The sequence below is a fragment of the Pseudomonas sp. BN515 genome (genome assembly GCF_029873155.1).
Taxonomy (GTDB): domain Bacteria; phylum Pseudomonadota; class Gammaproteobacteria; order Pseudomonadales; family Pseudomonadaceae; genus Metapseudomonas.
Window position 1 is genome coordinate 1 of the sequence record NZ_SSOH01000043.1, and the last position, 112217, is coordinate 112217.

General features: G+C 65.5%; 100 protein-coding genes and 1 other RNA gene (1 of these 101 running past the window's edge). 41 read left to right on the forward strand and 60 right to left on the reverse strand.

Translation table 11 applies throughout. The features are described 5' to 3' along the window. Window positions 1-274: 274 nt before the first annotated feature. The 5 genes from E8E91_RS11205 to E8E91_RS11225 form a co-directional block, all read right to left on the reverse strand. Window positions 275-877 (reverse strand): nitroreductase family protein, encoded by a 603-nt coding sequence (locus E8E91_RS11205; protein ID WP_280375821.1) that lies wholly within the window; start codon window positions 875-877, stop codon window positions 275-277. A gap of 136 nt (window positions 878-1013) precedes the next feature. Then, window positions 1014-2954 carry an ATP-dependent DNA helicase RecQ gene (locus E8E91_RS11210; RefSeq protein ID WP_280375822.1) on the reverse strand — a complete coding sequence of 647 codons (1941 nt, stop codon included), beginning with the start codon at window positions 2952-2954 and terminating at the stop codon, window positions 1014-1016. A 276-nt stretch (window positions 2955-3230) separates the two neighbouring features. After that, entirely contained in the window at window positions 3231-4775 is a 1545-nt protein-coding gene (locus E8E91_RS11215) for a phosphoenolpyruvate carboxykinase (RefSeq protein WP_280375823.1), read from the reverse strand. Window positions 4776-4969: 194 nt separating this feature from the next. Next, window positions 4970-5857, reverse strand: a complete 888-nt coding sequence (gene hslO, locus E8E91_RS11220) for an Hsp33 family molecular chaperone HslO (RefSeq protein WP_280370106.1) — start codon at window positions 5855-5857, stop codon at window positions 4970-4972. 153 nt (window positions 5858-6010) lie between these two features. Next, window positions 6011-6421 carry a S4 domain-containing protein gene (locus tag E8E91_RS11225; RefSeq protein ID WP_280375824.1) on the reverse strand — a complete coding sequence of 137 codons (411 nt, stop codon included), beginning with the start codon at window positions 6419-6421 and terminating at the stop codon, window positions 6011-6013. Window positions 6422-6568: 147 nt separating this feature from the next. On the opposite strand from E8E91_RS11225, the gene E8E91_RS11230 reads away from it, so the two are divergent. Both E8E91_RS11230 and rimK read left to right on the forward strand, forming a co-directional pair. Beyond that, window positions 6569-7006 (forward strand): ATP-dependent zinc protease, encoded by a 438-nt coding sequence (locus E8E91_RS11230; RefSeq protein ID WP_280375927.1) that lies wholly within the window; start codon window positions 6569-6571, stop codon window positions 7004-7006. Continuing rightward, window positions 7003-7908, forward strand: a complete 906-nt coding sequence (gene rimK, locus E8E91_RS11235; protein WP_151138159.1) for a 30S ribosomal protein S6--L-glutamate ligase — start codon at window positions 7003-7005, stop codon at window positions 7906-7908. The genes E8E91_RS11230 and rimK overlap by 4 nt, the downstream gene beginning before the upstream one ends. Window positions 7909-8035: 127 nt before the next feature. Here rimK and E8E91_RS11240 read toward each other — a convergent pair whose 3' ends face one another. The 3 genes from E8E91_RS11240 to ompR all read right to left on the reverse strand — a co-directional run bounded on the left by E8E91_RS11240 (window position 8036) and on the right by ompR (window position 14207). Continuing rightward, a complete protein-coding gene (locus E8E91_RS11240; RefSeq protein ID WP_280375825.1) occupies window positions 8036-11821 on the reverse strand; it encodes an EAL domain-containing protein in 3786 nt (1261 codons plus the stop codon). A 297-nt stretch (window positions 11822-12118) separates the two neighbouring features. Continuing rightward, window positions 12119-13432 carry an ATP-binding protein gene (locus tag E8E91_RS11245; RefSeq protein WP_280370630.1) on the reverse strand — a complete coding sequence of 438 codons (1314 nt, stop codon included), beginning with the start codon at window positions 13430-13432 and terminating at the stop codon, window positions 12119-12121. A gap of 43 nt (window positions 13433-13475) precedes the next feature. Next, window positions 13476-14207: a two-component system response regulator OmpR gene (ompR, locus tag E8E91_RS11250; RefSeq protein WP_120654036.1), complete on the reverse strand. Its 732-nt coding sequence runs from the start codon at window positions 14205-14207 to the stop codon at window positions 13476-13478. Window positions 14208-14427: 220 nt separating this feature from the next. Between ompR and E8E91_RS11255 the strand changes: the two genes are divergently transcribed. The 3 genes from E8E91_RS11255 (at window position 14428) to gshA (ending at window position 18863) form a co-directional block, all read left to right on the forward strand. Beyond that, window positions 14428-16740, forward strand: a complete 2313-nt coding sequence (locus tag E8E91_RS11255; RefSeq protein WP_280375826.1) for a Tex family protein — start codon at window positions 14428-14430, stop codon at window positions 16738-16740. A 2-nt stretch (window positions 16741-16742) separates the two neighbouring features. Continuing rightward, window positions 16743-17126, forward strand: a complete 384-nt coding sequence (locus E8E91_RS11260) for a PaaI family thioesterase (RefSeq protein WP_280370098.1) — start codon at window positions 16743-16745, stop codon at window positions 17124-17126. Window positions 17127-17276: 150 nt separating this feature from the next. Next, window positions 17277-18863 (forward strand): glutamate--cysteine ligase, encoded by a 1587-nt coding sequence (gene gshA / locus E8E91_RS11265; RefSeq protein ID WP_280375827.1) that lies wholly within the window; start codon window positions 17277-17279, stop codon window positions 18861-18863. Between the two features lie 167 nt (window positions 18864-19030). Here the strand turns inward: gshA and argA are convergent, their stop codons facing one another. Together argA and argE are read right to left on the reverse strand one after the other, a co-directional pair. Next, complete coding sequence (gene argA / locus E8E91_RS11270) at window positions 19031-20329, reverse strand: amino-acid N-acetyltransferase (RefSeq protein ID WP_280370094.1); 1299 nt, start codon at window positions 20327-20329, stop codon at window positions 19031-19033. 116 nt (window positions 20330-20445) lie between these two features. Beyond that, window positions 20446-21603 (reverse strand): acetylornithine deacetylase, encoded by a 1158-nt coding sequence (gene argE / locus E8E91_RS11275; RefSeq protein WP_280375828.1) that lies wholly within the window; start codon window positions 21601-21603, stop codon window positions 20446-20448. A gap of 138 nt (window positions 21604-21741) precedes the next feature. On the opposite strand from argE, the gene E8E91_RS11280 reads away from it, so the two are divergent. After that, the gene (locus tag E8E91_RS11280) at window positions 21742-23106 is read left to right on the forward strand and encodes an inorganic triphosphatase (protein ID WP_280375829.1); all 1365 of its coding nucleotides are present in this window, start codon (window positions 21742-21744) and stop codon (window positions 23104-23106) included. A gap of 22 nt (window positions 23107-23128) precedes the next feature. Next, the gene (locus E8E91_RS11285; RefSeq protein ID WP_280375830.1) at window positions 23129-23815 is read left to right on the forward strand and encodes a DUF502 domain-containing protein; all 687 of its coding nucleotides are present in this window, start codon (window positions 23129-23131) and stop codon (window positions 23813-23815) included. A 64-nt stretch (window positions 23816-23879) separates the two neighbouring features. Here E8E91_RS11285 and E8E91_RS11290 read toward each other — a convergent pair whose 3' ends face one another. Continuing rightward, on the reverse strand, window positions 23880-24353 hold the full coding sequence (locus E8E91_RS11290) for an Lrp/AsnC family transcriptional regulator (RefSeq protein ID WP_280375831.1): 474 nt from the start codon (window positions 24351-24353) through the stop codon (window positions 23880-23882). 126 nt (window positions 24354-24479) lie between these two features. Here E8E91_RS11290 and E8E91_RS11295 point away from each other — a divergent pair, with 126 nt between their 5' ends. The 8 genes from E8E91_RS11295 (at window position 24480) to E8E91_RS11330 (ending at window position 32092) form a co-directional block, all read left to right on the forward strand. Continuing rightward, window positions 24480-24794 (forward strand): hypothetical protein, encoded by a 315-nt coding sequence (locus E8E91_RS11295; RefSeq protein WP_280375832.1) that lies wholly within the window; start codon window positions 24480-24482, stop codon window positions 24792-24794. A gap of 103 nt (window positions 24795-24897) precedes the next feature. Then, the gene (locus tag E8E91_RS11300; RefSeq protein WP_190829403.1) at window positions 24898-26682 is read left to right on the forward strand and encodes a GspE/PulE family protein; all 1785 of its coding nucleotides are present in this window, start codon (window positions 24898-24900) and stop codon (window positions 26680-26682) included. Window positions 26683-26749: 67 nt separating this feature from the next. Further along, window positions 26750-27670: an SPFH domain-containing protein gene (locus tag E8E91_RS11305; protein ID WP_280355321.1), complete on the forward strand. Its 921-nt coding sequence runs from the start codon at window positions 26750-26752 to the stop codon at window positions 27668-27670. A 4-nt stretch (window positions 27671-27674) separates the two neighbouring features. Beyond that, on the forward strand, window positions 27675-28121 hold the full coding sequence (locus E8E91_RS11310; RefSeq protein ID WP_280375833.1) for an NfeD family protein: 447 nt from the start codon (window positions 27675-27677) through the stop codon (window positions 28119-28121). A gap of 70 nt (window positions 28122-28191) precedes the next feature. Continuing rightward, window positions 28192-28593, forward strand: coding sequence for a hypothetical protein (locus tag E8E91_RS11315; RefSeq protein ID WP_280375834.1), 402 nt, complete (start codon window positions 28192-28194; stop codon window positions 28591-28593). A 91-nt stretch (window positions 28594-28684) separates the two neighbouring features. Next, on the forward strand, window positions 28685-30991 hold the full coding sequence (locus tag E8E91_RS11320) for a tetratricopeptide repeat protein (protein WP_280375835.1): 2307 nt from the start codon (window positions 28685-28687) through the stop codon (window positions 30989-30991). Window positions 30992-31146: 155 nt separating this feature from the next. After that, a complete protein-coding gene (locus tag E8E91_RS11325) occupies window positions 31147-31455 on the forward strand; it encodes a DUF2388 domain-containing protein (RefSeq protein ID WP_280375836.1) in 309 nt (102 codons plus the stop codon). A 154-nt stretch (window positions 31456-31609) separates the two neighbouring features. Then, entirely contained in the window at window positions 31610-32092 is a 483-nt protein-coding gene (locus E8E91_RS11330; RefSeq protein ID WP_280375838.1) for a MarR family transcriptional regulator, read from the forward strand. 71 nt (window positions 32093-32163) lie between these two features. On the opposite strand, the gene E8E91_RS11335 is transcribed toward E8E91_RS11330, so the two are convergent. The 6 genes from E8E91_RS11335 to mhpT all read right to left on the reverse strand — a co-directional run bounded on the left by E8E91_RS11335 (window position 32164) and on the right by mhpT (window position 40838). Then, window positions 32164-33876, reverse strand: a complete 1713-nt coding sequence (locus E8E91_RS11335) for an acyl-CoA dehydrogenase (protein ID WP_280375839.1) — start codon at window positions 33874-33876, stop codon at window positions 32164-32166. A gap of 12 nt (window positions 33877-33888) precedes the next feature. Beyond that, entirely contained in the window at window positions 33889-35121 is a 1233-nt protein-coding gene (locus tag E8E91_RS11340) for a thiolase family protein (RefSeq protein WP_280375840.1), read from the reverse strand. Continuing rightward, window positions 35118-36929 carry a feruloyl-CoA synthase gene (locus E8E91_RS11345; protein WP_280375928.1) on the reverse strand — a complete coding sequence of 604 codons (1812 nt, stop codon included), beginning with the start codon at window positions 36927-36929 and terminating at the stop codon, window positions 35118-35120. Before E8E91_RS11345 ends, E8E91_RS11340 begins: the two co-directional genes overlap by 4 nt. Before the next feature lie 159 nt (window positions 36930-37088). After that, window positions 37089-38531, reverse strand: a complete 1443-nt coding sequence (locus tag E8E91_RS11350) for an aldehyde dehydrogenase (RefSeq protein WP_280375841.1) — start codon at window positions 38529-38531, stop codon at window positions 37089-37091. A gap of 72 nt (window positions 38532-38603) precedes the next feature. Continuing rightward, complete coding sequence (locus E8E91_RS11355) at window positions 38604-39434, reverse strand: p-hydroxycinnamoyl CoA hydratase/lyase (protein WP_280375842.1); 831 nt, start codon at window positions 39432-39434, stop codon at window positions 38604-38606. Window positions 39435-39635: 201 nt separating this feature from the next. After that, entirely contained in the window at window positions 39636-40838 is a 1203-nt protein-coding gene (gene mhpT, locus E8E91_RS11360) for a 3-(3-hydroxy-phenyl)propionate transporter MhpT (protein WP_280375843.1), read from the reverse strand. A gap of 377 nt (window positions 40839-41215) precedes the next feature. Here mhpT and E8E91_RS11365 point away from each other — a divergent pair, with 377 nt between their 5' ends. Further along, window positions 41216-42439, forward strand: coding sequence for an OprD family porin (locus tag E8E91_RS11365; RefSeq protein WP_280375929.1), 1224 nt, complete (start codon window positions 41216-41218; stop codon window positions 42437-42439). A gap of 69 nt (window positions 42440-42508) precedes the next feature. On the opposite strand, the gene gcvP is transcribed toward E8E91_RS11365, so the two are convergent. From gcvP to E8E91_RS11410, 9 genes are all read right to left on the reverse strand, one after another. Beyond that, window positions 42509-45385 carry an aminomethyl-transferring glycine dehydrogenase gene (gcvP, locus tag E8E91_RS11370; protein ID WP_280375844.1) on the reverse strand — a complete coding sequence of 959 codons (2877 nt, stop codon included), beginning with the start codon at window positions 45383-45385 and terminating at the stop codon, window positions 42509-42511. Between the two features lie 77 nt (window positions 45386-45462). Further along, entirely contained in the window at window positions 45463-45852 is a 390-nt protein-coding gene (gene gcvH / locus E8E91_RS11375; protein ID WP_280375845.1) for a glycine cleavage system protein GcvH, read from the reverse strand. Window positions 45853-45895: 43 nt separating this feature from the next. Continuing rightward, the gene (gene gcvT, locus E8E91_RS11380; RefSeq protein ID WP_280375846.1) at window positions 45896-46978 is read right to left on the reverse strand and encodes a glycine cleavage system aminomethyltransferase GcvT; all 1083 of its coding nucleotides are present in this window, start codon (window positions 46976-46978) and stop codon (window positions 45896-45898) included. 218 nt (window positions 46979-47196) lie between these two features. Further along, entirely contained in the window at window positions 47197-48816 is a 1620-nt protein-coding gene (locus E8E91_RS11385) for an iron ABC transporter permease (protein ID WP_280375847.1), read from the reverse strand. A gap of 73 nt (window positions 48817-48889) precedes the next feature. Continuing rightward, window positions 48890-49891 (reverse strand): extracellular solute-binding protein, encoded by a 1002-nt coding sequence (locus E8E91_RS11390; protein ID WP_280375848.1) that lies wholly within the window; start codon window positions 49889-49891, stop codon window positions 48890-48892. A 130-nt stretch (window positions 49892-50021) separates the two neighbouring features. Next, the gene (locus E8E91_RS11395; protein ID WP_280370626.1) at window positions 50022-51236 is read right to left on the reverse strand and encodes a 2-octaprenyl-3-methyl-6-methoxy-1,4-benzoquinol hydroxylase; all 1215 of its coding nucleotides are present in this window, start codon (window positions 51234-51236) and stop codon (window positions 50022-50024) included. A 51-nt stretch (window positions 51237-51287) separates the two neighbouring features. After that, window positions 51288-52472, reverse strand: a complete 1185-nt coding sequence (ubiH, locus tag E8E91_RS11400) for a 2-octaprenyl-6-methoxyphenyl hydroxylase (RefSeq protein ID WP_280375849.1) — start codon at window positions 52470-52472, stop codon at window positions 51288-51290. Between the two features lies 1 nt (window position 52473). Next, a complete protein-coding gene (gene pepP / locus E8E91_RS11405) occupies window positions 52474-53808 on the reverse strand; it encodes a Xaa-Pro aminopeptidase (RefSeq protein WP_280370065.1) in 1335 nt (444 codons plus the stop codon). 39 nt (window positions 53809-53847) lie between these two features. Further along, window positions 53848-54402, reverse strand: a complete 555-nt coding sequence (locus tag E8E91_RS11410) for a YecA family protein (protein WP_280375850.1) — start codon at window positions 54400-54402, stop codon at window positions 53848-53850. A gap of 205 nt (window positions 54403-54607) precedes the next feature. Between E8E91_RS11410 and E8E91_RS11415 the strand changes: the two genes are divergently transcribed. From E8E91_RS11415 to E8E91_RS11430, 4 genes are all read left to right on the forward strand, one after another. Next, window positions 54608-54817, forward strand: a complete 210-nt coding sequence (locus tag E8E91_RS11415) for a TIGR02449 family protein (RefSeq protein WP_028626819.1) — start codon at window positions 54608-54610, stop codon at window positions 54815-54817. Further along, window positions 54814-55128, forward strand: coding sequence for a cell division protein ZapA (locus tag E8E91_RS11420; protein WP_077525606.1), 315 nt, complete (start codon window positions 54814-54816; stop codon window positions 55126-55128). The genes E8E91_RS11415 and E8E91_RS11420 overlap by 4 nt, the downstream gene beginning before the upstream one ends. Window positions 55129-55231: 103 nt before the next feature. Continuing rightward, window positions 55232-55411: non-coding RNA, 6S RNA (gene ssrS / locus E8E91_RS11425), on the forward strand. 9 nt (window positions 55412-55420) lie between these two features. Beyond that, window positions 55421-56017 (forward strand): 5-formyltetrahydrofolate cyclo-ligase, encoded by a 597-nt coding sequence (locus E8E91_RS11430; RefSeq protein ID WP_280375851.1) that lies wholly within the window; start codon window positions 55421-55423, stop codon window positions 56015-56017. A 49-nt stretch (window positions 56018-56066) separates the two neighbouring features. On the opposite strand, the gene E8E91_RS11435 is transcribed toward E8E91_RS11430, so the two are convergent. Continuing rightward, window positions 56067-56201 (reverse strand): hypothetical protein, encoded by a 135-nt coding sequence (locus E8E91_RS11435; protein ID WP_280375852.1) that lies wholly within the window; start codon window positions 56199-56201, stop codon window positions 56067-56069. 205 nt (window positions 56202-56406) lie between these two features. Between E8E91_RS11435 and E8E91_RS11440 the strand changes: the two genes are divergently transcribed. Next, window positions 56407-56856: an EVE domain-containing protein gene (locus E8E91_RS11440; RefSeq protein WP_280370060.1), complete on the forward strand. Its 450-nt coding sequence runs from the start codon at window positions 56407-56409 to the stop codon at window positions 56854-56856. A gap of 51 nt (window positions 56857-56907) precedes the next feature. Then, window positions 56908-58752 (forward strand): diguanylate cyclase, encoded by a 1845-nt coding sequence (locus tag E8E91_RS11445; RefSeq protein WP_280375854.1) that lies wholly within the window; start codon window positions 56908-56910, stop codon window positions 58750-58752. Here the strand turns inward: E8E91_RS11445 and E8E91_RS11450 are convergent. Then, on the reverse strand, window positions 58743-59150 hold the full coding sequence (locus E8E91_RS11450; RefSeq protein WP_280375855.1) for a flagellar basal body-associated protein FliL: 408 nt from the start codon (window positions 59148-59150) through the stop codon (window positions 58743-58745). The two genes, E8E91_RS11445 and E8E91_RS11450, sit on opposite strands and share 10 nt — an antisense overlap. Before the next feature lie 175 nt (window positions 59151-59325). On the opposite strand from E8E91_RS11450, the gene E8E91_RS11455 reads away from it, so the two are divergent. Beyond that, window positions 59326-60303 carry an NADPH:quinone oxidoreductase family protein gene (locus tag E8E91_RS11455; protein ID WP_137821944.1) on the forward strand — a complete coding sequence of 326 codons (978 nt, stop codon included), beginning with the start codon at window positions 59326-59328 and terminating at the stop codon, window positions 60301-60303. A gap of 297 nt (window positions 60304-60600) precedes the next feature. Here E8E91_RS11455 and E8E91_RS11460 read toward each other — a convergent pair whose 3' ends face one another. The 7 genes from E8E91_RS11460 to E8E91_RS11490 form a co-directional block, all read right to left on the reverse strand. Continuing rightward, window positions 60601-62124 (reverse strand): malonyl-CoA synthase, encoded by a 1524-nt coding sequence (locus tag E8E91_RS11460; RefSeq protein WP_280375856.1) that lies wholly within the window; start codon window positions 62122-62124, stop codon window positions 60601-60603. Window positions 62125-62132: 8 nt separating this feature from the next. Beyond that, window positions 62133-63452, reverse strand: a complete 1320-nt coding sequence (locus E8E91_RS11465) for a malonyl-CoA decarboxylase (protein ID WP_280375857.1) — start codon at window positions 63450-63452, stop codon at window positions 62133-62135. Window positions 63453-63475: 23 nt separating this feature from the next. After that, window positions 63476-64936 carry an amidase gene (locus tag E8E91_RS11470; protein WP_280375858.1) on the reverse strand — a complete coding sequence of 487 codons (1461 nt, stop codon included), beginning with the start codon at window positions 64934-64936 and terminating at the stop codon, window positions 63476-63478. Between the two features lie 162 nt (window positions 64937-65098). After that, window positions 65099-66133 carry an extracellular solute-binding protein gene (locus tag E8E91_RS11475; RefSeq protein WP_280370048.1) on the reverse strand — a complete coding sequence of 345 codons (1035 nt, stop codon included), beginning with the start codon at window positions 66131-66133 and terminating at the stop codon, window positions 65099-65101. Between the two features lie 20 nt (window positions 66134-66153). Beyond that, window positions 66154-66960: an ABC transporter permease gene (locus E8E91_RS11480; RefSeq protein ID WP_190829730.1), complete on the reverse strand. Its 807-nt coding sequence runs from the start codon at window positions 66958-66960 to the stop codon at window positions 66154-66156. Further along, window positions 66960-67883 carry an ABC transporter permease gene (locus E8E91_RS11485; RefSeq protein ID WP_280375859.1) on the reverse strand — a complete coding sequence of 308 codons (924 nt, stop codon included), beginning with the start codon at window positions 67881-67883 and terminating at the stop codon, window positions 66960-66962. Before E8E91_RS11485 ends, E8E91_RS11480 begins: the two co-directional genes overlap by 1 nt. Window positions 67884-67895: 12 nt before the next feature. Next, the gene (locus E8E91_RS11490) at window positions 67896-69014 is read right to left on the reverse strand and encodes an ABC transporter ATP-binding protein (RefSeq protein ID WP_280375860.1); all 1119 of its coding nucleotides are present in this window, start codon (window positions 69012-69014) and stop codon (window positions 67896-67898) included. A gap of 218 nt (window positions 69015-69232) precedes the next feature. Between E8E91_RS11490 and E8E91_RS11495 the strand changes: the two genes are divergently transcribed. Then, a complete protein-coding gene (locus E8E91_RS11495) occupies window positions 69233-70138 on the forward strand; it encodes a LysR substrate-binding domain-containing protein (protein WP_280375861.1) in 906 nt (301 codons plus the stop codon). 1 nt (window position 70139) lies between these two features. Here the strand turns inward: E8E91_RS11495 and E8E91_RS11500 are convergent, their stop codons facing one another. From E8E91_RS11500 to trxA, 4 genes are all read right to left on the reverse strand, one after another. Beyond that, complete coding sequence (locus E8E91_RS11500; RefSeq protein WP_280375862.1) at window positions 70140-71108, reverse strand: CDP-6-deoxy-delta-3,4-glucoseen reductase; 969 nt, start codon at window positions 71106-71108, stop codon at window positions 70140-70142. Further along, a complete protein-coding gene (gene ubiD / locus E8E91_RS11505) occupies window positions 71108-72574 on the reverse strand; it encodes a 4-hydroxy-3-polyprenylbenzoate decarboxylase (RefSeq protein ID WP_151138251.1) in 1467 nt (488 codons plus the stop codon). Before ubiD ends, E8E91_RS11500 begins: the two co-directional genes overlap by 1 nt. A gap of 130 nt (window positions 72575-72704) precedes the next feature. Beyond that, window positions 72705-73964, reverse strand: coding sequence for a transcription termination factor Rho (rho, locus tag E8E91_RS11510; RefSeq protein WP_190829340.1), 1260 nt, complete (start codon window positions 73962-73964; stop codon window positions 72705-72707). A gap of 265 nt (window positions 73965-74229) precedes the next feature. Beyond that, window positions 74230-74556 (reverse strand): thioredoxin TrxA, encoded by a 327-nt coding sequence (gene trxA / locus E8E91_RS11515; protein ID WP_044873156.1) that lies wholly within the window; start codon window positions 74554-74556, stop codon window positions 74230-74232. A 362-nt stretch (window positions 74557-74918) separates the two neighbouring features. On the opposite strand from trxA, the gene ppx reads away from it, so the two are divergent. Then, window positions 74919-76421 carry an exopolyphosphatase gene (gene ppx, locus E8E91_RS11520; protein ID WP_280375863.1) on the forward strand — a complete coding sequence of 501 codons (1503 nt, stop codon included), beginning with the start codon at window positions 74919-74921 and terminating at the stop codon, window positions 76419-76421. A gap of 106 nt (window positions 76422-76527) precedes the next feature. Here the strand turns inward: ppx and ppk1 are convergent, their stop codons facing one another. Both ppk1 and hemB read right to left on the reverse strand, forming a co-directional pair. Continuing rightward, the gene (ppk1, locus tag E8E91_RS11525) at window positions 76528-78753 is read right to left on the reverse strand and encodes a polyphosphate kinase 1 (RefSeq protein WP_280375864.1); all 2226 of its coding nucleotides are present in this window, start codon (window positions 78751-78753) and stop codon (window positions 76528-76530) included. A 20-nt stretch (window positions 78754-78773) separates the two neighbouring features. Further along, the gene (gene hemB / locus E8E91_RS11530; RefSeq protein WP_179061286.1) at window positions 78774-79787 is read right to left on the reverse strand and encodes a porphobilinogen synthase; all 1014 of its coding nucleotides are present in this window, start codon (window positions 79785-79787) and stop codon (window positions 78774-78776) included. 222 nt (window positions 79788-80009) lie between these two features. On the opposite strand from hemB, the gene E8E91_RS11535 reads away from it, so the two are divergent. Further along, entirely contained in the window at window positions 80010-80570 is a 561-nt protein-coding gene (locus E8E91_RS11535) for a DedA family protein (protein ID WP_151138263.1), read from the forward strand. Here E8E91_RS11535 and E8E91_RS11540 read toward each other — a convergent pair whose 3' ends face one another. Then, on the reverse strand, window positions 80571-81806 hold the full coding sequence (locus E8E91_RS11540) for a sterol desaturase family protein (RefSeq protein WP_280375865.1): 1236 nt from the start codon (window positions 81804-81806) through the stop codon (window positions 80571-80573). Window positions 81807-82027: 221 nt separating this feature from the next. Here E8E91_RS11540 and E8E91_RS11545 point away from each other — a divergent pair, with 221 nt between their 5' ends. The 3 genes from E8E91_RS11545 (at window position 82028) to E8E91_RS11555 (ending at window position 84133) form a co-directional block, all read left to right on the forward strand. Next, window positions 82028-82858, forward strand: a complete 831-nt coding sequence (locus tag E8E91_RS11545; RefSeq protein WP_280375866.1) for a dienelactone hydrolase family protein — start codon at window positions 82028-82030, stop codon at window positions 82856-82858. Window positions 82859-82871: 13 nt separating this feature from the next. Beyond that, complete coding sequence (elbB, locus tag E8E91_RS11550) at window positions 82872-83528, forward strand: isoprenoid biosynthesis glyoxalase ElbB (RefSeq protein ID WP_280370026.1); 657 nt, start codon at window positions 82872-82874, stop codon at window positions 83526-83528. A gap of 134 nt (window positions 83529-83662) precedes the next feature. Then, complete coding sequence (locus tag E8E91_RS11555; RefSeq protein ID WP_280375867.1) at window positions 83663-84133, forward strand: thioesterase family protein; 471 nt, start codon at window positions 83663-83665, stop codon at window positions 84131-84133. Between the two features lie 141 nt (window positions 84134-84274). On the opposite strand, the gene E8E91_RS11560 is transcribed toward E8E91_RS11555, so the two are convergent. From E8E91_RS11560 to E8E91_RS11580, 5 genes are all read right to left on the reverse strand, one after another. Then, complete coding sequence (locus E8E91_RS11560) at window positions 84275-84727, reverse strand: YaiI/YqxD family protein (RefSeq protein WP_190829324.1); 453 nt, start codon at window positions 84725-84727, stop codon at window positions 84275-84277. A 56-nt stretch (window positions 84728-84783) separates the two neighbouring features. Next, a complete protein-coding gene (locus E8E91_RS11565) occupies window positions 84784-86673 on the reverse strand; it encodes an FTR1 family protein (RefSeq protein WP_280375868.1) in 1890 nt (629 codons plus the stop codon). A 212-nt stretch (window positions 86674-86885) separates the two neighbouring features. Continuing rightward, complete coding sequence (gene rhtB / locus E8E91_RS11570) at window positions 86886-87518, reverse strand: homoserine/homoserine lactone efflux protein (RefSeq protein ID WP_280370018.1); 633 nt, start codon at window positions 87516-87518, stop codon at window positions 86886-86888. 72 nt (window positions 87519-87590) lie between these two features. Beyond that, window positions 87591-88130, reverse strand: a complete 540-nt coding sequence (locus E8E91_RS11575) for a mechanosensitive ion channel family protein (RefSeq protein ID WP_280370016.1) — start codon at window positions 88128-88130, stop codon at window positions 87591-87593. Beyond that, window positions 88130-90040: an ATP-binding cassette domain-containing protein gene (locus E8E91_RS11580; RefSeq protein ID WP_280370014.1), complete on the reverse strand. Its 1911-nt coding sequence runs from the start codon at window positions 90038-90040 to the stop codon at window positions 88130-88132. Before E8E91_RS11580 ends, E8E91_RS11575 begins: the two co-directional genes overlap by 1 nt. A gap of 50 nt (window positions 90041-90090) precedes the next feature. Between E8E91_RS11580 and E8E91_RS11585 the strand changes: the two genes are divergently transcribed. Further along, a complete protein-coding gene (locus E8E91_RS11585) occupies window positions 90091-90555 on the forward strand; it encodes a TIGR02444 family protein (RefSeq protein ID WP_280375869.1) in 465 nt (154 codons plus the stop codon). On the opposite strand, the gene E8E91_RS11590 is transcribed toward E8E91_RS11585, so the two are convergent. From E8E91_RS11590 to E8E91_RS11600, 3 genes are all read right to left on the reverse strand, one after another. After that, the gene (locus tag E8E91_RS11590; protein ID WP_280375870.1) at window positions 90552-91736 is read right to left on the reverse strand and encodes an AlgP family protein; all 1185 of its coding nucleotides are present in this window, start codon (window positions 91734-91736) and stop codon (window positions 90552-90554) included. The genes E8E91_RS11585 and E8E91_RS11590 overlap by 4 nt on opposite strands. A 254-nt stretch (window positions 91737-91990) precedes the next feature. Beyond that, on the reverse strand, window positions 91991-92461 hold the full coding sequence (gene rsd / locus E8E91_RS11595; protein ID WP_190829311.1) for a sigma D regulator: 471 nt from the start codon (window positions 92459-92461) through the stop codon (window positions 91991-91993). Between the two features lie 324 nt (window positions 92462-92785). Continuing rightward, a complete protein-coding gene (locus E8E91_RS11600; protein WP_280370007.1) occupies window positions 92786-93277 on the reverse strand; it encodes a disulfide bond formation protein B in 492 nt (163 codons plus the stop codon). Window positions 93278-93386: 109 nt separating this feature from the next. On the opposite strand from E8E91_RS11600, the gene E8E91_RS11605 reads away from it, so the two are divergent. Continuing rightward, a complete protein-coding gene (locus E8E91_RS11605; RefSeq protein WP_280375871.1) occupies window positions 93387-94466 on the forward strand; it encodes a PQQ-dependent sugar dehydrogenase in 1080 nt (359 codons plus the stop codon). 48 nt (window positions 94467-94514) lie between these two features. Here E8E91_RS11605 and E8E91_RS11610 read toward each other — a convergent pair whose 3' ends face one another. From E8E91_RS11610 to E8E91_RS11635, 6 genes are all read right to left on the reverse strand, one after another. Next, window positions 94515-95765: a heme biosynthesis HemY N-terminal domain-containing protein gene (locus E8E91_RS11610; RefSeq protein WP_280375872.1), complete on the reverse strand. Its 1251-nt coding sequence runs from the start codon at window positions 95763-95765 to the stop codon at window positions 94515-94517. Next, the gene (locus tag E8E91_RS11615; RefSeq protein WP_280375873.1) at window positions 95762-96895 is read right to left on the reverse strand and encodes a uroporphyrinogen-III C-methyltransferase; all 1134 of its coding nucleotides are present in this window, start codon (window positions 96893-96895) and stop codon (window positions 95762-95764) included. Before E8E91_RS11615 ends, E8E91_RS11610 begins: the two co-directional genes overlap by 4 nt. A gap of 16 nt (window positions 96896-96911) precedes the next feature. Next, a complete protein-coding gene (locus tag E8E91_RS11620) occupies window positions 96912-97682 on the reverse strand; it encodes a uroporphyrinogen-III synthase (protein WP_280375874.1) in 771 nt (256 codons plus the stop codon). Beyond that, on the reverse strand, window positions 97679-98620 hold the full coding sequence (hemC, locus tag E8E91_RS11625) for a hydroxymethylbilane synthase (RefSeq protein ID WP_280375931.1): 942 nt from the start codon (window positions 98618-98620) through the stop codon (window positions 97679-97681). The genes E8E91_RS11620 and hemC overlap by 4 nt, the downstream gene beginning before the upstream one ends. 130 nt (window positions 98621-98750) lie before the next feature. Then, window positions 98751-99497: a LytTR family DNA-binding domain-containing protein gene (locus E8E91_RS11630; RefSeq protein ID WP_077525576.1), complete on the reverse strand. Its 747-nt coding sequence runs from the start codon at window positions 99495-99497 to the stop codon at window positions 98751-98753. After that, the gene (locus E8E91_RS11635; RefSeq protein WP_280369997.1) at window positions 99494-100576 is read right to left on the reverse strand and encodes a sensor histidine kinase; all 1083 of its coding nucleotides are present in this window, start codon (window positions 100574-100576) and stop codon (window positions 99494-99496) included. Before E8E91_RS11635 ends, E8E91_RS11630 begins: the two co-directional genes overlap by 4 nt. A 218-nt stretch (window positions 100577-100794) precedes the next feature. Here E8E91_RS11635 and argH point away from each other — a divergent pair, with 218 nt between their 5' ends. The 4 genes from argH (at window position 100795) to E8E91_RS11655 (ending at window position 105786) form a co-directional block, all read left to right on the forward strand. Continuing rightward, window positions 100795-102189, forward strand: a complete 1395-nt coding sequence (gene argH, locus E8E91_RS11640) for an argininosuccinate lyase (RefSeq protein ID WP_280375876.1) — start codon at window positions 100795-100797, stop codon at window positions 102187-102189. A gap of 57 nt (window positions 102190-102246) precedes the next feature. Then, window positions 102247-102525 carry a hypothetical protein gene (locus E8E91_RS11645; RefSeq protein WP_190829297.1) on the forward strand — a complete coding sequence of 93 codons (279 nt, stop codon included), beginning with the start codon at window positions 102247-102249 and terminating at the stop codon, window positions 102523-102525. 79 nt (window positions 102526-102604) lie between these two features. Continuing rightward, a complete protein-coding gene (locus E8E91_RS11650) occupies window positions 102605-102847 on the forward strand; it encodes a TIGR02647 family protein (RefSeq protein WP_280369992.1) in 243 nt (80 codons plus the stop codon). Between the two features lie 101 nt (window positions 102848-102948). Next, a complete protein-coding gene (locus tag E8E91_RS11655; protein WP_280375877.1) occupies window positions 102949-105786 on the forward strand; it encodes a class I adenylate cyclase in 2838 nt (945 codons plus the stop codon). A 229-nt stretch (window positions 105787-106015) separates the two neighbouring features. Here E8E91_RS11655 and rnk read toward each other — a convergent pair whose 3' ends face one another. The 4 genes from rnk to E8E91_RS11675 form a co-directional block, all read right to left on the reverse strand. Next, window positions 106016-106423 (reverse strand): nucleoside diphosphate kinase regulator, encoded by a 408-nt coding sequence (rnk, locus tag E8E91_RS11660; protein WP_280375878.1) that lies wholly within the window; start codon window positions 106421-106423, stop codon window positions 106016-106018. A gap of 141 nt (window positions 106424-106564) precedes the next feature. Beyond that, entirely contained in the window at window positions 106565-106768 is a 204-nt protein-coding gene (locus E8E91_RS11665) for a DUF1289 domain-containing protein (protein WP_280375880.1), read from the reverse strand. Then, entirely contained in the window at window positions 106749-107084 is a 336-nt protein-coding gene (gene cyaY / locus E8E91_RS11670; RefSeq protein ID WP_280370620.1) for an iron donor protein CyaY, read from the reverse strand. Before cyaY ends, E8E91_RS11665 begins: the two co-directional genes overlap by 20 nt. Window positions 107085-107092: 8 nt before the next feature. Next, entirely contained in the window at window positions 107093-108139 is a 1047-nt protein-coding gene (locus E8E91_RS11675; protein WP_280375881.1) for an AraC family transcriptional regulator, read from the reverse strand. 139 nt (window positions 108140-108278) lie between these two features. Between E8E91_RS11675 and E8E91_RS11680 the strand changes: the two genes are divergently transcribed. The 6 genes in view from E8E91_RS11680 to E8E91_RS11705 are tightly spaced (at most 26 nt apart) and all read left to right on the forward strand, a layout consistent with a single transcriptional unit that may run on beyond the window. Continuing rightward, the gene (locus E8E91_RS11680) at window positions 108279-108419 is read left to right on the forward strand and encodes a lipoprotein (RefSeq protein ID WP_003457568.1); all 141 of its coding nucleotides are present in this window, start codon (window positions 108279-108281) and stop codon (window positions 108417-108419) included. Window positions 108420-108433: 14 nt separating this feature from the next. Then, entirely contained in the window at window positions 108434-109681 is a 1248-nt protein-coding gene (gene lysA, locus E8E91_RS11685; RefSeq protein ID WP_280369983.1) for a diaminopimelate decarboxylase, read from the forward strand. Window positions 109682-109691: 10 nt separating this feature from the next. Then, window positions 109692-110522 (forward strand): diaminopimelate epimerase, encoded by an 831-nt coding sequence (dapF, locus tag E8E91_RS11690; protein ID WP_271469816.1) that lies wholly within the window; start codon window positions 109692-109694, stop codon window positions 110520-110522. Next, entirely contained in the window at window positions 110519-111220 is a 702-nt protein-coding gene (locus E8E91_RS11695; RefSeq protein ID WP_271469817.1) for a DUF484 family protein, read from the forward strand. The genes dapF and E8E91_RS11695 overlap by 4 nt, the downstream gene beginning before the upstream one ends. Window positions 111221-111246: 26 nt before the next feature. Then, on the forward strand, window positions 111247-112143 hold the full coding sequence (gene xerC / locus E8E91_RS11700; RefSeq protein WP_280369977.1) for a tyrosine recombinase XerC: 897 nt from the start codon (window positions 111247-111249) through the stop codon (window positions 112141-112143). Continuing rightward, on the forward strand, window positions 112140-112217 hold the 5' end (the start) of the coding sequence (locus E8E91_RS11705) for an HAD family hydrolase (RefSeq protein ID WP_280369975.1). Its footprint extends 627 nt past the window's final position; the window shows 78 of its 705 coding nt (coding positions 1-78); it begins with the start codon at window positions 112140-112142; the stop codon falls past the right edge of the window. The genes xerC and E8E91_RS11705 overlap by 4 nt, the downstream gene beginning before the upstream one ends.

The window sequence follows — 112217 nt, forward strand, 5'->3', positions numbered from 1 at the left end:
ATCGGCTCTGCCTGTGACGATTCGACTGCTTGGGCTAGCAGGATGAAGGCGATCGGGTAGGGTACACCGTGCGCACCGGCGGTTTGGCCTGGTGCCGAAGCGGGTCCTGAAGTCGGTGCGCACAGCGCACCCTACGGTCCAGACCGGGCGAAAGAGGTCGGCGTTGTGCTCGGTAGTGGATTCGCCCCCTTCCAGGGGGCTACCGCAAGTCCACGTTCTACGAACGTGGATGTTTACTCGCGATTGAAATCGCTCCCACACGCAACAGCGAACATCAGAACTGGTCGCGGATCACAGCCTCGTCGAAGGCCAGCTTGCCGATGCGCGGACGGGCCGGCGCGGTCTGCTTGCCCACGGCGACCATCAAGCCGATTGCATGATTCTCCGGCAGACGGATCACGTCGGCCACGGCGTCGAAATCGAAGCCGTCCATAGGGCAGCTGTCCAGGCCTTTGCCGCGCGCGGCGAGCATCAGGGTCTGGGCCACGAGGCCGCAGCTGCGCATCACTTCATCGCGCTGCACCTGCGGTTTGCCACGGTAGTAGGTGTCGATGGCGCCGGCCATGAACTCTTGCACCGGCTGCGGGGCCTCGGCCCAGACACGGGCGGAATCCCGCTCCCAGGCGTCGAGGCGGGCACACACGATCACCAGCATCGAGGCTTCAGTCACCTGCGCCTGGCCCCAGGCCACATCACGAATGCGTTGGCGCAGGGCCGGGTCGCTGACCTCCACCAGACGCACGTGCTGCAGGTTGAAGGCAGTGGGCGCGAGCAGGGCCAGCTCCAGCAGGGCGTCCTTGTCCTCGCGACTCATGCTGAAGCTGGTGTCGTAGTTCTTGATGGCCCGGCGGCTGCGGATGGCGTCGTCAATGTGCATGTAGGAATCCTTGGAAGAGGCGGGATTGAAAGTGGCGCCATCCTAAGCAGCCAGAGGCCTGCTTCCAACACTGATTAACGATGATATCGATCAAAAAATCCGTATGGCCCAATGTTCTGTTGGGAGCGGGCTTTTCCTACACGCCCAGCTGTTGGCTTACCCATTCACGCACTTCGGCGTAGGGATAGGCCTCCAGCGCGGCGAATCCCGGCAGGTTGCGCGCCTTGAGCCGGGTGAAGAGCGGCGCGGTGATGCCGCAGAGCATGCGCGTGAGGCATTCGACGCCAGGCCGCTCGCCCTTCAGTTCTTCGAAGCGCTGGATGAATCCGCCACACAGGGCGCTGAAGTTGCGCTCCGCCAATGGCGGCAGCGCAGCCGGCGCCGGCAGCTGCGCCACGCGTCCCCGGCAGACCGAACAATGGCCGCAACGCTGCGGGACGTCGTGATCACCGAAGTAATGGGCCAGCCGCGCGCTGAGGCAATTCTCGCTGGCGAACAGGGCCAGCATCGCCTGGATGCGGGCGATCTCGCTGCGCTCCTGCTGGCGGAAGTAGCCATGCAGCTCCGCAGCCAACGTCTCCGAATCGAAGTCGGGTTTCTGCAGGGCGTAGACCTCGGTCATCTGCTTGCTTTCCAGCTCGATCCAACCGCGCTCCTGGAAGTAGTCCAGGGCCTTCACCACGCGGCTGCGTTCAGCGCTGTATTCGCGGTACAGGCGGTCGAAATCCACGGTGCACCAGGTACGCGCGCGGATGGATGTGCGCAGCAAGGCATCGACGAATTGACGGCGCTCGCCTTCGAATTGCGCAGCCAGCGCTTCGGGCGCCAGCAGATGCTTGAAACGGTAGTCGGCGAAGTAGGCATAGAGCGGCGCGATGATGCCGCGCAGCTCCAGCTGGACCAGCAGAGTCTTGAGCGGCAGCTGGCGAATGTTGCTCTGGTCGGAAAGCGCGCCGAGCATCAGCTCCCAGCGGTCCCCACCCTGCCCCGCCGCCTTCAGCTCCGCCAGCACCAGGCGGATGCCGGACAGCTCCGGCGTATCGCCATAGACGAAGTTTTCCAGCACGTTGAGGCTGTCGCGATTGGCCAGCACCAGGCAATCCGAAGGCTGGCCGTCGCGCCCCGCCCGGCCGATTTCCTGGCTGTAGTTCTCCACCGACTTGGGCAGGTCGTAGTGCACCACCTGGCGGATGTCGCTCTTGTCGATGCCCATGCCGAAGGCGATGGTCGCGACCATCACATTCACTTCGCCGGCCATGAACCGGCGCTGCAACGCCTCACGCTCCTCGTGGGCCATGCCCGCGTGATAAGCGCTCGCGGCGACGCCGCGCTCGGTCAGCCACCCGGCCACGTCTTCAGCGGTCTTCTGCAGGGTGACGTAGACAATGGCCGGCTGCCCGGTGCGATCGCCCAGCCAGCTCGCCAGCCGGTCCAGCTTGCGCACACCGGCCACCGGTTCCACCAGCAGGTTGAGGTTGGGGCGGTAGAAGCCGGTGGTGATGACGTCGGTATCGGCGATGGCGAACTTGCGCTGCATGTCGGCGATCACGGTCGGCGTCGCCGTGGCGGTCAGCAGCAGCACCTGCGGAATGCCGAACTGGCGCTGGTACTCGGGCAGCTTGAGGTAGTCGGGCCGGAAGTTGTGGCCCCACTCGGAAATGCAGTGGGCCTCATCCACCACCAGCAGCGAGATCGGCACCTGCTGGATGAATCCGCGGAAGCGCTCGTTCTTCAGGCGCTCGACGGAAATCATCAGGATCTTCAGCTCACCGGAGCGGGCCCGCGCCATGACCTCGGCCGCCTCTTCACGACTCTGCGCCGAGTCGATGCTGGCGGCGGCGATGCCGTGACGGTGCAGGAAGGCCAGCTGGTCCTGCATCAGCGCCAACAGCGGCGACACCACCAGAGTCAGGTGCGGCAGGTGCAGGGCCGGCAATTGGTAGCACAGCGACTTGCCGGAACCGGTGGGAAAGATGGCGGCGGCCGAACGGCCGGCCAGCACGGCGGAGATGGCGGCTTCCTGGCCGGGGCGGAAATGGTCGTAACCGAAGGTGGCGGCGAGGGTGTTGAGGGGCATGGCTTCACTCCATCGAAGGGGCCATCGATCATGACCCCAAGCACACCGCCTCGGCGCGCCAAATGGGTAGGACGATTCCGGAACTCCGGGGCGAATGTTACGGCTCGGTGTAGACGTAGGGTGGGTCACGCTTCATCGACCCACCGTCGGAGGTTGGAAGGAGTACCAATGGCGCAGGCCCCTGATGGGTTTCGCTTCGCTCTACGCCATCCTACTCGACCGCCAACAATGAAAAAGCCGCCCGGAGGCGGCTTCTTCGCAAGGACGCGGTGCGGCTTAGAGCTGCGGGCCGGCGTTCTTGATGGCGTCGGAAACGTCGAACTTCTTGAAGTTCTCGACGAACTGCACGGCCAGGGCCTTGGCAGCTTCGTCGTAGGCAGCCTTGTCAGCCCAGGTGTTGCGCGGGTTGAGCAGGTTGGTGTCGACGCCCGGAACGGCCTTCGGCACGTCCAGGTTGATGGTGTCCAGGTGCTCGGTTTCGGCGCCGATCAGGGCACCGCTCTGGATGGCAGCGATCACACCGCGGGTAGTCGGGATGTTGAAGCGCTTGCCAACGCCGTAGCCACCGCCGGTCCAGCCGGTGTTGACCAGGTACACCTTGGAGCCGAAGCCCTGGATGCGCTTGATCAGCAGTTCAGCGTACTCGCCAGCCGGACGCGGGAAGAACGGCGCGCCGAAGCAGGTGGAGAAGGTGGACTTGATGCCGCCGCCGGAACCCATTTCGGTGGATCCGACCAGCGCGGTGTAGCCGGACAGGAAGTGGTAGGCAGCCTGCTCGTTGTTCAGGATGGAAACGGGCGGCAGCACGCCGGTCAGGTCGCAGGTCAGGAAGATCACTGCGTTCGGCTCGCCGGCACGGTTGGCCTCGACGCGCTTCTCCACCAGGTGCAGCGGGTAGGCGGCACGGGTGTTCTGGGTCAGGCTGTCGTCGCTGTAGTCGGGCAGGCGGGTTTCCGGGTTCAGCACCACGTTTTCCAGCACGGCGCCGAACTGGATGGCTTTCCAGATTACCGGCTCGTTCTTCTCGGACAGGTCGATGCACTTGGCGTAGCAACCGCCTTCGACGTTGAACACGGTGCCCACGCCCCAGCCGTGCTCGTCGTCACCGATCAGGTAACGGCTCGGGTCGGCGGACAGGGTGGTCTTGCCGGTGCCGGACAGGCCGAAGAACAGGGTGGTGTCGCCTTCTTCGCCAACGTTGGCGGCGCAGTGCATCGGCAGTACGTCTTTTTCCGGCAGCAGGAAGTTCTGCACGGAGAACATGGCCTTCTTCATTTCACCGGCGTAGCGCATGCCGGCGATCAGGACTTTCTTGGCGGCGAAGTTGAGGATCACGCAACCATCGGAGTTGGTGCCGTCACGCTCCGGTTCGCAGACGAAGTTCGGGGCGTTGAGGATCTGCCACTCCTGGCGGGACTGCGGGTTGTACTGTTCCGGATTGATGAACAGGCAACGGCCGAACAGGTTGTGCCAGGCGGTCTCGGTGGTCATCTTGACGGCCAGGTAGTGTTCAGGATCGGCGCCAACGTGCACATGGGAGACGAAACACTCACGTTCGGTCACATAAGCTTCAACGCGAGCCCACAGTGCATCGAATTTGTCCGCCGGGAAGGGACGGTTGATGTTGCCCCAGGCGATCTTGGCGTCGGTGCTCGGCTCTTGAACGATGAAACGATCTGCCGGAGAACGACCGGTGCGGTGGCCGGTTTTCACTACCAACGAACCGTTGGCGGCCAGTTCACCCTCACCACGGCGGATGGCCTCTTCGACCAGTTGCGCGGCGCTGATATCGGTGTACACGGCGTTATTGGCTTGCGTCATGTGGTTCCCCGTCGGCGAAAAGCCGAGTCCTCCAAGCGATTTGTAGTGGGTACTGCGACCCCCTACAGCGAAAAAAGTGCGCGCGATTATGCCAGAAAAGCCCGCTTTGGGTAGAAACCTCCTGTCAGCCGGGCATATTCCTGACCGATAATCGCACCCCGGTCACGCAGCGACCCGATGGGCACACTACATATTCAGTGGCGCGTTTCCGACGGTGCGGCGCTGCCGCCACCGGCGAACAACTGGGCGATGTCCGCCGCGTCGAACGAGTAGCGCTGATTGCAGAACTGGCAATCGATCACCACGGTGCCGCCGCTTTCCAGCAGCAGGGCTTCAGCATCGTCCTTGCCCAGGCTGACCAGCGCGTTGGCCGAACGCTGACGCGAGCAGCTGCAGCGGAAATGGATGACCTGCGGATCGAACAGGCGTACCGCTTCTTCATGATAGAGGCGGTGCAGCACGGTTTCGTTGTCCAGGCCGAGCAGCTCTTCAGCGGTCAGGGTGTCAGCCAGCGTGGTCAGGTGCTGCCAGTTGGCCTCGCGGGCCTCGGTATCCTTCAGGCGATCCGCCGGCAGGGCCTGAAGCAGCATGCCACGGGCATTGCGGCCATCGGCGTTGAGCCAGAAGCGGGTGGGCAACTGCTGGGAATTGTCGAAGTAGCTGGACAGGCACTCGGCCAGGGTGGCGCCTTCGAGGGCGACGATGCCCTGGTAGCGCTGGCCCTGCTTCGGGTCCACGGTCAGGGTCAGCGAACCTTCAGGCATCAGCTCGGCCAGGCCGGCGGACGGGCTGACCTGGCTCGCGTGATAACGGGCGATGCCGCGCACTTCGCGGTCGCTGGAGCATTCCACCATCAGCAGCGGAACCGCGCCGGAGGAACGCGCCTGCAACACCAGCATGCCATCGAACTTCAGGGTACCGACCAGCAGGGAAGCGGCGGCGAGCATCTCACCGAGCAGCTGGGCAACCGGTTCCGGGTAAGGATGCTTGGCCAGGACGTGGGCGTAGCTCTCGCCGAGGGAGACCAGTTCTCCGCGCACATCGGTGTCGTCGAACAGAAAACGTTGGGTGAAATCGGTCATGCCGGACTCGCTGCATTTGGGCCAATTTGGCCGAAAGGCTGGCGATTTTATGCGCAAATCCGCCGGCTGACCAAGGGCCGGTTGTCTATCACCGATGCGGGCGTTTTCTATCGATCGAAAACCCGGCGGCAGAGGCCGGTCTTCGCTGTGACTCTATTCGTGACCGCCGCGCAGGAAATGAATCTGCCGGCGCTGTTTCTTGGTCGGCCGGCCATCGGTCTGGATACCCAGGGCACCGGCCTTGCGCATGGCGGCGGCCTCTTCGCGCTTGGCCAGGCTCTCGGCAGTTTCCTCGTAGAGTGTCTGCGCCTCGGGGGCACCACGCCGGACCACCGACAGTGCGCGGACGACGACAGTGCGTTCATCGAAACCGGTGCGGATCACATATTCGTCCCCGACCCGGGGCTCCTTCGACGGCTTGCAGCGCTCGCCGTGATGGTGGACCTTGCCTCCCTCGATGGCTTCCTTGGCCAGGGCGCGGGTCTTGTAGAAGCGCGCGGCCCACAGCCACTTGTCGAGGCGAACCTTGTCGTCGTCTTTGTCGTCTTTCTCTTTCGCACGCATGACTCGTTTCCATCCTGCACGGGCTGCCCCATTCGCCAGCCCGGTCTAAGCTCAGCCAGGGCCAGATGCAGTTGTCACATCGGCCCACTAGAATGCGCCAACTTTACCGGAAAGCCTGCATTGAAGACTTTCGACCATCTCTCCGTGATCGGACTCCGCGAATGGATCGCCCTGCCAGAACTCGGCATGGTCGGCCTGCGCGCGAAGATCGATACCGGCGCCAGCACCTCCACCCTGCACGCCAGCGACATCGTCCCCTTTGAAAAGAAAGGCAAGCAGTGGGTCCGGTTCACCGCGCACCTCGGCACCCTGGTGCAGCGGCGACATCGTTGCGAAGCGCAAGTGGTTTCGGTGAAGACCATAAAAAGCTCCAACGGCCAGGCACAGACCCGTTATGTCATTCGCACCCTGCTCGCGCTGGGTGACCGGATCTGGCCTATCGAGTTCACCCTGGCCTGCCGCAAGACCATGCGTTACCGCGTTCTGCTGGGCTCCAAGGCCCTGGTCCAGGCGCAACTGGTGGTCAACCCGGCACTCACCTACGTTCAGGAAAAACCGACTCTTTCCCTTCCGGGTGCCCAATGAAAATCGCCGTGTTATCGCGCAATCCGCGCCTGTATTCGACTCGCCGCCTCGTCGAGGCCGGCCAGCAGCGCGGCCATGAGATGGTGGTCATCGACACCCTGCGCGCCTATATGAACATCGCCAGCCACAAGCCGCAGATCCACTACCGCGGCCAGCCGCTGGAGGGCTTCGACGCGGTGATCCCGCGGATCGGCGCCTCGGTCACCTTCTATGGCTGCGCCGTGCTGCGCCAGTTCGAGATGATGGGGGTATTCCCGCTCAACGAATCGGTGGCCATCACCCGCTCGCGGGACAAGCTGCGTTCGCTGCAGCTGCTTTCGCGCAAGGGCATCGGCCTGCCGGTGACCGGCTTCGCCCACTCCCCCGACGACATCCCCGACCTGATCCGCATGGTCAACGGCGCGCCGCTGGTGATCAAGGTGCTGGAAGGCACCCAGGGCATAGGCGTGGTGCTGTGCGAAACGGAGAAGGCCGCCGAATCGGTGATCGAGGCCTTCATGGGCCTGAAGCAGAACATCATGGTGCAGGAGTACATCCGCGAAGCCGGCGGCGCCGATATCCGCTGCTTCGTGGTGGGCGACAAGGTGATCGCAGCGATGAAGCGCCAGGCCAAGCCCGGCGAGTTCCGCTCCAACCTGCATCGCGGCGGCAGCGCCAGCCTGATCAAGATCACCCCGGAAGAGCGCATGACTGCGATCCGCGCCGCCAAGGTCATGGGCCTGTCGGTGGCGGGGGTGGATATCCTGCGCTCCAATCACGGCCCGCTGGTGATGGAGGTGAATTCCTCCCCCGGCCTGGAAGGCATCGAGACCACCACCGGGCACGATGTGGCTGGAATCATCATCCAGTACCTGGAGAAGAACGCCTGCCCCAATTCGACCAGGACCAAAGGCAAGGGGTAAGCGCCCCGCTCTGTGGGGCGATTTCAATCGCAATGGCCAGCGAAGCTGGCCCCATGCAAGTCAGCAGGCGGACCTGCGGTCCGCTTCGCGAATGAATTCACCCCCACATGGGGCAGATTCATGCGCCTTACAGGCTCTGCACCACCGCCTGCCGACCTTCCCGCTCGCGAATCCAGCTGCGGAAGTCTCCCTCGTCCAGCGGCCGGCTGAAGAAATAGCCCTGGCCCAGCTCGCAGCCACGCTGGCGCAGCATGGACAGTTGCTCTTCGCTCTCGATGCCTTCGGCAATGCACTCCAGGCCGAGATTGCGGCCGATGGCCAATATGGTTTCCACCAGGGCCAGGTCGCTAGCGTCGACGGCCAGGCCATCGACGAAGCTGCGGTCGATCTTCAGCCTGTCCAGCGGTAGGCGCTTGAGGTAGGCCAGGGATGAATAGCCCGTGCCGAAATCGTCGATGGCAAAACGCACGCCCAGCGACTTGAGCGCCTGCATGGCGGAAATGCACTGCTCCACCTCTTCCAGCAAGCTGCCTTCGGTGATTTCCAGCTCCAGTCGGCCGGGCGGAACGCCATGGCGCTTGAGGGCGCTTTCGATGCGCTCGAAGAAGCCGGGTTTGCGCAGCTCGCGGGGACTGACGTTGATGGCCAGCACCAGCCACGGCATGTCGGTCTGCCAGGTGGCGAGGCAGGTGCAGGCGCGTTCCAGCATCCAGTCCGAGAGTTCGAGGATCAGGCCGGTTTCTTCGGCCAACGGGATGAACTGCGCTGGCGGCACTTCGCCGCGTGTGGGGTGATGCCAGCGCATCAGCGCCTCGGCGCCCAGCACGCGGCCATCGGCCAGGGCCAGTTGCGGTTGGAACTCCAGGCTGAGCTGGCCGCGGTCGATGGCCTGGCGCAGCTCGCTTTGCAGTTGCAGTCGCTGGTCGATGGCCGCCTGCATTTCCGGTGCGAAGAAATGCAGGGCGTTGCGCCCGGACTGCTTGGCCCGGTACATGGCGGTGTCCGCCTGCTTGAGGACGTCGGCGGCGACCTGCTCGATGAAGGGATGCAGGGCGATGCCGATACTGGCGCTGACCACCAGTTCGTGTTCGCCGATGGTGTAACTCCCGTGCAGGCTCTGCAGCAGTTTGTCGCCCACCTCGGCGGCCAGCTTGCCGGCCTGTTCCGGGCTGTCAGCCAGGGCTTCCAACAGCACCACGAACTCGTCGCCGCCAAGTCGCGCCAAGGTGTCTTCGTTGCGCAGGCAACCGGCCAGACGTGCCGTGACCTCCCGCAGCAGGGCATCGCCCACCGGGTGGCCAAGGCTGTCGTTGACCGTCTTGAAGTGGTCCAGGTCGATGAACAGCAACGCCCCGTAACGGCCCTCGCGCTGCTCACGGGCCATGGCGTGCTGCAGGCGATCGAGCAGCAGGCGGCGATTGGGCAGGCCGGTGAGCTCGTCGCTGTAGGCCAGGCGCTCGATCTCGCGCTGGTAGCGCTGGCGCTCGGAAATGTCGGTGATGCTCAGGCGGATCAGCGGCCGGCCCTCGCCGGGCAGGCGCACCAGGCGCACCTCGCAGGGACGCACGCGGCCATTCACATCACGCATCAGCCAGTCGAAGGTGGGCGTGTCGCCCTTTAGCGCGGCGCGGGTATAGGCATTGCCAAGCTCCCGCGACGGACGGCCATCGGCCTGCAGTGGTGGGCTGAAGCTGGTGGGCATGTGGCCGTGCAGCAGCTCGCGGGACATGCCGAACAGGCGCGCGGCGTTCTCGTTGGCTTCGACGATGCCGTGCTGCGGATCGAACACCAGGATGGCTTCCGGCGCGTGCTCCACCAGGGTCCGGTAACGCGCCTCGGCCTCGTGCCGGGCGCTGATGTCTTCTACCAGCGCCAGCAGTGCGTAGAGCTGGCCGTCCAGGTCACGTACACCGCGCACGTTGACCCGCGCGTGCACCGTGCCACCGGAGCCTTTCATGAAGCGCTTGTCGAGCTCGTAGCCATCGCGCTCGCCCTTGCGCACCTCCTCCAGCAGGGCCTCTTCGGCGGCGCGGTCCTCGGCCACCGTCATGCTCATCCAGTCGACGCCGCGCAGCTGTTCGCGGGAGCGGCCGAGAATGCTGCAGAGCTTGTAGTTGACCTCTTCCCAGCGTTGGTCCGGTGTGCACAGGGCCATGCCGATCAACGGCGCCTCGAAGAACAGGTGCAGGTGCTTGTCACGCTCGTGCTGCAGGCGCTCGGCGCGCTTCTGGCTGGTCAGGTCGAGCATGGCGCCGTAGATGCGGATCACCTGGTCGCCATCGTGCTCGGCCAGCCCCTTGATCCGGAGCCAGCGCGGAGTACCGCGAGCGGCCTGGATGCGCAGCTCCACGTCGAAGGGCTCGGCGCTACGCAGGCACTGCTCCAGGGTGTCTTCCAGCAGCGAGCGGCTGGCCGGGTCGAAGTAGCTGAGCATCTGCCCGAGGCTGGGAGCGCCGGCGCCCGGGTCCAGTTCATAGATGCGGAAGCTGCCCTCGCTCCAGGCCATCTTCAGGGTGGCGATCTCCAGCACCCAGCTGCCGATGTCGGCGATGGCTTCGGTCTGGTTCAGCAGGTGCGTCTGGCGCAGCAACTCGTCGCGGCGGGTATCCAGTTCTTCGGAGATCATTTCGCGACCGCTGACGTCGTGCTGCAGCGCGACGAAATGGCTGATGCCCAAGGCGTCGCGCATGGGCGCCACGGTGATCTCGTTCCAGAACAGGCTGCCGTCCTTGCGATAGTTGCGTAGCACCAGCTGGCACTGTTCGCCGCGCTGCAACGCATCCTGCAGACGCGGCAGCTCGGACTGGTTGCGGTCGTGATGGAGCAGGAAGCGCCAGTGATTGCCCAGGGCCTCGTCTCGCGAATAGCCGCTCATCTGTTCGAAGGCCGGGTTGCAGTAGATCAGCGGCTGGTCGGCCTGGCGCGCGTCGACGATGGTCACCCCCAGGGGGCTGGCCTGCAGCGCCAGGTTGCTCATGGCCAGTTCCTTCTGCATCTCGTCGCGGCGAGCCAACGCCAGACGCAGGTCGCTCAGGCTGCGTCCGACCAGCAGGGCGGACATCATCAGCAGCAGCACACTGAAATAGAGTTCGACGCCCGACTGCGGCTCGGCCAGGCGCGCAGCACCATCGAACTGGCGCAGCGCCGGCAGGGCGAGCACGGTCAGGGCCGTGAGGCCGGCGCCGCAGAGGGCACCGGGAAAGCCCCAGACCAGCCCCAATCCAAGCATCATCAAGCCGATGGGCGGCAGGGTGAGGATCAGCGGCACGACGGTCAGCAGCCAGGGAATGAGCAGCGCCAGCACCAGCAGCAATGGCCAGGGCGGCAGGCGGTGCAGGGTCTCCGGCAAGGCCTCCACCGGCTCCGGCACCCAGCCACGGCGGCTGAACAGCGGCGTGAGATAGGTCAGCAGTGGCAGGCTGACTGCCAGGGTGGTCAGGCACGCTCCGGGCCAGACCAGCAGAGCGGAGTTGCCCCAGCTCTCGCGTGCCGTGCTATGGCTCAGCATCAGCGCCGCCTGCTCGCCGTAGACCAGCAGGCTCACCGGCAGCAGCACGCCATAGAGCATGAAACGCAGCAATTCGGGGAAGTCGCGCAGGTCAGCGTGGCAGCCGGCACGCTTGAGCGCCCACCAGCCCACGGCGACGCTGAGTGTTTCCGGCACGGCGTAGAGCGGCGCCCAGTACCAGCTGAGGTCCCACAGGGGCACGCTGAGCAGCGCGTTGAAATAGATGGCAGGCAGCACCCGCGCGCCCCACCACAGGCAGAACACCAGGCCGAGGGCAAAGGGCAGGTACCAGACGGCCAGTCCACTGGAAGCCTGGGTACCAAGGGAAACCCAAGTGGCCAGATGCAGCAGCGGCAGAGGCAACCACCAGGTCCATTGGGGTAGTCGGAAAGAAGCAGCTGGCATACTGACCTCATGTCGGTGCGCAAGCTGAGGATAGCCCAGCGCCGGGCTAGCGTACGCCGAACGACCGGCGTCGTAACAGCACTGCCGATGGCAGGTCCGAATCCGGGACCGAAGGTATTTCAGGAAACGAAGCGCCCAATAGGGCGCTCGCGGAATCCCGTTCCGCATGAAAACGCGCCGAGCGATGGTCAGGCTAGGCGGAAATCGGCGAGGCCGCGGAGTTGACGACTGTCAATGAGCAGGCCGAGCCGATTTCCAACGACGCATGGCCGAAGCGCAGGCCCTTTTCGTAGGAACTTACACAGCGTCGCGGGGGAGCATTAGTCCCAGGGGCAGGCAGACGCGTGCTTCCAGGCCGCCACCGGAGCGATTGCGCAACTCGACGCTGCCACCGTGCTGCGCGGCGATGCGTTTCACGATGGCCAGCCCCAGGCCGGTGCCCTTGCCGCCACGGGCGCGGTCACCACGGATGAAGGGGTTGAAGATGTCCTGCAGCTCCGACGGATCGATGCCCTGGCCGCGGTCGAGCACGCTCAGAACCACGTAGGGCGCGGCGTTGTCGCCCGCGAGGAAGGCCGCCACCTCGACACCGTTGCCGCCATATCGCAGCGCGTTCTCGATCAGGTTCACCAGCAGGCGCTTGATCGATACCCGCCGCAACGGGAACAGCGGTAACGGCTCCAGGCACAGGCGCACCTGTTCGTCCTGCTGGTTGTAGGGCGCGACCACTTCGCGCACCAGCTCGCCCAGGTCCAGCTCTTCCACCCGCTCGTCGCGGCCATCACGGATGAAGGCGAGGAACTGGTCGAGGATGGCGTCCATGTCCTCGATGTCGCGGACCATGTCTTCGGTCAGCTCGGAGTCATTGCACATCAGTTCCAGAGACAGGCGCAGGCGCGTCAGCGGCGTACGCAGGTCATGGGAAACGCCGGCCAGCATCAGCTCACGCTCGCGAGCGCCGCGTTCGACGTCCTCCGCCATCTGGTTGAAGGCGCGGTACACCTCGGCCATCTCGCTTGGCGTGTCGCTCACGGGCAGGCGCACGCTGCGGCCCTGGCCGACCTGGCGGGCGGCGAAGACCAGGCGCTTGAGCGGCGCGTTGAGCTGGCGCACGAAGATCCAGGCGGCGGCGGTGGAGAGCAGGCCGATGCCGAGGAACCAGCCGAGCACGCTCCAGATACGCTGGCCGCGCAGGGGGTGTGGATAAAGTGGGATACGTACCCAGTCCGGTCCCAGCTCCGGTGCGTGGACCCAGAGCGCCGGCGGGCTCTGCGCGCGCAGACGCACTTCGGTGCCGGGGCCGAGCTCGGCCTGCATCTGGCGCTGGAAGATTTCGCTGTAAGGCCAGTGCTGTTCACTGGCGGGCACGGCGTCGCGGGTGACGCGCTTGAGCCCGGCAGCCTTGGCCAGGTCGTGACGCTCTTCTTCACTCGCCGCCCAGTAGGCACGCAGGGTCAACGCGGCGCCGTGGCTGTACTGGCGGTCCACCAGCACGTCCTCGTTCATCATCAGGTAGACCAGGGTCAGCGCCTTGGAGAACAGGACGACGATGAGCACCAGCCACAGGGTGCGGGAGAAGAAGCTCTGCGGGAACCAGTAGGGGGTGCGCATCACCACCCTGGGTTGCCCGGCGGCGGGAACCCCCGCCGCGCGCTCACTTGTTGCCATCGGGCACGAACACGTAGCCGACACCCCAGACGGTCTGGATATAGCGCGGCTTGGAAGGGTCCGGTTCGATCAACCGGCGCAGACGGGAGATCTGCACGTCGATGGAGCGCTCCAGGGCGTCCCACTCGCGGCCACGGGCCAGGTTCATCAGTTTGTCGCGGGTCAGCGGCTCGCGGGCGTGCTGGACCAGCGCCTTGAGTACGGCGAACTCACCGGTGGTGAGCATCTGCACGTCGTCGCCTTTCTTCAGCTCGCGGGTGGCGAGCGACAGCTCGTACTCGCCGAAGCTGACACTCTCGTCCTCGCTGGCCGGGGCGCCCGGTACCTGCGGTGCCTGGCGGCGCAGCACGGCCTTGATCCGCGCCAGCAGCTCGCGGGGGTTGAAGGGCTTGGCCAGATAGTCATCGGCGCCCAGTTCCAGGCCCTGGATACGGCTGGTCTCGTCGCCCTTGGCGGTGAGCATGATGATCGGCACCTGGTTGTTGGACGCGCGCAGGCGGCGGCAGGCCGACAGGCCGTCCTCGCCGGGGAGCATCAGGTCCAGCACCACCAGGTTGAAGAGTTCGCGAGCCAGCAGGCGATCCATCTGCTCGACGTTCTCCACGGCGCGCACGCGAAAGCCCTGCTCGTCGAGGAAGCGCTCGAGAAGGCGCCGCAGACGGGCGTCGTCATCGACTATGAGGATCTTTTCGCCTTCAGCGGTCGGGTTGCTGCTCATGTTTTCTCCTGTTGTGCAAGCCGCGCATTATCGCCTGCCGGCAGCGCGCAGCGGCTTGCCCATTGTTAGCAGATTTTTCCCCGAACGGTTTCCTACCCTTCGAAACTCGGTGTTTATAATGCGGCGCCCTTCATCACCGGCGAGCCCTGGCTCGCCGGTCTGTTTTTCTGCGGTAGCCGCCGTGACCCGACCCGGGCTGCCGCCCATGCAGGTGTTTTCAATGGATATCAACAACCGCATCGCTGAAGAACTGGGCGTGCGCCCGCAACAGGTCGCCGCCGCCGTGGAACTGCTGGACGAGGGATCTACCGTCCCCTTCATCGCCCGTTACCGGAAAGAAGTCACCGGCAGCCTCGACGATACCCAGCTGCGTACCCTGGAAGAACGCCTGCGCTACCTGCGCGAAATGGAAGATCGCCGCGGCGCGATCCTTGCCAGCATCACCGAGCAGGGCAAACTGACGCCGGAACTGGAACGCGAGATCAAGCTCGCCGACACCAAGACCCGCCTCGAAGACCTCTACCTGCCCTATAAGCAGAAGCGCCGCACCAAGGGCCAGATCGCCCTGGAAGCCGGTCTCGGCGAACTGGCCGACGCGCTGTTCAACGATCCGTCCCTGGCTCCGGAAGCCGAAGCCGAGCGCTTCATCGACGCTGAAAAGGGCTTCGCCGACATCAAGGCCGTGCTCGAAGGCGCCAAGTACATCCTCATGGAGCGCTTCGCCGAGGACGCCACCCTGCTGGCCAGCCTGCGCGGCTTCCTCAAGGACAGCGCCACCCTCAGCGCCCGCCTGGTCGCCGGCAAGGAACAGGAAGGCGCCAAGTTCAGCGACTACTTCGAACACGACGAAAACCTCAAGGGCGTGCCCTCGCACCGTGCCCTGGCGATCTTCCGTGGTCGCAACGAAGGCGTGCTGAGCATCGCCCTGAAGGTCGGTGAAGAGCTGCCGGGCACCATGCACCCGTGCGAAGTGATGATCGGCGAGCGTTTCGGCATCGCCAACCAGGGCCGCGCCGCCGACAAGTGGCTGTCCGAAGTGGTGCGCTGGACCTGGAAGGTCAAGCTCTACACCCACCTGGAAACCGACCTGCTGGGCGAACTGCGTGAAGCCGCCGAAAGCGAAGCCATCAACGTCTTCGCCCGCAACCTGCATGACCTGCTGCTGGCCGCGCCGGCCGGCCCGCGCGCAACCCTGGGCCTGGACCCGGGCCTGCGCACCGGCTGCAAGGTGGCTGTGGTCGATGCCACCGGCAAACTGCTGGACACCGCCACCGTCTACCCCCACGTGCCGCACAACAAGTGGGACGAGACCCTGGCCATCCTCGGCAAGCTCTGCGCCAAGCACAGCGTCGACCTGATCGCCATCGGCAACGGCACCGCCAGCCGTGAGACTGACAAGCTGGCCATCGAGCTGATCAAGAAATACCCGGCCCTGAAGATGACCAAGATCATGGTCAGCGAGGCCGGCGCATCGGTGTACTCCGCCTCCGAGCTGGCGGCGAAGGAATTCCCGGACCTGGACGTCTCCCTGCGTGGCGCCGTGTCCATCGCCCGCCGCCTGCAGGACCCGCTGGCCGAGCTGGTGAAGATCGACCCGAAATCCATCGGCGTCGGCCAGTACCAGCACGACGTGTCCCAACTTCAGCTGGCGCGCAGCCTGGACGCCGTGGTCGAGGACTGCGTGAACGCCGTGGGCGTGGACGTGAACACCGCCTCCGCCGCCCTGCTGGCCCGCATCTCCGGCCTCAACGCCACCCTGGCGCAGAACATCGTCAGCTACCGTGATGCCAACGGCGCCTTCAAGACCCGCGACGAGCTGAAGAAAGTCAGCCGCCTGGGCGAAAAGACCTTCGAGCAGGCCGCCGGCTTCCTCCGCGTGATGAACGGCGACAACCCGCTGGACGCCTCCGCCGTGCACCCGGAAACCTATCCGCTGGTGCAGCGCATCGCCGCCGATACCGGTCGCGACATCCGCTCGCTGGTCGGCGACTCCGGCTTCCTCAAGCGCCTGGACCCGGCCAAGTTCACCGACGAGACCTTCGGCCTGCCCACCGTCACCGACATCCTCAAGGAACTGGACAAGCCCGGCCGCGACCCGCGTCCCGAGTTCAAGACCGCCGAGTTCCAGGAAGGCGTCGAAAGCCTCAAGGACCTGAAACCCGGCATGACGCTGGAAGGCGTGGTGACCAACGTCACCAACTTCGGCGCCTTCGTCGACATCGGCGTCCACCAGGACGGCCTGGTGCACATCTCCGCGCTGTCGGAGAAGTTCGTCAAGGACCCGTACGAAGTGGTCAAGGCCGGCGACATCGTCCGCGTGAAGGTCATGGAAGTGGACATCCCGCGTAACCGCGTCGGCCTGTCCATGCGCATGAGCGACACCCCCGGCGAGAAAGTCGAAGGCCCGCGCGGCGGCGGTCGTCAGGGCGGCCAGCCACGCCAGCAGCAGAGCGCCCCGCGCAACAGCGCTCCGCCGGCGACCGGCGCCATGGCCTCGCTGTTCGCCAACGCCAAGCAGATCAAGAAGAAGTGACGATGGACTTCACCGACCAGCAAACCACCAGCGCCTACAGCAAGCTGCTGGGTATCGAGCCGCTGAGCCTCGGCGATGGCATTGCCGAGGCGCGCCTGGTCATGGACGAGCACCTGCGCAACCGTGGCCAGGTCATGCATGGCGGGGCGATCTTCTCGCTGCTGGACATCACCATGGGGCTGGCCTGTACCAGCACCCACGGCTTCGACCGGCGCAGCGCCACGCTGGAATGCAAGATCAACTACATCCGCCCGGTGGCGGAGGGCGAGGTGATCTGCAAGGCGCGGGTGCTGCATGCCGGCAAACGCACGCTGGTGGTGGAGGCCGACGTGCTGCAGGGCGACAAGCTGGTCGCCAAGGGACAAGGCACCTTCGCTCAGCTGTAACCGCGGGGTGGTGGCAAGGCTCTATTCTGGACGAAGCGACAACGCGAACCGCCGGCTGGAAAAGTATTTCGGCCGGCGGCCAAGTCCGCCTCTTGTAGACAGCTAGGTCCACCCCCATATTGGGGCGACCGACGCGTGAAGGATTCCAAATTGAGCGATCTTCTTTCCCGCCGCCTGGCCTTGCTCGGCGAGCGCGCCAACCTGCCCCTGCTCACCCAGTGCCTGCACGGCATCGAGCGTGAATGCCTGCGGGTCGACGGCAATGGCCAACTGGCGCTGACGCCACACTCCCCTGCCCTGGGCTCGGCCCTGACCCATGCGCAGATCACCACGGACTATTCCGAATCGCTGCTGGAGTTCATCACTCCGGCCGAGGCCGATCCGGCGCAGACCCTGGCGGACCTGGAGAAGATCCATCGCTTCACCGTGGACAAGCTCGGCGACGAACTGCTCTGGAGCCCGTCCATGCCTTGCCGGCTGCCGTCGGAAGAAGACATCCCGATCGCCCGCTACGGCACCTCGCCCATCGGCCGCCTGAAGTACGTCTACCGCAAGGGCCTGGCCGTGCGTTACGGCAAGACCATGCAGTGCATTGCCGGCATCCACTACAACTATTCCCTGCCCGAGGCGCTCTGGCCGCTGCTCAAGCAGGCCGAAGGCGATCCGCAGAGCGACCGCGAGTACCAGTCCGCGCGCTACATCGCGATGATCCGCAACTTCCGCCGCTACAGCTGGCTGCTGATGTACCTGTTCGGTGCCGCCCCGGCGCTGGACAAGAGCTTCCTGCGCGGCCGTCCGCATGACCTCGACAGCCTGGACGCCGACACCCTGTACCTGCCCTACGCCACCAGCCTGCGGATGAGCGACCTGGGCTACCAGAACAACGCCCAGGCCGGCCTCACCCCCTGCTACAACAGCCTCGACAGCTACCTCGGGAGCCTGCGCCAGGCGGTCTCCACGCCCTACCCGCCCTATGCCGAGATCGGCACCAAGCAGGACGGCGAATGGGTGCAGTTGAACACCAACGTCATCCAGATCGAGAACGAGTACTACTCGTCGATCCGTCCCAAGCGCGTCACCTACACCGGCGAGCGCCCGATCCAGGCGCTGATGGCCCGTGGCGTGCAGTACGTGGAAGTGCGTTGCCTCGACATCAACCCCTTCCTGCCGCTGGGCATCGACCTCACCGAAGCGCGCTTCCTCGATGCCTTCCTGCTGTTCTGCGCCCTGCAGGACAGCCCGCCGATGGCCGGCGAGGAATGCCGCAGCGCCACCGATAACTTCCAGCGCGTGGTCAAGGAAGGACGCCGTCCCGGCCTGCAACTGCAGCGCCACGGCCATACCACCAGCCTGACCGAATGGGCCAATGAGCTGCTCGACCGCATCGCCCGCACCGCCGAGCTGCTGGACGCCGCCCAGGGTGGCCAGGAACACGCCGAGGCGCTGGCCGCCCAGCGTGCCAAGGTCGCCAACCCGGAGCTGACCCCGTCGGCGCGGGTGCTGGCCGAAATGCGCGAGCGCGGCGAAAGCTTCAGCCAGTTCTCCCTGCGCCAGAGCCGCCAGCATGCCGACTACTTCCGCAGCCAGCCGCTCGACGCCGAGGACCAGGACCGCTTCGAGAACATGGCCCGCCAGTCCCTGGACGAACAGGCGCGCCTGGAAGCCGAGCCGGAAGTGGATTTCGACACCTTCGTCGCCGCCTACCAGGCGAGCATCCTGGGCCTGATCAGCAACTGATCGGACCGGCTGCGACGGGGTGACCTTGTAGGAGCGAATTCATTCGCGAAGGGCCACAGCGCGGCCCCAATGTGCCAGTTGGCAGCCCTTCGGGCTGCTTCGCGAATGAATTCGCTCCCACAGAAAAGAAGTCCTTGCCCCGTGGGGGGCAAGGCGCTCGGGTGAAATCAGAGCGCCTTCTCGAAGACCTGCGAATTGCGCTGGAAGTTGTACAGCGACGCCCGCGCGACCGGCAGGCGCTCAACGCCGCTGGGCTGGAAGCCGCGCTCGCGGAACCAGTGGGCGGTGCGGGTGGTGAGGACGTAGAGGGTCTTCAGGCCCAGGGCGCGGGCGCGCTCCTCGATGCGCTCCAGCAGCTCATCGCCACGACCGCCGTGGCGGTATTCCGGATTCACCGCCAGGCAGGCCAGCTCGCCGGAGTCGGAGTCGGCGATGGGATAGAGCGCCGCGCAGGCGATGATCAGGCCATCGCGCTCGACGATGGTGAATTGCTCGATCTCCCGCTCCAGCACCTCCCGCGAACGGCGCACCAGGATGCCCTGGTCCTCCAGCGGGGTAATCAGGTCGATCAGGCCGCCGACATCGTCGATGGTGGCTTCGCGCAGGGATTCGAACTGTTCCTGGTCAACCAGGGTGCCGCCACCATCGCGGGTGAACAGCTCGGTGAGCAGCGAACCGTCCTCGGCATAGCTGACCATGTGGCTGCGCTTGACCCCGGCGCGGCAGGCCTGGGCAGCAGCGTCGAGCAGCTCGGCCTGGTAATTGTTGCCGAGGCGCGCCAGATGCGGCGGTACCTGCTGCGGACGCAGCTCGCGCACCAGCTTGCCGGATTCGTCGATCAGGCCGCGCTCGGCGCCGAACAGGATCAGCTTGTCTGCCCCCAGGTCGATGGCGACGCGGGTGGCCACGTCCTCGCAGGCAAGGTTGAAGATTTCCCCGGTGGGCGAGTAGCCGAGCGGCGACAACAGCACGATGGTGCGCTCGTCCAGCAGGCGGCCGATGCCCTTGCGGTCCACCCGGCGCACTTCGCCGGTGTGGTGGTAGTCGATGCCGTCAACGACGCCGATCGGGCGTGCGGTGACGAAATTGCCGGTGCTCACCCGCAGCCGCGAGCCCTGCATGGGCGAAGCGGCGATATCCATGGACAGGCGTGCCTCGATGGCAATGCGCAGCTGACCCACGGCATCGATCACGCATTCCAGCGTGGGGCCGTCGGTGATCCGCAGATCGCGGTGGAAGTGCGGGGTCAGGCCGCGCGCGGCCAGGCGCGCCTCGATCTGCGGGCGCGAGCCGTGCACCAGCACCAGGCGCACGCCCATGCTGTGCAGCAGCACCAGGTCGTGGACGATATTGCCGAAGTTCGGGTGAGCAACGCCCTCACCGGGCAGCATCACCACGAAGGTGCAGTCCCGGTGGGAGTTGATGTATGGGGTAGCGTGGCGCAGCCAGTTGACGTAGTCGGGCATGGTTCCGTGAGCCTGTCGTAGAGCGAATTGACGAGTGCGATCCCCGGCTTGTCCGGGAATGAAAGTAAGGCGGCGCGTTATCGTCGTCGCATGAGCATCAACGGATACCCTCCTGGTCAGGACTTGGTGGCGGATTGAAGGCAGTAATGCTGGATGAGCTGGCGCAATAGCGCAACGGTAGGCTCGATCCGTGACAGTTCGAGATGCTCGTCCGGCTGGTGGGCGCAGGCGATGTCGCCGGGGCCGAGCACCACGGTCTCGCAACCGAGCTGCTGAAGATACGGTGCTTCGGTGCCGAAGGCCACCGACTGCGCGGTATGGCCGGTAAGACGTTCGGCCAGGCGCACCAGATCACTTTCCGGCGACTGCTCGAAGGGCGGCACTGCCGGGAACAGCGGCTTGAAGTCGATCTTCACCTGGTAGTGCTCGGCCACCGGGCGCAGGCGCTGGCGGATCACCGCACGCAGGGTGTCCGGATTCATTCCCGGCAGCGGGCGCAGGTCGAATTCCAGGCTGCACTGGCCGCAGATGCGGTTGGGGTTGTCGCCACCGTGGATGCAGCCGAGGTTCAGCGTAGGCTGGGGCACCGTGAATTGCGGATTGCGGAATTCCTGCTGCCATTCGCCACGCAAGGCGATCAGGTCGCTCATCACCGCATGCATGGCTTCCAGGGCGCTGTGGCCCAGGCTGGGGTCCGAGGAGTGGCCGCTCTGCCCGAGGATGTCGATGCGCTCCATCATCACCCCCTTATGCAGGCGGATCGGCTTCAGCCCCGTTGGCTCGCCGATCACCGCCGCGCGGCCCAGGGGCCTGCCGGCCTCCGCCAGCGCGCGGGCACCGGCCATGGAGCTTTCCTCGTCACAGGTGGCGAGGATGATCAGCGGCTGCTGGAACCGCTGGTCCAGCAGGCCACGCACGGCCTCGATGGCCAGGGGGAAGAAGCCCTTCATGTCGCAGCTGCCCAGGCCGTACCAGCGGTTGCTGACTTCACTCAGCTTGAGCGGGTCGGTTTTCCACAGGGCGGCGTCGAAAGGTACCGTGTCGCTATGGCCGGCCAGCACCAGGCCGCCGGGGCCCGTGCCGTAAGTCGCCAGCAAGTTGGCCTTGCCCGGCGAGACCTGCTGGATCTCGCAGCGGAAACCGAGATCACCAAGCCAGGCGGCCAGCAATTCGATCACTGCCTGGTTCGACTGGTCCCAACTGGGCTGGGTACAGCTCACCGAGGGGATGGCAATCAGCGCGGCGAACTGGGATTTCAGGTCTGGAACGGACATCGGGGGGCCTCCACGGACGAGCGATCATCATAGGCCCAAGGTCGCGCAGGGTGAAACCGCTGCGGCACGGGGTCCGCCCGTCCTGTAAACTTCACCGCCTTGGCAGCCACCCCCTGGCTGCGTCCGAAGACCCCGGCGATGAACAAAGAGACCGAAATCAAGCTTCGCGCCAGCCGCGAGACCCTGGAAGCCCTGCGCGACCACCCGCTGCTGAAGAAGCGCAACAAGTCCGGCTGGGAACGCCGCGAACTCTTCAACCAGTACTTCGACACGCCCGACCGCGATCTGGCCCAGGCCCGCGTGGCCCTGCGCCTGCGCCGCGACGGCGAGCAGTTCATCCAGACCCTCAAGACCCGTGGCCAGAGCGTGGCCGGCCTGTCCGAGCGCAATGAGTGGGACTGGTACCTGGACAAGGCCAAGCTGGACCCGAAGAAACTCACCGACGACTGCTGGCCCGCCAGCCTCGCCGAACTGGACAAGAAGCAGCTCAAGCCCATCTTCACCACCGACTTCCACCGTGACCGCGCCGAGATCGCCTGGGGCCGCGGCAAGGCCAAGGTGGTAATCGAGGCCGCCCTGGACCAGGGCAAGGTAATCGCCGGCAAGCTGGAAGAAGACATCTGCGAACTGGAGCTGGAACTGCGCCAGGGCGAACCTGAAGCCCTGCTGGAACTGGCCGCCGAGCTCGCCGCCGATCTGCCGCTGATGCCCTGCGACATCAGCAAGGCCGAACGCGGCTATCGCCTCCATGACGCCAACAGCTACCACCTCAGCCTGCCGGCGCCGGTCCTGTCGGCCGACTTGCCGCTGGACGACGCCTTCGCCGCCCTCGCCTGGCACCTGCTGGGCAGCAGCCAGCGCCTGGCCGAGCAATACCGCTTCAACGGCCACTGGAAGCTGCTGGTGGACTGGCTGCAGCAACTCATCGACCTGCGCGCCCTGATCGGCAGCCTCGGCCAGGCCGCCCCGCGCGCCAGCAGCCACGACCTGCGCGAGGTCCTGGACGCCCTGCTGGGCGACTGGCGCCCCCGCGTGCAGGCCGGCGAGCTGGACGAAGCCGTGCGCCACGCCGCACCACAGCAGTTCGCCGACGAACTCGCCGGCACCCGCTGGGGCCTGTTCTCCCTCAATGCTTCCCGCTGGCTGCTGAGCCGCGCCTGGACCGTCGAACGCAATGAGCGTGGCAATCGCCAGGGCAAGGCCGTGCTGGGCAACTGGCTGCCGCGTCTGATCGCCGAGGAAGGCGAAGCCCTCAAGCTGGATCGCTACAAGCGCCAGCCCGAGGACCTGTCCGAGCAGCTTCCGCGCATCGAACGCCTGCTGGTCTGGCTGCGCCTGGCGCGCCAGGTGCTGGAAGTGCCGGAAGTCGACCGCGCCTACGGTGAGCTGTCCAAGTTCGCCGAACTGGCCGCCCAGCCGCTGGACGCGGAAGTGCTGGCAGCCCGCAGCGAGCAGGCCCAGGCCCTGATCAGCCTGCGCAGCTGGAAGGCACTGACCAGGTAAGGCACCGGCCCGGGAACCCGCCATGCTCAAGCAAAGCTTCCGCTCCGTGGTCACCACCTGGCTCACCGGCCTGCTGGCCCTGTTGCCACTGGTGCTGACTCTGGCCCTGCTGGCCTGGCTGGTGAGCCTGCTGAACCGGCTGGTGGGGCCGTCCACAGTGATCGGCCAGCTCCTCGGCGCCCTCGGCCAGCCCTTTGCGAGCAACCCGGTGCTGGCCTATCTGGTGGGCACCCTGGTGCTGCTGGGCAGCCTGTACCCCCTGGGCCTGGCCGTGCAGCTCGGCCTGCGCCGGCCGCTGGTCTGGCTGCTGGACATGACCCTGCGCCGCGCGCCGCTGATCGGCAGCCTTTACGGGCTGGCAGATCGCTTCGTCAGCCTGCTGGACCGCAGCCAGAACGCCGATATCGCCGCCATGAGTCCGGTGTGGTGCCTGTTCGGCGGCAACGGCGCTGCGGTGCTGGCCTTGCGCCCGAATCCGGAAACCTTCGAACTGGACGGCCGCCCCTACTGCGCCATCCTCGTCCCCACTGCGCCCATTCCAGTGGGCGGCGGCCTGATCTACGTGCCGGTGGAGTGGGTACGCCCGGCGGAGATGGGCGTGGACGGGCTGACCAGCATCTACCTGTCCATGGGCCTCACGCCGCCGCACCAGGCCGGGAAGCTGGCGAAGGAGCCAGCCGTCCTGGGCGACGACAGCAAGGCTTCCTGATGCTCTTCTTTGTGGGAGCGAATTCATTCGCGATTGAAATCGCTCCCACACATCGTTCTCCGCCTTACCCCTGCCCCACCGGCAAACTGGTCGTGGACTTGATCTCCGACAGCGCGACGATGGAGTTCACCTCCTGTATCCCCGGCACCAGCGACAGCTTTTCGAAGAAGAAGCGCTCGTAGGCCTCGATGTCGCGGGTGACGATGCGCAGCATGAAATCCACCGCCCCCATCAGCACATGGCACTCCAGCACCTCGGGAAACTGGCGCATGGCCTCGGCGAACTCGGTGAGGTTGGAGCGGCCGTGGGCGTTGAGTTTCACCTGGGCGAAGATCTGCGCATTGAGGCCCACCTTGCGCCGGTCCAGCAGGGTGACCTGGCGGCGGATCACGCCCTCGTCCTTCAGGCGCTGGATGCGCCGCCAGCAGGGCGATTGGGACAGCCCCACCCGTTCGGCGATTTCGGCGGTGGACAGGCTCGCGTCGTCCTGCAGCAGTTCGAGGATGCGCTTGTCGTAGCTATCCAGGGTGACGGACATAAAAATTCCCGACTCTGATCTATTTCAGGAAAGTCTATCCAAAGAATCTGCCCATCAGCGCAATTCAGGCAGAAAAATCCCGCTTCAGGCTGGAAAACTATCGGCGTCCAAACCGAGGAATCCCCCATGCTCAGCCTGAAGACCGCTCCCGCCACCCGCGAAGACCACTGGCACCCGCGCGCCACCCAGTTTCAGGCCCGCGAGATGCAGTTCGCCATCATTGCCGAGGCGGAAGCGGACATCCTCGGTCGGCTGCTCGCCTTCTTCTCCCAGCTGCAGCTGGTGCCGCACTGGCTGGAAGTGAACCGGCTCGGCGACAACCTGCTGGTGCAACTGCGCCAGCCGGGGCTGACCCCACACCGGGCCGAAGTCATCGCGCAGAAGATGCGCTCGCTGGTCAGCGTGTTCTCGGTGGAGCTGGAGCACGCTGCCGTTCCTTGATCCAGCACTTAGTCGAAAACCTGCGATTCGGGCATGCTTGCCGTCCCGCGAGAAGAGCGATTGACTACTCTTCCAGACTGAGCAGCGTGACCGAGGAGCATGCATGTCCGCTTTTGCCTCACCCGCCCAGGATCGTTGGCTGGACCTCAACGACCTGATGCGCGAACTGGTGGCCCAGGGCCGCCTGAGCCAGGACCAGGCCGAACACTGCCTGGCCATTCGCCGTAGCGCGGTGAACAACCAGCAGCATCCCCTGGAGTTTCTTGCCAGCCAGCAGGTGGACGACCTCAAGCGTCCCGGCAAGAAGCTGGACCTGGAAACCCTCAGCCACTGGCTGGCCGAACTTGCCGGCCAGCCCTACCTGCGCATCGACCCGCTGAAGATCGACGTTGCCGCCATCACCCCGTTGATGTCCTACGCCTTCGCCCAGCGCCACAAGATCCTCGCCGTGGCCGTCGATAGCGAGGCGGTGACCATCGCCAGCGCCCAGCCCTTCGTGCAGAGCTGGGAAAGCAACCTCACCCACGTGCTCAAGCGCCCGATCAAGCGTGTGGTGGCCAACCCGGGGGACATCCAGAAGTTCACCCTGGAGTTCTATCGCCTGGCCAAGTCCGTCAGCGGCGCCAGTGCGGTGGACCAGAAGATCAGCGGCGTCGGCAACTTCGAGCAGTTGCTCAAGCTCGGCTCCAATGAGCAGGAGCCGGACGCCAACGACGCCCACATCGTCAACATCGTCGACTGGCTGTTCCAGTACGCCTACCAGCAACGCGCCAGCGACATCCACATCGAGCCGCGTCGCGAGCAGGGCACCGTGCGTTTCCGCATCGACGGCGTGCTGCACACCGTCTACCAGTTCCCGCCGCAGGTGACGATGGCGGTGGTCAGCCGCCTGAAGAGCCTCGGGCGGATGAACGTGGCGGAAAAGCGCAAACCCCAGGACGGCCGGGTCAAGACCAAGACCCCGGACGGCGGCGAGGTGGAACTGCGCCTGTCGACGCTGCCCACCGCCTTTGGCGAGAAGATGGTGATGCGGATCTTCGACCCCGAAGTGCTGCTGAAGAGTTTCGACCAGCTCGGCTTCTCCCAGGACGACCTGCGCCGCTGGCAGAGCATGACCAACCAGCCCAACGGCATCATCCTGGTCACCGGCCCCACCGGCTCGGGCAAGACCACCACGCTCTACACCACGCTCAAGCAGCTGGCCACCAGCGAGGTGAACGTCTGCACCATCGAAGACCCCATCGAGATGATCGAGGGCGCCTTCAACCAGATGCAGGTGCAGCACAACATCGACCTGACCTTCGCCAGCGGCGTGCGCGCACTGATGCGCCAGGACCCGGACATCATCATGGTCGGCGAGATCCGCGACCTGGAAACCGCCGAAATGGCCATCCAGGCCGCGCTGACCGGCCACCTGGTGCTCTCCACCCTGCACACCAACGACGCCCCCAGCGCCATCACCCGCCTGCTGGAACTGGGCGTGCCCTATTACCTGCTGCGCGCCACCCTGCTCGGGGTCATGGCCCAGCGCCTGGTGCGCACCCTGTGCCCGCACTGCAAGGCGCCGATGGAGCTGCGCGAGGACGACTGGGCCGGCCTGACCAAACCCTGGAGCGCGCCGCTGCCCACTGGCGCCCATCGCGCCGTTGGCTGTCTGGAATGTCGTGATACCGGCTACCGGGGCCGCGCCGGGGTGTACGAGATCATGCTGCTGTCCGACGGCATCAAACCGCTGATCACCGCCGATACCGACCTCATCGCCCTGCGCCGCGCCGCTTTCAAGGAAGGTATGCGCAGCCTGCGCCTGTCCGGCGCGCAAAAGGTCGCCTCGGGCCTGACGACCATCGAAGAAGTGCTGCGGGTCACGCCACAAAGCGAGCAGAAATGAAATGCTTGGCGGCTGGGGCGGAGGGGCCCCAGTCACCGAGATACAGCCAGCAAAAGGAGCACATCCCATGGAAATCGGCAGTGTCGTCATCCTCTTCGTCGCCCTGGCGATCGCCATCGTCTTCATGGGCTTCAAGGTCGTGCCGCAAGGCTTCGAGTGGACGGTAGAGCGCTTCGGCCGCTACACCAATACGCTCAAGCCGGGCCTCAACATCATCGTGCCGGTGATGGACCGCATCGGCCGCAAGATCAACGTCATGGAAAGCGTGCTGGACATTCCCCCGCAGGAAGCCATCAGCGCCGACAATGCCATCGTCACCATCGACGCCGTGTGCTTCTTCCAGGTGATCAACACGGCCCAGGCGGCCTACGAGGTCAACGACCTGGAGCACGCCATCCGCAACCTGGTGATGACCAACATCCGCACCGTGCTCGGCTCCATGGAGCTGGACGCCATGCTCAGCCAGCGCGATGCGATCAACGAACGCCTGCTGCGCACCGTGGATGAAGCCACCGCGCCCTGGGGCATCAAGGTCACCCGTATCGAGATCAAGGACATCACGCCGCCGGCCGACCTGGTGGAAGCCATGGCGAGCCAGATGAAAGCCGAGCGCCTGAAGCGCGCCCAGGTCCTCGAAGCCGAAGGCCGGCGCCAGGCGGAAATCCTCACTGCCGAGGGCGAGAAGCAGGCGCAGATCCTCAAGGCCGAAGGTGAGCGTACGGCTGCCTTCCTCGAAGCCGAGGCCCGCGAGCGCGCCGCCCAGGCCGAAGCCGAGGCGACTCGCGTGGTATCCGAGGCCATCGCCAACGGCAACGTGCAGGCGGTGAACTACTTCGTCGCACAGAAATACGTGGAGGCACTGGGCAAGTTGGCCAGCGCCAACAACAGCAAGGTGGTGCTGATGCCGCTGGAAGCCAGCCAGGTGATCGGCGCCGTGGGCGGCATCGGCGAAATCGTCCGCGCCACCTTCGATGGCAAGAAGGGCTGAAACGATGTGGAACTACCTCCAGCACCTGACCTACTGGGACTGGTTGGCCCTCGGTACCCTGCTGCTGATCCTCGAAGTCTTCGGCGCCGGCGGCTACCTGCTGTGGATCGGCGTGGCTGCGGCCGGCGTCGGGGTGATCACCTTCATCGCCCCGGAGCTGCACTGGGCCATCCAGTTCCTGCTCTTCGGCGTCCTCTCCATCCTCACCGCCGTGCTCTGGTGGCGTCGCCAGCGCAGCGCCGCGAAAGTCTCCGACCAACCCGGCTTGAACCGGCGCGGCTATGAGTTCGTCGGCCGCGAATTCGCCTTGCATGAAGCCATCAGCGGCGGTCGCGGCAAGATCCGCGCGGGCGATTCCGTCTGGCTGGTGTCCGGTCCCGACCTGCCCGCCGGTAGCCAGGTGCGTGTCGTCGGCCAGGACGGCGTGCTACTCAAGGTCGAACCCGTCTGATCATCCCGCGCCACTGATCGCCAGCTAGGCTTGCAAGGCCGAACCTGGCGATTACGAAGGGAGTATCGAAATGTCAGCCACCCAGCACCTGCGTCCGCTGCTCGCGGCGGGCGTCCTGCTGTTGCTTGCCGCCTGCGCGAACATCGACGCGCAGACCACCGAATACGTCGGCGTGCCCCACGCGGCCCCCACCGACCCGGCCGGCGTCGAAGTGCTGCGCCGGGAGCCCCTGCGCCCCCATGACCGCCTCGGCGAAGTGGTGGTGGACGCCAGCACCGAGCCGCCTCCCCCGGTCACCGACATCGAGCAGAAGCTGCGCGAGGAAGCGGCGAAGATCGGCGGCAATGCCGTGGTGGTGGTCTACGACCGTATCCAGCCGGTTTCCGCCTACGTCAGCGGGCCACTCTGGGCGCGGGATGTGGAGACCATCGAAGGGCGCAAGTTGAAAGGCATCATCATCCGCTATCGCTGAGCGGGATCGACTTGCAGCCTTGACGGCCTGCGGGGCATTCATCGAACCTGCACGCCCGTGAAGCACGCTTGCCTGTACAGCGGATGTCTGCATGTCGAAGCACCACAAGATCGCCACGCCCAAGCCTGCCCGGCGCCCCGTCTATCCGGTCCTGGCAGCCCTGCTGCTGTTGATCGGACTGGGCACCTGGCTGTACCTCAAGGGCGGCAGCGGTGCCCTGCCGGGCAAGCTCCCATCCCAAGCCGGTATCCAGCCCGCGAGCATGGTGGACGAAGGCCAGTGCGCCGGTTGCCATGCCCAGCAGGCGAACGACTGGCGGGGCAGCCACCACCAGCTGGCGATGCAGGAAGCTAACGACGCCAGCGTGCTGGGCGACTTCAACGACGTCACCTTCCAGGGCGAAGGCGAGACCACCCGCTTCTTTCGCAAGGATGGCGGCTTCTGGGTCAACACCCCCGGCGCCGACGGCGCCCCGGCCGATTTCCGCGTTGCCTACGCCTTTGGCGTTGCGCCGCTGCAGCAGTACCTGATCGAGGTTCCGGGCGGACGCCTGCAGGCCCTGGGCGTGGCCTGGGACGTGGACAAGCGCGCCTGGTTCCACCTCTACCCCGGACAGGGCGTGGATTTCCGGAATCCCCTGCACTGGAGCCACCCACAGCAGAACGCCAACTTCATGTGCGTGGAATGCCACACCACGGGCTTCAAACGTAACTACGACCCGGTCGCTGATCGCTTCTCCAGCCAGTGGAACAGCCTGGGCGTCGGCTGCCAGGCCTGCCATGGCCCGGCCTCCCGCCATCTCGACTGGGCGGCGAAGAAGCTCGATGCAGCGAATGCCGGCTTCGCCATCGACCTTGGCCGCACCAACAAGATCAAGGCCGTGGAAACCTGCGCCCGCTGCCATTCCCGCCGCGCACCGCTGGACGACGGCTACCACCAGGAAAGCCGCCTGATGGACGACTACCTGCCCAGCGCGCTGACCCGTGAACTCTACGAACTGGACGGCAAGATCAAGGACGAGGTGTTCGAGTACGGATCCTTCGCCCAGAGCCGGATGTTCGCCAAGGGCCTGCGTTGCAGCACCTGCCACAACCCCCACAGCACGGCGCTCAAGGTGCCGGGCAACGGCCTCTGCCTGCAGTGCCACAACCCGTCGGGCAAGACCGGCATCGCGGGGATCGACGGCAAGGGGCTGAAGGCGAAGAACTACGACAGCCCCGAACATCACCATCACGCCCAGGGACAGGCCGGCTCGCAGTGCGTGGATTGCCACATGCCGGGCAAGCTGTTCATGGTCAACGACTATCGCCACGACCACGGCTTCACCCTGCCCAACCCAGGCCGCGCCCTGCGCCTGGGCACCTCGGATGCCTGCCTCGGCTGCCACCGCGACCAGCCGGGTGACACGGTCGCCGAGCAGTTCCGCCTCTGGTACGGCGAAGCCAAGGCCGACGGGCCCCGCTATGACGACAGCCTGTGGCTGATTCGCAATGGCCGTCCGGGCGCCTCTCGGGCGCTCTACCAGCAACTGGACGTCCGCGAGCTGCCGGCCATTCGCCGCGCCACCCTGCTGGCGGAGCTGCCGACCTATCCCAGCGAACGGGCGCTCAAGGCCGCCGCACGGGACCTGACCCATCCGGCACCGCAAGTGCGCCTGGCGGCGATCCGTGCGGTTGCGGCCCTGGTGCCGCCGGAGCAGCGCCGCAATCTGCTGGCACCGCTGCTCACCGACCCGGTGCGTGCCGTCCGCATCACCGCCGCCTATGAACTGCTGGGCCTGCGCGCCACGGGCCTGGGCAATTACGAGAAAGCCTGGGACAAGGCCATCGCCGAATACGAGGCCGTGCAACTCAACCTGCAGGAGCGCGCCGAGGCCAACCTCAACCTGTCAATGCTCTATCAAGCCAACGGACGCAGCGACGCCGTGGAGTCGCGCCTGCGCACGGCGCTGCAGCGTGATCCGGAATTCCTGCCGGCCCTGGTCGCCCTGGTGCAATGGCTGGATGGCAACTTCCGTTGGGAGGAAGGCCGAGCCCTGCTCGACCGGGGTCTCAAGGAACATCCCGAGTCCGCCCTGCTGCAGCACGCCAACGGACTGATGCTGGTGCGCAAGGGCGATCTGCCGGCGGCGCTCAAGGCCTTTGCCGAAGCCGTCCGCCTGGAGCCGCAGAACAGCCAGTACGACTACGTCTACGCCGTGGCCCTGCACGACAGCGGCCAGTTGGAGACAGCCTGCCATCGACTGGAAGAACTGCTGGAACGCGACGCCGCCAACCGCGAGGCGCGCCTGGCACTGATCAACTACTGGCGCGAAGCCGGGCAGATCCAGAAGGTCCAGGCGCTGCTGGCGGAACTGGAGCAGCAGAACCCGGACGACCCGGCGCTGAGGCGGGAGTAGTCGGCGCTCGTCCCTGGGAACGATCCTTGCGCCGCCCGACGCTGGTGCGCGGCGCACCCTACCCGTCCCCGTGACCGGTGGGCAGCGAGGTTGAACTACGGCATTGGCGGCTGAATCTGATGTATCAGGTCCATCCGAGAACGGAGTAACAGCCTATGCGTACCCGCCTCTATGCAGCCGCCCTTGCCCTGATCGCCGTGCCTTTCGGTTCGGCCATGGCAGACAGCGATTTCTGGCGAGACATCATTTCGTCCGGCGCCACGACCGCTTCCACCTACCTCACCTTCAAGGACGACAAGCTGATAGTCGCGGCACGCGACGACGCCAGCAGCTACGTCGCCAGCGGCGGGGAAATCCGCGGCCCTTACCTGGAGGCCGCACTGCAGCGCATTCGCAGCGAACACCCCGACCTCAAGGCCAGCGACGCCGAACTGGCCGGTGCGATCCTGGCGACCGACCAGTGACGCCCGTTGACGCCCCGCTCGGCTAAGAGTCGAGCGGGGCGTTTTCATTCGCGCCTTGCGACTGCGCCACCGTCCCGGGTTTGTGCTGGCACTCACCGCCTGATCTACGCAAAATACATAGCTCTGTTAACTAATTACCCCAGGCGCAGGTGCGATGGCCAAGCGTGAACAATCCCCGGCAGCAGAACTGACCGCCCTCCCCTCCGGAACGGTGCTGGACACTTCCCTCGATGAACTGATCGGCTATGCCCTGCGCCGTGCCCAGTTGAAGGTGTTCCAGCACTTGATCAACAGGCTGTCGGCCCATGACCTGCGACCGGCGCAGTTCTCCGCCATGGCGATCATCGACCAGAACCCCGGCCTGATGCAGGCAGACCTTGCCCGCGCCCTGGCCATCGAGCCGCCGCAGCTGGTGCCGCTGCTGAACAAGCTGGAAGCCCGCGCCCTGGCGGTGCGAGTGCGCTGCAAGCCGGACAAGCGTTCCTACGGCATCTTCCTCAGCAAGACCGGGGAACAACTGCTCAAGGAACTGAAGTCGGTGGCCGTTGAGAGTGACAACGAATCCACCGGCGCCCTCACTGATACCGAGCGCGGTGAACTGCTGCGATTGCTGCGCAAGGTCTACCGGGAAGGCTGACGCCCGCGGGGTGCGCAGCGCGCACCCCGCTTACCGAGACGTCTTTTCTACTGCGGGAACACGCCTGGCATCTAGCCGCCCATGGCCAACCGCATGCGATGCCCTGCTTCCGGGAAAAGGTAGCGGAAAAAGAACCGCGCAGAGTCTTCCCACTCATCCCCCAGCCCACGCTCGCGGCTGACCCGCGCCGCCCGCAGCCAGGCGTAGCCCAACAGCATCGATGCAGTGGCGTGCAGCAAGTCCACGGCCGCCTCATAGGGCCGCTGCGGCTGGTCGGTCTGCTCCTGGCGCAATTTCTGGAGTGCCTGCTCCCACTCTCCCAGCGACGCCGCCAGAGCCTCAGCCGGACCCTGCAGCGTCGTGCCTTCCCCCCGCTGGCATTCATTTCGTACCTGACTCGCCACCAAGGCTGCGCCCGGCGCCCCGGCCGGTAACAGCTTGCGCAGCAACAGGTCATTGGCCTGAATCTCGTTGGTGCCCTCGTAGATCATGGCGATGCGGCTGTCACGCAAGGTCTGCTCGATGGGGTACTCGCTGCAGTAGCCGTAGCCGCCGAACACTTGCAAGGCCTGACTGGCCAACTGGAAGCCCTGGTCGGTGAAGTAGGCCTTGATCAGCGGCGTCAGCACGGAGGCCAGGGCCAGCGCTTCCATTCGTTGCACAGGCTCCGCCCCCTGCTCGGCGACATCCAGCAGGTGCGCGGCCCAGAATCCGAGCATGCGCATGCCCTGGCTCTGCACCTTCAGCGTCGTCAGGATGCGTTGCATGGCCGGATGGGTGGCAATGGGATCCGCCGCACCGACCGCGTCCGCCGGGCGTGGCACCGCGCGCATCTGCCGGCGCTCCCCGGCATAGGCCACGGCCTGCTGCCTAGCGAACTCAGCGTGTCCCAACCCTTGCAGGCCGACGTGCAAGCGCGCGCCATTCATCATCACGAACATGGCGGCCAGCCCTTTGTGGGGCTCCCCCAGCAGCCAGCCCTTTGCGCGCTCGAAACGCAGGCTGCAAGTAGCGCTGCCCTTGATGCCCATCTTGTGCTCGATGCCATCGCACAAGACGCCGTTAGCCACGCCGCCGACCCGCTTCGGAACCAGGAACAGCGAGATGCCCGCCGTGCCCGCCGGGGCATTCGGCAAACGCGCCAACACCAAATGCAGGATGTCCTCGGTGAGGTCGTGCTCGCCGCCGGAAATGAACAGCTTGTTGCCATCAAGGCGGTAGCTGCTGTCCTCCGCCGGCTCCGCACGGCAACGCAGCAGTCCCACATCGCTTCCGGCCTGGGGCTCGGTCAGGCACATGGTGGGCAGGCATGTGCCGTCGACCAGACCGGGCAGGTACTTGGCCTTGAGCTCATCGTTGGCGAACTGCCTGAGGCACTCATAGGCTCCGTGAGCGATTCCGGGGTACATGGCCCAGGCGTGATTGGCGGCGTAGAGCATTTCCAGCAGGCTGACGTTGAGCAACTGCGGCAACCCCTGCCCTCCCGACTCCGCGGCACAGGCCAGGGACGGCCAGCCTGCCTCCACATAGGCCTGGTAGGCATCGGCGAATCCGTTCGGGGCAAACACCTGACCCGCTTCGTATCGACAGCCATGGCGATCGCCCGGCGCATTGAGGGGCGCCAGGCGTTCCTCAGCGAAGCGCGCGGCCTCCGCCAGCACCTGCGCAGTCAGCGGATAGTCGACTTCGGCGAAGGCCGGCATCCGCTCCCAGTCCTGACGGGCGTCGAGCCAGTGCTCGATGACGAAGCGCATTTCATCCAGCGGCGCTTGGTAGTTCTGCATTGACCAGGTCCTTCAGCGATAGGCGGGGTTTTCCAGCAGCAGGGCCATGCCCTGGCCACCGCCGATGCAGGCGGCAGCGATGCCGTAGCGGGTGTTTCTGACTTTCAGCTGACGCGCCACGCTGTGCACCAGGCGCAAGCCGGTTGCCGCGAGGGGATGGCCGAGGGCAATGGCGCCGCCATGGCGGTTCAGCCGCTGCGGGTCCAGGTCCAGTTCACGCTGCACCGCCAACACCTGGGCGCCCTGTGCCTCGTTGATTTCCAGACTGTCGATGTCCTCGAGCCGGAGGCCAGTACCCTCCAGCAGCAGACGGATCGCCGGGGCCGGGCCAATGCCCATGATCTCCGGCGGCACGCCGACCACGGCGCTGGCACGCAGCAGCGCCAGCGGTGCAATGTTTTCGCGGGCATCGCCCACCAGAGCGGCGGCGGCACCGTCCACCAAGGCGCAGCTGTTGCCGGCCGTCTGCACTGAATCCGGCGTCACCGGTGCCAACGCCGACAGCGCCTCGAAACTGGTTCCGCGCGGGTGACTGTCCCGGGTGATGGTGACCACCTTGCGCGGCAGGTCCAGGCGCCGGGGCTGGTAGCCGGGCAGTTCGAAACAGGCGCTTTCCACCGGCTGGATTTCGTCGTCGAACCAGCCTGCGTCCCGAGCGGCCAGCGCCTTCTGGAAGCTGGCCAGGGCGAAGCGGTCGACTTCCTCCCGACGGATGCCGTAGCGCTGGGCGAGGTTCTGCGCGGTGTCGATCATCGTCTGGCCGATGGCCGGATCCAGCAGCGCTTCCCAGAGGAAATCCTTGAACTGCACCGGCGCGCCGAGGCGGAAGCCGTTGCGGTGCTCGTAACTGGCGATGGGATTGCGCGACATGGACTCGGTCGCCACGCACAGGGCCAAGCGCGCGGTTCCGCGTTCCACCTGCTGCCCGCCCTGGCGCAGCAGTTCCAGGCCCGTACCGCAGATTCGCTGCACTGCCAGGGCGGGCACTTCCAGCGGTACGCCCGCATACAAGCCGATATGTCGCGGCAGCATGTACGCATCGAAGCTGGCCTGGGCCATGCTGCCGGCCAGCACGCTGTCCACTCGCGTCGGCTCGACCGCGGCACGCGCCAGCACGCCCCGGGCGACATGGATGCCCAGGTCGATGGGTGAGACCTGTGCCAGCGGACCGCAATAGTCCACCCAGGGCGTGCGCACAGCGGCGAGGATGGCGACCTGCTCGAAGACTTCGAGCTGCCCCTTCATGCCGCCACCTCGGCCTGCACGCAGAGGGGATGCGCCTGGTGGTACAGGGTGTCGATCAAGGTACTGCGCCGGGCCAGCACCGCGCGCTGGTTGAGCGAGCCCTTATCGGTGATCTCACCGGCATCCAGGCTCGGCGCTTCGGCCATCAGACAGGCCCAGGCGATGTGCGAGGCCAGGCCGGTGGCTTCACGATTGAGGTCATGCAGGAGTCCGCGCAGCCAGTCCTGCACCGCCGGGGCGGCCAGCACTTCTTCCGCCGTCGCGGACCCCGGCAGCCGCGCCAATTCACGGCAGGCGGCCAGGTTGGGAAATACCAGCAGGCCGATGCGCTGGCGGTCGGGCCCCGTGATCACCACGTCCTGCACATAGGGCGCGCCCTGCAGGATCACCCGCGTGCGCAGGGGTCCCACACTGACGAAGACACCGGAGCTGAGCTTGAAGTCCTCGGCAATGCGGCCGTCGAACATCAGCCCCCATTCGGGATGCTCCGGGTCGGCGAAGCGCAGGGCATCGCCGGAGCGATAGAAACCCTCATCGTCGAAGGCCTGTCCGTTGAGATCCGCCTGCTGCCAGTAGCCGGGCATCACATGCGGCCCACGGAAACGCGCTTCGAGCTTGCCATCCACGGGCGCCAGCTTGACCTCGCAGCCCGGCGCCGGCAGCCCGACATAGCCGGCCATCGACAAAGGCCCGGTGGTGAAGGTGCAGGACGGTGCAGTCTCGGTCATGCCCAAGCCCGCCATCATGCGGATGCGCTCGCCGCAATGCTGCTCGGCCACCCGGTCCAGACGGTCCCAGATCGCTTGCCCCAGGCCCGCGCCGGCGAAGAAGAACAATTTGATGCGGTCGAAGAAGACCTCGCGCAGCTCTGCGTCCTGCTCCAGGGCATCGACCAGTTCCTCCCAACCCTTGGGCACGGTGAGGTAGGCCGTGGGAGAGATTTCCTTCAGGTTGCGCAGGGTTTCGTGGAACAGCTGGGGTGTCGGTCGGCCGTCGTCCAGATACAGAGTGCCGCCGTTGTACAACACGATGCCGACGTTGTGACTGCCGCCGAAGGTGTGGTTCCACGGTAGCCAGTCCACCAGTACCGGCGCCTCACGGGCGAACTCGGGAAAGGTCTGCAGGAGCATCTGCTGGTTGGCGCAGAGCATGCGCTGGGTGGTGACCACCGCCTTGGGCAACCGGGTGGAGCCACTCGTGAAGAGGAACTTGGCGATGGTGTCCGGCCCGGTTCTACGGAACGCTGCATTGGCGGCGGCACTGTCCAAAGGCTCCAGCAAACGGGAGAAACGCTGGCTTTCGCGGCCTTCGACGTCACCCTGCACCAGCAGCAACGGCGTCCCGGTCGGCACCACGGCATGGATGGCGCGAGTGAAGGCGGTGCCGTCGGCGGCCATGACCAGTCCCGGTTGCAGCAGCTCAAAGATGTGCCGCAACTTGCCGTAGTCCTTCGCCACCAACGAATAGGCCGGAGAGACCGGGCAGTAGGGAACGCCGATGTACATGGCCGCCAAGGCCAGTTGCAGATGTTCCGTGTCGTTGCCGGAGAGGATCACCAGTGGCCGCTCCGGGCCCAGGTCGTAGCGCAGCAGGTGCGCCGCCAGCAGGCGAACGCGTTGCAGCATCTCGCAGTAGCTGATGCGCTGCCACTGGCCATCAGCGCCACGACGGGCAACAAAGGTCTGTTCACCGCGCACTTCGGCCCAATGCAGCAGGCGGTCCAGCAGCCTTTCCGGCGGCGGCTCCAGCGGTTCCCGTGCCTCCAGATAAAGGCTGCCACCGCGCTCGCTGATGCGCACATCCGGCATGCCCAGAGCCACTTCACGGAAAGCCGTGCCGGCAGGTCGAATGGAGGACTCGTTATTCACTGTTATCACCTCCGGCCGCACCACCGATCATGCCGGGCGCGGCGCATTGCCGGACCCAAGGCCCGGCCTCTCATTGTTGTGGATAACCGCTCAGGCGGTTCAGATCGGGTAGTGCCGGGGGCCGTTCTGCAGCGTGACCCAACGCAGCTGGGTGAAGTGGTCGATGCTGGCGCTGGAGCCGAAGCTGCCGTAGCCGCTGGACTTCACCCCGCCGAAGGGCATCGGCGCCTCGTCGTGCACGGTCGGGCCGTTGATGTGGCAGATGCCCGACTCCACGCGCTGGGCCAGGGCCAGGGCACGGGACACGTCGCGGCTGAAGATGGCCGCTGACAGACCGAACTCGGAGTCGTTGGCGAGGTTCAGCAGCGACTCGTCGCCATCCCCCCGCAGCAGCACCGCCACCGGGCCGAAGGACTCTTCGCGGTACAGGCGCATTTCCGGCGTCACCCGATCCAGCAGCACCGGCTGCATCACGCTGCCGTCGATCTCGCCGCCGGCCAGCAACACCGCCCCCTTGTCCAGAGCGTCCTGCACCAGGGCCATGATGCGTTCGCCGGCGCGAACATCGATCAGCGAACCCAGCGCTGCCTCGCCCGGTAGACCGGCACGCAGGGTGGACACCTTGCGCGCCAGGCGCGCGGCGAAGTCGTCGGCAATACGTTCGTCGACGATCAGCCGCTCGGTGGACATGCAGATCTGCCCCTGGTTGAAGTAGGCACCGAAGGCGGAAGCCGCCACGGCCTGATCCAGGTCGGCGTCATCCAGCACCAGCAGCGGAGCCTTGCCGCCCAGTTCGAGGATTGCCGGCTTCAGATGGCGCGCGGCGAGCTGGCCGATGATGCGCCCGACGTGGGTCGAGCCGGTGAAGTTGACGCGACGCACCGCCGGATTGGCGATCAGCCGTTCGACAATGACCGCCGCATCATCCGGTGCGTTACTGATCACGTTGATCACGCCGTCGCCCAAGCCTGACTCCTGCAACACTTCGCCGATCAGCGCATGCACCGCCGGGCTGTTCTCCGAGGCCTTGAGCACCACGGTATTGCCGCAGGCGAGCGGCATCGCCAGCGCGCGGGTGGCCAGGATGATGGGCGCGTTCCAGGGCGCGATGCCCAGCACCACGCCGCAAGGCTGGCGCAGGGCCATGGCAAAGCTGCCCGGCACGTCCGAAGGGATCACCTCGCCTTTGATCTGGGTGGTCATGCCGGCGGCATCGCGCAGCATGTTGGCCGCCAGCTTCACGTTGAAGCCGTACCAGCCGGCGGTCGCACCGGTCTCCGCCGCCATGGCCATGAAACGGTCGCTGCGTGCCTCCATCAACCGCGCCGCTTCCAGCAAACGCGAGCGGCGCTCGGCCGGCCCCAGCGCAGCCCAGGCCGGAAAAGCCCGCTGCGCGGCAGCCACGGCAGCGTCGGCGTCTTCCAGGGTGGCGGCAGCCACGCGACTGACAATTTCACCGGTGAACGGGCTGTGGCGCTCGAACACCGCGCCGTTGGAGGCGGGGCGGGCGACACCACCGATCAGCAGAGGCACTTCAAACATTCCGGCATTCCTCATTCTTGTTCTGGATTCGACACCGGGACCGGGCAGGTCCGGTCGCCGGTGTCCGGTGGTTCAGCGGCGGTAGGCTTCCAGGCCCGGCTTGATGCTCTTGTCATCGAGGAACTGTTTCAAGCCCTGGGCGCGGCCGCCTTCAGGGTCGCGTTGCTGGGCCTGGTCAAGCTTGGCGTAGAGGTAGTCCTCGCCCTGCTCCCAGGTCAGTTCGCGGCAACGCTTGAAGCCATGCTTCGCCGCACGCAACACCACCGGGTTCTTGTCTAGCAGGTCGTTCGCCAACTCGATGACCGCATCGCGCAACTCCGCCAGCGGCACGCTGCGATTCACCAGGCCCATCTGCGCGGCCTTGGGACCTTCGAAGGTCTTGCCGGTCATGATGTAGTACAGCGACTCGCGATGGCCCACGGTGTCGGCCATGGCCTTGCTCACCAGGTTGCCCGGCGGGATGCCCCAGTTGATTTCGGACAGGCCGAAGGTGGCCTCGTCGGCACAGATGGCCAGGTCACAGGCCACCAGCGGGCTGAAGCCGCCGCCGAAGCACCAGCCGTTGACCATGGCGATGGTGGGCTTGCTGTACATGCGCAGGCGCTTCCACTGCCATTCGGAGGCCTCGCGGCGAATCTTTTCCTGGAAAACTTCCGGTGCGGCGTCCACTTCACGGAAGTACTCCTTCAGGTCCATGCCGGCGGTCCAGGCGCTGCCGGCACCGGTCAGAACCAGCACACCGGCTTCCGGATCCTGCTCGACCACGTCGAGGATCTCGATCATCTCGCGGTTGAGCGTGGGGCTCATGGCGTTGCGCTTTTCCGGGCGGTTGAAGGTGACCCAGGCGATGCCCTGCTCGACGTTGACGGTCACGGTCTGCCAGCGGTTTTCGTACTTGTTCATGTCACACACCTGCTTGTTGTGGTTGGGCTCAACGGTATGCGGCCCAAATAGTTATGTCAATTAACTAATAATCCGGAGTGTTCGTTAATCGGACCTATTTCTCAGGTCATGGAGAAGTGAACGGTTACTCTGGTTAAGTTGATTGGTGAGAGGCTTCCATGGCCCGGCGCCCAGAGGCGCCGGGCCGGAACCCGCAAGGGGTCAGGCCGAGGCCAGGGAACGATTGGTGCCCACATTCAGGGCCAGGATGACCGCCGCTGCCACTAGCAGGCCCGGAGCCGCCGCCGTGAGCACGCCAGCAGTACCAGCCCCGGCGGCCAGGATCTTGCCCGCAGCCAGCGGGCCGGTCACCGAACCCAGGCGGCCGATGGCCACTGCGGCACCGACGCCCGTGGCGCGCACCAGCGTGGGGTAGAAGGCCGGAGCCAACGCATAGAGCACCAGTTGCGCAGCCATGACGAAGCCACCGGCGGCAAAACCTGCAGCGATCATGGCCGAGAGGTTGTCGGCCATACCGATGCCCGCCAGCGCCAGCAGCAGGCCGCCATATATGCATAGCACCACAGGCCTGCGACTGTAGCGGTCCAGGAGCACGCCGCCCGCCAGCGAACCGATGGCCCCGCCGATGTTGAACGCCATCTGCACCACACCGGCCTGGGGCTTGCTGAAGCCCAGTTCCAGCAGCAGCGACGGCAGCCAGTTGAGCAGCATGTACATCACCGTCAGGGTGAAGAAGTAGCTGATCCAGAGGGACAGGGTAACGCGGGTGCGCCCATCCCCGCACAGGGCGGTCAGGGTGGAGGGGCGCGCCACGGCGACGCCTTCCTGTTGACGGCTGAAGGCGGTGGATTCCGGGAGCATGGCGACCATCAGCGGCACGATGGCCAGGGGCGCAACACCGCCCACGATGAACACCCATTGCCAGGCTTCGCCAGCAGCCATGGCCACCAGGGCCGCGGTAGCCCCGCCCAGGGGGACGCCGCAATACATGATGCTGATAGCCGTGCTGCGCTGACGCTCTTCCACTGCCTCAGCGCAAAGTGCGATCAGGTTAGGCAGCGCCGCACCCAGTCCGAGACCGGTGAGAAAGCGCGCCATCAGCAGACTGTTCAGGCTGCCGGCGTACGCCGTCCACAGGGAGAAGATGCCGAACAGGACCACGGCGGCCACCAATACCTTCTTGCGACCGATACGGTCGGCGATGCAGCCGCCGAGGAAGGCCCCGGGCAGTAGGCCGATGATGCTGGCGCTGAACATCCAGCCCATCATCGCCTGGTCAAGGTTGAAAGTGGCGCGGATGCCGGCTGCGGCGATACCGGCGGATTGCAGGTCGAGACCTTCGATCAGGGCGACGATGAAGCACAGCAGAATGGTGCGCCGCGATCGGCGGGATGCAGTTTCCATGGGGAACCTCGATTTTATTGTTGTTGTACCGGGCGCCCGTTCATGAAGGCGGCGCCTCGGGCAAAAGATTAACAAACAAAACTAAAAGCGCACTCATTTCTCCTGCCACCACGGAATCAGAATAAAACCCTTTAATATCAATGCATTAATTGGCTTAAACGACTAAAACATGAAATTAGTTAATGCTTTTAACGTTCGATTATCGGCCATTTTGAATTGCTAACAGGGATAAGCAATCCCATGCTGCCGGCGCAACGGCCACCCGCCGGCCGCTCTCACAACAACAAAAAAGGCCTTCCACCATGACCGCACGCTCGCACAGCACGTCGTTCCGTTCCCGGCCCAAATACCAACTGGTCGCCCTCACCGCCGCGGTCATGGCGGCCGGCGCTCAGGCGCAGGGTTTCTTCGAGGACAGCCATGGCACCCTGACCCTGCGCAACTACTACCTGGACCGTGACTACCAGGACGATGGCGCCAAGTCCGAGGCCCGCGAATGGGCTCAGGGCTTCATCCTCAAGCTGCAATCGGGCTTCACTCCGGGTCCCGTGGGCTTCGGCCTCGACGCCACCGGGCTGCTGGGGGTCAAGCTGGATTCCGCACCGGATCGCAGCGGCACCGAACTGCTGCCGGTCTCCGCCAGCAGCGGCCGCGCCGCCAATGAATACTCGCGACTGGGCCTGACCGGGAAGATGAAGATCGACAAGACACTGCTGCAGGCCGGGGATCTGACCCTGGCCCTGCCCTCCGCCCTTTCCAGCCCGTCGCGCCTGCTGCCCCAGACCTTCCGGGGCACCTACCTGCAGTCCAACCAGCTCGACGGGCTGACCCTGCACACGGGCTACGTCGACCGGATCGCCAAGCGCAACTCCACCAACTACGAAGCCATGACCGTCGCCTCGCCCAATGGACGCTTCAATGGCCGGGCCACCACCTCGCACATGGCCTTCGTCGGCGGCGACTACGCTGCCAGCCCGGCCCTCACCCTCAAGGCCCATTACATGGAAGTGGCCGACCTCTACGAACAGGGCTACCTCGGCGCCTTGCACAAGGCACCCGTGGGGCCTGGCACCCTGAGCACCGATGTGCGCGCCTTTTTCAGCGACGAGAACGGCAGTGCCGATGCCGGCAAGGTGGATAACCAGCACCTGTCCCTGCAGTTCGCCTATGGCCTGGGTGGAAACCGATTCACCCTGGGCTACGCCCACCAGTTGGGCGACACCGCAACGCCGTACATTTCCGGTACCGAGTTGATGGGCATCAGCGAAACGACCATGAGTTCCGACTACTTGAACGCCAAGGAACGCATGTGGCAGGCCATCCACGACTACGACTTTGCAGCCGCCGGCATTCCAGGGCTAAGCAGCCGCCTGCGTTATGTGCGGGGTGACCACATCGAGCTGGCCGCCCTGGGGGCGACCGATCGCAAGGAACGAGAGCTGCAATGGGAAATGGGCTACGTGATCCAGAGCGGCCCGCTGCGCAATGTGGGTCTGCGGGTGCGGCAGTCGTTCTACCGCAATGACTTTCCAACCGGCGCAGCCTTCAGGGACGAGAACCAGACGCGGGTGCTGGTCACCTACAGCCTGCCGATCTGGTAGGAAAGAAGCGGCCCGGGATTCCGGGCCGCTTCGTTGACGAACTGACTCCCTCCTGCGGTGGGTCGGTGTCTACTCCCGGTAATCCTCCAGCGGCACGCAAGCGCAGAACAAGTTGCGGTCGCCGAAGACATTGTCCACCCGGTTCACCGTCGGCCAGTACTTGTGGGCGCGGGTGTGGCCGGTCGGGGTGACGGCTTCCTCGATGCTGTAAGGCCGCTCCCAGTGGCCGATGACATCAGCCAGGGTGTGGGGCGCACGCTTGAGCGGGTTGTCCTCGGCCGGCCAGTCGCCCGCCTGCACCTTGGCGATCTCCGCGCGAATGCTCAGCATCGCCTCGATGAAGCGGTCCAGTTCGTGTTTGTTTTCGCTTTCCGTGGGTTCGACCATCAGCGTGCCCGGTACCGGGAAGCTCATGGTCGGCGCATGGAAGCCGTAGTCCATCAAGCGCTTGGCCACGTCCTCCTCGGTGATCCCGGTTTCCGCCTTGAGCGGCCGCAGGTCGAGGATGCATTCATGGGCCACCCGACCGTTCCGCCCGCTGTAGAGCACCGGGTAGGCGTCGCCAAGCTGCCCGGCCAGGTAGTTTGCGTTGAGGATCGCCACTTCGGTGGCATCGGCCAGTTCCGGCCCCATCATGGCGATGTACATCCAGCTGATCGGCAGGATGCTCGCGCTCCCCCAGGGCGCCGCGCTGACCGCGCCATTCTCCGGGTTCGGTCCCTTCAGCTCGATCACCGGGTGGTTGGCGACGAAGGGCGCCAGGTGCGCGCGCACGCCGATCGGTCCCATGCCCGGCCCGCCGCCGCCGTGGGGAATGCAGAAGGTCTTGTGCAGGTTCATATGCGAAACGTCGGCGCCGATATCCGCCGGACGCGCCAGGCCCACCTGGGCGTTGAGGTTGGCGCCATCCATGTACACCTGGCCGCCGTGGCTGTGGATAACCTCGCAGATCTCGCGGATGCCCTCTTCGTACACACCGTGGGTCGAGGGGTAGGTGGCCATCAGGCAGGACAGCTGACCACCGGCGTCCTCGGCCTTGCGCTTGAGGTCTTCCAGGTCGACGTTGCCTTCCTGGTCGCACTCGACGATCACCACCCGCATGCTCGCCATCTGCGCCGAGGCCGGGTTGGTGCCGTGGGCCGAGGCGGGAATCAGGCAGATGTTGCGATGCCCCTCGCCGCGACTCTCGTGGTAGCGGCGGATGGCGAGCAGCCCGGCGTACTCGCCCTGGGCGCCGGAGTTGGGCTGCATGCAGATGGCGTCGAATCCGGTGATGGCGCACAACCAGGCTTCCAGCTCGTCGATCATCAGCCTGTAGCCGAGGGCCTGCGCGCGGGGCGCAAAGGGGTGCAGGTTGGCGAACTCCGGCCAGGTGATGGGGATCATCTCGCTGGTGGCGTTGAGCTTCATGGTGCAGGAGCCCAGCGGGATCATCGCCTGGTTCAGCGCGAGATCCTTGTTCTCCAGTTGCTTGAGGTAGCGCAGCATCTCGGTTTCGCTGTGGTGGGCGTTGAACACCGGGTGATCGAGATAACCGCTGCTGCGCGAGAGCTCCGCCGGAATCCCCGGAACCAGTACCGCCTGGTCCAGCTCGTCGACGGACAGGCCGTGGTCGGCGCCGAGGAAGATGCTGAACAGCTGATTCACGGTTTCCGTCGTGCAGGTTTCATCGAGGCTGACCCCCAGCTTGCCGCGACCGAGGATGCGCAGGTTGACGCGCGCGGCCTTGGCCGACTCGATGATCGCCGTCTGGCTGCCGCCGACATCCAGGGTCAGGGTATCGAAGTAGTACTGGTTGTCGCGCTGGATGCCCCGGCGCGCCAGGCCTTCGGCAAGGATCGCGGTCAGCCGGTGGACCCGCTGGGCGATGCGTTTCAGCCCCTCGGGGCCGTGGTAGACGGCGTAGCAGCTGGCGATATTGGCCAGCAGCACCTGGGCCGTGCAGATGTTGGAGTTGGCCTTCTCGCGGCGGATGTGCTGCTCGCGGGTCTGCAGGGCCATGCGCAGCGCGACGTTGCCGCGGGCGTCCTTGGAGACGCCGATGATCCGACCGGGCATGGCGCGCTTGAAGTCGTCACGGGTGGCGAAGAAGGCCGCGTGTGGGCCGCCGTAGCCCATGGGTACGCCGAAGCGCTGGGCCGAGCCGAATACCACGTCCGCCCCCAGCTCGCCGGGCGGGGTGAGCACCAGCAGGCTGAGCAGGTCGGCGCCGACGCAGGCCAGCGCCTGCTGGCCATGCAGGTGCGCGATGAGCGGGCGCAGGTCGCGGATCTCGCCGTGGGTATCCGGGTACTGCAGCAGCGCGCCGAATACCTGGTGCTGGGCCAGGTTATCCACATGATCCACCACCAGGTCGAAGCCGAAGGCCTGGGCGCGGGTCTGTACCACGGAAATGGTCTGCGGGTGGCAGTCCTCGTCGACGAAGAACAGGTTGCTCTTCGACTTCGCCACACGCTTGGCGAGCGCCATGGCTTCGGCGGCGGCGGTGGCTTCATCGAGCAAGGACGCACTGGCAAGGTCGAGACCGGTGAGGTCGATGGTCAGTTGCTGGAAGTTCAGCAGCGCCTCCAGCCGGCCCTGGGCGATCTCCGGCTGGTAGGGGGTGTAGGCGGTGTACCAGCCGGGGTTTTCCAGCACGTTGCGCAGGATCACCGTGGGGGTGATGGTGCCGTAGTAGCCCATGCCGATCAGGCTGGTCCACAGCTGGTTCTGGTCGGCATAGCCACGCAGCTTGGCCAGGGCCTGTTGTTCGTCCAGCGCCGCCGGCAGATCGAGGGGCCGATTAAGGCGGATCGCCGGCGGCACCGTCTGCACGATCAGCTCATCGAGGCTGTCGAGGCCCATGGCCTCAAGCATGGCCCGCTGCTCCGCTTCGTCCGGCCCCAGGTGGCGACGGAGGAAGGCATCGGGCTGTTGGAGCTGGGACAGCGAGGGCATCTGGGACATGGGACAGAACCTCGTTTGGCCGCATCAAAAAACAAAAAGCCTCGACTAGCGAGGCTTTTTGAAGGATAGCGGGTGAATCAGCTATCGGCGTCGGCGGCTGCCTTGTAGGCGGCGGCATCGAGCAGTTTGTCCAGCTCGGCGACGTTGCTCGGCTTGAGCTTGAAGAACCAGGAGCCGTACGGATCGCTGTTGACGCTCTCGGGGGCATCGCTGACGCCTTCGTTCACGGCGACCACTTCACCGCCGATCGGCGCGTAGATGTCGGAAGCGGCCTTCACCGATTCCACCACGCCAGCTTCCTGACCAGCGGCCAGGGTCTTGCCGACTTCCGGCAGCTCGACGAATACCACGTCGCCCAGGGCTTCCTGGGCATGGTCGGTGATGCCCACGGTAACGCTGCCATCGGCTTCCAGACGGGCCCACTCGTGGCTGGGGGCGTAACGCAGTTCAGCGGGGATGTTGCTCATGTCGAATTCCTCAGAGACTGTGGCGGATGGCCCGCCTGCAAATTTAGATCAAGGCTTTGCCATTGCGCACGAAGTTCGGCCGCACGATGCGTACCGGGAACCACTTGCCGCGGATTTCCACTTCGGCACGCTCGCCGGCGGCCATCGGCAGCCGCGCCATGGCGATGGATTTGTTCAGGGTCGGGGAGAAGCTGCCACTGGTGATCTCGCCCTCGCCCACACCCTCTACCCGTACCACCTGGTGGGCACGCAGCACACCGCGCTCTTCCAGCACCAGGCCGACCAGCTTGCTGGCCACGCCGGCGGCGCGTTCTGCTTCGAGGGCCTGACGGCCGATGAAGTCACGGGTTTCGGGTTCCCAGGCAACGGTCCAGGCCATGTTGGACACCAGCGGAGAGGCCTCTTCGCTCATGTCCTGGCCGTAGAGGTTCATGCCGGCCTCCAGGCGCAGGGTGTCGCGGGCGCCGAGGCCAATGGGGGCGATGCCGGCGCCCACCAGTTCGTTGAAGAAGCTGGCGGCCTGATCGGCGGGGAGCATGATTTCCAGGCCGTCTTCGCCGGTGTAACCGGTACGGGCGACGAACCAGTCGCCTTCAGGCAGGCCCTGGAAAGGTTTCAGTTCGTGGATCAGCGCCGCGCGCTCGGTGCTCACCAGCTCGGCCACCTTGGTGCGGGCGCTGGGGCCCTGGATGGCCAGCACGGCGAGGTCAGCACGTTCGTCGAGCTTGACGTCGAAACCCTGGCTGCTGGCCTGCATCCAGGCCAGGTCCTTGTCGCGGGTGGCGGCGTTGACCACCAGGCGATAGCCGAAGCCGGTGAGGTAGACGATCAGGTCGTCGATCACCCCGCCCTGCTCATTGAGCATGGCACTGTAGAGAGCCTTGCCGGAGGTTTGCAGGCGCTCGACATCGTTGGCCAGCAGGTACTGGAGCCAGACCTTGGCCTGGGCACCGGACACGTCCACCACCGTCATGTGGGAGACATCGAAGACGCCGCAATCGCGACGCACCTGGTGATGCTCCTCAACCTGGGAGCCGTAGTGCAGCGGCATGTCCCAGCCGCCGAAATCGACCATCTTGGCTCCCAGCGCCAGGTGCTGGTCGTGCAATGGAGTGCGCTGTCCCATGGGTTTCTCCTTCCGGGCTTGGCGAGGATGCGGCGGGCCTTGGGCGCGGGATCATCCGCTGCCGCAGCTGGGGGGCCGCAACGAATGGCGCGCATTGTAGCCGCAAGGTCGGGCACTGGACACTCCGGCTGGCAGTCAGCAAAAAGTGTGGTCGCGTATTAGCAAATTGCCATCGCGCCCTGCCCGCTCCGGACTGGCCGAACCTTGTCCCACCGCGTTCAGTGGCCGATCCGTCGTGCCGAACGGCGTATCAAGCCGATCACCGGCAGCAGGCCGACCAGCACCAGGGTCAGGGCGGGCAATGCGGCGCGGGCCCATTCCCCTTCGCTGGTCATTTCGAAGATGCGCACGGCCAGGGTGTCCCAGCCGAAGGGACGCATCAGCAGGGTGGCGGGCATCTCCTTGAGGACGTCGACGAACACCAACAGCGCGGCGCTCAGGGTGCCCGGCACCAGCAGCGGCAGGTAGACGCGGAAGAACAGCGCCGGGCCGCCGACACCGAGGCTGCGGGAAGCCTCCGGCAGCGACGGGCGGATGCGTGCCAGGCCGTTCTCCAACGGGCCGTAGGCCACCGCCATGAAGCGCACCAGGTAGGCCAGCAGCAGCGCGCCGAGGCTGCCCAGCAGCAGCGGCTTGCCGGCACCGCCGAGCCAGCCGGACAGCGGGATCACCAGGTGTTTATCGAGGTAGCTGAAGGCAAGCATGAGGGACACCGCCAGCACCGAGCCTGGCAGCGCATAGCCGAGGTTGGCCAGGCCGACTGCGGCGCGCACCGGCCGGGCCGGTGCCAGGCGACGGGAGAAGGCCAGCAGCAGCGCCACGCAGACCGTGAGCAGCGCAGCTATGCCGCCGAGGTAGAGGGTGTGCAGGATCAGCCCGGCATAGCGCTCGTCGAGGTCGAAGCGGCCACGCTGCCAGAACCACACCAGCAACTGCAGCATTGGGATGACAAAGGCACAGGCGAACACCAGGGAGCACCAGAAGGTCGCCGCCAGGGCCTTGATCCCGCGCAGGTGGTAGAGCGCCTTGCCCCGTGGCCGCTCGCTGGCCGGGCGGCTGGCGCCACGGGCGCGGCGCTCGCCATAGAGCACCAGGCAGACGCCGAGCAGCAGCAGGCTGGCCAGCTGGGCGGCGCTGGATAGGCTGAAGAAGCCGTACCAGGTCTTGTAGATGGCGGTGGTGAAAGTGTCGAAGTTGAACACCGCCACGGCGCCGAAGTCCGCCAGGGTTTCCATGACCGCCAGGGCCAGGCCTGCGCCGATGGCCGGTCGCGCCATGGGCAGGGCGACCCGCCAGAACGCCTGCCAGGGCGATTGTCCGAGAACCCGGGCGGCTTCCATCAGCCCCTTGCCCTGGGCCAGGAAGGCGGCGCGGGCCAGCAGGTAGACGTACGGATAGAAGACCAGCACCAGCACCGTGATCACCCCGCCGGTCGAGCGCACCCGCGGCAACCGCAAGCCGCTGCCGAACCACTCGCGGAGCAGGGTCTGCACCGGGCCGGAGAAATCGAACAGGCCGATGAAGACGAAGGCCAGCACGTAGGCCGGTACGGCGAAGGGCAACATCAGCGCCCAGTCCAGCCAGCGCCGGCCGGGGAATTCGCAGAGGCTGGTGAGCCAGGCCAGGCTGACGCCGATCACGGTCACGCCCACCGACACGCCGGTGACCAGCACCAGGGTATTGCCCAGCAGGCGCGGCATCTGGGTTTCCCAGAGGTGGGACCAGATTTCCCCATCCACTTCCCCCCAGGACAGCAGCAGGACGCTCAGGGGCAGCAGAACCAGGAAGGCGACGGCAAAGCTGATGGGATACCAGCGACGCTGGGCGGGATGGGCCACGCAAACCTCTCGGGGATCGAAACAGGACGCCCCGGGCTGGCCGGGGCGTCGAGTATAGCGGCAGTGCGGCGGATCAGTTCCAGCCGACGCGGTCCATCATCTTGATGGCCTCGGCCTGGCGCTTGCCGGCCACTTCCACCGGGATGGTGTCGGCCTTGAAACTGCCCCAGGCGGCGACTTCATCCGACGGCTTGACCTTCGGGTTGGCCGGGAACTCTTGATTAATGCTGGCGAACAGGCTCTGCGCCTCGTCGGTGGTCATCCACTCCACCAGGGCCTTGGCGGCCTCGGGGTGCGGCGCGTGCTTGGTCAGGCCGACGCCCGACAGGTTGACGTGCACACCGCGGTCAGACTGGTTCGGCCAGAAGATCTTCACCCGCAGCTCCGGGTTTTCCTTGTGCAGGCGGCCGTAGTAGTAGGTGTTGACGATGCCCACGTCGCACTGGCCGGCATCCACCGCCTGGATCACGGCGTTATCGTCGGCAAACACGTCGGTGGCCAGGTTGTTCACCCAGCCCTGGAGGATTTCTTCGGTCTTGGCCGCACCATGGGATTCGATCAGGGTGGCGGTCAGCGACTGGTTGTAGACCTTCTTCGCGGTACGCAGGCAGAGGCGGCCTTCCCAGTTCTTGTCGGCCAGCGCCTCGTAGGTGGACAGCTCTTCCGGCTTCACCCGCTCGGTGGAATAGACGATGGTCCGCGCGCGCAGCGACAGGCCGGTCCAGGCGTGGGTGCCGGAGCGATACTGGGGCGGGATGTTGCTGTCGATCACCGGCGAGGTGAAGGGTTGCAGGATGCCCATCTGTTCGGCTTGCCACAGGTTGCCGGCGTCGACGGTGAGCAGCAGGTCGGCTACGCCGTTCTCCCCTTCGGCCTTGATCCGCTGCATCAGCGGAGCTTCCTTGTCGGTGATGAACTTGATCTGCACGCCGGTCTTGGCGGTGTAGGCATCGAACACCGGCTTGATCAGCTCATCGATTCGCGAGGAGTAGACCACCACTTCATCGGCGGCCTGGGCCGAAACAGCGGCGGCGGACAGCGCCAGGAGCGCGAAAAGGGACTTACGTACCCGCATTGCAGGAGCCTCTTGTGATGGCAACAAAGGCTGAATGATAGTCAACCTCAGTTGAGAGCTGTAGCTAGATTTTTCCCGGGGAATGTTTCGACATGTATCCCGCTCCGCCATGGAGCGGGATTGAGCTTGCTCAGGCGCGTGCCAGATCCGGCAAGTCACCAGAAAGTCCGAGGGCCTGACGCACAAAAAGCGCCTTGGCCTCAGGCATGCCGTCGACCCATTTCAGGCCGCTGTTGCGCAGCCAGCGCAGGGGCAGCGGATTGGCCTGGAACAACCGCTCGAAACCTTCCATTGCCGCCATCATCGCCAGGTTGTGGGGCATGCGCCGACGCTCGAAGCGGCCCAGCACACGCTCGTCGGCCAGGCGCTCGCCACGGCCATTGGCATGCAGCAGGACTTCGGCCAGCACCGCTGCATCGAGGAAGCCGAGGTTGACCCCCTGCCCTGCCAGCGGATGGATGGTGTGAGCGGCATCGCCGATCAGGGCCAGGCCCTCTTCCACATAGCGCTTGGCATGGCGCTGGCGCAGCGGAATGCACAGGCGCGGGTCGGCGCCGAGCACTTCGCCCAGGCGCCATTCGAATGCCCGGCCGAGTTCGTTGCAGAAGGCGGCATCGTCCAGCGCCATCAGGCGCTCGGCCTCGGTCGGGGTGACCGACCAGACGATGGAGCACCAGTGCTCGTCATCCCGTTCCAGGGGCAGGAAGGCCAGCGGACCGTCGTCGGTGAAACGCTGCCAGGCGGTGCGCTGGTGCGGTTCGGCACAGCGCACGCTGGTAACGATGGCGTGATGCAGGTAATCCCATTCGCGGGTGGCGCAACCGGCCAGGCGGCGCACCGCGGAGTTGGCACCGTCGGCGGCGACTACCAGGGGCGCGCGCAGTTCGCGGCCGTCCACCAGGGTCAGCAGCCAGTCATCACCGGAGCGGCGCAGGCGTTCCAGGCGCGCACCGGGCATCAGGCCGATACCGCTGTCGTGCAGGGGTTCCATCAGCGCGTCCTGAACCACGCGGTTCTCGACGATGTGGCCCAGCACCTCGGCATGCACGCTGGAGGCGGAGAAGTGGATCTGCCCGGTACCGGAGCCGTCCCAGACACGCATTTCGGAATACGGGCTGCTGCGCCGCGCGAGCACGCCCGGCCAGGCACCCAGGCGCAGGAGGATGCGCTGGCTGGCGGCGGACAGGGCGCTGACACGCGGTTCGAAGGCCGCGGCCGGGTCGAATGGCTTGACGCTGAGCGGACTGCCGTCGATCAGCAGGATGTCCAGGCCACTGTCCTTCAGCGCCAGGGCCAGTGCACTGCCGACCATGCCGGCGCCCACGATGATCAGATCCGCGCGCAATTCCATATCAGGCCTTGAGGCTCCCTGTGTGTCCGTTCGAGGCACGCCCGGTCAGTCCGGGCGAGTGCCCAGGCCCATGGCCTGGCGGGCGAACCAGCGTTTGGCCGGCGGCAGCAGGTCGAGGCCGAGCAGGCCCAGGTTGCGTCCGGCGGCCAGCAGCGGCTCGGCGTTGGAGAAGAGGCGGGTCACCTGGTCGGAGAAGCCCACCGTGAGGTTCTGGTCCAGGCGCTGACGCTGCACGTAGCCCTGCAGGGTGGCGAAGTCGCCTGGCAGCCGGTCGCTGGCCAACAGTGCCTCGGCCAGAGCCTGGGCGTCACGCAACGACAGGTTGTAGCCCTGGCCGGCAATGGGATGCAGGCTGTGGGCGGCGTTGCCCAGCACCACGAGATTGGAGCGTACCTGCTCTTCGGCTTCCACCAGCTCCAGCGGATAGAGGTGGCGCGCGCCGACCTGCTGGAACGCCCCCAGGCGATAGCCGAAGGTTGCCTGCAGTTCGTCGAGGAAGCGCCGCTCGTCCAGTCGGGCCAGGCGTTCGGCGTCGTCACCGGGGCGGCTCCAGATCAGCGCACAGCGATTCTCCGGCAGCGGCAGCAGGGCCATCGGACCGTCATCGGTGAAGCGTTCGAAGGCCTGGCCACGGTGGGCTTCCAGCGGGCTGACGTTGGCGATCAGCGCGGTCTGTTGGTAAGGGGAGCGACGCACGCCGATGCCCAGTTGTTCGCGCAGGCCGGAACGGCCGCCATCGGCGAGCACGGCGAGGTCGCAGTCGAGCTGGGTTTCGTCGTTCAGGGTCAGGCGGTATCCGCCCTCCAGGGCCTGCATGCCGACCACTTCGGCCGGGCAGTGCCAGGTCACCACGTCTTCGTCCAGGGCCTGCCAGAGGCACTGGCCGAGCCAGGCGTTCTCCACCACGTAGCCCAAGGCCGGAACGCCTTCTTCAAGTGCGGCCAGGCGGGCGGCGCCGAAGCGTCCGCGATCGGAGACGTGGATCTGCAGGATGGGTTCGGCGCGCTGGGCGATGGTCTGCCAAAGGCCGTGGCGCTCGTAGATCTGCCGGCTGCCGAAGGACAGCGCGGACGAACGGGCATCGTAGCTGGGCTGGAAGCTGTTGCCGGGGGCGAAGGGCTCGATCAGGACGATCTTCCAGCCCCGCGCCCGGGCGCCTTCCTGCAGCGCCAGGGCAAGGCTGGCACCGACCAGTCCGCCGCCGATGATCGCGACTTGGCTGCGGTGCATGTCAGGCGGCCTGGCTGCGCGCAGCGGCCATCAGCGCCTCGATTTCGTCCACGGTCTTGGGCACGCCGCCGGTGAGGATTTCGCAGCCGGTCTTGGTCACCACCACATCGTCCTCGATGCGCACGCCAATGCCGCGCCACTTCTTCGCCACGTCCTGGTTGTCGGCGCCGATATAGATGCCGGGTTCGACGGTCATCGACATGCCGGGCTCCAGCACGCGCCACTCGCCGCCGACCTTGTATTCGCCGACATCGTGCACGTCCATGCCCAGCCAGTGGCCGGCGCGGTGCATATAGAAGGCCTTGTAGGCTTCGGAGGCGATCAGTTCATCGACATCGCCCTTGAGCAGGCCCAGCTCCACCAGTCCGGCGGTGATGACCCGCACGGTGGCCTCATGGGCTTCGTTCCAGTGCTTGCCGGGGGCGATTTCGAGGAAAGCGGCTTCCTGGGATTTCAGCACCAGCTCGTAGATGGCCTTCTGCTCGGGGCTGAAGCGGCCGCTGACCGGGAAGGTGCGTGTGATGTCGCTGGCGTAGCAGTCGAGCTCGCAGGCGGCGTCGATCAGCACCAGGTCACCGTCCTTCAGCGGCGCGTCGTTCTCGCGGTAGTGCAGGATGCAGGCGTTCTTGCCGGCGGCGACGATGGAACCATAGGCCGGCATCTTCGCGCCGCCCTTGCGGAACTCATATTCCAGCTCGGCTTCCAGGTGGTATTCGTACAGACCTGCACGGGAGGCCTGCATGGCGCGCACGTGGGCGCGGGCGGACACCTCGGCGGCCTCGCGCATGACCTTCACTTCCGCCGCCGACTTGTACAGGCGCATGTCGTGCAGCAGGTGATCGAGCGCGACGAACTCCTTCGGCGGCTGGGCACCCTGGCGGGCCTTGGAGCGGATGGTATTGACCCACTCCATCAGGTGCTGATCGAACTCGGTGTTGGTGCCGATGGAGTAGTAGACGCGGCTGCGCCCTTCGATCAGGCCGGGCAGGATGTCGTCGATGTCTCCGATGGGGAACGCGTCGTCGGCACCGAAATCCCGGATGGCACCGTCCTGGCCGGCGCGCAGGCCGTCCCAGAGTTCACGCTCCGGATCGCGCTCGCGGCAGAACAGCACGTACTCGCCATGCTCGCGGCCGGGAATCAGCACCAGCACCGCTTCCGGCTCGGGGAAGCCGCTGAGGTACTGGAAGTCGCTGTCCTGGCGGTAGACGTGCTCGACGTCGCGATTGCGGATATGCACGGGCGCGGCGGGCAGGATGGCGATGCTGTTGGCTTCCATCTGCGCCATCAGCGCCTTGCGGCGTCGGGCGTATTCGGCCTTGGGGATACGGGTCATGCGCGCTCCTTCAGGGCGGGCGGGTGCCCGCCACAAGGGTCAATGCAACGAGGGTTTGGCAGCTGGCGCGGCGGGCTTGGCACACTCGGCGAAGAGCAGCAGGGGCGCCACGCGCAGGTACTCCATCACTTCCATATAGTCGCTCTCGCCATCCTCGGAGTCTTCCAGGGCGCTTTGCACCTGGGCGATCGAGGCGAGGTCCTGGAGCACTTCCACGGCCTCACCGGACAGCGCGCCCTCGCGGGCGGTCAGGCCGAAGCCGCCGAGGAAGCCCTGGCACCAATGGCCAAGGGCGGCGGCACGTTCGGCCAGCGGTGCGTCGTCGCTGGGCAGCAGCAGAACCACGGCCATCTCGGTGCCGGTCAGTTCGCTCTTGACCATTTCCTGCAGGCCGATCAGGGCCTGGCGCAGGCTGTCCTGGGGAGCGCTGCCGAGCAGTTCCTCGGCGTCGACCAGCCAGGGCTCAGGCTCGAAACCGGCACCGGCACAGCTGCGACCGAGCAGCATGCCATGCAGTTCGGCGGGGGAAACCGCCTGGCCGGAAGTGGCCAGAAGCGCGGCGAAAGCGTTGTAGGGAGAATTCGAACTGGACATAAGGGTGGCTAGGCGCCAGAAGGCGCAATCACTAGAATGACGGCCTCGTATCCTAGCAGCCTGGCGCCCTGAAGGCAGCATTGGCCGCCCGGTCACGACGCCCTATCTGCGTACCTGCGACAATTCGCACCGGCAGTTATGGGTTTGACCCTTCCTCGCGTCGATCCTATATAGTCCCGGTCACTCCTCACCAAGTAGACAGCCCATGGAAGACGCCGAACTGCATGCACTGACGGCCAAGCTGGAATTGCTGATCCAGCGTGTCGAGCAGCTCAAGGCCCAGAACCGGCTCCTGCTTGCCAGCGAGAAGGCCTGGCGTGAAGAACGCGCTCATCTGATCGAAAAGAACGAAATGGCCCGGCTCAAGGTCGAAGCGATGATTTCGCGCCTGAAAGCCCTGGAGCAGGATTCATGACCCAGTCCAACACCGTCACCGTCCAAATCCTCGATAAGGAATACTGCATCGCCTGTCCTGCGGACGAGCGCGCCAACCTGGAAAGCGCTGCCCGTTATCTGGACGGAAAGATGCGCGAGATTCGTTCCAGCGGGAAAGTCATCGGCGCCGACCGCATCGCCGTGATGGCTGCGCTGAACATTACCCACGACCTGTTGCACAAGCAGCAGCGCCTGGACCAGGAAGCCACGTCCACTCGCGAGCGGGTACGTGATTTGCTCGAGCGCGTTGACCACGCCCTGGCCGCCGATCCGGATGCACAGCAGGCCTGAGCATCGCCCGGCCGCGGCAAACTGACGCTCCTTGACGTTTTTTGACGCAGCCGGACCGACGTGCAGCAGTTTCCTGAATGGTTCTTGGGGTATACTCGCCGCCAGCTCCCTGGTGTGTTGGCCAGTCGGTGATGTCCCTGAGCCGATAAATGCAACCACGGGGGTTGCAAGTTGAGGCCGGTGTGCATGTCCGCCTGACGGAAAGCCTTAACGCCTCCTGCAGCCTCCACCTTGAACTTTCGGGTTCAAGGGCTAACCCGACAGCGGCACGACCGGGGAGTCTATTTTCTTCATGATCTGCGCCGGATCCCACTCCCGCCAGAGCCTGCGCCGTCTGCTCCGCCAGGCCCGTCGCGCACTCACTCCCCTCCAGCAGAAGCAGGCCGCCAAGGCCCTGTACCGCCAGCTCGCGCAGGACCCGCTGTTCCGTCGCGCGCGGCATGTCGCCCTCTATTTGCCCACCAACGGCGAGATCGACCCCCGCCCGCTGCTGCGCGAAGCCCAGCGCCGGGGCAAGAATGCCTACCTGCCGGTGCTCAACGCCTGGCCACGGGAAAAAATGGTGTTCCAGCGCCTACTGCCGGGCGAACGGCTGCAGAAGAATCGCTTCCGCATCCTCGAACCGCGGGCCAATCAGGCGCAGCAACGCAAGGTCTGGGCACTGGATCTGGTGATGATGCCCCTGGTGGGCTTCGATGAATTCGGCGGACGGCTGGGAATGGGCGGCGGTTTCTACGACCGCAGCCTGGCCTACCTGGCGCGCCGGCGGCAATGGCGCAAACCGACCCTGCTGGGCCTGGCGCATGAATGCCAGAAAGTGGACAGGCTGGAGCTCGCCAGCTGGGACGTGGCCTTGCAGGCGACCGTAACGGACAGAGGCTGGTACTGAGTAGACTGACGGCGGCACCGCGATCCTTGCGGTGCCGGTCGGGGTAGGATCAGGGCTGTTGGGTCAGATTGACGGGCGCGCTGCTCTGGCGTTCCCACAGACTCTGCGTGTAACCGGTGGTAACCACACCCAGGCCGAAAATGATGACCAATACCCAGAGGATGTCTGGCTTTTTGCGTTTCATCGATTGCCTCCCCCTTGCAGGCAAACTTCGCGCGATAACCGATGGCGAATTGTTGTTTTGGTTTTGACCGTACGGCGGCAGCAGCTTAAAGCGCGGCATTTTCCGGCAACGTGAGCGAACACGCAATTTATGACGCCAACCGGCTGTCGGCCAGACTCCAAGCTGGGAAGCCCCAATTAAGGACGAACGTACAGGAGCAAAGTTCATGCCTTTCTGGCTGATGAAATCCGAACCCGACGAACTTTCCATCCACGACCTGCAGCGCCTGGGCAAGGCGCGCTGGGACGGCGTGCGCAACTACCAGGCGCGCAACTTCATGCGTGCCATGCGCCCGGGCGAACTGTTCTTCTTCTATCACTCGAGCTGCCCGGAACCGGGCATCGCCGGCATCGCGCGAATCGCCGGGGAGGTCTATCCGGACCCCACTGCGCTGGATCCACAGAGCCACTACCACGACCCCAAGGCCAGCCCGGAGAAGAACCCCTGGAGCGCCCTGGACGTGGAGTTCGTCGAGGCATTTCCGCAGGTCATCCCCCTTGGTCAGATACGCCAGCAGGCGGTGTTGTCCGGCATGCCGCTGGTGCAGAAAGGCAGCCGCCTGTCGGTAATGCCGGTAACCGAAGAAGAATGGGCCGGGGTACTCGCCCTCCGTTGAGTCGAACATGGCCCTGTGCTATGACGGAGGGGAATTCCCCGGGGCGCCCCCATGTCGCATGCTCATCCCGCCTGGCTGGTCCGAACGACACTCGCCCTGCTCTTCCTGGCGCTGTGCGGTACCAGCCTGCTGCTCTGGAAACAGATGGAAAATGCCCAGCAGGAGCGCATCCGCGACCGTGTCGGCTACCAGGCCCGTGCTCTGGCCGCCGAACTGGAAAACAACCTGGTGGACGAAGTTGAGGGCCTGCGCCGCATGGCCCTGCTGTGGAGCCATCAGGACCGGATTCCGCGTGACGAATGGACCCTGGAAGCCAACTTCGCCATGGAGCACTTCCCCGGCTACCAGTCCATCCAGTGGATGGGCGCCGACCTTCGCATGCGCTGGGTACTGCCCGAGAAGGGCAACGAGGCGGCGATCGGCTTCCGCCTGACCCGCAACCATCCCAACTTCAACCTCGCCATGCAGGCCAAGGCCAGCGGCGAGGCGCAACTGTCCAACAGCTTCCCCCTGGTACAGGGCGGGCGCGGCTTCGTGCTCTACACCCCGCTCTACATCAAGGATGAACAAAGCGACCACACGTTCGACGGTTTCCTCCAGGGCGTTTTCCGCGTCGAGCCGTTGATGGACGCGCTCCTCGCCAGCCTCGATAACCGCGACTTCAGCGTCCAGCTACTGGAATCCGGCCAGTCCATCTACGAGCAGGAACAGCCGGACAGCCTGACCTCGCTCAGCCAGCGCGTCCCGCTGCACCTGCTCAACAACAGCAACTTCGCCCTGCAGCTTTCACCCACCCGCAAACTGGTGGAACAGCTCAGCTCGCCTCTGCCCCAGGTGGCACTCGGTGCCAGCCTGCTCACCAGCCTGCTGCTGGTCGCCGCCCTCGCCCTGGCGCTTGAGAACGCCCGCCGTGCCAGCGCCCTGCAGGATGGTTACCGGCGCCTGAATGATGAAGTCAGCCAGCGCGAGCATGCCGAGCAGGACCTGAACGAAAGCCGCGAGCGCCTGCAGCTGGTCCTCGACCTGACCGACTTCAGCCAGGATGGCCTGTTCATCTTCGACCTCGCCAACCGCGAGATCCTGCATATGAACCGGGCCACCCACGCCAGCCTCGGCTACAGCGCCGATGCCTTCCGTCACTTGTTGAAGGAGGACCCGGAGCAGCTGCTACCTGGCTTTCACACCTGGCTGGAGTTGGTGCGCCAGGCCCGCCGGGATGGCGACTCGGGCATTTTCCAGCGCGAGATGCGCCGCGCCGACGACAGTCTCCAGGCAGCGGAGATCAGCGCCCAGTTGGTGACCCTGAACGGCCGCGACTACTTGATTGGCGTCTCCCGCGACAATCGCGAACGCCTGGAACTTGAAGCGCGTCTGCAGCGGCTATCCCAGCAGGATGGCCTGACCGGCCTTTTCAACCGCCGCTACTTCGACCGCCAGCTGAACGGCGAATGGCGCCGCCTGCGCCGTCTCGGCGCGCCGCTGGCGCTGCTGATGCTGGATGTGGATCACTTCAAGGCATTCAACGACCGGCTCGGCCACCAGGCCGGTGACGACGCCCTGCGCCGGGTCGCCCAGGCCCTGCAGCAGAGCTTGCAGCGCGAAGGCGATGTGGCCTGCCGTTATGGCGGCGAAGAGTTCGCCATCATCCTCGCCAACACCGCCGAAGACGGCGCTCAGCATGTGGCGGACCGGGTGATGGAGCAGGTGGGCGAGCTGGATATCGACCATCCGGGCAGCCCGGTGGGGCGGCTGACCCTGAGCATCGGCATCGCGGTCTCCGACCCGGCCCGCGAAGACCAGCCCGACAGCCTGGTATCACGCAGCGACGCCGCGCTCTACCGGGCCAAGCGCGAAGGGCGAAATCGCACCTGCCTGTGGGAGAAGACTCAGGGCTGAATGATCAGGTTGTTGAATAGCAGGTCGTCCACCAGCGGGGCGCCTTCCTCGCTGTGCAAAACCTGCTGCACCTGCTTGAGGGCTTCCTGGCGCAGCTTTTCCTTGGAATCGGACGAGTTCAGCGTTTCGTCGGTCTGCTGGGAGAACAGCATCACCAGTTGGTTGCGGATCAGCGGCTCATGGCGCGTGACCTTTTCTTCCGCCTCGGGGCCGGTGACCCGCAGGGAGATGTCGGCCTTGTAGTACTTCAGGCGCGGGCCGGGCCCGTAGTTGCCCACCAGGGACGGCACCAGGTCGATGTAGGCGACCTTGGGCGCCTCGCCTTCCTTGGCCTCCTCCTCGGCCATCGCCAGCAAGGGGAGGGTCAGGGCCAGCAGCATTGCAGTCAGTCTTTTCACCGGGATCATCCTCAGCACGAATGGCGCCTAGCATAGCCACAGGCGCGGCCGCCCCCAAGACCTCCGTTTATGCAGCTCCATCAGGCCCAGCCATGCTGATTGACCCCCGGAGCCCCCCACCTACACTGCAAGGCCACATGCCCGGGGCCAGCGCCCCACGCCAAGGAGCTCCGCGATGAAAGCCGTCCTGTGCAAAGCCTTCGGTCCCGCCGACACCCTGGTGCTGGAGGAAGTCGCCAGCCCCGAACCCAAGAAAAATGAAATCCTGATCGATGTGCATGCCGCCGCGGTCAACTTCCCCGACACCCTGATCATCGAAGGCAAGTACCAGTTCAAGCCGCCCTTCCCCTTCTCCCCGGGTGGTGAGGCGGCTGGCGTCGTCGCGGCGGTGGGCGAAAAGGTCAGCCACCTCAAGCCTGGCGACCGGGTGATGGCGCTGACCGGCTGGGGCAGCTTCGCCGAGCAGGTGGCGGTGCCGTCGTACAACGTGATGCCGATTCCCAAGGGCATCGACTTCAACTCCGCCGCCGCCTTCGGCATGACCTACGGCACCTCGATGCACGCCCTGAAGCAACGCGCCAACCTGCAGCCCGGTGAAACCCTGCTGGTACTCGGCGCTTCCGGTGGCGTCGGCCTGGCGGCAGTGGAAATCGGCAAAGCCATGGGCGCCCGGGTGATCGCCGCCGCCAGCAGCGCGGAAAAACTGGAAGTGGCGAAGGCCGCAGGTGCCGACGCGCTGATCAACTACAGCGAGGAAAACCTCAAGGATCGCGTCAAGGAACTCACCGGCGGCCAGGGCGCCGACGTGATCTACGACCCGGTGGGCGGTGACCTGTTCGACGCCGCCGTGCGCTCGATCAACTGGAACGGCCGCCTGCTGGTGGTGGGTTTCGCCAGCGGCCGTATTCCCGAATTGCCGGTGAACCTCGCACTGCTCAAGGGGGCTTCGGTGGTCGGCGTGTTCTGGGGCTCCTTCGCCCAGCGCCAGCCCCAGGACAACCTGGCCAACTTCCAGCAGCTGTTCGCCTGGTACGCCGAAGGCAAGCTCAAGCCGCTGGTGTCCCAGACCTTCCCGCTGGAGCGCGCAAGCGATGCGATCAATGCCCTGGCCACGCGCCAGGCAGTGGGCAAGGTGGTGGTCGAAGTCCGCTGATTGCTGACTCCTGCCGAAACTCAAAATCCCCGCACTGGCGGGGATTTTTTATGGGTGACATTGGCGCGGGCGGCCCCCCCTCACCCTAGCCCTCTCCCAGAGGGAGAGGGGACCGTTCGGCTTAAAGCGAAGCTACGTAGTTCGCCGGACATCTTGTGCCCACAGGAGAGCGCCAATCTGCCAGGCGGCTCCAATCAGCCCCCTCTCCCTCCGGGAGAGGGTTGGGGTGAGGGGACAGAGTCACCCTGTACGACGGGGGCGATTCCAAGTCCGGGGTTCGCGAGCAACGCCGGAGTCTCAGGAATACAGCGCCTTGAACTGCTCGCGCAGCACGTTCTTCTGCACCTTGCCCATCACATTGCGTGGCAGGGCGTCGACCACCACCACGCGCTTGGGCTGCTTGAAGCGCGCCAGCTTGCCATCGAGTGCAGCAAGGATTTCCGCTTCAGTCGGGGTGTGATCCTTGCTCGCCACCAGCACGGCGGTGACGCCTTCGCCGAAGTCCGGATGCGGCACACCGATCACCGCCGATTCGGCCACGCCCGGCAGGGTGTCGAGGATCTGCTCCAGCTCCTTCGGGTACACGTTGTAGCCGCCGCTGATGATCATGTCCTTGCTGCGCCCGACGATCTGCACGTAGCCATTGGCGTCGATGAAGCCGATGTCGCCGGTCATGAAGTAGCCGTCGGCGCGCAGTTCCTCGGCGGTCTTCTCCGGCATGCGCCAATAGCCCTGGAACACGTTCGGCCCGCGCACCTCGATCATCCCCGGCTCGCCCTGCGGCAGCTGCGTCGGCTCAGGCTGTCCCGGATCGGTGATACGCAGTTCGACGCCTGGAAGCGGAAAGCCGACGGTGCCGGCGATACGCTCGCCATCCAGCGGGTTGGAAGTATTCATGCCGGTCTCGGTCATGCCGTAGCGTTCCAGGATCGCCATGCCAGTGCGCTCGAAGAAAGCCTTGTGGGTCTCGGCGGTGAGCGGCGCGGAACCGGAGATGAACAGGCGCATGTGCGCCACCGCTTCGCGGGTCAGGCCGGCCTGGTCGAGCAGACGGGTGTAGAAGGTCGGCACGCCCATCAGCAGGTTCACCTGCGGCAGCAGGCGAAGGATTTCCGCGGCGTCGAACTTGGCGAGGAAGAGCATCGATCCGCCGGCCATCAACAGGCTGTTGATGGCCACGAACAGGCCATGGATGTGGAAGATCGGCAGCGCGTGGAGCAGCCAGTCGGAGGGGCTGATCTTCCAGTAATCCACCAGCGCGCGCGCGTTGGACACCAGGTTGCCGTGACTGATCATCGCGCCCTTGGAGCGCCCGGTGGTGCCGGAGGTGTAGAGGATCGCAGCGAGGTCGGTGGAGGTGCGCGGCACGTCGGCAAAGCGCCCCGGCTTGCCGTGCACCGCGTCCATCAGCGAGCCGTCGCCGGCATCGCCCAGGGTCGCCACGCGGGCTACGCCGCTGGCCTGTGCAAGTTCGCGGGCTTGCGCTTCGAAGGCCGGCGCACAGACAAACAGCGAGGGCTCGGCATCATCGAGGAAGTAGCGCAATTCCTCGCCCGTGTAGCCGCTATTGAGCGGCAGGTAGACCGCGCCCACACGCAGTACGGCGAGGTAGAGCATCACCGTCTCGGGGCTCTTGTCGACCTGCACGGCCACGCGGTCCCCCGGCTGCACGCCGAGTTCCACCAGCGCGTGGGCAAACTGCGAGGTGCTGCGCAGCATCTCGGCATAGCTGTAGCCGCCACCGTCCGAAGTACGGATGAAGGGCTTGGAAAGGTCACTGGGCAGGTGTTTGCCGACTTCGGCGAAAAGGCTCTGGTTCATGGTGAGTCCTAGCGTTTTGTTTTCGCCGACAGGGTGGCCAGCTTGCGGACCTCAGGGGAGGCCGTGACTGCGCCCTGGTTGGCGTAGGCTTCGTGGTTCTTCTCGATCTGGCGCAGCTCGTAGCGGTAATTGACCATCAGCCCGGCGGCCTGGCGCAGGCCGGTGGCGGAGAGATCGCCGCGCCAGTTCAGGCGTTCCAGGCGGGCGCCGTTGCCGAGGTGGAAGCGCGCCACCGGGTCCAGCGGCAGGCCGGCGCCATTCTTGGCGTGCAGGAAGTATTCGGCAGCCAGCGCCAGCAGTGGCTGCTCAGTGCGCGGCGGTGGTGGTGCGTCGGGCTTGAGCGCCTTGAGCAGGTCGGCGGCGGCCGCGCCCAGTTGCGCATCGTCGCCCAGGCCATCGAGCCAGCGGCGGAAACCGGGCACCGGCGACAGGGTGACGTACTGGCCCAGGCCGGGAACTTCCCGCGCCAGCTCTTCCACCACCTGCTTGATCAGGAAATTGCCGAAGGAGATGCCGCGCAGGCCGTCCTGGCAGTTGCTGATGGAGTAGAACACCGCGGTGTCCGGTTCTTCCGCAGGTTGCGCCTCGGAGCCAGGCTCAAGAATGTCTGCAATCGCGCCGGGCATGGCGCGGGTCAGCGCCACCTCGACGAAGATCAGCGGCTCGTCGGCCAGTGCCGGGTGGAAGAATGCAAAGCAGCGGCGGTCGGCGGGCTGCAGGCGGCTGCGCAGGTCGTCCCAGTCCTTGATGGCGTGGACGGCTTCGTACTTGATGATCTTTTCCAGGATCGACGCCGGGGTCGACCAGTCGATCCGACGCAGCACCAGGAAGCCCCGGTTGAACCAGGAGGCCAGCAGATGCTGCAGGTCGTGATCCACCGCCGCCAGGTCGGGCCTGGCCTTCAGTTCCTGCAGCAGCAGACGGCGCATGGCGATCAGCTCGGCGGTGCCGCCAGGCGCCTGGTTGAGCCGGCGGAACAACTCTTGGCGCGGCGGCTCGCTGGCCTGGAACAGCGCCGTGATGTTGCTCGCCGACGGGTCGTTCAGATAGCGCTGGCAGGCTTCGGCCAACGCATCGTGGGGCGGCGCGAAGTCCTTGAGGAGAATGTCGAAGAAGGCCTTCTGCTGCGCCTGTGGGCAGTCGCGGTAGGCGCACAGCACCTGCTGCGCCAGCGCCACGCCCGAGGCTTCACCGTGACTGGAAATCAGCTTGCGGCTGGCCTCGGCCAACGCCTGGGCATTGCCCGGCGGCGGCTCGCGCGACTCCAGCAATTGCCGGCCTCGCTCGGTGATGCTTTGCAGAAGATCCTGGAAGAAGCTGGTGTTCATGCGTCACCCCTTCTGGCGAATGTTCAGTCCCGCGCGAGTAGCGACGGCGGGCAGCGCTGATACCAGCGCGAGGCCTGCTCGTAGGCGTGGGCCAGTTGCAGCACGGCCATGTCGGCCTGGTGCCGACCAATGATCTGCAAGCCCATGGGCAGCCCCTGTTCATTGAAGCCCACCGGCACGTTGGCCACCGGGCAACCGGACAGGGTGGCCGGGATCACCACTTCCATCCAGCGGTGGTAGGTGTCCATCAACTTTCCAGCGATCTCTTTCGGCCAGTCCCAGGTCTTGTCGAACGGGAACAGCTGGGCGCTGGGCAGCAGCAGATAGTCGTAGCGCTCAAACAGTTTGCTGATGGCGCGGTACCAGTCGCTGCGCGCGGCGGAGGCGCGGAAGACGTCCATGGCCGAAAGCTTCAGGCCGTTCTCCACTTCCCAGATGGCCTCGGGTTTGAGCAGCTCGCGCTTGGCCGGATCGGCGTAGGCGGCGCCCAGGGAGCCGGCAACCATCCAGTGGCGCAGGGTGCGCCAGGTGTCCCACAGGCGTTCGGCGGAGAAGCCCAGCGCGGCGTCTTCGACCTGGCAGCCGATGGCTTCGAAGTCGGCGAACGACTTGCGGCACAGCTCCAGCACGCCGCGCTCCATCGGCAGGTGGCCGCCGAGATCGCCCAGCCAGCCCAGGCGCGCGCCCTTGAAATCTCGCTCCAGCTTGCCGGCGAACTGCTCGCCGGACTCAGCGATGGACAGCGGCGCGCGGGCGTCGCCACCGGCCTGCACCGACAGCAGCAGCGCCACATCGCGCACGCTGCGACCCATGGGGCCTTCGTAGCCGAGCTGGTCGATGAACAGGTCAGCGCTGTCGTCGAAGGGCACGCGGCCCTGGGAGGGTCGGAAGCCAACGATGTTGTTGTACGCAGCCGGGTTGCGCAGCGAGCCCATCATGTCGCTGCCGTCGGCCACCGGCACCATCTGCAGGGCCAGCGCCGCCGCCGCACCGCCACTGCTGCCGCCGGCGGTGCGCTCCGGTGCGTAGGCGCAGCCGGTGGCGCCAAAAATCGGGTTGTAGCTGTGCGAACCCAGGCCGAATTCGGGGGTATTGGTCTTGCCGATGATGATCGCGCCGGCTGCTTTGATGCGCTCGACCATGATGCCGTCGCGCTCGGGCACGTAGTCGCGGAACAGCGGCGAGCCGAGGGTGGTGCGGATGCCTCGGGTCAGCGACAGGTCCTTCACTGCATGCGGCAGGCCGTGCATCCAGCCGCGGTACTCGCCGCGCGCCAGTTCGGCGTCGCGCTGGTCGGCTTCGGCCAGCAGTTGCTCTTCGGGCTGCTGGCTGATGATGGCGTTGACCGCCGGGTTGTAGCGCTCGATCTGCGCCAGATGAGCCTGCATGACTTCGCGGCAGGACACCTGGCGCTGGCGGATGCGTTCGGCCAGTTCATGGGCCTGGAGCTGGACGAGTTCGTTGTTGTGCTTGTACTGGCTCATGGAGCGCGGCCTTCTTTCATCAGGCTTCCGGCAGGTTGGAAGCGTAAGTCGGGTTCAGCGACCCCGCCCGCAGGCGGGGCTTGTTGCATTCTTGAGGCCGAGCGATGCCGCTGCACCGAGGGGCGCAGGCGCGCATCGCTATGCCGTGGTCCCGTGGCGGGATCAGCGCATCAGGTTGGTCCAGATCCGGTCGGCCAGGCGGATCGCGCCTTCGCCGCAGGTCTTGCTGAACACCACCTTGGTGCCCTCGGGGATGTGCAGTTCCGGCGCATCCTTGAGGCTGGCATCGAGGAAGGGTTCCACGCCCTTGATCGGGCTCTGGTGCTTGAGGAAGTTCTGGGTCATCGCCGCGTTTTCCGGCTGGCTGAGGAAGGCGATGAACTTCTTCGCGTTCTCCGGGTTCTTCGCCCCGGCCGGGATCACCAGGTTATCCACCCAGGCCATCACGCCCTCTTTCGGATAGAGGTACTTCAGGCTGGATTTCATTTCACGCGCGCGCATCGACGAGCCGCCCCAGAACATCGACATGTCGACTTCGCCCGATGCCAGGTTTTCGCGGATCGAGCCGGCCTTGGAACTGTAGGTCTTCACGAAGCCCTTCTGGTTCTTCAGCAGGGTCAGCACCTGTTGCATCTGCTTGGGGTCCTCGCTGCACAGCGGGATGCCCAGGTAGAGGCTGGCGGTGTCGATCACCTCACTGGAGGAGTCGAACATGTTGATCCTGCCCTGCAGCTCCTTGGGCGGCGTGAACAGCACCGAGTAGCTGTCGGCCGGGCCGCTGTACTTGGCGCTGTCGAGCACCACGCTCGTGGTGCCCCAGATGAAGGGCACGGCGTAGGCGCCTTCCGGGTCCCAGGTGGGTTTCTTCAGGTTGTCTTCGATATTCGCGTAGTACGGCTGATTGACCGGATCGAAGCGCTCCAGCAGTTTTTCCTGCACCAGGATCGGCACGAACTGGTGCGAGGGAATGGCCACGTCGTAGCCGGTGCCGCCCTGTTTCAACTTGGCCAGCAGGGTCTCGTTGGAGTCATAGGAATCCACGGTCACCTTGATGCCGGTTTCCTTCTCGAACTTCTCCAGGATCGGCGGCGAGAAGTAGCCGCTCCAGCTCACCACGTTCAGTTGTTCGGCGGCCTGTGCACCGGCGGCCAGGCCCAGCGAAAGCGTGGCCCCTACAGCAGCGATCAGTTTGCTCATGTTCAACTCCGAGAGTGGGCTCAGGCCTTTTTCTTGCCGAGCAGGTAGGACAGGGTTACGAACAGCACGGAAACGCCGAGGATCAGGGTCGAGACCGCATTCACGTCGGGCGTCACGCCCATCCGCAGCAGGCCGAAGATGAAGATCGGCAAGGTGGTGGTGCCGGCCTGGGAGACCATCATCGAGATCACGAAGTTATCCAGCGAGACGATGAAGGCCAGCATCAGCCCGGAGACGATGCCCGGCGTTAGCAGTGGCAGGGTGACCTTGCGGAAGGTCCGCCAGGGGCCGGCGTAAAGGTCGGCGGCAGCCTGTTCCAGGGACAGGTCCATGTCGTTCAGCCGAGCGCGGATCGGCAGGTAGGCGAACGGAATGCAGAACACCGTGTGGGCGATGATCAGGTTGCCGTAGCCTAGGGACAGGCCGAGGGTGGAGAACAGCGCCAGGGTGGCGACGCCGACCACGATTTCCGGCAGCACCAGCGGCAGCATGATCGCACCCATGGACAGGCGCATGCCCTTGAACTTGGCCCCACGCGAGGTGCCGAGCGCAGCCAGGGTGGCGATCGCGGTGGCGATCACACTGGCGCACACGGCAATCAGCAGACTGTTGCCGGCGGCCTGGCGCAGCGCCTGGTTGGCGAAGGCGGCGCGGTACCAGTCGAGGCTGAAGCCGGTCCACACGGTGGCGGACTGGTTGGCGTTGAACGACAGCACCACCAGGACCACGATGGGCGCGTAGAGGTACAGGTAGAACAGGAAGCTCAGCCCGCCGAAGCCGGGGAAGTCCTGTACGCCGAGACGGCGCTTGAACAGCAGCGAAAGCATCATTCACCTCCCCGGGCAATGCGCAGGCGCTCGGCGCGCATCGCATAGAACATCAGCACCAGCATCACCGCGGCCATCAGCACCAGAGACAGGGCCGCGCCGAAGGGCCAGTTCCGCGCATCGCTGAACTGCCGGAAGATCAGGTTGCCGAGCATCATCTTGGTGCCGCCGCCGAGCAGCTCGGGGGCGATCATCGCGCCCAGGCAAGGCACGAAGGTGAGAATGGCGCCAGCGAGGATGCCCGGCCGGGCGATGGGCAGGACGACCTTGCGCAGGGTGCGGATGCGCCCGGCGTAGAGGTCCTGGGCGGCTTCGAGCAGGCGCATGTCCATCTTCTCCAGGGTCGAGTAGATCGGCAGCACCACGAAGGGCGCGTAGGTGTAGACCAGGCCCAGCAGCACGGCGCCGTCGGTGTACAGCAGGTCCAGCGGCTGGTGGATTACGCCCAGGCTCATCAGGGTGCCGTTGACCACGCCGGTGCCGCGCAGCAGCAGGATCCAGGCGTAGGTGCGGATCAGCAGGTTGGCCCAGAACGGCACGGTGATCAGGAAGATCAGCAGGCCGCGCCGGTGCGCAGGCTGCATCGCGAGCCAGACCGCCACCGGGAAGCCCACCAGCAGGGTGATGAGCGTGGTCGCAGCGGCGATGCCGATGGAGCGCAGCGCGATCACCAGGTAGGAGTCGGCAAAGGCCAGGCTGTCGTCCAACTGGCGCTCGAACAGCAATGACACGTAGGCGTCGATGCTGAACTGCTGGTTCACCCCGCCGTAGGGGTTGGCCTGCATCAGCGAGTAGGCGACCACGATGAAGATCGGCACGATCAGAAACAGCCCGATGGAAACCAACGCGGGCGACACGCCGAGGAAGCTGCGCAGCGCCCTGCGCCGCTCCAGCGAACCGCCGGTTGTGGATAACTCGTTCATGCTCACCCCCGCTCAGTCCACCAGGACGCTGGCGCTGCCCTTCTCGAACAGCAACCCGGCACGCTGCCCGGGCACCAGGCGCTGACGCTGGCCGGCGCTGTTGGGCGCGCGGACCGTCAGGCGAGTGCCGTCGGCAAGGCTGACCTGGTATTGCAGGTCGGTACCCAGGTAGATCTGCGCGACGATGCTGCACGGCGTCGCCGTCGGCGTGTCTTCGCTCACCAGTTGCAGGCGTTCCGGACGGATCGACAGAGTGACCTCGGCGCCGACCTTCAGGCCCTCGCGACTACCGGCCTCGATCAGCTGGTCGCCGGCGATGCGGTAGTACGCGCGCTCATCAATGAAGTTCTCGACGCGGGCGGGAAGGAAGTTGGTCTCGCCGATGAAGTCGGCGACGAAGCGGTTACGCGGGCGCTCGTAGATGTCGTCAGGACGGCCGACCTGCTGCACCTCGCCCTCGGAGAGCACGGCGATGCGGTCGGACATGGTCAGGGCTTCTTCCTGGTCGTGGGTGACGAAGATGAAGGTGATGCCGGTCTTGGCCTGGATTGCCTTCAGTTCCTCACGCATGGCCTGGCGCAGCTTGAGGTCGAGCGCCGAAAGCGGCTCGTCGAGCAGCAGCACCTTCGGGTGCGGCGCCAGCGCGCGGGCCAGGGCAACGCGTTGCTGCTGGCCGCCAGACAGCTGAGTCGGCTTGCGCTGGGCGAAGCGTTCCATCTGTACCAGGGCGAGCATCTCGCGGACGCGCTCGGCGATCTCCGCCTTGCCCATGCGCTTGCCCATCGGGTGGGATTCCAGGCCGAAGGCCAGGTTCTCGGCGATGGTCATGTGCGGGAACAGCGCATAGTGCTGGAACACCGTGTTCACCGGACGCTCGAAAGGCGGGCGGTCAGCGATGTTCTCGCCGTACAGGCGGATTTCCCCAGCGGTGGGGAACTCGAAGCCGGCGATCATGCGCAGGAGGGTGGTCTTGCCGCAGCCGGAGGGGCCGAGCAGGGTGAAGAATTCGTTGTCGCGGATGTCCAGATCAACGCATTTCAGCGCGACGGGACCGCTGGCCGGATCGCCGTAAACCTTGCGCACGGAGCGGATCGAAACCGCTGCCGTCTGCAGGCTATGCAGGGCACTCATGTGAAACCTCCGGTTCCTTCCCCACGGGTGGGCGGGGGGTCTTGTAGTTGTTCTGGCAGGACTAGAGAAACGCCGGATGCAGCGCTGGCCGTGTTACCGGCTCCGATTGTTGTGGTGCTGCTGGGATGGATATTCGGAGAAAGGTGATTGAGCGAAAAGCTCAATTTTCTTACATTCGATATTAAAAAAATTAACAGCTCTCACCGAGGTCCAGGCCCATGTCCATCCAGCGTCTTCCACCGCTCAATGCCGTCCGCGCCTTCGAGGCTGCCGCCCGGTTGGGCAGCTATGTCGCGGCCTCCAAGGTCCTTCACGTCACCCAGCCAGCCATCGGCCGTCACGTGAAGCTGCTGGAGGACTGGCTGGGCGTCCAACTGCTGGAACGCACCCCACGCGGGGTGAGCCTGACTCCGGCCGGGCAGCGTTACTACGCGAAGATATCCACAGCCCTGCAGCAGATTGCCGACGCTGGCCACGAACTCGCCCCCGGCGGCGCGGCGCGCTGGCTGAAGATCATGGTGGTGCCGGCCTTCGCCAAACGCTGGCTGATGCCGCGCCTGGAATCCCTGCGCCAACAGCGACCGGGGATGAAGGTGGCGGTCGAACCCAACCCGACCTTCACCGAAGTGGACGGCAAGAGCGCCGACCTGGGTATCGTCTACGGGCTGCCGGGTGTCTACTCACAGTGCCACAGCACGCTGATCCGTCCGACGGTGTTCCCGGTGTGCTCGCCGTCCTACCTGGCCGAACAGGGCCCGCTGAACAGCGTCAGCGAGCTGGCGCAGCACAAGCTGATCCACGTGGACGACGGCGAATGGTGGAATCTCTGGCTCTCCACCGTCGGCCTCTCGCTGCGGGTGAGTTCGGACGTGCTCTACGTCAGCAATGACCACGCCCTGTCGATGGCCGAGTCCGGCCACGGTATCGCCCTGGCCAACGCGGTACTGGTGAAGCACCAGTTGGCCGCCGGCACCCTGGTACGCCCACTGGCGGAGGAAGTGCAGCTGGAGAGCTACCAGCTGCTGCTGCCCCCGGGCCCGGTGAGCGCCGATGTGGAGTGGTTCGAAGGCTGGATCCGTGCGGCGCTGCAGGAAGAATTCGCAGCTCCGCCGCCAGGCAGTTGAATCAGCCTCGCGGGGCGTAGGCGAAGACGTCGGCGCGCATCTGGTGGGCATCCATCCCGGCCGCCACCAGGGCATCGAGGGTGGCGTACACCATCGCCGGCGAACCGCTGGCATAGACGTGCAACTGCTTGAGGTCAGGAAAGTCCTCACACACCGCTTCATGCAGCAGGCCACGACGCCCCTGCCAATCACAGGGGTCGCTGACTACCTTGTGCAGGAACAGGTTTTCCAGGCCCTGCCAGTCTTTCCAATGGGCCAGTTCGTAGAAGTCGTCCGGCTGGCGCACGCCCCAATACAGGTGCACCGGATGTTTGAAGCCGGTGGCGCGACAGTGTTCGATCAGGCTGTGTATCTGTCCCATGCCGGTACCGGCGGCGATCAGCACCAGGGGGCCATCGGGCAGCTCCGCCAGGTGGGTATCGCCGAAGGGCATCTTCACCCTGGCGATGCCGGTGCGCTGGAGTTGCGCGAGCAGTGCCTTGGCGCTGTTCTCACGACCGAGGATGTGGAGTTCGATGTCCCGCCCGGCAATCGGCGCCGAGGCCATGGAGAACGCCGAAGACTCACCATTGTCACGTTCGATCAACAGGTACTGCCCGGCGTGATAGCGCGGCGGTTTACCAGCCGGCGCGCGCAGGCGCACGCGCCAGACGTCGCCGCCCACTTCCACGCATTCGCTGACCTGGCAGCTCATGTCGCGCACCGGCAGTTCGCCCGGCGCCAGCACGCCATCCCAGTGCAGCACGCAGTCTTCCAGGGGCTCGGCCAGGCAGGTGAACAACTCACCCTGGCTCAGCTCGGCACCGTTCTGGCGTACCCGCCCTTCCACCAGCAGGGCCGCGCAAACATGGCAGTTCCCGTTGCGGCAGCTCTGAGGGCACTCGTAGCCGAGCCGGCGCGCCGCATCCAGGATGCGCTCGTTGGGAGCCGTCTGGATGACCGCGCCGGAAGGTTGCAGGGTGACACGCATCAATCGATTCCCAGAGAAGACCAGAGCTCATCGACGCGGCGCTTGACCGCTTCGTCCTGGACGATCACCCGACCCCATTCGCGGTTGGTCTCGCCCGGCCACTTGTGAGTGGCGTCCAGGCCCATCTTCGAACCGAGGCCGGAGATGGGCGAAGCGAAGTCCAGGTAGTCGATCGGCGTGTTGTCGATCATCACCGTGTCGCGCTTGGGGTCCATGCGCGTGGTGATGGCCCAGATCACGTCGTTCCAGTCCCGCGCATTGACGTCGTCGTCGGTGACTATGACGAACTTGGTGTACATGAACTGTCGCAGGAACGACCAGACACCCAGCATTACGCGCTTGGCGTGGCCCGGGTACTGCTTCTTCATGGTCACCACCGCCATCCGGTAGGAGCAGCCTTCGGGCGGCAGGTAGAAGTCGACGATCTCCGGGAACTGCTTCTGCAGTATGGGCACGAAGACTTCGTTCAGCGCCACGCCGAGGATGGCCGGCTCATCCGGCGGCCGGCCGGTATAGGTGCTGTGGTAGATCGGCTTTTGCCGGCGGGTGATGCGCTCAACGGTGAACACCGGGAAGCTGTCCACCTCGTTGTAGTAGCCGGTGTGGTCGCCGTAGGGACCTTCGTCGGCCATCTCGCCGGGGTGGATGACCCCTTCGAGGACGATTTCGGCACTGGCCGGCACCTGCAGGTCGCTGCCGATGCACTTCACCAGTTCGGTGCGGTTGTCCCGCAGCAGACCGGCGAAGGCGTACTCGGACAGGGTGTCCGGTACCGGAGTCACGGCGCCGAGGATGGTCGCCGGATCGGCCCCCAGGGCCACCGCCACGGGGAACGGTTCGCCCGGGTGCTTCGCGCACCATTCGCGGTAGTCCAGCGCGCCGCCCCGATGGCTCAGCCAGCGCATGATGACCTTGTTGCGGCCGATCACCTGCTGGCGATAGATGCCGAGGTTCTGCCGCTCCTTGTTCGGGCCGCGGGTGACGGTCAGGCCCCAGGTGATCAGCGGGGCGACGTCGCCCGGCCAGCAGGTCTGCACCGGCAGCCTGGTGAGGTCGACGTCATCGCCCTCCTCCACCACTTCCTGGCAAGGGCCATCCTTCAGCACCTTGGGTGCCATGGCGATGACCTTCTTGAAGATCGGCAGCTTGGACCAGGCGTCTTTCAGGCCCTTGGGCGGCTCGGGCTCCTTGAGGAAGGCCAGCAGCTTGCCGATTTCGCGCAGCTCGCCGACATCCTCGGCGCCCATTCCCAGGGCCACGCGGCCGGGGGTGCCGAAGAGGTTACCGAGCACCGGGATATCGAAACCGGTGGGCTTTTCGAAAAGCAGCGCCGGCCCCTGCTTGCGCAGGGTGCGGTCGCAGATTTCGGTCATTTCCAGCACAGGCGAAACCGGAGTGGCGATGCGTTTGAGCTCGCCACGCTGTTCCAGGCCGCTGATGAATTCGCGCAGATCGCGATACTGCATGCTTGAGCCTCTTGGGGCGTGCAGGTCGGGGCGCAAAGTTTAGCGCCGAACTGGGATATTCAGAAGGACAAAGGGCCAGTGCAGAAACGCAAAAGCCGGGTTTCCCCGGCCTTTGCGGCACATCCAAGACTTACTTACGCTTCATCGACAGGAAGAATTCGTCGTTGGTCTTGGTGTCTTTCAGCTTGTCGATCAGGAACTCGATGGCGGCAATCTCGTCCATCGGGTGCAGCAGCTTGCGCAGGATCCACATGCGCTGCAATTCGTCTTCGGCAGTCAGCAGCTCTTCGCGGCGGGTACCGGACTTGTTGATGTTGATGGCCGGGAACACGCGCTTCTCGGCGATGCGGCGGTCCAGCGGCAGTTCCATGTTGCCGGTGCCCTTGAACTCTTCGTAGATGACTTCATCCATCTTCGAGCCGGTTTCAACCAGCGCAGTGGCGAGGATGGTCAGCGAGCCGCCTTCCTCGATGTTGCGGGCAGCACCGAAGAAACGCTTGGGCTTCTCCAGGGCGTGGGCGTCGACACCACCGGTGAGCACCTTGCCGGAGCTCGGGATCACGGTGTTGTAGGCACGGGCCAGACGGGTGATGGAGTCCAGCAGGATGACCACATCCTTCTTGTGCTCGACCAGGCGCTTGGCCTTCTCGATCACCATCTCGGCAACCTGCACGTGGCGGGTCGGCGGCTCGTCGAAGGTGGAGGCGACCACTTCGCCGCGCACGGTGCGCTGCATCTCGGTCACTTCTTCCGGACGCTCGTCGATCAGCAGGACGATCAGGTGGCACTCGGGGTTGTTGCGGGTGATGTTGGCCGCGATGTTCTGCAGCATGATGGTCTTGCCCGCTTTCGGCGGGGCGACGATCAAGCCGCGCTGTCCCTTGCCGATCGGCGCACAGAGGTCGATCACACGGCCGGTGATGTCCTCGGTGGAGCCGTTGCCGGCTTCCATCTTCAGGCGCTCATTGGGGAACAGAGGAGTCAGGTTCTCGAACAGGATCTTGTTCTTGGCGTTCTCAGGGCGATCGAAGTTGATGGAGTCGACCTTGAGCAACGCGAAGTAACGCTCGCCTTCCTTCGGAGGACGAATCTTGCCGACTATGGTGTCGCCGGTTCGCAGGTTGAAGCGACGGATCTGGCTGGGCGAGACGTAGATGTCGTCGGGGCCGGCCAGGTAGGAAGAGTCGGCGGAGCGCAGGAAGCCGAAGCCGTCCTGGAGAATCTCCAGCACGCCGTCACCGGAGATCTCCTCGCCGCTCTTCGCGTGCTTCTTCAGCAGGGCGAAGATGATGTCCTGCTTGCGCGAACGGGCCATGTTCTCCAGGCCCATGGCGTCGGACATTTCCAGAAGTTCGCCAATCGGCTTTTGCTTGAGTTCGGTCAGATTCATAGGAATGACGTTGGTAGAAAAAGGAGAAGGGAAAGCGTTTAGCTTTTTAGGCCGCGCCGCAAAGAAGGCGACAGGATCGCTGTGCTTATTCGAATTAGGAGTGCGTCGGCGACGGCGTGGAGGGCTGCAAGAACGAGCAGCGGTCCGAATGTAACACCGGCGCAACGGGGAGTCTAGTGCAGTCCAATGAAAAAGCCCCGCATTTCGCGGGGCTTCTCCGGGACGCTTCAGATACTGTTCCGGCGGCGCTGGAGGCCGCGCGGAATCAGATGTTGGCGTCGAGGAAGGCGGCCAGCTGGGACTTGGACAGGGCGCCTACCTTGGTGGCTTCGACGTTGCCGTTCTTGAACAGCATCAGGGTCGGAATGCCACGCACGCCGTACTTCGGCGGAGTGTCCTGGTTTTCGTCGATGTTCAGCTTGCAGACTTTCAGTTTGCCCTGGTAGTCCTTGGCGATTTCGTCGAGGACCGGAGCAATCATCTTGCAGGGACCGCACCACTCGGCCCAGTAGTCGACCAGCACCGCGCCGTCGGCCTTGAGCACGTCCTGCTCGAAGCTGGCATCAGAGACGTTGGTGATGAATTCGCTCATGGAAGGATCTCTCCGTGTTCGGAAGCAAAAAAGTGGAGCCATCATATCCCGGCTTTCCTGGGACCGAAAGCCAGTGGTGATTGAGCTTTGCTATGGCGGCATCGGGTAAAACTGATGGATGCGTCCACCGGCGTCAATCCGGCTACCGGTCAGGATGCCAGGCTGGCGGACAATCGGAACCGGCAACGCGCGACTGTCATATCCCACCTATAGTGTGGACAGCCAGTCATTCGCCAGAGAAAGCCGCCTCCATCCCACTGCTCCAGACTCGCGCCACATTGGTACGGACGTACCTCTATTCGCATTGGCTCGACCGGACAACCGTGGCAGGATTGCGCGGTTCAGCCTCGAGACCCGAAACCATGCCGCAAAAGCCTGCCGAAATCCCGTCCCTGATCGCCGCCATCGACCTCGGATCGAACAGCTTCCACATGGTGGTAGCCAAGGTCGACCATGGTGAGATCCGCATCCTGGAACGGCTCGGCGACAAGGTCCAACTGGCAGCCGGCCTGGACGAAGAGCGCAACCTCAGCGAAGAGTCCATGCTGCGCGGCCTCGAATGCCTGCGCCGCTTTGCCCAGATGATCGCAGGCCTGCCGGAAGGCGCGGTACGCATCGTCGGCACCAACGCCCTGCGCGAGGCGCACAACCGCGCCGAGTTCATCCGCCGCGCCGAAGAAGTCCTCGGACACCCGGTGGAAGTCATCTCCGGTCGCGAAGAAGCGCGCCTGATCTACCTGGGCGTCTCCCACACCCTGCCGGACACACCCGGTCGCCGCCTGGTGGCGGACATCGGTGGCGGCAGTACCGAATTCATCATCGGCCAGCGCTTCGAATCGCAACTGCGAGAAAGCCTGCAGATGGGTTGCGTCAGCTACACCCAACGCTACTTCCGCGACGGCAAGGTCACCCCGGCGCGCTATGCGCAGGCCTACACTGCCGCGCGTCTGGAGCTGATGGGCATCGAGTACAGCCTGCGCCGCCTCGGCTGGCAGGAGGCCGTCGGCGCCTCCGGCACCATTCGCGCCGTTGGCCTGGCCATCCAGGCCGCGGGGCTCGGCAACGGCGAGATCAACCCGGAGGGCCTGGCCTGGCTCAAGCGCAAGCTGTTCAAGCTGGGCGACGTGGAAAAGATCGACCTGGACGGCATCAAGCCGGACCGCCGCCCGATTTTCCCGGCTGGCCTGGCGATCACCGAAGCCATCTTCGAAGCCCTTGATCTCACGCGCATGACCCATTCCGAAGGCGCCCTGCGCGAAGGCGTGCTCTACGACCTGCTGGGCCGCCACCACCACGAGGACGTTCGCGAGCGCACCCTGAGCGCGCTGATGGAGCGCTGCCACGTGGACCTGGAGCAGGCCGCGCGGGTCGAAGCCAAGGCATTGGCAGCCCTGGAGAAGGTCGCCGACAGCTGGGGGCTGGAAGATGACTGGCACCGCGACCTGCTGCTGTGGGGCGCGCGCGTGCATGAGATCGGCATGGACATCGCCCACTACCACTATCACAAGCACGGCGCCTACCTGATCGAGCACTCGGACCTGGCCGGCTTCTCCCGCCAGGACCAGCTGATGCTGGCGCTGCTGGTGCGTGGCCATCGCCGCAACATCCCCAAGGACCGCTTCGCCGAGTTCGGCGAGGAAGGCGTGAAGCTGCTCCGCCTTTGCGTGCTCCTGCGCTTCGCCATCCTGTTCCACCACATCCGCGGCACCTCGGCCATGCCAGAAGTGAAACTCACGGCAACCGACAACACACTCCAGGTCCAATTCCCGCAAGACTGGCTAGAGGCCAACCCGCTGACCCAGGCGGACTTCGAGCAGGAAGCCCAGTGGCTGAAGCGCATCGACTTCGAACTGAAGGTGAGCTGAGTACTCGGCAATCGGTGGACGGCAAACGCTTTCCACCAGGCCGCTGGCAAGTTATCCACAGCACGAAAGGAAACGGGGCCCGAAGGCCCCGTTTTCATGTCCGCGTTCAGCGTGCGCTGATTGGCGGGTTGGTCAGCTTGTCCAGCAGGGTCGCCTGGGCGTTGCGCGAGTTCTGGTTGCCGCTCGGGCTGTTGCGCAGGTAACGGCCATCCGGCTGCAGCACCCAGCTCTGGGTGTTGTCGCTGATGTAGGCCTCGAGCTCCTTCTTCACGCGGGTCAGCAGCTTCTTGCCTTCCACCGGGAAGCAGGTCTCCACACGCATGTCGAGGTTGCGCTCCATCCAGTCGGCACTGGAGAGGTACATCTTCTCGTCGCCGCCATTGAGGAAGTAGTAGATCCGGCTGTGTTCGAGGAAGCGGCCGATGATCGAGCGCACCTGGATGTTGTGCGACACGCCGGGGATGCCTGGGCGCAGGCAGCACATGCCACGAACCACGAGGTCGATGCGCACGCCGCTCTGGCTGGCCTTGTACAAGGCGCGGATGACCTTGGGATCGGTCAGCGCGTTGACCTTGACCATGATGTGCGCCGGTTTGCCTTCGCTGGCGTGCTGGGCTTCGCGGGCGATCATGTCGAGCAGCGTCTTCTTCAGGGTGAAAGGCGCGTGCAGCAGCTTCTTCATGCGCAGCGTCTTGCCCATGCCGATCAGCTGGTTGAACAGCTTGTGCAGGTCCTCGCAGAGCGCATCGTCCGCGGTGAGCATGCTGTAGTCGGTGTACAGGCGCGCGTTGCCGGCGTGGTAGTTACCGGTGCCCAGGTGGGCGTAGCGGCGCAGCTCGCCGTTCTCGCGACGCAGGATCAGCATCATCTTGGCGTGGGTCTTGAAGCCCACCACGCCGTAGATCACCACGGCGCCGGCCTGCTGCAGGCGGCTCGCCAGCTGCAGGTTGGATTCCTCGTCGAAACGCGCACGCAGTTCGATCACCGCGGTGACTTCCTTGCCGTTGCGCGCCGCTTCCACCAGGGAGTCGACGATCTCGGAGTTAGCGCCGGCGCGGTAGAGGGTCTGCTTGATCGCCAGGACGTTCGGGTCCTTGGCGGCCTGGCGCAGGAAGTCCACCACCGGGGTGAAGGATTCGAAGGGGTGCAGCAACAGGATGTCCTGCTTGCCCACCACGCTGAACAGGTTCTCGGCCTTCTGCAGGAGCTTGGGGATCACCGGGGTGAAGGACGGGTGCTGCAGCTCCGGATGGCTTTCCAGGCCGGTAATGCTGAACAGGCGGGTCAGGTTCACCGGGCCGTTGACTTGGTAAAGCTCGCTCTCGCCCAGGTTGAACTGCTTGAGCAGGTAGTCCGAGAGATTCTTCGGGCAGGTGTCCGCCACTTCCAGGCGCACCGCGTCGCCGTAGCGGCGCGAGAACAGTTCGCCACGCAGGGCGCGGGCGAGGTCGTCGACATCTTCGGTGTCCACCGAGAGGTCGGCGTTACGGGTCAGGCGGAACTGGTAGCAGCCCTTCACCTTCATGCCGGGGAACAGGTCATCGGCGTGGGCGTGGATCATCGAGGACAGGAACACGAAGTTGTCCCCCGGACCGCCGATGTCCTCGGGGACGCGGATGACGCGCGGCAGCAGGCGCGGCGCCGGGATGATCGCCAGGCCGGAATCGCGGCCGAAGGCGTCGACACCTTCCAGCTCGACGATGAAGTTCAGGCTCTTGTTCACCAGCAGCGGGAACGGGTGAGTCGGGTCCAGGCCGATGGGGGTAATGATCGGCGCGATCTCGTCGCGGAAATAACGACGCACCCAGGCCTTCAGCTTGGCCGTCCAGTAGCGGCGGCGAATGAAGTTGACCTGGTGCTTGGCCAGCTCCGGCAACAGGATGTCGTTGAGGATGTTGTACTGGCGGGTGACCTGCTCGTGCACCACTTCGCTGATGCGCGCCATGGCCTGATGCGGCAGCAGGCCATCGGCGCCGGCCTGTTCGCGGGCAAAGGTGATCTGCTTCTTCAGCCCCGCAACGCGGATCTCGAAGAACTCGTCGAGGTTGCTGGAGAAGATCAGCAGGAACTTCAGACGTTCGAGCAACGGATAGGACTCATCCAGCGCCTGCTCCAGCACGCGGATGTTGAACTGCAACTGGGACAGTTCGCGATGGATGTACAGGCTGGTGTCATCCAGGCTCGGCACCACCAGCGGCGCCGGCACGGGCGCCGTGACAGCAGGCACCGCTTCAACGACAGGGGCCTCGGGGGCCGGAGGAGCCACCGGAACTTCGGCGGCCTCCGTCAGGGGTTCGAGCAAAGCGCTGGGGTTGAGTCCTTCAGTGTTCATCTGCAGTTCCTGGGGGGAGATCAGGCTCCCGTCTTGAGCATTTCTGCGGCGCGTACGGCGAAATAGGTGAGGATGCCATCGGCGCCGGCGCGTTTGAAGGCCACCAGGGATTCGAGGATGACGGCCTCGCTCAGCCAGCCGTTCTGGATCGCCGCCATGTGCATGGCGTACTCACCACTGACCTGATAGACAAAGGTCGGCACGCGGAATTCATCCTTCACCCGACGAACGATATCGAGGTAAGGCATGCCCGGCTTGACCATCACCATGTCGGCGCCTTCGGCCAGGTCGGCCGCGACTTCGTGCAGGGCTTCGTCGGTGTTGGCCGGGTCCATCTGGTAGCTGGCCTTGTTGGCCTTGCCGAGGTTGGCGGCGGAGCCGACCGCATCACGGAAGGGGCCGTAGTAGGCGCTGGCGTACTTGGCCGAGTAAGCCATGATGCGCACGTTGGGGAAGTCCGCCAGTTCCAGGGCTTCGCGAATGGCCTGGATGCGGCCGTCCATCATGTCCGAGGGGGCCACCACCTGGGCGCCGGCTTCGGCGTGGGACAGCGCCTGCTTGACCAGCGCATCGACGGTGATGTCGTTCTGCACGTAGCCGTTTTCGTCGAGGATGCCGTCCTGGCCGTGGGTGGTGAACGGGTCCAGGGCAACGTCGCTGATCACACCCAGCTCCGGGAAACGGTCACGCAGGGCGCGGATGGCGCGCTGGGCGATGCCGTCGGGGTTCCACGCTTCGGCGCCGTCGAGGGATTTCTTCTCCAGCGGAGTCACCGGGAACAGCGCCAGCGCCGGAATGCCCAGCTCGACCCAGGCCTCGGCTTCCTTGAGCAGCAGGTCGATGGACAGGCGCTCGACGCCAGGCATCGAGGCCACGGTTTCGCGGCGGTTCTCGCCGTCCAGCACGAATACCGGGAGGATCAGGTCGTCGACGGTCAGGACGTTTTCGCGCACCAGGCGGCGGGAGAAATCGTCACGGCGGTTGCGGCGCAGGCGGGTTGCGGGGAACAGGCGGTTGGCAGGGGTAAAGCTCACAGCAGACTCCAGGGCCCGGAACGGACGCAGTGTGACAAATATAAGGGCCGATTATGACCGAATGGTAACAATCCGGGACAGCGACCCGAGGTCGCGTCGACCGCTGGGGAGGGAGATGGGCATTGTCCGCGGTCAATCTGATGGCATTCGGCACCGGTCGGAGCTTTTCCCGGGGCGCCATCCCGGTTAGGCTTCGCGTTCATTTCGCTGCGCACCCCAACCATGCTGCAACAATTTCTCCAGGATTTCGGCTACTTCGCCCTCTTCCTCGGCACCTTCTTCGAGGGTGAGACGATCCTGGTCCTGGCCGGCTTTCTTGCCTTCCGGGGCTACATGGACATCAACGCCGTGGTGGCCACGGCGTTCTTCGGCAGCTATGCCGGCGACCAGCTCTGGTACTACCTGGGTCGCCACAAGGGCCGGCAGATCCTTTCCCGCAAACCGCGCTGGCAGGCCATGGGCGACCGCGCCCTGGCGCACATCCGCCGCCACCCGGACATCTGGGTCCTGAGTTTCCGCTTCGTCTACGGCCTGCGCACCGTGATGCCGGTGGCCATCGGCCTGTCCGGCTATCCGCCGCTGCGCTACCTGATCCTCAACGGCATCGGCGCCCTGATCTGGGCCCTGGCCCTGGGCTTCGCCGCCTTCCACTTCGGCGCCGTGCTCGAAGGCATGCTCGGCAACCTCAAGCGCTACGAGCTGATGGTCCTCGGCGGCCTGCTGGCCATCGGCGGCCTCCTCTGGCTGAGGCGCCGCCTGCGCAACAACGGCAGGAAAGCCTGATCAGACGGCCAGCGCCGCCTCACGGCGCGGCAGGCCGAACAGCGCAAGCAGACTGACCAGGCTGTAGAGCCCCAGCAGTCCCCACCCCATCGCCCCCATCGGCAGCAACCCGAGCGCCGCGCCCGCCCAGAGTGCCGGCCAGTTCAGTGCCAGCCGCGCCAGCTCCAGCCAGCGCGCCCAGGGGCGATTCTCCAGCCAGGTACCGATCGCGTAGAGGCCGAAGGCCATCCACGCCCAAGCCAGCCAGAGCCCGGCGAGCGATGCCTTGTCGCCAGTGCCCAGCAGCCAGGTGCCGGCCACCACGTAGAGGGCGAACTGCAGCCCGGCGTACCACTTCTGCGCACGGCCCAGGGGCACCTCGAACTTGATGAAGCGCGACAGGTCGGGCTTGACCTGTGGATAACGCTCGGCCACGTCCGCCGGGCGCCAGCCGGTGCGCATGAACCAGATGCGCAACTTGTCCCAGCGGGATTCGGCGCGTACCGCGTCGCGCCAGAGCTGCACGTAGAACTGCAGGTTGGCCCAGAGCGGGTTCCAGCTGGCCAGCGGCGTGGTCACGCCGAAGATCACCGGCTCTTCGTCCAGCTCCTCCTGGAAGGTGCCGAACAGGCGGTCCCAGAGAATGAACACGCCACCGTAGTTGCGATCCATGTACACCGGGTTCTGCGCATGGTGGACACGATGGTTGGACGGGGTAATGAAGATCCACTCCAGCCAGCCGAGCTTGGGCACATGGCGGGTATGCACCCAGAACTGGTAGAGCAGGTTCAGCGCGCCCACGGTGAAGAACACCAGGGGCGGCACGCCGGCGATGGCCATCGGCAGGTAGAAGATCCAGCCGAAAAGAAAGCCCGTGCTGGTCTGGCGCAGGGCGGTGGAGAGGTTGTACTCCTCGCTCTGGTGGTGCACGGAATGAGCGGCCCAGAGCACGTTGCGCTCATGGCCCAGGCGGTGGTTCCAGTAGTAGCAGAAGTCATAGAAGACGAAGGCCAGCAACCACACCCACAGGCTGCTGGCGGACATCTCTAAAAGCGCCAGGTGCTGCCAGGCGAAGGTGTAGGTCAACAGCCCCACCACCTTGGTCAGCAAGCCGCTGGTGGTCGACAGAACGCCGGCGCTCAGGCTGTTCAGGGCGTCGGCGGTGCGATAACTGCTCTTTCCGCGCAGGCGGTCGGCAATCAGTTCGATACCAATCAGCAGGAAGAAGAAAGGCACGGCATAAAGGACATAGTTCATGGGGCAGCCTTGTCGTCGTTCTTGTCCGGTGACCCACAGGTGGCGAAGGGGGTTGGCGCGGTGCTCGCGACCCGATTCCCCGGCCTGCTAGGATTGCTCGTCAGGGTCTGTCCGACACGCCGCCGCGCTGGCGGCATTCGTCCAGTACCCGGGATGCTACTCTCGCAACCAGCCTTCCCCCTCGGCATGGCGTGCCAACCCAAGCGGCATATGACGACAGCATGCGCAAACTCCTGAAACCCGCCCTGATCGCCCTGCTTCTCCTGGCCTGCGCGGCCTTGCTCGGACTCTATCCCTATCGTGCTGCGCTGCTGCCGCAGACCGCCGACCTGCCGGCGGCAGAACAGCGACTGGCGCCGCACCTCAGCCTGTTCACCCCGGAAGGCACCGGCCCCTTCCCCACCGTGCTGGTGTTCCACGGCTGCAGCGGCCAGAGCGCGCTGTTCATGCGCAACGTGAAAAGCTGGCTGCTGCCCGCCGGCTACGCCGTGATGTTCGTCGACAGCCATGCCGCGCGCGGCATCGAAGACTGGCGGCCGGTGTGCGACGGCAAACGCCTGTGGGGCAATGAACGCGCCATCGACGTCTACGCCGCCCTGGCGCTGGCTCGGCGCAATCCGGCCATCGACAGCGACAGGCTGGCACTGCTCGGGTACTCCCACGGCGGCTGGACCATCCTCGACGCGCTCTCCTACGACGGCAGCGCCGGCCACGGATTCCCGGCCACCGGCAAGGGCGCGCTGGCCGGCGTGCGCGGCGTGATCACCTATTACCCCTACTGCGGCTTCCCCGCCCACCTGCGCGACGGCCTCGGACACAACGCCCCGGTGCTGATGTTCCTTGGCAGCAAGGACCACGTCACCGACCACCAGCAATGCCTCTCGGCCCTCGACCAGCTCGCTGGCGATCGCCTGCAGCTGGTGCAATACGGCAATGCCGATCACGTCTTCGACCAGCGCAGCGACCTGAATACCTATCAACCCGGCCCGGCCCAGGATGCCCAGCAACGCGCACTGGCGTTCCTGCGCGAGAACCTCGGACCGGCCCAATGACCTGGAGATATCCATGACCAAGAAAGTTGCCGTGATCCTGTCCGGCTGTGGCGTTTACGACGGCGCGGAGATCCACGAGAGCGTGATCACCCTGCTGCGCCTGGACCAGCGCGGCGCCAAGGTCCAGTGCTTCGCCCCGAACATCGCGCAGCACCATGTGATCAACCACACCACCGGCGAAGAGATGCCGGAAAGCCGCAACGTGCTGGTGGAATCGGCACGCATCGCCCGCGGTGAGATCAAGGATGTGCGTGAACTGGCCGCCGCCGACTTCGACGCCCTGATCGTTCCCGGTGGCTTCGGTGCGGCGAAAAACCTTTCCGACTTCGCCATCAGCGGCGCCAACTGCATCGTGCAGCCCGACGTACTGGCCGCGGCCCGCGACTTCGCCGAGGCCGGCAAGCCTGTGGGGCTGATCTGCATCGCTCCGGCGCTGGCGGCGAAGATCTACGGCGAAGGCGTGACCTGCACCATCGGCAACGATGCCGGCACCGCCGCCGCCCTGGCCGAGATGGGCGCCCAGCACGTGGACTGCGTGGTCGCTGAAATCGTCGAAGACCACAAGCGCAAGCTGGTGACCACCCCGGCCTACATGCTCGCGCAATCGATCAGCGAGGCTGCCGCCGGCATCTACAAACTGGTGGACCGGGTGCTGGAACTGGCCCACTGATGTCCCCGAGCGGGCGGCTCCAGCCGCCCGCTTCGTGTCGATCCGGCCAATCCGCCCGCCTCTCCCGCCGTCCCCCTTGGCACCTTTGCCGCAACTAGGGCAGCGTCGGGCCATCGATGCTCTCAGGAGGCGCCATGAGCCAGGCCGACTTCATCCTCACCCCGGAACTGCAACAGGCCGTCGCCGGGTTCTTCGAACGCATTCCCTTCAATCGCGTACTCGGCATCCAACTTGGCGAGATGACCACCGAAAAGGTGGTGATGCACCTGCCGATGAAGGACGAACTGATCGGCAACTTCGTCCACGGCATCCTCCACGGTGGCGTGATTTCCAGCCTGCTCGACGTGGTAGGCGGCGCCATGGCACTGATCGGCGCCTTCGAGCGGCACCAGCACTTATCCACAGCTGAGCGCATGGAGCGGCTGTCCAAACTCGGCACCATCGATCTGCGCATCGACTACCTGCGCCCCGGTCGGGGCCGGCACTTCACTGCCACCGCCGTGCTGCTGCGCTCAGGCAACAAGGTCGCCGTGGTGCGTTCGGAACTGCACGCCGACGACGGCACCCTGGTGGCGGTGGGTACCGGCACCTACCTCTGCGGTTGAGGATTAGGGCACGGACGGACGCCCGACATCCCGTTGCAGTTGGCTATCGCCGGCCAGCTCAACGCCACCTCCCAGCCCCGTGCACTGACATGCACAGACGCCAGCGCTGCTCCGCCCGGAGAAGGATCAGGGCACTGAGCGCTAGCCCCGGCTCAGTTTCGTCAGCAGCCGGTCCAGGGAATTGGAGAAGGCCTGCCGCTCCCGGTCGCCATAAGCTGCCTGACCACCGCCCATCTGGCCCTGGTCGCGCAGGTCGGTGAGCAGGTTGCGTACCGCCAGCCGCTCGCCCATGTTGCGCTCGTCGAACTCGCGACCGCGCGGGTCGAGCGCCGCCACGCCCTTCTTCACCAGGCGATCGGCCAACGGTACGTCGCTGCAGATCACCAGCTCGCCGGGCACGGCGTTCTCCACCAGGTAGTCATCGGCCGCGTCCGGGCCGCTGGGCACCACCACCAGGCGCACGCAGGCGAAGGCTGGCTTGACCTGGCTCTGCCCGGCCACCAGCACCACCTCGAACTTGCGCTTCAGGGCGAACTTGATCACCAGGTCCTTGGCCGCCCGGGGGCAGGCATCGGCATCGATCCAGACGCGCATGGGATAGCTTCCGCAGATAGGAAAAAGGCGAGGAGTTTACACCCCCCGCCCTCCATTCAGGCTTGCGCCGCGTTGCGCTCGCGCAACCAGCTGCGGCCGTAGAGCGCTGCGATGGCCAGCAGCGCCAAGCCCTGGGCAGACAGGGTATAGGCATCGGGATGGATGCCCAGCCAGTCGAACTCGAAGAACGGCACGGGACGAGTACCCAGTACGCCAGCTTCCTGCAGTGCCGCCACACCATGGCCGGCGAACACCACCGACAGAGCACAGAGCAGGATGGCGTTGGCGGTGAAGAAGGTGCCCAGCGGCAACTTCGCCGAGCCGCGCAGGATGACCCAGGCCAGCCCCACCAGCAGCACCAGTGCGCTCACGGCGCCGGCGATGACCATGCCGTGGCCGGCCGGACCGGCCTGCAGCCACAGGGTTTCGTAGAAGAGGATCACTTCGAACAGTTCGCGGTACACCGAGAAGAACGCGAGGGTGGCAAAGCCGAAGCGACCACTGCTGCTCAGCAGGTGTTCCTTGATGTAGCTCTGCCAGGCTGCGGCATGGCGGCGGTCATGCATCCACACGCCGAGCCAGAGCACCATCACGCAGGCGAACAGCGCGGTGAAACCTTCCATCAGCTCGCGTTGAGCACCGCCGACGTCGATCAGGAACGCCGCCACCGCCCAGGTGGCGAAGCCGGCCACGATGGCCAGGCCCCAGCCGAGGTGTACGCCGCGCACCGCATTCTCCTGGCCGGTCTTGCGCAGGAAGGCGAGGATCGCGGCCAGCACGAGGATGGCTTCGAGACCTTCACGCAGCAGGATGAGCATGCTGGAAATGAAGCTCAGCGAGCCGCTCAGGCCGTCGCCGCCCAAGAGTCCGGCGGACTTGTCCAACTGGGCCTTGGCGTGCTCCAGCAATTGCGCGACCTGGCCGACCGACTGGCGATCCTGCAGGGCCTGCCGGTACGCCATCAACGCGCGCTCGGTGGTCTTGCGCTGCACGGCATCAAGGTTGTCGAGCGAGCTCTCCACCAGCTCGAAACCTTCCAGGTAGGCTGCCACCGAGAGGTCGTAGGCCTGATCGGCATCGCCATCGCGATAAGCCTTGAGGCTCTGCTCCAGGGTGGAACGGGTATGGGCGATCAGCTCCTTGGGCCCGCGCTGCTGGATCGGCGGCTGGGCGCGCTGGGCACGGAACAGCGCCTGGACGGCAGTGCCCTGGCTGGTACCCACTTCTTCCGGCGTGCGGCCGGCCAGCTCACCAAGGGAGATGGCCTCGCCCTTCACCGACGGGTCCGCGCTGAAACCGGCGATGTAGCTGGCCAGGTCCCAACGCTGACGGTCGTCCAACTGGTCGGCGAAGGCCGGCATGTCGGTGCCTTCCACACCCAATCCCAGGGTGTTGTAGAGGTCGTAGAGGCTCATCCGATCCATCCGCGCCTGGTCGCGCAGATTGGCCGGCGGCGGCTCCAGGCCCATGCCCGCCGGGCCATCGCCGGCGCCGGTGTCGCCATGGCAGACGCTGCAATGCTGGGCATAGAGCAGCGCGCCACGGGCGGGGTCGGGCGTGATGAGCGGGGCCTGGCTGACCTCGTAGGTCGCCGCGAGCCGGGTGGCCAACTGGCGGGCCTGACGGGCCACGCTGGCGCCATCCTGCTTGCCTTCGACAGCCTGGTGCAGGCTGGCGACGCCCTGCTCCAGTTCCTTCTGTCCGTCACGGGCCGGCAGGGCAACGATCAGCGCCTGCAGGGCGCCGAGGAACTCGATTTGTTCGCGGTATTCGCTGGCGTCGATGACCTTGCCATCGACCACGGTGGCCGGGTAGTCGGCACCGATGTAGCTGAGCAGGTGCAGGGCCTGGGCGGCGCCTTCGGTCTGGTCGGCCATCAGGCCGAAGCTGCAGACCAGCATCAGCGGCATCAGGAGCCAGCTGAGCAATCTCGGAATGGGGAACATGAGTCAATCTCAAATGAGAATGGGGAAACGAATTGTTACCGTCCTAACGACTCAGCTCAACCCCGGATGTCCACCCGGATTGCGGCGGTTTGTCGCAAGGAATCCCTGAAGGCCTCATGAATACTGGCCTTCAGGTCAATTGATGAGTGCTGGAAGCAGATCGGAGGAAGAAGAATTCCGACGGAATAGAGCCGGCGGCGCCGGCTCCGGGATCACACCGGTGCGCGGCGGACGGTGGCCAGCAGCGCTGCCGCACCCACGAACAGGGCGGCGAAGCTGCGGTTCATCACGCGCTGCTGGCGCGGCGTACGCAGCAGGCGCAGGACGCGGGCGGCGAGACCGGTGTAACCGGCCATGACGATCAGGTCGACGGTAATCATGGTCACGCCCATCACCAGGTATTGCTCCACCAGCGGCGCGTGGGGATCGATGAACTGCGGCAGGACGGCGAGCATGAAGACGATCGCCTTGGGGTTGCTGAAATTCACCAGGAAGCCGCGCAACACCAGGGTCAGCGGGCGGCCGATGGGACGCTCGGCGGAGTTGTCGGCCATGTCGCTGGGCAGTGCCTTCCACTGCTTGACGGCGAGATAGACCAGGTAGACCACGCCGAACCACTTGATCAGGCTGAAGGCCAGGGCGGAGGTGGCGAGGATCGCACCGACACCGGCGGCAACGATGGCGATCTGCAGGGCCAGGCCGATCTGCAGGCCGAGTGCGTTCCAGTAGCCGCGCAGGAAGCCGTATTGCAGTCCGGAAGACATGGAGGCGATGGCACCGGCACCCGGTGAAAGGCTGATCACCCAGCAGGCGACCAGGAAAGCGAGCCAGGTCTGGAGCGCCATGGCAGATACCTCGGAAACGAAAAGGGGCAGGCCGCAGAGCCTACCCCTTCGCCAGGGCACTGCACAGTACCGTCAGCGCCAGCGGCGCACCGCCTTCTGGAAGAACAGGCTGTTGGGCACCTGCACCATGGCGCCGGCGTTGTCTTCGCTGAGGTCTTCGAGGGTGGTGTAGAACAGGTTGATGGCGACCACCCTGCCCTTCACGCCCGGCTTGTCGGCGCTTTCCACCACTTCCACCTTGTCGCCCATGCGGAACGGCCCGAGGGAGAAAATCAGCACCGCGCAGAACATGTTGGAGAGCACGCTCCAGATCGCGAAGAACGCCACCGCTGCCACGGCGGCGAAACCGGTCAGGGCGGTCCACAGCACCTCGGCCGACACACCGAAGCGCTCCAGCACCAGCATGAAGGCGCTGCCGAGGATCATCCAGCGCAAGAGGCCGCGCAGCGGCAGCATCAGTTCCGGAGGCAGTTGTGGATAATGCGTCCCGAGGCGGGTGATGCCGCGGGTGACGATGCGCTGCACCAGCCACGCCAGCAGCACGATCAGCAGCACCTGGGCGGCGCGGATCAGCGGCTCGCTCCAGGCCATCAGGAGTTGCAGGTCATCCATCAGTCCGCGGCCTCCAGTTGCCGCTGCAGCTCCTCCAGGGTCTCCAGGGCGAGGAGCCAGGCTTCTTCCAGTTCGGCCTCGCGGCCTTTCAGGCGCGCCTGATCGGCCAGCAGGTCACGCAGTTCGTCCTTGCGCGCCGCATCGTAAAGCGCGGAATCGCCCAAGCGTTCCTCGACAGCGGCCAGTTGCTCGTGGACCTTGCCCAGCTCCTTCTCCAGCTTGTCGGCTTCCTTCTTGTGCGGAGCCAATTGCTGGCGCAGGGCTGCGGCCGCCTGACGCTGGGCACGCTTGTCGGTCTTGTCCGGGTTCACCGGGGCGCTGGACACAGGCGCCTGGCGCGCACGGAAATCCACCAGCCAGCGGGCATAGTCGTCGAGGTCACCGTCGAAGCTCTGCACGCGGCCATCGGCCACGAGCAGGAACTCGTCCGTGGTGCTCTTGAGCAGGTGGCGATCGTGGGACACCACCAGCACGGCGCCGGCGAAGTCTTGCAGGGCCATGGTCAGGGCCAGGCGCATTTCCAGGTCGAGGTGGTTGGTCGGTTCGTCCAGCAGCAGCAGGTTGGGCTTCTGCCAGGCGATCAACGCCAGGGCCAGGCGCGCCTTCTCGCCGCCGGAGAAGTTGGTCACCGCCTCGTCGCAGCGATCGCCCCGGAAGTCGAAGCCGCCGAGGAAGTCGCGCAGGGTCTGCTCGCGCTCGGTGGGAGCCATGCGCTGCAGGTGCAGCAGCGGACTGGCCTTGGGATCGAGCGCATCGAGCTGATGCTGGGCGAAGTAGCCGATGGCGAGATTCTCGCCACGGGCGAGGCGGCCGCCGAGGGGATCGAGGTCGCCGGACAGCGTCTTGATCAGGGTCGACTTGCCCGCGCCGTTGGGGCCCAGCAAGCCGATGCGCGCACCCGGTGCGAGCTGCAGCTTGACCTGCTGAAGCACCGTCTTGTCGCCGTAGCCGAGACGGCCTTCGGACAGGTCCAGCAGTGGGCTGGAAATCTTGTCGGCTTCGCGGAAGCTGAAGTCGAACGGTGAGTCCACATGGGCCGGCGCCAGTTCTTCCAGGCGCTCCAGCGCCTTGATCCGGCTCTGCGCCTGGCGGGCCTTGGTCGCCTGCGCCTTGAAGCGGGCGATGTACTTCTCCATGTGCGCACGTTGCGCCTGCTGCTTCTCGTACGCCTGTTGCTGCTGCGCCAGGCGTTCCGCACGGGTGCGTTCGAAGGCCGAGTAGCCGCCGCGGTACAGCGTCAGCTTTTGCAGTTCGAGATGCGCGACGTTGTCGACGACCGCATCGAGGAAATCACGGTCGTGGGAAATCAGCAGCAAGGTGCCCGGGTAGCCCTTGAGCCACTCTTCGAGCCAGAGGATGGCGTCGAGGTCGAGGTGGTTGGTGGGCTCGTCGAGCAGTAGCAGCTCGGAGGGGCACATCAGCGCCTGGGCAAGGTTCAGGCGCATCCGCCAGCCGCCGGAGAAGTCGCCGACGCGTCGGTCCATCTGCTCCGGGGAGAAGCCGAGGCCGGCCAGCAGCTTGCGCGCACGGGCGTCGGCCGTGTAGCCATCGGCGCTGTCCAGTTCGATGTGCAGGCGGGCGATGGCGGTGCCGTCGTGGCCCGCTTCTGCAGCGGCCAGCTCGCGCTGTACCCGGCGCAGGTGCTGGTCACCGTCGAGCACGTAGTCCACGGCCAGGCGTTCCAGGTTGTCCACTTCCTGGCGCATGTGGGCGATGCGCCAATCGGCGGGCAGCAGGCAATCGCCGGCATCGGGCCCAAGCTCGCCTCGCAAAAGAGCGAACAGACTGGATTTGCCGGCACCGTTGGCGCCGATTAGGCCGACCTTCTGGCCGGCGTGCAGGGTCAGTTCAGCGCCTTCTAGCAGGCGCTGCGGACCACGCTGTAGAGTGAGATTTTGCAGTCGGATCATGATGGCGGCGGAGTTTATCAGCTTCGTCGCCCTGCCGCCCGAGGAGCACCATGCCTTCAGACCTGTGGACTTTCGCCCTGCGCCTGTACACCGAACCCGGTGTCGAGCAGGCCTGCCTGCATCTTCAGGACGGCGGTGGCGATGTCTGCCTGTTGCTCACGGCCTGCTGGCTGGGACGACGCGGCACCGCCTTCGACGCTTCGCGCCTGGACACTCTGCTGCGCGTTTGCGAGCCGTGGCAGGAAGGAGTGGTGAAACCGTTGCGCGCACTACGCCAGAACTGGCGCGCCCAGGCTCAGGACGACCCGGCACTGGCCGGTTTGCGGGAACAGATCAAGGCGCTGGAACTGGACGCCGAACGCAAGCTGCTGGCTCGTCTGGAGAGTGCCGCGGATGGTTGGGCGGAAGGCGGGATGGAGCAGGTGGAAAACTGGCTGCTGGGCTGCTGCCCAGTGCTGGAAGCAGCGGACCGCGACGCGCTCGATGTTATGCGCGCCGCGGCCCTGGCGCTTTAGTTCGACGGCGAAGTCGGAGCGGCACCATTGCTGCTGACCGGAGCCACGCTGGCGACCGGTGCGGCGGCCGGAACGGCCGGAGCAACAGCGGCAGCCGGGGTAGCGGCGGCAGGCTTGGCGACCGGAGCCGGAGCGGCGGGCTTCGCGGCAGCGGGTTTGGCCGGAGCGGCCTTCTTCACTGCCGGCTTGGCGGCCGGTTTCTTCGCAGCGGGCTTGGCGGCAGCTGCAGGCTTGGCGGCAGTTGCGGCCGGCTTGGCTGCGGCAGCGGGCTTGGCCGCTACTGCTGGCTTGGCTGCAGGTTTGGCAGCAGGCTTCGCGGCGGCCTTGGCAGCTGGTTTCGCAGCTGGTTTCGCAGCTGGTTTGGCTGCGGGCTTGGCGGCAGCGGCGGGTTTCGCGGCAGCCGGTTTAGCAGCCGGCTTGGCAGCAGCGGATTTTGCAGCCGGCTTCGCAGCAGGCTTGGCTGCGGCTTTGGCGGCAGGCTTCGCGGCAACCTTGGCAGCCGGTTTGGCTGCGGGCTTCGCAGCAGCAGCGGGTCTGGCGGCAGCCTGTTTCGCAGCTGGCTTGGCAGCGGCGGATCTAGCAACAGGCTTCGCGGCGGGCTTGGCTGCAACTTTGGCGGCAGGCTTGGCTGCGACCTTGGCAGCGGGCTTCGCGGCAGGCTTGGCTGCAGCAACCTTGGCAACAGGCTTGGCAGCCGGTTTCGCGGCGGGTTTGGCCGCGGCTCTGGCAGCCGGTTTCGCAGCAGGCTTCGCGGCAGCCTTGGCCACAGCGGGTTTGGCTTCGCGGGAGGTCAGCGCCTTGCTGGCGGCCTCACGCACTTTGCCCACGCCCTGGGCGAGCTTCAGGCTCTCCTGGGAGTCACGCTTGAGCTGGGCGATGTAGGTACGGGTTTCGGCCTGACGATTCTTCAGGGTCTCGAGCAGCGCTTCGAGTTCACCGATGTTGGCCTTGGCCTTGGCTTGCGCCTTGGCTTTGCCGGCCTTGGCGGCATCCTGCAGCTTGGTACGAGCGGCGTGCAGTTTTTCCTGGCTCTTGCCACGCTGCTTCTCCAGTTTGGTCAGCAGCTTTTCAGCGTCGACCGAAGCTTGGGCGCAGGCTTTTTCGAGGTGTTCGAGCAGGCTGTGGGAAAGCTGATGCAACAGGTGCAGCGGGGTGCTTACGGGCTTCTTCTTGGCCGACATGGTATGCCTCCTGGCGGGCGTTATTTGGCCCATACTAGTCGCCTGTTTCGCGAGTCGCCAGAGGCCGCGCAATTCCGCCCGCCAGGGCCTTGCGACTGATCGCCGGTGCAAGGTCTCACGAGTGCGATCCAGACCTGGACCCGCGAGGTCGGAAATCCCTCTTTGCACCGACAGCCGCACAATGCCGCAATGGCTCTGGAATCAGGTTTCCAGCGAGGCTCAACACCCTGATTCCAGCGCCGTCAGGACAGTGATCAGGCCGGTTGCGAGGCCTGGCCCTGATGGGCGTTGTGCAGCACTTCGATCAGGCAGTCTTCCAGCTCGAAGCGTTCGTGAAGCAGCTGCCCGAGATTCTTCAATTCGCTAGTCAGGCAGAGATCACGGCAATCGCCATTGTCGCAGCGGTCGTTGAAGGCCAGCGCGACTTCGGTGATGGCTTCGATGCGAGGATAGATTTGCTTGGCGAGGTCGAGGCCGCGTTGGTCGCCAAACGCTTTCGCCTCATTGAGCAATTGCTCGTAGACCTCGAAGTGCCCTGCAGAAACATAGTCCAGCAGGACCTCACAGAACCTTTGCAGCCCTTCTGCGTTGGCGCTGGGGGCTTGTGGTTTTTCGCTCAGCGAGCTGTATACGCGGACCAGCTCATGGCGCTCCTGCAGCCAGCGGTCGATCAGCTGGTGCACGCCACCCCAACGTTCCTGAGCGTTCTGGCAACTTTCGAGCATGGTGACGACCTCACTTCCCTAATTCGGTAATGCCGTTATACGTCCGCTCCGAGACGGTTTTTTGTCGACCGGTGCAAGATCTTGGGAAGACACCACCAAAACGGCAATATTCCGGCGGCGCGTGCGGGCCAGATTATGCCCGCCGGGCAGTGCCATCAAGGCGCTGGCAGGAAAAAATTCATACGAGCGTTTAAACGACAGGCCGCGGCCAGTCTGGCCGGAGCCGTTTGGCCCACGCGGCGAATTGGCGCAGTGAACGAAGGGCAGGAAAACGGCGGGAAAGTGCAGCGGCAGGGCGCATGGCAAGCCATGCGCCCTGAGGGATCAAGCGCGGCGCAGCAGCTGATAGAGCGAGAACAGGATGCAGCCGGCGAAGGCCAGCAGGCTCCATTCGGGAATGCTCATGCCGAAGAGTGTCCAGGTCACTGCCGCGCAGTCGGCGGTGCCATGGAGCATGGTCTTGACGATCTGCAGGAACGGCCACGCCTCGATCATGTAATCGAAGCTCGGCAGGCAGGCGGGCAACTGGTCCGCCGGCACGCTCTGCAACCAGATCTGGCGACCGGCGAAACCCGCGCCACCTGCAGAGAAGAGCAACGCCAGCACGGCGTAGACACGTCGCCCGGTGCGCTCTGGACCATGGATTGCCGCGATCAGGCAGACGATGCCGAAGGCGATGATGAAGACGCGCTGGACGATGCACAGCGGGCAGGGTTCGAGACCCAGGGCGTGTTCGAGGTATAGCGCGCCGCCCATGACGGCAACGCAACCGAGGAATGCGAACAGGAAGAGTGAACGCGGGCTTGCCAGGGACATGGCGGCTCCGTTGGGTTATCAGGAAGGGCGTTACGGTAGTGGAAAGCGCCTTGGGCTTTCAAGGCGACCGACTAGGCTGGATGAGGTTGCCTATCCGGAGAACACCGCCATGTGTCGGCTACTCATGCTTGCCCTGCTCCTGCTGTCCGGAGTAGCCAACGCCGCGTTGCCCCTGGAGCGTATCCGGTTGCCCGAGGGGTTTCGCATCACGCTGGTAAGCGACCAGGTGCCCGATGCCCGGGAAATGACCTGGGGTGAGCGCGGTACGCTCTTCGTCGGCAGCAACGCGGCAGGCGCCGTCTATGCACTGGCCCCCACCAGCGGCAAGGTTCGCACCATCGCCAGCGGCCTACAGCTTCCAGTTGGCGTGGCCTACAAGGGAGGCGACCTTTACGTCTCCGCGGTCAGTCGAATCCTGCGCCTGCACGACATAGAGTCGCGACTGGATTCTCCACCCAAGCCCGAGGTGGTGTATGCCGACCTGCCACGAGAAACCCATCACGGCTGGAAGTTCATCGCCTTCGGTCCCGACGGCAAGCTCTACGTGCCGATAGGAGCACCTTGCAACGCCTGCGCGGAAGACCCCGACATCTATGCCGCCATCCACCGCATGAACGCCGATGGCAGCGGCAGGGAGCTGGTGGCGCGCGGCGTGCGCAATACAGTGGGATTCGACTGGCACCCGCAGACAGGCGAGCTCTGGTTCACCGACAACGGTCGCGACCTGATGGGCGACGACGTGCCCGACTGCGAGCTGAATCGCCTGGAAAAAGTCGGTCAGCATTTCGGCTTTCCCTACTGTCATGCCGACGATGTAGCCGACCCGACATTCTCCAAGCGTCCCTGCAGCGAATTCGTCGCACCCGTGGTGAAGCTGGGGCCGCATGTGGCGCCGCTCGGAGTGCGCTTCTACACCGGTGAACAATTCCCCGCGGAATACCGCAACAACCTGTTCATCGCCGAGCACGGCTCGTGGAACCGCAGCGAGAAGATCGGCTACCGGATCAAGCGAGTCGAGCTCAACCCGGACGGCAGCCTGAAACGCCAAAGCGTGTTCGCCGAGGGCTGGCTCGAAGATGGCGATGTCTGGGGACGTCCGGCGGACGTGCTGGTGACCCCAGACGGCGCGCTGCTGGTGAGCGATGACTACGCCGGGGCTGTCTACCGCATCGACTACGTAGGGAAGTGACCCCGCAGTGCAACGAAAAAGGCCCGGGACTTCCCGGGCCTTTCTGCATCAGGCGATTTTCTCTGCCGGCAAGGGCAAGGCCGGCAGACGCTGGTCGAGCAGACCGAGGCCTTCCTGGAACAGCTGGTTGCTGCGCTCCACTTCCCCCATCTGCGCCAGCAGACGGGCGAGTTCGGCACAGGTTTCAGGGTCACGACGGAAGCTCAGGCTGCTCTCGAAGTACTCCCGCGCCTTGCCCCAGAGGCGATTGCGCAGGCACAGGCGGCCAAGGGTGAGCAACAGCGCACTGTCACCGGCATGCTCCTTCAACCAGCCCTCGGCCGTCTGCAGTTGGCGGGCCGGGTCGCGACCACGCAGCAGGCCGTAGAAACGCACCAGTGCTTCATCGTAGCCGCGCTTGATGGCGCCACGTACGGACTCCTCGGCTTCTTCCTCGGCACCTAGGCGGCGCAGTTGTTCGGCAAAAGCCAGCACCAGGCGAGGCTCATTGCGCTGGGCTGACGACAGCTGCTGCCAGGCGCGAGTCAGGGGCTGCAGGGCGGTTTCGCCTTCGTTCAGCCCTTCTTCGCCGGCCTGATGCAAGCGGGCGCTCCAGACGCGCAACTCGAGTTCAGCCAGTTGGCCCTCCGGCAGGGCCTTCTCCTTGCGCAAGGTCGGCAGCAGGCCAACCAGAGCTGCCCAGTCGCCCCGCACCTCATGCACATGGAGCAATTGACGCAGCACCTGATGGTGACGCGGATGACGCTCGTGCACGGCCTTGAGGGTTTCCAGCGCGGCTACCGAATCGCCGCGGTCCAGTTGCAACTCGGCATGGGCCAGGGCGATAGCCAACTCGGCCTGAGGCTGACGCTCCAGGGCACGTTCCAACAGTTGCTCGGCCTCTTCGATCTGGCCGATCTTCTGCGCAGCACGGGCCGCACCCAGGTAATAGATCAGCGGCTGCGGATCACCCTCGGCAGCGCGTTTGAGGTGGCGCAGCGCGCGAGCCCAGCGGCCTTCGGCGAGATCCAGCAGCCCCTGTTCGGAGGCCAGCCTCGCGCGACGCCGGGCATTGCGCCGCGACCAGGGATTGACCACGCCGCCGGACACCGCCACCAGCCGTAGCAGGTAGCGCAGGACGATGAACAACAGCCAGAGGGCCGCCAGCAGCGCCAGGGTCGCCCAGAGGGTGGACTCGTAGCGGAAGCCCTTGTAGGCCACGAGCACGTAGCCCTTGTGCTGGGCGACGGCCATGCCGATGAGGGTGGCTGCGGCACCGATTACCGCGAGGATCAGCAGGACCTTGAGCAGGCGTTTCATTGGCCGGCCTCCTTGGCCGGCTCGGCGGCGGCCGGCGCCTCGGATTCCTCAGCTGCCGCGCCCGGAGTGCGCTGCAGGTAGGCCTGCAGGGCGCTCAGTGCCGGCGCGAGATCAGGCGCCTGGACCTCCACCGGCTGACCGGCAAGTTCGTCGAGGCGGGCGAGCAGCGCGCGGCTATCCGGATTCTCTTCGTTGAAGTGGCCGTTCAGTACTTCACGGGCCTGGCGCAGGGACTGCTGATAGACCTGGGTCTGCCCGTGCAGCGCACCCCATTGCGCCTGCTCCAGGGCCAGCGACAGGGCGAGGCGGACCTGGGACAGGCTCTGCCCGGCCAACAGCGGCTTGATGTCCTGGCTGGCGTCCAGCTGGATGCGGAAGTAGTGCGAGAGTTTCTCCAGCCACTCGGCCCAGGCGCTGCCACCGTCGCCTTCGGCGGCCATGTCCATCAGCACACCGCCTTTGTCCTCGAAGGACGGCACCAGCGGATTGAGCTGCGCCGCCTGCTCACGCAGCGCGCCGAGCTGGAGGAACAGGCCGGTACGATCCGGCTGCTCGGTGCTGCGCAGGGCGGCAAGGCTCTTCGCCAGTTGCTCGCGAGCGGCATAGGCGCCGGGATCATCCTGCTCGCGAAGGATGTCATCGGCGGCCTGCACCAGGGCGGTCGCACTGTGGATATCCTGCAGCGCGGAGAGCCGCAGGCTGGCCAGGCGCAGCAGGTGCTCCGCCTCGGCCAGGCGCCAGTCCTTGCGGCTGGCGCCGAGGATGGTTTCCAGGCGCTGGCGCAGCTGTTGCTGATCGCCCTGCAGGTCCACCAGCAGACGGCGACGCTCGTCCAGTTCGGCAGCGCTGGGCAGTTCTTCCAGGCGTTGGGTGAGTTGTTGTTCGCGCTGGGCCAGGGCGCGGGTCTGGCCACGGGCATCCTCGACCATGCTCAGTTGTTGCTGGTCGCGGCTTTCCAGGGTTCGCACCTGCCAGAGACCCCAGCCGCCCACGGCGATGCCGGCGGCGCCCAGCAGCAGGGCGAACAGCGCCAGGCCATTGCCCCGAGGAGCAGGCGCGGCACTGGCAGGGGTTACGGGTTCGGCGGCTACGGTGTGTTGCTCTTGGTTCGGGGCTTCTGCTTCGCTCACGTATCCATCCTTCGCATCAGTGGGCCGGCGCCGGATACTGCCTGAGCGCCGCCAGCAAGGCCGCGGCACTGGCGCCACGACAATCCACAACATTCTTCACGCCCGCCTCTGCGGCCTGCTCGGCCACACGCGGGCTGGGTACGAACAGGGTCAGGCGAGCCAACTCGGACCAGGCGTCGCCCGCCAGGCGCTGGAGGTTCTCCAGGCCCTGACCACTGCTGACCACCAGACCATTCAGGCGTTCCGACTCGACGCGGCGCGCCAGGGTGCCGGCCGGGTAGTCCGGCAGGCAGCGCCGATAGAGTTCCAGATAGTCGACCGCGACGCCTTGGCCGCGCAAGCGCTCGGCGAGGAATTCTCGGCCACCCTCGCCACGCATGATCAGCAGCCTGGGGTTGGGCACGGAAAGCGCTTCGGCCAGTTGCGGCAGCGTCAGCAAGGCCTCGCTATCGTCACCGTCCGCTGGCCAGGCCGTCGGCAGGCCGTACGCTTCGAGCAGGGCACCGGTGGCCGCGCCAACGCTGAACCAGCGCTGATCGGCAGGCGGTTGCGGCCAGTAGCGATCAAGCAACTCAAGGCCGAGACGCGCCGCCGGCTTGCTGACCACCACCACCGCGCAGTAGCGATCGAGTTCAAGGATGACGCCACGCTGCTCGGGCGTTTCCTCGATGGGTTCGATGGCCAGCAACGGCAGGCTGCTGCTGAACACCTGCTGCTCGGCCAGGGTCGCGGCCAGGGCTTCGCACTCCTCGGCGGGACGCGTCAGCAGCAACCGCCAACCCGTCACGGGTGACCGGCCTCGCCGTAGACGGCCTTGAGGATGTCACCGGCGCCCTGTTCCAGCAGCTCATCGGCGACCTTCACGCCCAGCGCTTCGGCATCGGCAGAGGCGGCACGGGCCTCGGCACGCAGCAGCTTGCCGCCGTTGGGCTCACCGACCAGGCCGCGCAGCCAGAGCTGGTCGCCTTCGAGGATCGCGTAGCAGGCGATGGGCACCTGGCAACCACCATTCAGGTGCTTGTTCAAGGCGCGCTCGGCGGTGACGCGCAGGGCAGTCGCCTGGTGATGCAGGGGCGCCAACAGGGCGTGGATTTCGCTGTCCGCGGTGCGGCACTCGATGCCCACGGCACCCTGGCCACCGGCCGGCAGGCTGTCCTCGACGCTGATGGAGGAACGGATGCGGTCCTCGAAGCCCAGGCGGATCAGGCCGGCGGCGGCGAGGATGATGGCGTCGTACTCACCGGCATCCAGCTTGGCCAGACGGGTATTCACGTTGCCACGCAGGAACTGGATCTTCAGATCCGGCCGACGGGCCAGGAGCTGGGCCTGGCGACGCAGGCTGGAGGTGCCAACCACGCTGCCGGCAGGCAGGGCGTCGAGGCTGTCGAAGCGATTGGAGACGAAGGCATCGCGCGGGTCTTCACGCTCGCAGATGCAATACAGGCCGAGACCTTCGGGGAAGTCCATGGGCACGTCCTTCATGGAGTGCACGGCGATGTCGGCCTCGTTCTCCAGCAGGGCGGTTTCCAGCTCCTTCACGAACAGGCCCTTGCCACCGATCTTCGCCAGCGGCGCGTCGAGCAGCTTGTCGCCCTTGCTCACCATGGGCACCAGGCTGACCTTGATGCCAGGGTGCGCTTCTTCAAGACGGGCTTTGACGTATTCGGCCTGCCACAGGGCCAGGGCACTCTTGCGGGTGGCGATGCGGATCTCGCGGGACATGATCATTTCCGGAAACGGTAATGCCCGGAATCATAACAGGCCCGCGCACTGCCAGGGCGCGGGGGGATGTCGCGCAGCGACACGGTTTGTCGAAGAAACGCAGCCGAAACGGAACGAGCCGACTGACGGCCCGCTACAGGTTGTTCATCAGTTTCCGCACACCGGCCACATGGCGGCGGCTGACGGTCAGGGCCTCACCGTTCATACCCTTGAGGTAGAGCTGGAAGTGGCCCAACGGAGTGCGCTGCAGCCGCTCGATTCGCTCGCGGGCCACCAGGGCGTTGCGGTGGATGCGCACGAAACGGTCGCCGAACTCGTCTTCCAGCGCCTTGAGGGGCTCATCCAGCAGCACCTCGCCATGCTCATGGCGCAGGGTCACGTACTTGTGGTCGGCAATGAAGAAGATCACCTGATCCAGGGGGATCAGCTCGATGCCTTTCCGGGTTCGGGCGCTGATGTGACTTCGGGGACCGCTCCCGCTGACCGCAGCAGGACGGGTCAGCGCAGCGAGTTGCACACGGTTGGGTCGCTCGGCCTTCTTCAGCGCCTCCGCCAGGGACTCGGAGCGCACGGGTTTGACCAGGTAGCCCACGGCACTGACCTGAAAGGCCTCCAGGGCGAATTCGTCGTGGGCCGTGCAGAAGATCACCGCTGGCGGCGCTTCGCGTTCACAGAGCTTGGCGGCCACCTGCAACCCGTCCAGGCCTGGCATTCGAATGTCGAGCAGAACGACATCCGGCTTGAGGCTGTCGATCAAGGTGAGCGCCTCCTCGCCATTGCTGGCGGCAGGCTCCAGTACTCGGTACCCCTCGAGGTCGCCGACCAGTCGGCTGAGGCGCTCGCGGGCTAGGGGTTCATCGTCGACGATCAGGACATTCATATCGCACGGGCTTCCTGCGTGAGTCTCGCACAAGGATAGCGTAGACAGGTGAAGTGGCGGCCGTCACGGCGCTCCACGCTGAGACTTGCCCGCGGCCCGAAAAGTGCCGTCAGGCGCGCGTCGATATTGCGTAGAGCCTGCTGGGTTCCACGCGATGGCGACTGCCCCTGGACCTCTTCGTAAGGGTTGCTTACGCAGAGGCGGAACATGCCATCGCGATAATCCGCTTCGATCTTTACCAGCCCCCCTTCGATGCGCGGCTGGATGCCATGAATCAGGGCATTCTCCAGCAACGGCTGCAGCGTCAATTGGGGGATGGGTAGATCGTCCGGTACTTCATTCACCTGCCAATCCAACTGTAGCCGGTCTCCGAGACGATATTGCTCGATCGAGAGATATCGTTTCGCCAATTCCACTTCCTCGCCCCAGTCGACCAGGGTGCCGGGCTTGGCCAGGCTGGCACGGAATATGTCGGAGAGGTCGAGTACGGCCTGCTCGGCCTTGTCTGGATCGATCACCACCAGACTCGCGATGCTGTTCAGGCTGTTGAACAGGAAGTGCGGGCGGATGCGCGCCTGCAGGGATTCGATGCGTGCCTTGAGCTCGGCCTGCTGCTGCTTGCGCCACTGGCTCTGCAGATAGAAGTAGCGCAGCAGCAGCGCGGACATGATCAGGCTGATCAGTCCATGGCGCAGGTAAAGGTTGACCTCGCCATTGCGCGGCAGCGGTCCGCCGAGATCGAAGTAGTCGGCCACCGCAGTGCCGGCCAGGGTCAGGCCCACCACCAGGGCGCAGCACAGGCTTCCGGCGAGGGCCGCCCGCATGCGCGCCAGCAACGGTCTGAGCTGGCACAACACCGCCGCCGACAGCAGGACGATCCACTGCACGAAAAGGGAGGTCAGAGCCAGGCGCACCCAGTTGAAACTGGGCAGCATGGGCTCGGCCAGCACCAGCACCAGTACCAGCAGTTCGGCCAGCAGCACCAGTCCGAGCAAAGCCTCGGGCAGGCACAACTCCGGCAGGAAGAAATCGTCGTTGGCGGTTTTGGAACGCGCTTTCTTTTTCAGGCGCTTTGGCATCCCGGACATATCCCCAATGGCCCGGCGAGCGACCAGCCGGGGTCGCCGGGCAAAAGCCTGTACTGAACCATCAAACCCACGGAAATTCCGTGAAGGCAGCGGCAATCTGCCCAACCCCCGACCGGACAGGCCGCGCCGGTTTTTCCGGCAACACTGTTATTATCGACGGTATTTTCCGGCCCATCGGCTTTCTTTCACCTTCCGCACCGAGTGAACCCATGAGCACCGACAAGACCAACCAGTCCTGGGGTGGCCGCTTCAGCGAGCCCGTCGACGCCTTCGTCGCCCGTTTCACCGCGTCCGTAGACTTCGACAAGCGCCTGTACCGCCACGACATCATGGGCTCGATCGCCCATGCCACCATGCTGGCACAGGTCGGCGTGCTCAGCGACGCCGAGCGCGACGCCATCATCGACGGCCTGAAGCAGATCCAGGGCGAGATCGAGGCCGGCAGCTTCGACTGGCGCGTGGACCTGGAAGACGTGCACATGAACATCGAAGCGCGCCTGACCGACCGCATCGGCGTCACCGGCAAGAAGCTGCACACCGGCCGTTCGCGCAACGACCAGGTCGCCACTGACATCCGCCTGTGGCTGCGCGACGAAATCGACACCATCCTCGGCGAAATCACCCGCCTGCAGCAGGGCCTGCTGGGCCTCGCCGAAGCGGAAGCCGGCACCATCATGCCCGGCTTCACCCACCTGCAGACCGCCCAACCTGTGACCTTCGGCCACCACCTGCTGGCCTGGTTCGAGATGCTCAGCCGCGACCACGAGCGCCTGGTGGATTGCCGCAAGCGGGTCAACCGCATGCCGCTGGGTTCGGCCGCCCTGGCCGGCACCACCTACCCGATCCAGCGCGAAATCACCTGCCAGCTGCTCGGCTTCGACGCCGTTGGCGGCAACTCCCTGGACGGCGTGTCCGACCGTGACTTCGCCATCGAATTCTGCGCCGCGGCCTCCCTGGCGATGATGCACCTGTCGCGCTTCTCCGAAGAGCTGGTGCTCTGGACCAGCGCCCAGTTCCAGTTCATCGACCTGCCGGACCGCTTCTGCACCGGCTCCTCGATCATGCCGCAGAAGAAGAACCCCGACGTGCCTGAGCTGGTACGCGGCAAGTCCGGCCGGGTGTTCGGCGCCCTCACCGGCCTGCTGACCCTGATGAAGGGCCAGCCGCTGGCCTATAACAAGGACAACCAGGAAGACAAGGAACCGCTGTTCGACGCCGCCGATACCCTTCGCGACAGCCTGCGCGCCTTCGCCGACATGGTTCCGGCGATCAAGCCCAAGCGCGAAATCATGCGCGAAGCGGCCCGTCGCGGCTTCTCCACCGCCACCGACCTGGCCGACTACCTGGTGCGCAAGGGCCTGCCCTTCCGTGACTGCCACGAGATCGTCGGCCACGCGGTGAAGTACGGCGTGGACACCGGCAAGGACCTGGCCGAAATGAGCCTCGACGAACTGCGCCAGTTCAGCGACCAGATCGGCGACGACGTCTTCGCCGTGCTGACCCTGGAAGGTTCGGTCAACGCCCGTGACCACATCGGTGGCACCGCGCCGAACCAGGTCCGCGCCGCCGTTCAGCGTGGCAAGGACCTGCTGGCCACCCGCTGACCGCTCTCCGGGCGGCGACCCACGCCGCCCGGTTTCCCCCGACGACAGGACATCGCCATGACCGACGACATTGATGACGGTGAAGAGGCCTTCGCCGAGGCCACCCTGACCCAGGCCATCGAGAACCAGATCGAGGCCGGCGAACCGCCTGCCGCTCGCGCCACCTTCAACAAGCTGACCCTGGTGGGTTATGAGCGCGAGGAAATCCTCCAGCTGATGGCCCTGGTCCTGGCCCACGAAATCGACGCCATGCTCGCGGCGGACCGCCCCTTTGACACCGAATGGTACGAAAGGGCCTTGCGGGCACTGCCTGACCTGCCCGAAGATCAGGCCTGACCTCGCCTACACTCCACAGACTCCAGATTCCGGCCGGCCATCGCCGGCCTTTGCAGTACAACAAGAACTAGGAGCGACCATGGTCTTCACCCCCGAACTCATTGCGGAATTCGAACTGCTGGCCCTGTTCAACCTGGACAACTCCCAGGAAGGCCTGAAGGTTCACAACAACGCCAACCCCAAAGCCCAGGCCGCAGTGATGCGATTGCACCAGAAAGGCCTGATCACCCAGCCCGACGGCGGCTACCTGACCAGCCTCGGACTGGACGCAGCCGAACACGTCCAGGCGCTGCGCACCATCCTCGTGCCCCAGCCCGCCTGACACTGCCGCTCAAGTCGGCAACATAACGGGCGATACAATGCGGATGCCTGCCGGCGGTGAAGGCCGCCGGCGAGCCTCCAGCATCGGGACAAGAACAGAGCATGACGCGCACCCAGGAAATCCGCCCGGACATCGACGACGGTATCGACCGCAAGGTCCTCGCGCAGCTGCGCGCCCGCTTCCTCAAGATCAATGACGGCCGCCTGGATCGTGCCATGCAGGCCCTGTCCACCCGCCAGCAGTTGGTCCTGAAGCTGTTGCCGTTGCTGTTCCACGTCAATCACCCGCTGCTTCCCGGCTACGTATCCGGCACCACGCCCGCCGGGCTCTCCGCCTTCGAGCCTGATGACGACCTGCTGGCCGAAGCCCAGCGGCTGACCCGCTCCTTCGCCTACAAGGCGCGACGCGGTCCGCAGCCGACGCCCATCCACGGCCTGTTCCTGATGGGCAGCCTGGGCACCATCGCCCAGGCCGAACAGAGCGACATGGACATCTGGGTCTGCCACGCCCCGGAACTGGATGCCGCCGCCATCGCCGAGCTGCAGCGCAAATGCACGGCCCTGGAACAGTGGGCGGCCGGCCAGGGTGCCGAGGCGCACTTCTTCCTGATCGACCCGGCGCGCTTCACCCAGGGCGACCGCGAAACACGGCTGACCTCCGACGACTGCGGCACCACCCAGCACTACCTGCTGCTGGACGAGTTCTATCGCACCGCCATCTGGCTCGCCGGGCGCACCCCGCTCTGGTGGCTGGTGCCGGTGTACGAGGAAGCACGCTACGCCGAATACACCAGCACGCTACTGTCAAAGCGTTTCATCCGTGCCGAGGAAGTCCTCGACCTTGGCCACCTGGCGCACATTCCCCCAGGCGAGTTCATCGGCGCCAGCATGTGGCAGCTGTACAAGGGCATCGAGTCTCCCTACAAGTCCGTACTCAAGCTGCTGCTCACCGAGGTCTACGCCAGCGAGCACCCGCGAGTGGCCTGCCTGTCGTTGCGCTTCAAGGAAGCGGTCTACGCCAACCGCCTGGACCTGGATGAGCTGGACCCTTACATGGTGGTTTACCGCCGCCTGGAGGAGTACCTGCGTGAGCGCAACGAGACCGAGCGGCTGGAACTGATTCGCCGCTGCCTTTACCTCAAGGTGAACAAGAAGCTCAGCCGGCCGCCGCGCAACCGCAGCAAGAGCTGGCAGCGGTTGTTGCTGGAGCGTCTGACTGCCGAGTGGCACTGGCAGCCTCGGCAACTGGCGATGCTGGACAGCCGCAGCCAATGGAAGGTGCGCCAGGTGCTGGCCGAGCGTCGCGCGCTGGTCAACGAACTCACCTACAGCTATCGCTTCCTGTCCCAGTTCGCCCGTACCGAACAGGCCAGCGGCACCCTCAGCAGTCGCGATCTGGGCGTGCTCGGACGGCGCCTCTACGCCGCCTTCGAACGCAAGGCGGGCAAGGTCGAGTTCATCAACCCGGGGATCGCCCCTGACATCGCCGAAGACACCCTGACCCTGGTGCAGTGCCCCAGCCCGGACGCCGGGGGCGAGACCCAATGGGCGCTGTTCTCCGGCAGCCTGAATACCCTCGAGTGGCGGGACTTCGCGCCGCTCAAGCGCAGCCGCGAACTGATTCCCCTGCTCGCCTGGTGCCACCGCAACGGCGTGATCGATGCCGGCACCCGCCTTTCCCTGCATCCGGGCACCAGCGACCTGACCGAACAGGAGCTGTCCAACCTGCTGACCAGCCTGCAGCAGACGTTCCCCCAGCCACTGGGGCAGGTGGATGAAAACGCCCTGTTGCGCGCGGGAGTGCCGTCGGAAGTGCTGCTGCTGGTGAATGTCGGGGTCGACCCGCTGAAGCAGCACAGCCAGAAGAACCTCCACATGACCACCGAACGTACCGACGCCCTGGGCTACTCCGGGGTGCGCGAGAACCTGGTGGTGACCATCGATCAGGTCATCCTGAACAGCTGGAACGAGCTGCTGGTCAGTCGCTACGACGGCCCGGATGCCCTGCTCGCCTGCCTGCGCGACTACCTCAACAGCCTGCCTGCCAGCGGCGAACGGCCCGGCCTGCGGGTGCGCTGCTTCTGCCGCAACCGCGCCCAGGCCATTAGCCAGCGGGTGCAGGAGCTGTTCGATGACGCCCAGGAGTTGCTCGGCGCTGCCGGAGTGCCGCGCTTCCTGCTGCAGGTGCAGCAGCGCTTCCACGTGCTGCAACTGGAACCAGGCCAGGTCAGCCACGCGAGCCTCAACGATCTGCCGGCCCTGGTGGAACACCTCGGCCGCGACCTGCCGGGCTACAGCCCATTGCAGCTGGACCGGCATGCGCTGGAGGAGCAGGACCTGGCGGTGATCCTCCCCCTGGGCCGGCCGAATTGCATCCAGGTGTTCTATCGCCAGATCGGCGAGGTCGCCGAAATCAGCCTGCTGGACGAGCACAACGCCCTGTGGCGCCAGCGCCTGCCGTTCCGCGATGAACAGAGCCTGCTGACCCCGCTGCACCGTTTCCTGCAGTCGCTGCTCTACCGGCGCAATGCCCTGCTGCCACTGGACAACCCCGTGGCCGTGCCGTCGCCGGAAATCTTATATTACGAGGTGGTGCGCCAGGGGCGCCAGCTGGAACGCCGAGCGGCGCCGTCAGCAGCGGTCAGCCATCCCTTCTATGACGTACAGGCCATCGTCGAGCCAGCCGAGCAGGGACAGGTGCATGTGACCCTCTACTGCAACCACCGCGAGTTCTCCGAGCTGGAATACGGTGCGGGCCTGTTCGCCGCCGTGGCCCGGCACATCCTCGCCCAGCGCCGCGTGCCGGAACGCTACCCCTGCTACATCACCGACCTCGACCTGTCGCGGGTGGCGGGCCGGGGCCAGGCACAGACCGTGCACTACCTGCGCTACAAGGTTGAACTGGAAGAAAGGCTGAACCGCGCATTGCGCGACGGTTGAATCAGCAGGAGCGAATTCATTCGCGATGCAGGACGACGTCCTGCCGTAGGTTGCGGCTGAGGCCACGAAGCCCAACGGGCTGGACTCAGCTGCTGGGCTTGCGCTGTAGGGGCGAATTCATTCGCCAAGGGCGGCGAAGCTGCCCCCATGTGAACCACAGAGGGCGAACCTGCGGTCCGCTTGGCGATTGAAATCGCCCCTACAGCCCGAACAAACATCAGAAGCTGAATCAGCGCGCGTATTCGCCAGCTGCTTCGGGCTGGTACTCGACGGCCAGCAGCGTCAGCTTGAGGGTCTTGCCGCCGGGCACCGGCCAGTCGATGTGCTGACCGACGGACAGGCCGAGCAGTGCGCTGCCCACCGGAGCGAGGATGGATACCTTGCCTTCGCCACCCACGTCTTCCGGGTAGACCAGGGTCAGGTGGTAGTCCTTGCCACTGCTTTCCTCACGGCAATGCACACGGGAATTCATGGTGACGACGCCCGGCGGAACCTCCTCGTGGCCAACCACCTGGGCGCGAGCCAGCTCGCGTTCCAGCGCCTCGGCGGCGGGGCCGAACTCCTCCAGGCTGTCGAGCAGGCGCTCCAGGCGTTGCAGGTCGAGACGGGTAATGGTGATGGACGGGTGGGTGTTCATGGCGAACGCGCGACTCCTTTGCAGGTTACGAAAAAAGCAAAACCCCGCCCGAAGGCGGGGTTTCAGATTCTGTCTGGCCGGGCAACTTGTCCGGAAGCCCGACAGTACGTCAGGCCGCCTGCAATTGGCAAGACCGCCCGGTCAGCCCGGCGCGGGCCGCCGTCTTTGCTGGGCGGAGGCGCAGATTTCGCGGCGCCGCAGGTCGCTGGCCCCGTTCCACTCGCAGATTTCCGCCAGGGTACGGCCACAACCGACGCACACGTCGCTGTCGTCCAGACAACAGCGTCGGATGCATGGCGACGGGTAGCGTGCCGGGGGCGCGCTGTCAGAGTTCGTCGAACTCAATGTCTTCGCCCGCCTGCTCGCGGGTCACGCGGTTGAGCAGCTCGCCCAGGGGCTCTTCGCTGCTGTCGCAGATCCAGCGACCGCTGGCCTTGTCGTAGTCGAAGTGGAATCCCCCCGAACGCGCCGCCACCCAGAGCTGGCGCAGCGGCTCCTGGCGGCTGAAGATCAGTTGGCTGCCGTTCTCGAAGCGCACGGTCAGGACGCCGCCGCTGTTTTCCAGGTCCAGGTCCAGGTCGCTGTCGTCGAACACGTCTTCCACGCGCTCCTGGACTTCGTCCACCAGATCGTGGAACTGGGCTTCGCTCAAACTCATCAGGGTCTACCTCAGGGCATTAATGGGGGTGAAGGGCGACGGTAGTCACCCAGGCTCTGTCCGGTCCAGCGGCGAAAGGCGCGGCCCAGGGAGCCGGGCTCGCTGAATCCGACCAGGAAGGCGATATCGGCCAACTCGAGGGCGGGGTCGCGCAAATAGTGCAGCACCAGTTGCTGGCGCGTCTCGTCCACCAACTGGCTGAAGGATAACCCGGCCTCGCGCAGACGGCGCTGCAAGGTACGCGGGCTCAGCCCCAGGGCCTCGGCCAGGCGCTCCAGGTCCGGCCCTTCGGCGGACAACTGCGCAGCCAGCAGCTCGCGGGCACGATCCAGCACGCTGTGGCCCTGGCGCAGCTCGCCGAGCAGGCGCTCGGCGTAGTCGTCGAACAGCCGGCGGACATCGGCATCGGCCTGACCGAGGGGCGTGGCCAGCAGGCGCCTGGGGAAGACCAGCGCGTTGTCCGTCTGACCGAACAGCACCGGGCAACGGAATATCCGCTGGTACTCCGTGGTGTCCGCTGGCGCCGGATGCTGGAAGCGCACCTCGGTGGGCGGAATGTCCAACCCGGTGATCCAGCGGCCGAAGGTCACCCAACCGGAAAGGGTTTCTTCCGCCAGCAGGGCACGCTGCTGCGGCAACATGGATTCCCAACTGTGCGCCACCTGGGGCTCCAGGCCTTCGCGGGGCGGCTCGTCAGCCAGTTCGACGCGGCCCAGGTTGCCCACCAGCGCCGCATAGCGCGCCTGGCGATGCAGGGCGTCGGCCAGGGTCGCGCAGCTCATCAGCAGGAAACCCAGCACACCGTAGTGGCCTGGGCGCACCGCTTCGCCCAGGTGCAGGCCGAGGTAAGGATCGCCGGACAACCGCGCGGCATGACCCAGTAGCTCGAGATAGGCACTGGCAGCGATGCGCTGGTCGCGCTGGGTGAGAATCGCGGGGGTCAGCTGGACATGGCCAAGCAGCTCGGCAGGGGCCACACCGAACTGTTCGATGCGCTCCACCAGGCCTTGCAGATAGGCGACCGAGACCGAGCCGGCGAGGGTTGCGGCGTTGTCCATGAGAGCTCCTTTTCAAGCCGCCAATGCTAGCTCCGCACAGGCCCGCAGGCCACGCCGGACGGGAATTTCACTGAATAGGCAAGGCGTCGGGGGGTCGGTATACTCCGGAACAATTCACGTTTTCTGCAAGGATTCCGTCATGAAGCGACTCCACGCCCCCTTCGTCGCGCTGCTCGCCGTCGCCTGCCTGCTGGCCGGCTGCGGCCAGAAAGGCCCGCTCTACATGCCTGACGACGAGAAAGCAGCGAAAGAACACCAGAAAGACGTGTACATCCGCTGATCGGGGGAGCAGTCATGGACGCTTTCACGTACCGCGACGGCGAGCTGTTCGCGGAAGGCGTAGCGCTGTCCGATATCGCCGCTCGCTTCGGCACGCCCACCTATGTCTATTCCCGCGCAGCCATCGAGGCCGGCTACAAGGCTTATGCCGATGCCCTGGCCGGCAATGCGGGCATGGTCTGCTACGCGGTCAAGGCCAATTCCAACCTTGGCGTGCTGAACCTGCTGGCCCGCCTGGGTGCAGGTTTCGACATCGTTTCCAGCGGTGAGCTGGAGCGCGTGCTGGCCGCAGGCGGCGACGCCTCGCGCATCGTCTTCTCCGGTGTCGGCAAGAGCCGCGACGACATGCGCCGCGCCCTGGAAGCCGGCGTGCACTGCTTCAACGTCGAGTCGCGCAATGAACTGGAACGCCTGCAGAACGTGGCTGCGGCCATGGAGATGAAGGCGCCGGTGTCCCTGCGGGTCAACCCGGACGTGGATGCCGGCACCCATCCGTACATCGCCACCGGCCTGAAGGAAAACAAGTTCGGCATTTCCATCGACGAAGCTGAAGCCGTCTATGTCCAGGCCGCCAGCCTGCCGAACCTCGATGTGATCGGCGTCGACTGCCACATCGGTTCCCAGCTCACCAGCCTGGAGCCCTTCCTCGATGCCCTCGACCGCCTGCTGGCCCTGATCGACCGCCTGAACGAGCGCGGCATCAAGATTCGCCACCTGGACCTCGGCGGTGGCCTTGGCGTGCGCTACCGCGACGAGCAGCCGCCGCTTCCCGGCGAGTACATCCAGGCCGTGCGCCAGCGCATCAAGGGGCGCAACCTGGAGCTGCTGTTCGAGCCCGGTCGCTCCATCGTCGCCAATGCCGGCGTGCTGCTGACCCAGGTCGAATACCTCAAGCACACAGAACAAAAGGATTTCGCCGTGATCGACGCGGCCATGAATGACCTTATCCGTCCGGCGCTCTACGAGGCCTGGATGGACGTGGTGCCGGTGCAACCGCACAGCGGCGCCGAGCGCACCTACGACCTGGTTGGCCCGATCTGCGAGACAGGCGACTTCCTCGCCCGCGAGCGCAATCTCGTGCTCGCCGAGGGCGATCTGCTGGCGATTCGCTCCGCCGGCGCCTACGGTTTCGTGATGAGCTCCAACTACAACACCCGCGGCCGCGCCGCCGAGGTGCTGGTGGATGGCGAGCAAGCCTTCGAGGTGCGCCGCCGCGAAACGATCGAAGACCTTTACGCCGGCGAAAGCCTGCTGCCGCAGTGAGGGCGCATCCATGCTATTGCGCTTCACCAAGATGCACGGCCTCGGCAACGACTTCATGGTCCTCGACCTGGTCAGCCAGCACGCCCATATCCAGCCCAAGCACGCCAAGCAGTGGGGCGACCGCCACACGGGCATCGGTTTCGACCAGCTGCTGATCGTCGAAGCACCGACCAACCCGGACGTCGACTTCCGCTACCGCATCTTCAACTCCGATGGTTCGGAAGTGGAGCAGTGCGGCAACGGCGCGCGCTGCTTCGCCCGCTTCGTCATCGACAAGCGCCTGACGGTGAAGAAGCGCATCCGCGTCGAAACCAAGAGCGGCATCATCGAACTGGATGTCCGCCCGGATGGGCAGGTGACCGTGGACATGGGACCGCCACGCCTGGTCCCACAGCAGATTCCCTTCGTCGCCGACGCCGAAGCCCTGAACTACCTGGTGGAAGTGGACGGGCAGACCGTCGAACTTGCAGCCATTTCCATGGGCAACCCCCATGCCGTGCTGCGCGTTGATGACGTCGCCAGTGCCCCGGTACACAGCCTCGGGCCGAAGCTGGAGCACCATCCGCGCTTCCCGCAGCGGGTGAACGTGGGCTTCCTGCAGATCGTCGACCGCAAGCAGGCGAAACTGCGCGTCTGGGAACGTGGCGCCGGGGAAACCCAGGCCTGCGGCACCGGTGCCTGCGCCGCAGCAGTCGCCGCGATCCGCCAAGGCTGGATGGACTCCCCGGTACAACTCGAACTGCCGGGTGGCCGCCTCTCCATCGAGTGGGCCGGCCCGGGTCAGCCCGTTATGATGACCGGACCCGCCGTCCGCGTATTCGAAGGACAGGTTCGCCTATGACCGACCAGCACCAGGAACCCCCGCAGCACCTCGACTCCGAGACGGTGGCCGCTTACCTTCGCCTCCATCCGGAGTTCTTCGTCCAGCATGAAGAGCTGATTCCCGAGATGCGCATCCCCCACCAGCCCGGCGACGCCGTGTCCCTGGTGGAACGTCAGGTGAAGCTGCTCCGCGAGCGCAACATCGAGATGCGCCATCGTCTTTCGCAGCTGATGGACGTAGCGCGGGAAAACGATCGGCTGTTCGACAAGACCCGTCGCCTGGTGCTCGACCTGCTCGACGCCTCCAGCCTCGAAGAAGTGGTGGGCGCGGTGGAAGACAGCCTGCGTCACGAGTTCCAGGTGCCCTTCGTCAGCCTCATTCTATTCAGCGAAAACACCCTGCCGGTTGGGCGTAGCGTCACTGTCGCCGAAGCGCATCAGAGCATCGGCGGCCTGCTGGCCGGCGGCAAGACCATCTGTGGCGTGCTGCGCGGCCATGAGCTGGAGTTCCTGTTCGGCGCGCAGGAGCGCGACCAGGTCGGCTCGGCGGCCGTGGTCAGCCTGAGCCACCAGGGCTTGCACGGCGTACTCGCCATCGGCAGCCCGGACCCGCAGCACTACAAGAGCTCCCTCGGCACCCTGTTCCTCGGCTACATCGCCGAAGTCCTGGCCCGAGTACTGCCGCGCTTCGCGACACCCCTGCGTTCGGTGAGATAAGCCGCAGCGCATTCCAAGGAAGTCCCATGAATGCCGACCTGGACGCCTACCTGAGTCACCTGCGCAGCGAGCGCCAGGTGTCGGCCCATACCCTGGACGGCTACCACCGCGACCTGCTCAAGGTGCGCGCGCTGTGCGAGAAGTACGGCATCGCCGACTGGAACGACCTGGACGTCCGCAGCCTGCGCAGCTTCGTCGCCCGGCTGCACCAGGACGGCCTGTCCAGCCGCAGCCTCGCACGCCTGCTGTCGGCCGTGCGCGGCCTCTACCAGTACCTGATCCGCGAAGGCCGTTGCCGTCACGACCCGGCCAATGGCCTGGCCGCGCCCAAGGGCGCCCGCCGACTGCCACGCGCCCTCGACGCCGACCGAGCCCAGCAGTTGCTGGACGGTGGCGTGGAAGACGATTTCATCGCCCGCCGCGACCAGGCCATGCTGGAACTCTTCTATTCCTCCGGCCTGCGCCTGTCCGAGCTGGTGGGACTGGACCTCGACGGCCTGGACCTTTCCGCGGGCCTCGTGCGGGTACGCGGCAAGGGCAACAAGACCCGCGAGCTGCCGGTGGGCAGCAAGGCCCGTGAGGCCATGGAAGAGTGGCTGCCCTTGCGCGCGGCAGCGAATCCGGGCGACCGCGCGGTATTCATCAGCCGACAGGGCCGCCGCCTGACGCCTCGTGCCGTTCAGCTGCGAGTGCGCGAGGCCGGCGTTCGTGAACTGGGCCAGCATTTGCATCCGCACATGCTGCGGCATTCCTTCGCCAGTCATATGCTGGAGTCATCCCAGGACCTGCGAGCCGTACAGGAACTGCTCGGCCACGCCGACATTTCCACAACCCAGATCTACACCCACCTGGACTTCCAGCACCTTGCCTCGGTCTACGACCAGGCCCACCCAAGGGCGAAGCGAAGGGGAGCAGACGAATGAGTATCCAGCTGATCACTTTCGACCTGGACGACACCCTCTGGGACAACCGGCCGGTGATCGAAGGCGCCGAAACT

What these genes read in the sequence shown, in the direction of transcription:
- E8E91_RS11205 (WP_280375821.1), bottom strand. Translation starts at nt 877, where the DNA reads ATGCACATTGACGACGCCATCCGCAGCCGCCGGGCCATCAAGAACTAC.
- E8E91_RS11210 (WP_280375822.1), bottom strand. Translation starts at nt 2,954, where the DNA reads ATGCCCCTCAACACCCTCGCCGCCACCTTCGGTTACGACCATTTCCGC.
- E8E91_RS11215 (WP_280375823.1), bottom strand. Translation starts at nt 4,775, where the DNA reads ATGACGCAAGCCAATAACGCCGTGTACACCGATATCAGCGCCGCGCAA.
- hslO (WP_280370106.1), bottom strand. Translation starts at nt 5,857, where the DNA reads ATGACCGATTTCACCCAACGTTTTCTGTTCGACGACACCGATGTGCGC.
- E8E91_RS11225 (WP_280375824.1), bottom strand. Translation starts at nt 6,421, where the DNA reads ATGCGTGCGAAAGAGAAAGACGACAAAGACGACGACAAGGTTCGCCTC.
- rimK (WP_151138159.1), top strand. Translation starts at nt 7,003, where the DNA reads ATGAAAATCGCCGTGTTATCGCGCAATCCGCGCCTGTATTCGACTCGC.
- E8E91_RS11240 (WP_280375825.1), bottom strand. Translation starts at nt 11,821, where the DNA reads ATGCCAGCTGCTTCTTTCCGACTACCCCAATGGACCTGGTGGTTGCCT.
- E8E91_RS11245 (WP_280370630.1), bottom strand. Translation starts at nt 13,432, where the DNA reads ATGCGCACCCCCTACTGGTTCCCGCAGAGCTTCTTCTCCCGCACCCTG.
- ompR (WP_120654036.1), bottom strand. Translation starts at nt 14,207, where the DNA reads ATGAGCAGCAACCCGACCGCTGAAGGCGAAAAGATCCTCATAGTCGAT.
- E8E91_RS11255 (WP_280375826.1), top strand. Translation starts at nt 14,428, where the DNA reads ATGGATATCAACAACCGCATCGCTGAAGAACTGGGCGTGCGCCCGCAA.
- E8E91_RS11260 (WP_280370098.1), top strand. Translation starts at nt 16,743, where the DNA reads ATGGACTTCACCGACCAGCAAACCACCAGCGCCTACAGCAAGCTGCTG.
- argA (WP_280370094.1), bottom strand. Translation starts at nt 20,329, where the DNA reads ATGCCCGACTACGTCAACTGGCTGCGCCACGCTACCCCATACATCAAC.
- argE (WP_280375828.1), bottom strand. Translation starts at nt 21,603, where the DNA reads ATGTCCGTTCCAGACCTGAAATCCCAGTTCGCCGCGCTGATTGCCATC.
- E8E91_RS11280 (WP_280375829.1), top strand. Translation starts at nt 21,742, where the DNA reads ATGAACAAAGAGACCGAAATCAAGCTTCGCGCCAGCCGCGAGACCCTG.
- E8E91_RS11285 (WP_280375830.1), top strand. Translation starts at nt 23,129, where the DNA reads ATGCTCAAGCAAAGCTTCCGCTCCGTGGTCACCACCTGGCTCACCGGC.
- E8E91_RS11290 (WP_280375831.1), bottom strand. Translation starts at nt 24,353, where the DNA reads ATGTCCGTCACCCTGGATAGCTACGACAAGCGCATCCTCGAACTGCTG.
- E8E91_RS11295 (WP_280375832.1), top strand. Translation starts at nt 24,480, where the DNA reads ATGCTCAGCCTGAAGACCGCTCCCGCCACCCGCGAAGACCACTGGCAC.
- E8E91_RS11300 (WP_190829403.1), top strand. Translation starts at nt 24,898, where the DNA reads ATGTCCGCTTTTGCCTCACCCGCCCAGGATCGTTGGCTGGACCTCAAC.
- E8E91_RS11305 (WP_280355321.1), top strand. Translation starts at nt 26,750, where the DNA reads ATGGAAATCGGCAGTGTCGTCATCCTCTTCGTCGCCCTGGCGATCGCC.
- E8E91_RS11310 (WP_280375833.1), top strand. Translation starts at nt 27,675, where the DNA reads ATGTGGAACTACCTCCAGCACCTGACCTACTGGGACTGGTTGGCCCTC.
- E8E91_RS11315 (WP_280375834.1), top strand. Translation starts at nt 28,192, where the DNA reads ATGTCAGCCACCCAGCACCTGCGTCCGCTGCTCGCGGCGGGCGTCCTG.
- E8E91_RS11320 (WP_280375835.1), top strand. Translation starts at nt 28,685, where the DNA reads ATGTCGAAGCACCACAAGATCGCCACGCCCAAGCCTGCCCGGCGCCCC.
- E8E91_RS11325 (WP_280375836.1), top strand. Translation starts at nt 31,147, where the DNA reads ATGCGTACCCGCCTCTATGCAGCCGCCCTTGCCCTGATCGCCGTGCCT.
- E8E91_RS11330 (WP_280375838.1), top strand. Translation starts at nt 31,610, where the DNA reads ATGGCCAAGCGTGAACAATCCCCGGCAGCAGAACTGACCGCCCTCCCC.
- E8E91_RS11335 (WP_280375839.1), bottom strand. Translation starts at nt 33,876, where the DNA reads ATGCAGAACTACCAAGCGCCGCTGGATGAAATGCGCTTCGTCATCGAG.
- E8E91_RS11340 (WP_280375840.1), bottom strand. Translation starts at nt 35,121, where the DNA reads ATGAAGGGGCAGCTCGAAGTCTTCGAGCAGGTCGCCATCCTCGCCGCT.
- E8E91_RS11345 (WP_280375928.1), bottom strand. Translation starts at nt 36,929, where the DNA reads ATGCCGGATGTGCGCATCAGCGAGCGCGGTGGCAGCCTTTATCTGGAG.
- E8E91_RS11350 (WP_280375841.1), bottom strand. Translation starts at nt 38,531, where the DNA reads ATGTTTGAAGTGCCTCTGCTGATCGGTGGTGTCGCCCGCCCCGCCTCC.
- E8E91_RS11355 (WP_280375842.1), bottom strand. Translation starts at nt 39,434, where the DNA reads ATGAACAAGTACGAAAACCGCTGGCAGACCGTGACCGTCAACGTCGAG.
- mhpT (WP_280375843.1), bottom strand. Translation starts at nt 40,838, where the DNA reads ATGGAAACTGCATCCCGCCGATCGCGGCGCACCATTCTGCTGTGCTTC.
- E8E91_RS11365 (WP_280375929.1), top strand. Translation starts at nt 41,216, where the DNA reads ATGGCGGCCGGCGCTCAGGCGCAGGGTTTCTTCGAGGACAGCCATGGC.
- gcvP (WP_280375844.1), bottom strand. Translation starts at nt 45,385, where the DNA reads ATGTCCCAGATGCCCTCGCTGTCCCAGCTCCAACAGCCCGATGCCTTC.
- gcvH (WP_280375845.1), bottom strand. Translation starts at nt 45,852, where the DNA reads ATGAGCAACATCCCCGCTGAACTGCGTTACGCCCCCAGCCACGAGTGG.
- gcvT (WP_280375846.1), bottom strand. Translation starts at nt 46,978, where the DNA reads ATGGGACAGCGCACTCCATTGCACGACCAGCACCTGGCGCTGGGAGCC.
- E8E91_RS11390 (WP_280375848.1), bottom strand. Translation starts at nt 49,891, where the DNA reads ATGCGGGTACGTAAGTCCCTTTTCGCGCTCCTGGCGCTGTCCGCCGCC.
- ubiH (WP_280375849.1), bottom strand. Translation starts at nt 52,472, where the DNA reads ATGCACCGCAGCCAAGTCGCGATCATCGGCGGCGGACTGGTCGGTGCC.
- pepP (WP_280370065.1), bottom strand. Translation starts at nt 53,808, where the DNA reads ATGACCCGTATCCCCAAGGCCGAATACGCCCGACGCCGCAAGGCGCTG.
- E8E91_RS11410 (WP_280375850.1), bottom strand. Translation starts at nt 54,402, where the DNA reads ATGTCCAGTTCGAATTCTCCCTACAACGCTTTCGCCGCGCTTCTGGCC.
- E8E91_RS11415 (WP_028626819.1), top strand. Translation starts at nt 54,608, where the DNA reads ATGGAAGACGCCGAACTGCATGCACTGACGGCCAAGCTGGAATTGCTG.
- E8E91_RS11420 (WP_077525606.1), top strand. Translation starts at nt 54,814, where the DNA reads ATGACCCAGTCCAACACCGTCACCGTCCAAATCCTCGATAAGGAATAC.
- E8E91_RS11430 (WP_280375851.1), top strand. Translation starts at nt 55,421, where the DNA reads ATGATCTGCGCCGGATCCCACTCCCGCCAGAGCCTGCGCCGTCTGCTC.
- E8E91_RS11435 (WP_280375852.1), bottom strand. Translation starts at nt 56,201, where the DNA reads ATGAAACGCAAAAAGCCAGACATCCTCTGGGTATTGGTCATCATTTTC.
- E8E91_RS11440 (WP_280370060.1), top strand. Translation starts at nt 56,407, where the DNA reads ATGCCTTTCTGGCTGATGAAATCCGAACCCGACGAACTTTCCATCCAC.
- E8E91_RS11445 (WP_280375854.1), top strand. Translation starts at nt 56,908, where the DNA reads ATGTCGCATGCTCATCCCGCCTGGCTGGTCCGAACGACACTCGCCCTG.
- E8E91_RS11455 (WP_137821944.1), top strand. Translation starts at nt 59,326, where the DNA reads ATGAAAGCCGTCCTGTGCAAAGCCTTCGGTCCCGCCGACACCCTGGTG.
- E8E91_RS11460 (WP_280375856.1), bottom strand. Translation starts at nt 62,124, where the DNA reads ATGAACCAGAGCCTTTTCGCCGAAGTCGGCAAACACCTGCCCAGTGAC.
- E8E91_RS11465 (WP_280375857.1), bottom strand. Translation starts at nt 63,452, where the DNA reads ATGAACACCAGCTTCTTCCAGGATCTTCTGCAAAGCATCACCGAGCGA.
- E8E91_RS11470 (WP_280375858.1), bottom strand. Translation starts at nt 64,936, where the DNA reads ATGAGCCAGTACAAGCACAACAACGAACTCGTCCAGCTCCAGGCCCAT.
- E8E91_RS11475 (WP_280370048.1), bottom strand. Translation starts at nt 66,133, where the DNA reads ATGAGCAAACTGATCGCTGCTGTAGGGGCCACGCTTTCGCTGGGCCTG.
- E8E91_RS11480 (WP_190829730.1), bottom strand. Translation starts at nt 66,960, where the DNA reads ATGCTTTCGCTGCTGTTCAAGCGCCGTCTCGGCGTACAGGACTTCCCC.
- E8E91_RS11485 (WP_280375859.1), bottom strand. Translation starts at nt 67,883, where the DNA reads ATGAACGAGTTATCCACAACCGGCGGTTCGCTGGAGCGGCGCAGGGCG.
- E8E91_RS11490 (WP_280375860.1), bottom strand. Translation starts at nt 69,014, where the DNA reads ATGAGTGCCCTGCATAGCCTGCAGACGGCAGCGGTTTCGATCCGCTCC.
- E8E91_RS11495 (WP_280375861.1), top strand. Translation starts at nt 69,233, where the DNA reads ATGTCCATCCAGCGTCTTCCACCGCTCAATGCCGTCCGCGCCTTCGAG.
- E8E91_RS11500 (WP_280375862.1), bottom strand. Translation starts at nt 71,108, where the DNA reads ATGCGTGTCACCCTGCAACCTTCCGGCGCGGTCATCCAGACGGCTCCC.
- ubiD (WP_151138251.1), bottom strand. Translation starts at nt 72,574, where the DNA reads ATGCAGTATCGCGATCTGCGCGAATTCATCAGCGGCCTGGAACAGCGT.
- rho (WP_190829340.1), bottom strand. Translation starts at nt 73,964, where the DNA reads ATGAATCTGACCGAACTCAAGCAAAAGCCGATTGGCGAACTTCTGGAA.
- trxA (WP_044873156.1), bottom strand. Translation starts at nt 74,556, where the DNA reads ATGAGCGAATTCATCACCAACGTCTCTGATGCCAGCTTCGAGCAGGAC.
- ppx (WP_280375863.1), top strand. Translation starts at nt 74,919, where the DNA reads ATGCCGCAAAAGCCTGCCGAAATCCCGTCCCTGATCGCCGCCATCGAC.
- ppk1 (WP_280375864.1), bottom strand. Translation starts at nt 78,753, where the DNA reads ATGAACACTGAAGGACTCAACCCCAGCGCTTTGCTCGAACCCCTGACG.
- E8E91_RS11535 (WP_151138263.1), top strand. Translation starts at nt 80,010, where the DNA reads ATGCTGCAACAATTTCTCCAGGATTTCGGCTACTTCGCCCTCTTCCTC.
- E8E91_RS11540 (WP_280375865.1), bottom strand. Translation starts at nt 81,806, where the DNA reads ATGAACTATGTCCTTTATGCCGTGCCTTTCTTCTTCCTGCTGATTGGT.
- E8E91_RS11545 (WP_280375866.1), top strand. Translation starts at nt 82,028, where the DNA reads ATGCGCAAACTCCTGAAACCCGCCCTGATCGCCCTGCTTCTCCTGGCC.
- elbB (WP_280370026.1), top strand. Translation starts at nt 82,872, where the DNA reads ATGACCAAGAAAGTTGCCGTGATCCTGTCCGGCTGTGGCGTTTACGAC.
- E8E91_RS11555 (WP_280375867.1), top strand. Translation starts at nt 83,663, where the DNA reads ATGAGCCAGGCCGACTTCATCCTCACCCCGGAACTGCAACAGGCCGTC.
- E8E91_RS11560 (WP_190829324.1), bottom strand. Translation starts at nt 84,727, where the DNA reads ATGCGCGTCTGGATCGATGCCGATGCCTGCCCCCGGGCGGCCAAGGAC.
- E8E91_RS11565 (WP_280375868.1), bottom strand. Translation starts at nt 86,673, where the DNA reads ATGTTCCCCATTCCGAGATTGCTCAGCTGGCTCCTGATGCCGCTGATG.
- rhtB (WP_280370018.1), bottom strand. Translation starts at nt 87,518, where the DNA reads ATGGCGCTCCAGACCTGGCTCGCTTTCCTGGTCGCCTGCTGGGTGATC.
- E8E91_RS11575 (WP_280370016.1), bottom strand. Translation starts at nt 88,130, where the DNA reads ATGGATGACCTGCAACTCCTGATGGCCTGGAGCGAGCCGCTGATCCGC.
- E8E91_RS11580 (WP_280370014.1), bottom strand. Translation starts at nt 90,040, where the DNA reads ATGATCCGACTGCAAAATCTCACTCTACAGCGTGGTCCGCAGCGCCTG.
- E8E91_RS11585 (WP_280375869.1), top strand. Translation starts at nt 90,091, where the DNA reads ATGCCTTCAGACCTGTGGACTTTCGCCCTGCGCCTGTACACCGAACCC.
- E8E91_RS11590 (WP_280375870.1), bottom strand. Translation starts at nt 91,736, where the DNA reads ATGTCGGCCAAGAAGAAGCCCGTAAGCACCCCGCTGCACCTGTTGCAT.
- rsd (WP_190829311.1), bottom strand. Translation starts at nt 92,461, where the DNA reads ATGCTCGAAAGTTGCCAGAACGCTCAGGAACGTTGGGGTGGCGTGCAC.
- E8E91_RS11600 (WP_280370007.1), bottom strand. Translation starts at nt 93,277, where the DNA reads ATGTCCCTGGCAAGCCCGCGTTCACTCTTCCTGTTCGCATTCCTCGGT.
- E8E91_RS11605 (WP_280375871.1), top strand. Translation starts at nt 93,387, where the DNA reads ATGTGTCGGCTACTCATGCTTGCCCTGCTCCTGCTGTCCGGAGTAGCC.
- E8E91_RS11610 (WP_280375872.1), bottom strand. Translation starts at nt 95,765, where the DNA reads ATGAAACGCCTGCTCAAGGTCCTGCTGATCCTCGCGGTAATCGGTGCC.
- E8E91_RS11630 (WP_077525576.1), bottom strand. Translation starts at nt 99,497, where the DNA reads ATGAATGTCCTGATCGTCGACGATGAACCCCTAGCCCGCGAGCGCCTC.
- E8E91_RS11635 (WP_280369997.1), bottom strand. Translation starts at nt 100,576, where the DNA reads ATGCCAAAGCGCCTGAAAAAGAAAGCGCGTTCCAAAACCGCCAACGAC.
- argH (WP_280375876.1), top strand. Translation starts at nt 100,795, where the DNA reads ATGAGCACCGACAAGACCAACCAGTCCTGGGGTGGCCGCTTCAGCGAG.
- E8E91_RS11645 (WP_190829297.1), top strand. Translation starts at nt 102,247, where the DNA reads ATGACCGACGACATTGATGACGGTGAAGAGGCCTTCGCCGAGGCCACC.
- E8E91_RS11650 (WP_280369992.1), top strand. Translation starts at nt 102,605, where the DNA reads ATGGTCTTCACCCCCGAACTCATTGCGGAATTCGAACTGCTGGCCCTG.
- E8E91_RS11655 (WP_280375877.1), top strand. Translation starts at nt 102,949, where the DNA reads ATGACGCGCACCCAGGAAATCCGCCCGGACATCGACGACGGTATCGAC.
- rnk (WP_280375878.1), bottom strand. Translation starts at nt 106,423, where the DNA reads ATGAACACCCACCCGTCCATCACCATTACCCGTCTCGACCTGCAACGC.
- E8E91_RS11675 (WP_280375881.1), bottom strand. Translation starts at nt 108,139, where the DNA reads ATGGACAACGCCGCAACCCTCGCCGGCTCGGTCTCGGTCGCCTATCTG.
- E8E91_RS11680 (WP_003457568.1), top strand. Translation starts at nt 108,279, where the DNA reads ATGAAGCGACTCCACGCCCCCTTCGTCGCGCTGCTCGCCGTCGCCTGC.
- lysA (WP_280369983.1), top strand. Translation starts at nt 108,434, where the DNA reads ATGGACGCTTTCACGTACCGCGACGGCGAGCTGTTCGCGGAAGGCGTA.
- dapF (WP_271469816.1), top strand. Translation starts at nt 109,692, where the DNA reads ATGCTATTGCGCTTCACCAAGATGCACGGCCTCGGCAACGACTTCATG.
- E8E91_RS11695 (WP_271469817.1), top strand. Translation starts at nt 110,519, where the DNA reads ATGACCGACCAGCACCAGGAACCCCCGCAGCACCTCGACTCCGAGACG.
- xerC (WP_280369977.1), top strand. Translation starts at nt 111,247, where the DNA reads ATGAATGCCGACCTGGACGCCTACCTGAGTCACCTGCGCAGCGAGCGC.